The 90,073-nt window shown below is 34.9% G+C and carries 76 protein-coding genes, 8 tRNA genes, 1 other RNA gene and 2 pseudogenes; 27 read left to right on the top strand and 60 right to left on the bottom strand.

Annotation, left to right across the window (positions count from 1 at the left end; genetic code table 11):
* The 15 genes from BBH99_RS16140 to rpsU all read right to left on the bottom strand — a co-directional run.
* Positions 1-2,479, bottom strand: a 2,479-nt coding sequence (locus tag BBH99_RS16140) for an efflux RND transporter permease subunit (RefSeq protein ID WP_066697971.1), incomplete at its 3' end; no start/stop codon positions are given.
* Between the two features lie 62 nt (positions 2,480-2,541).
* A complete protein-coding gene (locus BBH99_RS16135) occupies positions 2,542-3,627 on the bottom strand; it encodes an efflux RND transporter periplasmic adaptor subunit (RefSeq protein WP_066697968.1) in 1,086 nt (361 codons plus the stop codon).
* Between the two features lie 3 nt (positions 3,628-3,630).
* Positions 3,631-4,872, bottom strand: coding sequence for a TolC family protein (locus tag BBH99_RS16130; RefSeq protein WP_083188855.1), 1,242 nt, complete (start codon positions 4,870-4,872; stop codon positions 3,631-3,633).
* Positions 4,873-5,095: 223 nt separating this feature from the next.
* Complete coding sequence (locus BBH99_RS16125; RefSeq protein WP_066697966.1) at positions 5,096-6,460, bottom strand: sensor histidine kinase; 1,365 nt, start codon at positions 6,458-6,460, stop codon at positions 5,096-5,098.
* A complete protein-coding gene (locus BBH99_RS16120) occupies positions 6,461-7,141 on the bottom strand; it encodes a response regulator transcription factor (RefSeq protein ID WP_066697964.1) in 681 nt (226 codons plus the stop codon). It abuts the gene before it with no gap.
* A gap of 383 nt (positions 7,142-7,524) precedes the next feature.
* Positions 7,525-7,596: transfer RNA gene (locus BBH99_RS16115), tRNA-Thr, on the bottom strand.
* Positions 7,597-7,637: 41 nt separating this feature from the next.
* Positions 7,638-7,710, bottom strand: a tRNA-Gly gene (locus tag BBH99_RS16110).
* An 88-nt stretch (positions 7,711-7,798) separates the two neighbouring features.
* Positions 7,799-7,879: transfer RNA gene (locus tag BBH99_RS16105), tRNA-Tyr, on the bottom strand.
* A 20-nt stretch (positions 7,880-7,899) separates the two neighbouring features.
* Positions 7,900-7,973: transfer RNA gene (locus BBH99_RS16100), tRNA-Thr, on the bottom strand.
* Between the two features lie 88 nt (positions 7,974-8,061).
* Positions 8,062-8,134 (bottom strand) — tRNA-Gly (locus BBH99_RS16095).
* A gap of 88 nt (positions 8,135-8,222) precedes the next feature.
* Positions 8,223-8,303: transfer RNA gene (locus tag BBH99_RS16090), tRNA-Tyr, on the bottom strand.
* A 19-nt stretch (positions 8,304-8,322) separates the two neighbouring features.
* Positions 8,323-8,396 (bottom strand) — tRNA-Thr (locus BBH99_RS16085).
* Between the two features lie 109 nt (positions 8,397-8,505).
* On the bottom strand, positions 8,506-8,796 hold the full coding sequence (locus tag BBH99_RS16080; protein WP_066697961.1) for an HPF/RaiA family ribosome-associated protein: 291 nt from the start codon (positions 8,794-8,796) through the stop codon (positions 8,506-8,508).
* Positions 8,793-9,680: a tyrosine-type recombinase/integrase gene (locus BBH99_RS16075; RefSeq protein ID WP_066697960.1), complete on the bottom strand. Its 888-nt coding sequence runs from the start codon at positions 9,678-9,680 to the stop codon at positions 8,793-8,795. The genes BBH99_RS16080 and BBH99_RS16075 overlap by 4 nt, the downstream gene beginning before the upstream one ends.
* Positions 9,681-9,759: 79 nt before the next feature.
* The gene (rpsU, locus tag BBH99_RS16070; RefSeq protein ID WP_034687383.1) at positions 9,760-9,957 is read right to left on the bottom strand and encodes a 30S ribosomal protein S21; all 198 of its coding nucleotides are present in this window, start codon (positions 9,955-9,957) and stop codon (positions 9,760-9,762) included.
* Between the two features lie 269 nt (positions 9,958-10,226).
* On the opposite strand from rpsU, the gene ssrA reads away from it, so the two are divergent.
* Positions 10,227-10,630: a transfer-messenger RNA gene (ssrA, locus tag BBH99_RS16065) on the top strand.
* A gap of 179 nt (positions 10,631-10,809) precedes the next feature.
* Here ssrA and BBH99_RS16060 read toward each other — a convergent pair.
* Positions 10,810-11,406: an antirestriction protein ArdA gene (locus tag BBH99_RS16060; RefSeq protein ID WP_228390826.1), complete on the bottom strand. Its 597-nt coding sequence runs from the start codon at positions 11,404-11,406 to the stop codon at positions 10,810-10,812.
* 464 nt (positions 11,407-11,870) lie between these two features.
* On the opposite strand from BBH99_RS16060, the gene BBH99_RS16055 reads away from it, so the two are divergent.
* The 3 genes from BBH99_RS16055 to BBH99_RS16045 all read left to right on the top strand — a co-directional run bounded on the left by BBH99_RS16055 (position 11,871) and on the right by BBH99_RS16045 (position 15,241).
* Positions 11,871-14,129 carry an nSTAND3 domain-containing NTPase gene (locus BBH99_RS16055; protein WP_066697957.1) on the top strand — a complete coding sequence of 753 codons (2,259 nt, stop codon included), beginning with the start codon at positions 11,871-11,873 and terminating at the stop codon, positions 14,127-14,129.
* A 361-nt stretch (positions 14,130-14,490) separates the two neighbouring features.
* Positions 14,491-14,859 (top strand): hypothetical protein, encoded by a 369-nt coding sequence (locus BBH99_RS16050; RefSeq protein WP_123873200.1) that lies wholly within the window; start codon positions 14,491-14,493, stop codon positions 14,857-14,859.
* Between the two features lie 4 nt (positions 14,860-14,863).
* On the top strand, positions 14,864-15,241 hold the full coding sequence (locus BBH99_RS16045; RefSeq protein WP_066697952.1) for a hypothetical protein: 378 nt from the start codon (positions 14,864-14,866) through the stop codon (positions 15,239-15,241).
* 25 nt (positions 15,242-15,266) lie between these two features.
* Here BBH99_RS16045 and BBH99_RS16040 read toward each other — a convergent pair whose 3' ends face one another.
* Both BBH99_RS16040 and BBH99_RS16035 read right to left on the bottom strand, forming a co-directional pair.
* Entirely contained in the window at positions 15,267-15,926 is a 660-nt protein-coding gene (locus BBH99_RS16040; protein WP_066697950.1) for a DUF2290 domain-containing protein, read from the bottom strand.
* Positions 15,919-18,045, bottom strand: coding sequence for a DEAD/DEAH box helicase (locus tag BBH99_RS16035; protein ID WP_066697947.1), 2,127 nt, complete (start codon positions 18,043-18,045; stop codon positions 15,919-15,921). Before BBH99_RS16035 ends, BBH99_RS16040 begins: the two co-directional genes overlap by 8 nt.
* A 192-nt stretch (positions 18,046-18,237) precedes the next feature.
* Between BBH99_RS16035 and BBH99_RS16030 the strand changes: the two genes are divergently transcribed.
* Positions 18,238-19,173, top strand: a complete 936-nt coding sequence (locus BBH99_RS16030; RefSeq protein WP_066697944.1) for a HamA C-terminal domain-containing protein — start codon at positions 18,238-18,240, stop codon at positions 19,171-19,173.
* On the top strand, positions 19,170-21,347 hold the full coding sequence (locus tag BBH99_RS16025) for a DEAD/DEAH box helicase (RefSeq protein ID WP_066697941.1): 2,178 nt from the start codon (positions 19,170-19,172) through the stop codon (positions 21,345-21,347). Before BBH99_RS16030 ends, BBH99_RS16025 begins: the two co-directional genes overlap by 4 nt.
* 100 nt (positions 21,348-21,447) lie before the next feature.
* Here the strand turns inward: BBH99_RS16025 and BBH99_RS16020 are convergent, their stop codons facing one another.
* The 3 genes and pseudogenes from BBH99_RS16020 to BBH99_RS22815 form a co-directional block, all read right to left on the bottom strand.
* Positions 21,448-22,356, bottom strand: a complete 909-nt coding sequence (locus BBH99_RS16020) for a hypothetical protein (RefSeq protein ID WP_066697938.1) — start codon at positions 22,354-22,356, stop codon at positions 21,448-21,450.
* A 184-nt stretch (positions 22,357-22,540) separates the two neighbouring features.
* Positions 22,541-23,377, bottom strand: coding sequence for a ParB/RepB/Spo0J family partition protein (locus tag BBH99_RS16015; RefSeq protein ID WP_066697936.1), 837 nt, complete (start codon positions 23,375-23,377; stop codon positions 22,541-22,543).
* A 252-nt stretch (positions 23,378-23,629) separates the two neighbouring features.
* A pseudogene (locus BBH99_RS22815) lies at positions 23,630-23,768 on the bottom strand (type B chloramphenicol O-acetyltransferase); the annotation flags it as partial.
* A 391-nt stretch (positions 23,769-24,159) separates the two neighbouring features.
* On the opposite strand from BBH99_RS22815, the gene BBH99_RS16010 reads away from it, so the two are divergent.
* From BBH99_RS16010 to pyk, 5 genes are read left to right on the top strand one after another with little or no spacing between them, the layout of a single operon-like run.
* On the top strand, positions 24,160-24,399 hold the full coding sequence (locus BBH99_RS16010) for an acyl carrier protein (protein ID WP_002976354.1): 240 nt from the start codon (positions 24,160-24,162) through the stop codon (positions 24,397-24,399).
* A gap of 35 nt (positions 24,400-24,434) precedes the next feature.
* Positions 24,435-25,679: a beta-ketoacyl-ACP synthase II gene (fabF, locus tag BBH99_RS16005; RefSeq protein WP_066697933.1), complete on the top strand. Its 1,245-nt coding sequence runs from the start codon at positions 24,435-24,437 to the stop codon at positions 25,677-25,679.
* Between the two features lie 9 nt (positions 25,680-25,688).
* Positions 25,689-26,453 carry a ribonuclease III gene (rnc, locus tag BBH99_RS16000; protein WP_066697929.1) on the top strand — a complete coding sequence of 255 codons (765 nt, stop codon included), beginning with the start codon at positions 25,689-25,691 and terminating at the stop codon, positions 26,451-26,453.
* Entirely contained in the window at positions 26,431-26,904 is a 474-nt protein-coding gene (locus BBH99_RS15995; protein ID WP_066697926.1) for an IPExxxVDY family protein, read from the top strand. The genes rnc and BBH99_RS15995 overlap by 23 nt, the downstream gene beginning before the upstream one ends.
* The gene (gene pyk, locus BBH99_RS15990) at positions 26,897-28,342 is read left to right on the top strand and encodes a pyruvate kinase (protein ID WP_066697923.1); all 1,446 of its coding nucleotides are present in this window, start codon (positions 26,897-26,899) and stop codon (positions 28,340-28,342) included. The genes BBH99_RS15995 and pyk overlap by 8 nt, the downstream gene beginning before the upstream one ends.
* A 186-nt stretch (positions 28,343-28,528) precedes the next feature.
* Here the strand turns inward: pyk and BBH99_RS15985 are convergent, their stop codons facing one another.
* The 5 genes from BBH99_RS15985 to hutI form a co-directional block, all read right to left on the bottom strand.
* Positions 28,529-29,821, bottom strand: a complete 1,293-nt coding sequence (locus BBH99_RS15985; protein ID WP_066697920.1) for an aldehyde dehydrogenase family protein — start codon at positions 29,819-29,821, stop codon at positions 28,529-28,531.
* A 137-nt stretch (positions 29,822-29,958) separates the two neighbouring features.
* The gene (gene hutG, locus BBH99_RS15980) at positions 29,959-30,882 is read right to left on the bottom strand and encodes a formimidoylglutamase (protein WP_066697918.1); all 924 of its coding nucleotides are present in this window, start codon (positions 30,880-30,882) and stop codon (positions 29,959-29,961) included.
* A 519-nt stretch (positions 30,883-31,401) separates the two neighbouring features.
* Positions 31,402-33,414, bottom strand: coding sequence for a BCCT family transporter (locus tag BBH99_RS15975; RefSeq protein ID WP_066697916.1), 2,013 nt, complete (start codon positions 33,412-33,414; stop codon positions 31,402-31,404).
* Between the two features lie 471 nt (positions 33,415-33,885).
* Positions 33,886-34,962 carry a DUF695 domain-containing protein gene (locus BBH99_RS15970; RefSeq protein WP_066697914.1) on the bottom strand — a complete coding sequence of 359 codons (1,077 nt, stop codon included), beginning with the start codon at positions 34,960-34,962 and terminating at the stop codon, positions 33,886-33,888.
* An 18-nt stretch (positions 34,963-34,980) separates the two neighbouring features.
* Positions 34,981-36,207 carry an imidazolonepropionase gene (gene hutI / locus BBH99_RS15965; RefSeq protein ID WP_066697911.1) on the bottom strand — a complete coding sequence of 409 codons (1,227 nt, stop codon included), beginning with the start codon at positions 36,205-36,207 and terminating at the stop codon, positions 34,981-34,983.
* Between the two features lie 251 nt (positions 36,208-36,458).
* Here hutI and ruvB point away from each other — a divergent pair, with 251 nt between their 5' ends.
* From ruvB to coaE, 4 genes are all read left to right on the top strand, one after another.
* Positions 36,459-37,481 carry a Holliday junction branch migration DNA helicase RuvB gene (ruvB, locus tag BBH99_RS15960; RefSeq protein ID WP_066697908.1) on the top strand — a complete coding sequence of 341 codons (1,023 nt, stop codon included), beginning with the start codon at positions 36,459-36,461 and terminating at the stop codon, positions 37,479-37,481.
* A gap of 62 nt (positions 37,482-37,543) precedes the next feature.
* Positions 37,544-38,155: an FMN-binding negative transcriptional regulator gene (locus BBH99_RS15955; protein ID WP_066697906.1), complete on the top strand. Its 612-nt coding sequence runs from the start codon at positions 37,544-37,546 to the stop codon at positions 38,153-38,155.
* 12 nt (positions 38,156-38,167) lie between these two features.
* Positions 38,168-39,034: an MBL fold metallo-hydrolase gene (locus tag BBH99_RS15950; protein ID WP_066697905.1), complete on the top strand. Its 867-nt coding sequence runs from the start codon at positions 38,168-38,170 to the stop codon at positions 39,032-39,034.
* Between the two features lie 9 nt (positions 39,035-39,043).
* The gene (gene coaE, locus BBH99_RS15945) at positions 39,044-39,670 is read left to right on the top strand and encodes a dephospho-CoA kinase (protein ID WP_066697904.1); all 627 of its coding nucleotides are present in this window, start codon (positions 39,044-39,046) and stop codon (positions 39,668-39,670) included.
* Positions 39,671-39,740: 70 nt separating this feature from the next.
* Here the strand turns inward: coaE and BBH99_RS15940 are convergent, their stop codons facing one another.
* From BBH99_RS15940 to lpxB, 14 genes are all read right to left on the bottom strand, one after another.
* The gene (locus tag BBH99_RS15940; protein WP_066697903.1) at positions 39,741-40,076 is read right to left on the bottom strand and encodes a T9SS type A sorting domain-containing protein; all 336 of its coding nucleotides are present in this window, start codon (positions 40,074-40,076) and stop codon (positions 39,741-39,743) included.
* A 215-nt stretch (positions 40,077-40,291) separates the two neighbouring features.
* Positions 40,292-41,002 carry a reprolysin-like metallopeptidase gene (locus tag BBH99_RS15935; RefSeq protein ID WP_066697901.1) on the bottom strand — a complete coding sequence of 237 codons (711 nt, stop codon included), beginning with the start codon at positions 41,000-41,002 and terminating at the stop codon, positions 40,292-40,294.
* Positions 40,980-41,186, bottom strand: coding sequence for a hypothetical protein (locus BBH99_RS15930; RefSeq protein ID WP_066697890.1), 207 nt, complete (start codon positions 41,184-41,186; stop codon positions 40,980-40,982). The genes BBH99_RS15935 and BBH99_RS15930 overlap by 23 nt, the downstream gene beginning before the upstream one ends.
* A gap of 249 nt (positions 41,187-41,435) precedes the next feature.
* Positions 41,436-46,577, bottom strand: a complete 5,142-nt coding sequence (locus BBH99_RS15925) for a fibronectin type III domain-containing protein (protein ID WP_083188854.1) — start codon at positions 46,575-46,577, stop codon at positions 41,436-41,438.
* Between the two features lie 647 nt (positions 46,578-47,224).
* Positions 47,225-47,890: a DUF6048 family protein gene (locus BBH99_RS15920; RefSeq protein ID WP_066697886.1), complete on the bottom strand. Its 666-nt coding sequence runs from the start codon at positions 47,888-47,890 to the stop codon at positions 47,225-47,227.
* Positions 47,856-48,308 carry a DUF6452 family protein gene (locus BBH99_RS15915; RefSeq protein ID WP_228390825.1) on the bottom strand — a complete coding sequence of 151 codons (453 nt, stop codon included), beginning with the start codon at positions 48,306-48,308 and terminating at the stop codon, positions 47,856-47,858. Before BBH99_RS15915 ends, BBH99_RS15920 begins: the two co-directional genes overlap by 35 nt.
* A gap of 53 nt (positions 48,309-48,361) precedes the next feature.
* On the bottom strand, positions 48,362-49,774 hold the full coding sequence (gene rlmD / locus BBH99_RS15910; protein WP_066697882.1) for a 23S rRNA (uracil(1939)-C(5))-methyltransferase RlmD: 1,413 nt from the start codon (positions 49,772-49,774) through the stop codon (positions 48,362-48,364).
* A gap of 108 nt (positions 49,775-49,882) precedes the next feature.
* Positions 49,883-51,412, bottom strand: coding sequence for a TlpA family protein disulfide reductase (locus BBH99_RS15905; RefSeq protein ID WP_066697880.1), 1,530 nt, complete (start codon positions 51,410-51,412; stop codon positions 49,883-49,885).
* Positions 51,413-51,722: 310 nt separating this feature from the next.
* Positions 51,723-52,490, bottom strand: a complete 768-nt coding sequence (locus BBH99_RS15900; RefSeq protein WP_066697878.1) for a succinate dehydrogenase/fumarate reductase iron-sulfur subunit — start codon at positions 52,488-52,490, stop codon at positions 51,723-51,725.
* Between the two features lie 24 nt (positions 52,491-52,514).
* Entirely contained in the window at positions 52,515-54,527 is a 2,013-nt protein-coding gene (locus tag BBH99_RS15895) for a fumarate reductase/succinate dehydrogenase flavoprotein subunit (RefSeq protein ID WP_066697876.1), read from the bottom strand.
* Between the two features lie 15 nt (positions 54,528-54,542).
* Positions 54,543-55,205, bottom strand: coding sequence for a succinate dehydrogenase cytochrome b subunit (locus tag BBH99_RS15890; protein WP_066697874.1), 663 nt, complete (start codon positions 55,203-55,205; stop codon positions 54,543-54,545).
* 146 nt (positions 55,206-55,351) lie between these two features.
* Positions 55,352-57,106 (bottom strand): ComEC/Rec2 family competence protein, encoded by a 1,755-nt coding sequence (locus tag BBH99_RS15885; RefSeq protein ID WP_228390824.1) that lies wholly within the window; start codon positions 57,104-57,106, stop codon positions 55,352-55,354.
* A gap of 165 nt (positions 57,107-57,271) precedes the next feature.
* Positions 57,272-58,363 (bottom strand): glycoside hydrolase family 99 protein, encoded by a 1,092-nt coding sequence (locus BBH99_RS15880; RefSeq protein ID WP_066697872.1) that lies wholly within the window; start codon positions 58,361-58,363, stop codon positions 57,272-57,274.
* A 33-nt stretch (positions 58,364-58,396) separates the two neighbouring features.
* A complete protein-coding gene (gene lpxB / locus BBH99_RS15875) occupies positions 58,397-59,500 on the bottom strand; it encodes a lipid-A-disaccharide synthase (protein ID WP_066697871.1) in 1,104 nt (367 codons plus the stop codon).
* Between the two features lie 146 nt (positions 59,501-59,646).
* Here lpxB and BBH99_RS15870 point away from each other — a divergent pair, with 146 nt between their 5' ends.
* The 3 genes from BBH99_RS15870 (at position 59,647) to BBH99_RS15860 (ending at position 62,151) form a co-directional block, all read left to right on the top strand.
* Positions 59,647-60,156 carry a DUF2480 family protein gene (locus tag BBH99_RS15870; protein ID WP_066697870.1) on the top strand — a complete coding sequence of 170 codons (510 nt, stop codon included), beginning with the start codon at positions 59,647-59,649 and terminating at the stop codon, positions 60,154-60,156.
* Between the two features lie 2 nt (positions 60,157-60,158).
* Complete coding sequence (locus BBH99_RS15865; RefSeq protein ID WP_066697869.1) at positions 60,159-61,415, top strand: protein O-mannosyl-transferase family; 1,257 nt, start codon at positions 60,159-60,161, stop codon at positions 61,413-61,415.
* Positions 61,416-61,497: 82 nt separating this feature from the next.
* Positions 61,498-62,151 (top strand): DUF937 domain-containing protein, encoded by a 654-nt coding sequence (locus tag BBH99_RS15860; protein ID WP_066697867.1) that lies wholly within the window; start codon positions 61,498-61,500, stop codon positions 62,149-62,151.
* A 60-nt stretch (positions 62,152-62,211) separates the two neighbouring features.
* On the opposite strand, the gene BBH99_RS15855 is transcribed toward BBH99_RS15860, so the two are convergent.
* Together BBH99_RS15855 and BBH99_RS15850 are read right to left on the bottom strand one after the other, a co-directional pair.
* Positions 62,212-62,331 carry a 30S ribosomal protein THX gene (locus BBH99_RS15855; protein WP_066697865.1) on the bottom strand — a complete coding sequence of 40 codons (120 nt, stop codon included), beginning with the start codon at positions 62,329-62,331 and terminating at the stop codon, positions 62,212-62,214.
* Between the two features lie 144 nt (positions 62,332-62,475).
* The gene (locus tag BBH99_RS15850; RefSeq protein WP_066697863.1) at positions 62,476-63,870 is read right to left on the bottom strand and encodes an MATE family efflux transporter; all 1,395 of its coding nucleotides are present in this window, start codon (positions 63,868-63,870) and stop codon (positions 62,476-62,478) included.
* Positions 63,871-64,054: 184 nt separating this feature from the next.
* On the opposite strand from BBH99_RS15850, the gene aspS reads away from it, so the two are divergent.
* The 3 genes and pseudogenes from aspS to BBH99_RS23100 form a co-directional block, all read left to right on the top strand.
* A complete protein-coding gene (gene aspS, locus BBH99_RS15845) occupies positions 64,055-65,809 on the top strand; it encodes an aspartate--tRNA ligase (RefSeq protein WP_066697862.1) in 1,755 nt (584 codons plus the stop codon).
* Between the two features lie 35 nt (positions 65,810-65,844).
* Positions 65,845-66,381 carry a hypothetical protein gene (locus BBH99_RS15840; RefSeq protein ID WP_066697855.1) on the top strand — a complete coding sequence of 179 codons (537 nt, stop codon included), beginning with the start codon at positions 65,845-65,847 and terminating at the stop codon, positions 66,379-66,381.
* A gap of 36 nt (positions 66,382-66,417) precedes the next feature.
* Positions 66,418-66,597 (top strand): annotated as a pseudogene (locus BBH99_RS23100) (hypothetical protein); the annotation flags it as partial.
* A gap of 36 nt (positions 66,598-66,633) precedes the next feature.
* On the opposite strand, the gene BBH99_RS15835 reads toward BBH99_RS23100, so the two are convergent.
* Positions 66,634-67,902, bottom strand: coding sequence for an adenylosuccinate synthase (locus BBH99_RS15835; RefSeq protein WP_066697854.1), 1,269 nt, complete (start codon positions 67,900-67,902; stop codon positions 66,634-66,636).
* A gap of 316 nt (positions 67,903-68,218) precedes the next feature.
* Complete coding sequence (locus BBH99_RS15830; protein WP_066697852.1) at positions 68,219-68,791, bottom strand: Crp/Fnr family transcriptional regulator; 573 nt, start codon at positions 68,789-68,791, stop codon at positions 68,219-68,221.
* 143 nt (positions 68,792-68,934) lie between these two features.
* Between BBH99_RS15830 and ku the strand changes: the two genes are divergently transcribed.
* The 3 genes from ku to ligD all read left to right on the top strand — a co-directional run bounded on the left by ku (position 68,935) and on the right by ligD (position 72,280).
* Positions 68,935-69,720 carry a non-homologous end joining protein Ku gene (gene ku, locus BBH99_RS15825; RefSeq protein ID WP_066697850.1) on the top strand — a complete coding sequence of 262 codons (786 nt, stop codon included), beginning with the start codon at positions 68,935-68,937 and terminating at the stop codon, positions 69,718-69,720.
* Positions 69,720-70,325: a DNA polymerase ligase N-terminal domain-containing protein gene (locus BBH99_RS15820; RefSeq protein ID WP_066697849.1), complete on the top strand. Its 606-nt coding sequence runs from the start codon at positions 69,720-69,722 to the stop codon at positions 70,323-70,325. The genes ku and BBH99_RS15820 overlap by 1 nt, the downstream gene beginning before the upstream one ends.
* A gap of 71 nt (positions 70,326-70,396) precedes the next feature.
* A complete protein-coding gene (ligD, locus tag BBH99_RS15815) occupies positions 70,397-72,280 on the top strand; it encodes a DNA ligase D (protein ID WP_066697847.1) in 1,884 nt (627 codons plus the stop codon).
* Between the two features lie 62 nt (positions 72,281-72,342).
* On the opposite strand, the gene BBH99_RS15810 is transcribed toward ligD, so the two are convergent.
* The 5 genes from BBH99_RS15810 to BBH99_RS15790 form a co-directional block, all read right to left on the bottom strand.
* Positions 72,343-73,188, bottom strand: a complete 846-nt coding sequence (locus BBH99_RS15810) for a mechanosensitive ion channel family protein (protein WP_066697845.1) — start codon at positions 73,186-73,188, stop codon at positions 72,343-72,345.
* A 313-nt stretch (positions 73,189-73,501) separates the two neighbouring features.
* Complete coding sequence (locus BBH99_RS15805; protein WP_066697843.1) at positions 73,502-74,236, bottom strand: SDR family NAD(P)-dependent oxidoreductase; 735 nt, start codon at positions 74,234-74,236, stop codon at positions 73,502-73,504.
* A 289-nt stretch (positions 74,237-74,525) separates the two neighbouring features.
* Positions 74,526-74,879, bottom strand: coding sequence for a preprotein translocase subunit YajC (yajC, locus tag BBH99_RS15800; RefSeq protein ID WP_066697841.1), 354 nt, complete (start codon positions 74,877-74,879; stop codon positions 74,526-74,528).
* Positions 74,880-74,889: 10 nt separating this feature from the next.
* A complete protein-coding gene (locus tag BBH99_RS15795) occupies positions 74,890-75,399 on the bottom strand; it encodes a DUF1573 domain-containing protein (RefSeq protein WP_066697838.1) in 510 nt (169 codons plus the stop codon).
* Between the two features lies 1 nt (position 75,400).
* Positions 75,401-76,306 (bottom strand): transcription antitermination protein NusB, encoded by a 906-nt coding sequence (locus BBH99_RS15790; protein WP_066697834.1) that lies wholly within the window; start codon positions 76,304-76,306, stop codon positions 75,401-75,403.
* A gap of 91 nt (positions 76,307-76,397) precedes the next feature.
* Here BBH99_RS15790 and BBH99_RS15785 point away from each other — a divergent pair, with 91 nt between their 5' ends.
* Positions 76,398-78,059 carry an ABC transporter ATP-binding protein gene (locus BBH99_RS15785; protein WP_066697831.1) on the top strand — a complete coding sequence of 554 codons (1,662 nt, stop codon included), beginning with the start codon at positions 76,398-76,400 and terminating at the stop codon, positions 78,057-78,059.
* 99 nt (positions 78,060-78,158) lie between these two features.
* Positions 78,159-78,494 (top strand): DUF3276 family protein, encoded by a 336-nt coding sequence (locus BBH99_RS15780; protein WP_002976288.1) that lies wholly within the window; start codon positions 78,159-78,161, stop codon positions 78,492-78,494.
* Between the two features lie 553 nt (positions 78,495-79,047).
* On the opposite strand, the gene BBH99_RS15775 is transcribed toward BBH99_RS15780, so the two are convergent.
* From BBH99_RS15775 to BBH99_RS15725, 11 genes are all read right to left on the bottom strand, one after another.
* Positions 79,048-79,123: transfer RNA gene (locus BBH99_RS15775), tRNA-His, on the bottom strand.
* Positions 79,124-79,158: 35 nt separating this feature from the next.
* Complete coding sequence (bshB1, locus tag BBH99_RS15770) at positions 79,159-79,878, bottom strand: bacillithiol biosynthesis deacetylase BshB1 (RefSeq protein ID WP_066697827.1); 720 nt, start codon at positions 79,876-79,878, stop codon at positions 79,159-79,161.
* Between the two features lie 82 nt (positions 79,879-79,960).
* On the bottom strand, positions 79,961-81,613 hold the full coding sequence (locus BBH99_RS15765) for a tetratricopeptide repeat protein (protein ID WP_066697825.1): 1,653 nt from the start codon (positions 81,611-81,613) through the stop codon (positions 79,961-79,963).
* An 87-nt stretch (positions 81,614-81,700) separates the two neighbouring features.
* The gene (locus BBH99_RS15760) at positions 81,701-82,573 is read right to left on the bottom strand and encodes a PstS family phosphate ABC transporter substrate-binding protein (RefSeq protein WP_066697823.1); all 873 of its coding nucleotides are present in this window, start codon (positions 82,571-82,573) and stop codon (positions 81,701-81,703) included.
* Positions 82,563-82,760, bottom strand: coding sequence for a DUF308 domain-containing protein (locus tag BBH99_RS15755; RefSeq protein WP_185111097.1), 198 nt, complete (start codon positions 82,758-82,760; stop codon positions 82,563-82,565). The genes BBH99_RS15760 and BBH99_RS15755 overlap by 11 nt, the downstream gene beginning before the upstream one ends.
* A 78-nt stretch (positions 82,761-82,838) precedes the next feature.
* Positions 82,839-83,681: an energy transducer TonB gene (locus BBH99_RS15750; protein WP_066697819.1), complete on the bottom strand. Its 843-nt coding sequence runs from the start codon at positions 83,679-83,681 to the stop codon at positions 82,839-82,841.
* Positions 83,682-83,709: 28 nt separating this feature from the next.
* Positions 83,710-84,276 carry an ExbD/TolR family protein gene (locus BBH99_RS15745; RefSeq protein WP_066697817.1) on the bottom strand — a complete coding sequence of 189 codons (567 nt, stop codon included), beginning with the start codon at positions 84,274-84,276 and terminating at the stop codon, positions 83,710-83,712.
* An 11-nt stretch (positions 84,277-84,287) separates the two neighbouring features.
* On the bottom strand, positions 84,288-84,896 hold the full coding sequence (locus tag BBH99_RS15740; protein WP_047098809.1) for an ExbD/TolR family protein: 609 nt from the start codon (positions 84,894-84,896) through the stop codon (positions 84,288-84,290).
* Between the two features lie 61 nt (positions 84,897-84,957).
* Positions 84,958-85,821, bottom strand: coding sequence for a MotA/TolQ/ExbB proton channel family protein (locus BBH99_RS15735; RefSeq protein WP_066697815.1), 864 nt, complete (start codon positions 85,819-85,821; stop codon positions 84,958-84,960).
* A gap of 240 nt (positions 85,822-86,061) precedes the next feature.
* Positions 86,062-88,875: a leucine--tRNA ligase gene (gene leuS, locus BBH99_RS15730; RefSeq protein WP_066697813.1), complete on the bottom strand. Its 2,814-nt coding sequence runs from the start codon at positions 88,873-88,875 to the stop codon at positions 86,062-86,064.
* 177 nt (positions 88,876-89,052) lie between these two features.
* A complete protein-coding gene (locus tag BBH99_RS15725) occupies positions 89,053-89,532 on the bottom strand; it encodes a lipocalin-like domain-containing protein (protein WP_066697804.1) in 480 nt (159 codons plus the stop codon).
* Between the two features lie 198 nt (positions 89,533-89,730).
* Between BBH99_RS15725 and BBH99_RS15720 the strand changes: the two genes are divergently transcribed.
* The coding region (locus BBH99_RS15720) for an acyltransferase family protein (RefSeq protein WP_165601955.1) at positions 89,731-90,073 on the top strand (343 nt) is incomplete at its 3' end.

Here is a 90,073-nt window from a genome sequence, read left to right as displayed (position 1 = left end):
CACGAATGGAGAATTTTACTCCAATATATCTTTTAATATTATCTCTGTAAATAAAGGCAGCGCCATTATCTTTAACAATGGTACTGATCTCTTTTAAAGGAATTTTTGCACCATCCTGGGTAGGAACCATCAATGCAGCAATATCATTTTCATTTGTTCTGTATTCCTGAGAATAACGAAGACGAATCGGGAATTTTCTTTCTCCATCAAACATTTCTGAAGCGGTTTTACCTCCAAAAGCCATTTCCAGTACGGCTTGTGCATCTGCCGGCATCACTCCGTAAGCCGCCATTTTATCTCTGTCTAAGACCACACTTACTTCCGGCTGGCCGATATTTTTAATGATTCCCGGATCTTTTACCCCTTCAACATCTTTAATTTTTAATAAAACCTCATGCGCTAGTTTGTCTAAAGTTTCTAAGTTATCCCCGTAAATCTTGATTCCGTTTTCTGCTTTAAAACCAGCTACAGCTTCTGCTACATTATCTGATATGGGCTGGGAATAGTTGAAAGTAATTCCCTGATAACTTCTCAGCTTTTTATCTATTTCATTAATCAGTTCATCATAAGTGATCTTCCGTTTCCATTCTTCTCTGGGTTTAAGGTTTACAGCGAACTGCACAAATCCGAATCCGTTGGGATCTGTTCCATCATTACTTCTTCCTGTCTGAGCCAGCACATCTGTTACTTCGGAGAAACTCATAATATCTTTTTTCAGAAGATCCGCAGTTTTCAGGGATTCTTTTAATGATGAGCTCATTGGCATTTCTGCTGTAATCCAAAGGGAACCTTCATTAAGCTGTGGTAAGAATTCCGTTCCAAGGAATTTTCCGGAAAATAGTGTCAATGCAAGGAATGAGATGGCTACAATCATGCTCATCTTTTTATGTTTAAAAGTTACATTGAAACCTTTTAGCACAATTCTGTCCCAGAAATTAACAAAAGGGTTGTTTTTCTCTCTTACGTTTTTATTTAAAAGGATATGAGAAAGTACGGGAACCAGTGTTAATGTAAATATCAAAGCACCCATCAGGGCAAATCCTAAAGTAAAAGCTAATGGGGAAAACATTTTTCCTTCCACTTTCTGGAATGAGAAGATCGGGATCAGAGAGGTAATGATAATCAGTTTGGAAAAGAAAATGGCTTTTCCTAAACCGGTTCCTGTTTGTTTGATCCAACCTCCTTTTGCCAGTTTATTGAATTTTTCCATCCCATATTTATGAGCCTTGTGGTCTAGCATTACAAAGAGTCCTTCTACCATGACGACGGCTCCATCAATGATGATTCCAAAGTCTACGGCTCCCAGGGAAAGTAGATTAGCACTCATTCCTGCCAGTTTTAAACATAAAAAGGCAAATAATAAGGATAAAGGAATAATGATAGAAACGATTAATGTAGTTCTCCAATCCGCCATAAAAATCAGAACGATCACAGTTACCAGCACAATACCCTCAATCAGGTTATGCATTACCGTGTGAGTAGTGAAATCCATCAGGTTATCTCTGTCGTAGAAGGTCACCATTTTCACATCTTTCGGAAGAATTTTTTCATTCAGTTCTTTAATTTTAGCTTTTACCCCTACCAAGACTTCTCTTGGATTCTCTCCTTTTCTCATCACCACAATCCCTTCCACAGTATCATCATGATGGTTCAGTGCAGCCTGTCCTACTCTGGGCATAGAACTTTCGTGAACTTCTGCTACATTTTTTACCAAAACGGGATTTCCGCTATCATTCTGAATGGTAATATTTCCGATATCTGTAATAGATTTCACCAAACCAATTCCTCTTACCACATAAGCCTGCCCGTTCTTTTCAATAACATCTCCACCAACATTCAGGTTACTCTTGGTTACGGCATCATACACCTGAAGTGGTGTCAGATTATATTTATCCAGTGCTCTTGGATCAATACTTAATTCAAATACTTTGTCCTGACCACCAAAAACGTTGATATCTGCTACTCCGGGAACGCCTCTTAGAGCACGGTCTATTACCCAATTTTGGAGAGTCAGTAGTTTACGGGAATCTTTTGTTTTGCTTTCCAGCGTGTATCTGAAAATTTCTCCGGTTGGCCCGTAGGGTGGCTGTACTTCAGGGTCTACCTCGTCAGGAAGGCTAATGGTTCTTAATTGGTTATTGACCTGATTTCTGGCAAAAGTATCATCCACCCCATCATCAAACAGAATTTTAACAATGGAAAGCCCAAACATAGTGGTACTTCTCACACTGGTTTTCTTCTGAACCGGGCTCATCGCCAATTCTATGGGGGTAGTTACAAAACGTTCTACTTCTTCTGCACTACGCCCATTCCATTGGGTAATGATTACAATCTGGGTATTGGTAACGTCCGGAAAAGCTTCAATGGGCATATTTTTGAAACTTATGAATCCGGCAACCGCTAAAATAGCCCCCCAGATAAAGGTAAATGCTTTATTTTTTAACGAAAAAGCGATTATATTTTTTATAAATTTATTCATGATAGATAGATTGAAGACCTAAAAAAGCCGTTGAAAGAATTTATTTTAAATCACTACCATTTTCAGCTGTTCAGAGAACGATATATCAAAAGCTGATTGTTGGTAATTACTTCTTCACCTTCTTTAAGGCCATCTGCTATGTAAGTAACATCTCCCACTTGCTTCTGTACTTTAACTTCTCTTACTTTCACATCTGTTCTGGATTTAAAAACTACCACAAAACTTTTGTTATCATCAAAAATTACCGCTTTAGAAGGAACTGTTAACATTGTATTACTTTCCAGGCTTGAAACTTTTATCGTTGCTTTACTGTCCGGAATCAATAATCCATTAGCATTGTCCAGAACAACTCTTGCCTGCATGGCATTGGTTTGCGGATCAATGATTTTAAATATTTTATCAATTTTCCCATCAAAAACCTTGTCCGGATAAGAAAGTGTAGATACCTGAGCTTTCATTCCAAGACTGATCTTGTCTATATCCGATTCGTTGACATTCATAATTGCCCATACATTAGTAGTATTAGCAACATCAAAGATATTATCGCTTCGGTCGCTTCTCAGCTGCATGTCTTTATTGATACTTTTCTGAACAATATAGCCGTTAATAGGTGCTACTACACTGTATATATTTCCTGATTTCACATTATAAACAGTGCTTACAGCTGTGGCTCTCTGTAACTGGTCTTCGGCTTTCTGCAGCTGGCTTTTTGCTTCCAGTACATCTCTTTCCGTATTCAGTTTTCCTTCATAAAGTTCTTTGGCAACCCTAAGATTATTTTTTGCGACTACAAGGTCTGTTTTGGCATCACTCACATCTTTTTGAATTTCAGCAAGCTCTGTACTCCTTATTGTAGCTAATACCTGCCCTTTTCTCACATAATCTCCAAGTTCAACATTTACACTCATAACGTTTCCCCCTACCAATGGATAAACGTCTATATAGCTGTTCTTATCTGCAGAGATCTTTCCATAAAAGCTATATTCATCCTCTATATTCTTTTTTTCCACCTTTGCCAGCGAAATAGAGCTCATCATGGTATTACTAAGTTCAAACCCTTTTTGAGCCGGGTTTTCTTTTTCTTCCTCCTTTTTTGAACAGGCCATCAATGATAAGATCATCAATACCGGGATAATATAAGTTTTCATTGTTTAATAGAAGATTTTCGTTTGTACTAATTGGTTAAGTTGTTCTGCTGCCTGCATGATCTCATTCTTCATATCATAAATTTGAAGCGCCGTTTCCCGGTAGCTATCCATGAAATCTGTAAATTCAATAAGGTTGATATTTCCTTTTCTAAAATTGGTCATCATTCCATTATAAACCAGGTCCATATTCTGAAGATCTGTTGTTTTAATATCTGCAAGCTGATCATATTGTGCTTTCCAGGTTTTATAAGCTGCCTGTACCTTTGTTTCAAGAGTCAGTTTCTGAAATTCTGCATTTTTCTGGTTCTGCTGAATGGCATAATTAGCTTTTTCAACATTTCCCTGGTTCGCTTTCCATAATGGTAAAGGAATTCCTAAAGTAAGATTAGCTTCATTATTAAAAGTTCCTCCTGCCTGATCCCATGCTGCTCCAATATTAATATCCGGCACATTCAATGATTTCTGCCATTGGGCATAAAGCTTACTGTTATCAATTAATTTTAGGTTATAGCGATAATCTGCATTATTCTCAAGAGCCTTACTTTTAAGCTCTTCTTCGTCTCCAAAAGGCTGGGTGGCCAAAGCCTCTTTAGCTTCAGACTCAGACATCAACGGTTCTATATCTTCTGAAATTCCGGTAAGAACTTTTAAATTCTGTTCAAAATCAAGAATATTTTTATTGATCTCAAGTTTATCATGATTTAATTGAATAACCAGGCTTTGTAATCTCACCGCATCTTTAAGGGAAACATTTCCTTTGGCTGACTGTACACGGTAGGCACTTAACAGGTCATTCATATATACCAATTGCTTATCTGTATTTTCAAGCTTTAATTTTTCGTAGTAAAGATTAAAATAGGCAGTACGAAGCTGGGCTCTCAGATCCACCAGAAGTTGGGAAAACTGAAGCTGGGCCAATTCTTTGTTAGACTTTGCAAAAGCGATTTCATTTTTCTTTTTGCCTCCCATATAAATCAATTGAGTAATACCTGCTCCTTTTGAATGGCCTACATCAAAAAACTTTTTATCCTGAGGGTTGTAAGCATTGAATTGCCCGCTTAGTTGAGGCAATTCCCAGATTTTTGCCTGCAGAATATCAGCATCAGCCATATTGATGTTATATTGTTCGGCGAGCAGCTGGAGATTGTTCTTCTGGAAGGCTTCTTCACAATCCAAAAGAGACATTTTCTGTTGTGCTGCCATGAATGAGGAAATGGCAAGACACAGCACTGCAATTCTGTTCATTATTTTCTTTTTAAATTACAAAATTGCTCGGATGTGATTAAAAGAAACTTAAATGAGGCTTAAAAAAATATTAAAATCGCCTTAAACAGGCTATTTCAAATAGGATCAGAGAGATTTGAGAATTAAAATTTTTCTCCAGTTATTGAATTTTTGCAGAGAATTTAATCCTGGGTTTAACAAAAAATAGCAACCCCTTTTGGGGGTAATAAATAGTTATGAAAATCTATTTTTTAAAAATTACTGTGAATGTGTTCATGTACTCGCCAGGAGAAGTATACATAATTTGAGCATCATGGTATTCCAGGATTCTTTTAACAATTCTTAGCCCTAAGCCGGAACCGGAAATATTCTGAGCATTATTCCCTCTCGTAAATGCTTCAAATAACTTAGCCTGTTCTTCCTCAGAAATGGTAGTACCATGTGAAACCACATCAACACTAAGATGAGCATTGGTCTCGGTGATCAAAACCTTTACTTCTGTATTATCAGAATATACCGCCGCATTTTTGAATAAATTAATAAAGACGATCACCAATAATGACTGGATACCACTAATGGTAAGAAAAGCATTTTCAGAAGTTTCCTCAGTAATTAAAAAATCCAGTTTTAGTTCCGGATAGCTTTTTTCTACTCTTTCAAAAGCTTCAAAGATCACTTCGTCTATTCTGACATCCTCATAAATGCTTTGAATATTTTCTTTATCAAATTTTGTAAGTAGAAGTAGTGAATTTGTTAGATCTGACAACTGGTATACATCCCGCTGAATTTGTTGCAATGAAGAGAGTGTCTTTGGAGAATGTTCTTCAAACTTAATCAGGTTTTCCAATTGAAATGCCATTCTTGTGATAGGAGTTCTGATTTCATGCGAAGCACTTGCTGTAAAATCTTTTTGAGACTGAAATACATCATTAAGACGGACAATCATCGTATTGAAAGATTTTGCGAGAACGTTTACTTCATCATTAGACTCCTGTACAGGAATCTGAGTGGTCAGTTTATGGGCCGTTACTTCTGAGATCTCTTTATTCAGGTCTTCCAAAGGACGAAGAAATTTTTCTACAAAATAATAACTAAAAAAACCTATAAGAAGAGTACTCATCGCATAAGCAGCAATCAAAAGATATTTCAGGAAACCTAACTTTGATTTTCCATTGGTATCAAAAGCACTGGTGAGAATATAATAATTCTCTCCATTAATATTTCTCAGCGCCGCATAGATCTCAGGGACTGTTTTTTCAGTATAAATAATCTTTTTTTTATCCAGTTCCTTAAGCATTGCACTATCCCAGGTGACATTACGGTCTTTAATAGTACTGTAGATTAATTCTTTCTGCTCATTGAAAATCAAAATCTTCTCATTCAAAAGAATATTATCTGAATTTTCATTGAAAAAAATAGGTGCTTCTTCTTCAAAATTTTTCGACTTAGAAATAAAATGAGTGGTAAATTCAAGTCTTTGCCTGAATCTTTCCTTAAATTCATCCCTTCTAAAATCATTGAAAGATAAATAAATTACTGCCATCACCATTCCAAAAAGCAATGAAAAGGCGATACTGATTGTTAAAGCTATCTTTCTTTTTAAAGACATTTATAATGGACTTAAGTAATATCCGAACCCTGAACGAGTATGGATAAGTTTTATTTTGAAATCTTTATCGATCTTTTTTCTTAAAAAATTGATGTAAACTTCCACCGTATTGGTATTCGTATTAAAATTATGTTCCCATACATGTTCAGTGATCTGTTGTTTGGAAACAGTTCTCCCCTGCGCTTCTGCCAGGTAAACCAATAACTGAAATTCTTTTAAGGTAAGGGTAATTTCATTTCCGCCACGGTATACTTTCTGCTCCGTTTTGTTAATGATAAGGTCGTCTACCCTGATAATATCCTGGTCTGAAGTATCTGAAGGCATTTTTCTCCTCAACAGGGAATTGATCCTTAAAAGAAGTTCTTCAAATTGAAAAGGTTTTACCAGATAATCGTCAGCCAACCGGGTAAAGGCATCTTTTTTATCTGAGATATCTCCATAAGCAGAAATGATAATGATAGGAGTACTTTTATCAAAAGAGCGAATCGTTTGGCAAACATCCAGTCCATTTATTTTGGGTACATTAATGTCCAGCAGATAAAGGTCGTAGGAATTATTTTTAATCTGGCGAAGAAAAGTTTCCCCATCATAGATTTTATCACAGGTGAAATTATTGGATTCTAAAAACCGGCAAAGCTCTGCAGAAAGAATGAGATCGTCTTCTAATAAAAGAATATTCATCAAAAATTATTTTACACGAATTTAGCGAAAATTTTTATGATGATTACAGGCCAGTGATAAAAGTTAAAAAGAGTAGATACTATTTGATTGTCCAATATGAAAACTTAGGATATGATTTTATTTTCTGATGACAATACGAGATAATTATTTTTTTAAACGATCGTATAACTATTTTCAGCCTTCAGATGCAATATTACCAATTCAAATATTTATCATTGAATAAAATCAGATCATTTTCAAAAATTAGGGAACAACGATTGTTAAAATTATATATTGAAATCAATACAACTTTACACAAAGAAAAACGAGGAATATAATTTAAATAGTGGCTGGTGGAAATTTTAGGGCAAAAAAAATTCCCGAAGAAATTCGGGAGATTCGAGAGCCAACTACGGGACTTGAACCCGTGACCTCTTCCTTACCAAGGAAGCACTCTACCGCTGAGCTAAGTCGGCATTAATTAAAAAAATCACACTGAATAGCGTGATTTTTATTGAGCGGAAGACGGGGGTCGAACCCGCGACATTCAGCTTGGAAGGCTGACGCTCTACCAACTGAGCTACTTCCGCAATTTTGTTTCCAAAATTATTGGTAAACGCTTTGCAAAACTAAGAATTAATTTTTAATTCTGCAAATTTTTATTTCTAATATAAAATGTGGGGAGAGCAGGATTCGAACCTACGAAGCCGAAGCAACTGAGTTACAGTCAGTCCCATTTAGCCACTCTGGAATCTCCCCAGATATTTTATATTAAATTGAGCCTCCAGAGGGATTCGAACCCACGACCCCGAGATTACAAATCACGTGCTCTGGCCAACTGAGCTATGGAGGCATTTAATAAATGGACTGAAAGCGATTGAGAAACTCTACTCTACACATTTCAGAGTTAAAAAAAACAACTTTTATATTGATTTTTATTGAGCGGAAGACGGGGGTCGAACCCGCGACATTCAGCTTGGAAGGCTGACGCTCTACCAACTGAGCTACTTCCGCGATTTTGTTTACAAAACCATTGGTAAACGCTGTGCAAAACTAAGAATTAATTTTTAATCCTGCAAACTTTTTTTTTAAAAAATATAAGTGGGGAGAGCAGGATTCGAACCTACGAAGCCGAAGCAACTGAGTTACAGTCAGTCCCATTTAGCCACTCTGGAATCTCCCCAAAAGTTTATATTTTTATGAGCCTCCAGAGGGATTCGAACCCACGACCCCGAGATTACAAATCACGTGCTCTGGCCAACTGAGCTATGGAGGCAAATATAAAAAAGAATTCAAAAGATCGCTGTTCCTTTTTTGCGAGTGCAAATATAGAACGGATTTTTTGAATTCTCAAATTTTTTATGAACTTTTTTTAACTTTTTTTTCTAAGCCATTTCTTTTTTCTTGATTAATAGCTTTTTAGCAGTATCAACGCAAAGGTCCAGACTTTCCTCAAAACTTGTACTTGTCTTTTTTACTACAATATCATCTCCCGGAACCGCTAAAATAATCTCAGCTGTTTTATTCGCTTTATCTGCATTATTTTCTACTTTAAGAAATACTTTACACTCTTGGATTTTATCATAGAATGTATCTAGCTTGCTTACTTTTTTGTCGATGTGTGATTCTAGTGGTTCGTGTGGAGTTAAACCAATTGATTGTACTGTGATCTTCATAATTCTTCTTTTTTTGACGCTCGAGGGTGAGCTTGATTAAACACTTTTTTCAATTGTTCAATATTAGCATTCGTATAGACTTGAGTACTGGCAAGACTGGAATGCCCTAATATTTTTTTTACTTTGGAGATCTCCGCCCCATTATCCAAAACGTGAGTAGCAAAGCTATGGCGAAGGATATGAGGACTTCTTTTTTCTTTTGTTGTTATAAGACTAAGGTACTTATTAACTACCACATAAACAAATTTTTCGTTGAGTTTTTTCCCTTTCTTATTGACAAAAAAATATGATTTATATTCTGCCTGTGGATTTCTTATTTCCAGATAACTTTTAAGAAGTTCAGACAGGTCTTCGGAAATGGGAACTACCCTTTCTTTATTCCCCTTTCCTATTATTTTCAATTCATTTCCTACTATATCAACATTCTCAAATATCAGGCCACAAAGCTCAGCTTTTCTCATACCCGTCTGATAAAGTACTTCCATGATACATTTTTCTAATATATCATGCTCCTGTTCAAAGATCCGGTCATTAAGATCTACCATTTCCTCTTCAGACATGGGAATTTGCTTTTCTGCGTAAAATTTCAGGGAAGAGATTCCCTCGGTAGGAGAAACCTTAATTTCGCCTATTTTTAAGAGGAAGAGATAAAAACTTCTGAGTGATGAGAGTTTTCTATTGATACTTCTTTTAGAGATATTATTTTCGCTTAAATCAACAATAAAGTTTCTAATGATCTTTTTATCAGCTTTAGAGATATCTTCTGAAGATTCTGTTCGGAGATAGAAATGGGAAAAGTCTTCAAGATCTTTTTTGTAGCTTGTAATGGTATGAGGAGAATATCTTTTTTCAAATTGTAAGTATTCTAAAAACTTTTCCAGCATCATGGGGTATAAAAATAAAAATTCACTTCTCAAATATAAGAATTTAAGAAGTGAATTAATATATGGTTAAGAAAAAATCTTAAGCCTGCTCTTCCTTGCTAAGTGCTCTTTGTTTGTAAGCCGCTTTTAGTCTAGCTTGTCTCAAAGTTACAGAAGGCTTAATAAACTGTTGTCTAGCTCTTAATTGACGAACTGTACCAGTTTTATCAAATTTTCTTTTGTATTTTTTTAACGCTCTATCGATGGATTCTCCATCTTTTACTGGAATTATTAACATATTTTACATCTCATTTTGGATTGCAAAACTAAGTATTTTTTCTCAGAACACAAAATATATTACCACAAAGAATTTCAGACATTCTTCAAAACAGCATAAAAACCTAGCATTGAAGGACATTGACACAGCATAATAATTTTATCCACAATGAATAAATAATATGATTCATGACTCCCCTCTTGCTCATTTCCATTCAATTTTCTCATTAAAATAGCTGATCATAACGAAATATGAACAAAAAGCTTTATCTTTGCAGTCACTTTATTCATGGGGTTGACTGGTTTCGACAGCAAGACCAATGGGTAAGTAAGCATGCAGAGAACCGTAGCGCGATCTCTATAATCCCTTGCTACAGAATTTTAACTGGCAACGAAGAGTTCGCTCTTGCAGCTTAATAATCGAAGTATAGTAGATTCAAGCGTTTTCCCGAAGATTTTAGTAAGGAAGCAAGATATTCCACAAATGCTCTGTTCTGCGGCGTTTGATCCTGGGATATAGGAATGCGGAAATAAGGTTGTAGAAGCTTCGGCTACAACACGAAAAATTTAGAAGATAAGCCGGAAGTTGGGTGTCTGCTCTCTGCTTCCCGTCGAAAATTAATAGTAGAATAAGCATGTAGAAAGCTTATGTATTGCTTGTTTGGACGAGGGTTCGAATCCCTCCAACTCCACTTTTTAAACTAAAGAGAATTTGTAAATTATTGAACTTTAAATAATTACATTTTCTCTTTTTTGTTTTTGTACCCAAAGTTGTACCCGAGTTTTTAAAATGTACTTTTTTAAATCTGTTTGAATTTAATAAAACCTATTTGAATTTTAAAGCATACAAAGGGTTTATAATATTACAAATATACTATGATTTAAAATAATGTCCGTTACTCTCAAAATAATCAAACATTATGCTCCGTGCAGTTGCGCTCCAATCAATCACAACCCAATTAGGAATATTAAAGGTATCATCTTCATATAAGTATTGTACAAAATCTTCATCACTCGAATATTCGCCGTAATAAAAATTGTTTATATACTCATAAATGCTCTGAAAATCCATTTTACCTAAACAATCCAAACACGCTTCGTAAACCTCTACATCATGCCCTGAATCATTAATTTGTTCCAGCACATCGTATATATCTTTTGATATATGGCACTCGCTTAACAATCCCAGTTTTTCAAATAGTTCGCAGTTTTCGTAATCCTGAAACATAAATTCAGGGTCGGATTCATCAGAATGAACTTCATACATTGCAGTGAGCAATTTGTCATAATCTGAATAGTCCGAAAGATTTAACCATTTACCATAAAGGCTTCCGTTGTTATACTTGGCATACGTGCCACAATAGATACTAGCAGTATCAAAACAATTCATTAACTTTGTCATGTCGATAAGTTTTAAGTCAGATTTAAAATTTATTGATTCGCCTAGCAGTACGCCAATACCGCTAGGCATTTTTATTTATTATATTAAACCTTGTACACATAGAAACAAGGTTTTCTTTTTAGAAACCAGTGTATAAAAGCAGTATAAATATACGACAAAACACTGATAAACACAAGTATTACAAGCATTTAAAACCAAAAAAATCAACATAGATTAAACCTTTTGCGAGAAAAAACAATCGAAAAAAACAAAGATATCGTGCAGGGGGTATAACAAAAAAAGCACTTGATGGGGGTATTGAATCAGTATAGTAGATACACTTTCGATACATATTTAAAAGTTTTATTCTGACTTATTCTACAAAATTTACAGGTATTGGGGTAAATGGGGGTATATATATTTATCTAAACTCATATGTAGTTTATTTTTAATTTCAAAAACACAATATTATCGAAATCAAATATTTAGCACTCAACACAGATTGTTAATAATTATAAAGTTTGTATATTGCTTGAAACTAAAACTTTGAATTAATGTCAAATTATGATTTAAATATCTTTTCCCCTAGTGAATTTGAAGAATTTTGCAGAGATATTCTTCAGGCTAAATTAAATATATTTGTAGAATCATTTAAAACAGGGAAAGATGGAGGTATAGATCTTAGATATTCAACACCTCAAAAGAAAAATATTATTATCCAAGCGAAAAGATATAAGGATTTCACCTCTTTAATTAATAATTTAAAAAAAGAAATTGCTAAAGTTAAAAGCTTAGATCCAGAAAGTTACATAATTACAACCAGTATTGGTTTGACTCCACAAAATAAAGATATAATAAAAAAACTTTTTGAACCATATATTAAATCAACCGAAGATATTTATGGAAGGGATGATTTATTAAATATCCTTGATCAAAATAAAAAAATAGAAGAAAAATATTACAAGCTTTGGATCACAAGTACCCCAATATTACAAAAAGTTCTTCATAGTAAGATTTATAATCAGTCTCAATTTGAGATAGAAGAAATTAATGAACAAGCTAAATTATTTGTCCAAAATGATAGTTTTCCTAAAGCACTGAAAATTTTAGATGAACACAGATATATTATAATCTCGGGAATTCCAGGAATCGGAAAGACTACCTTAGCAAGAATTTTAGTGCAATATCTACTTTCTAGCGGTTATGAAGAATTCGTTTATTTAAGTGACAAAATTGATGATGGCTATACTTATTTTCACGAAGGTAGAAAACAGGTATTTTTATTTGATGATTTTTTGGGGAGAAATTTTTTTGATGCTAAATCTCTTCAAAAAAATGATGATAAGATTGTAAAATTTATAAAAAAAATTCAAAGTTCACCAGATAAAGTTTTAATATTGGCGACCAGAGAATATATTTTCAATCAAGCAAAAGAAATATACGAAGCTTTTAAAATTAACAATATAGATGTTGCTAAATGTTTAATTGATTTATCAGTTTATACAAAAGTGATTAAAGCCAAAATATTATATAATCACTTATTTAATGGAGAGATACCTGATGAATTTCTAGATAATTTAATTAAGGATGAAAATTATAAAAGCTTAATAACACATCCGAATTATAATCCAAGGATAATTGAAACTTTTATTAAGCAAAAAATATGGACTAATTGCTCACCGAACGATTTTTTTAATACTATTAAGAATTTTTTTGATAATCCTGAATTTGTTTGGCTAAGCAGTTTTCAAACTTCTTTAAATAAATTTTCACAATATACACTTTTAGTTTTAGCTACTCTTGGAACTCCAGTATTGTTAGTAGATCTAGAAATTGCTGTAAAGAATTTTTTTGTAGAAAATGCAATACTAGGTATAAATTACGATCCAATAACCTTTGAACAATCTATAAGAGAATTAGAAAATACTTTTATTAAAACAAATTTTGATAAAAAAGGTAATATTGTAATTGAATATCAAAATCCTTCTATATATGATTTTTTAGTAAATTATATCAATAAGAAAAATACCATAATTAGCAATTTAATTTCTTCATTTGTATTTATTGAGCAATTTCAAACAATATTTTCAGGAAATGAATTGATAGGTAAAATCACATTAAATATTGATCAAATTAAAGCTGTAGGAGATAAGATAATTGAGTTAGAGAAAGATCTAAAAACTTGTAAAATTTATAAGTCAAGTAATCACAATGGTGATTTTGAATATGTAAAAAATAGAGAGTATTTATATTCTTTCCTAAATTATTTAAATAATAACTATGCTCAAGTTTCTGCAAAAGTAAAAGAATTTATTTACAGAAATTTCTCTGTAAAATTTGATTATTCTACTAGTGATTCAGAATATCTTCAGCTTCTAAATAATTTAGATTTAACAAAATTTGAGTTTGATGAAGAAGAAATAATTGATTCTTTTTTTTGTTATACTCAAACCATGGATGAACTTAATGAATTCGAAGCATTTAGGTTGATATTTCCTGAGACATATCAAAATTGGATAACTTCTGAGCATTTTTCTGAAATAGCATATCCTATAATAGATAAAGAGCTAGAAGATATTTCAGGAGACGATATATTTTATTATCATCCCTTATTGGAATCAATAGCTGCGAAATATCCCTTAGATTTAAGAGAAGAATTAGAGTGGATAGAAAAGAAAACGATAGATTATGATAAGTTGGTTGATCATCAAATAGAAATGGCAAATGATAGAGAATTTGATGACTATGATAATAGTGATAAAATTTCTGAAGACACTATAATAATGGAGATATTTAATAGTTTAAAGGAATAATAAATCTTCAAAATAACTGAACATAAAATTCATATATTTGTGACTGAATTTTATCGAAAAAAATAAAGCGTTAGCTATTTATTCTTGTTACTGAAAACTGGTAATTTAAAGATACACGAGATAAGTAGACCTAATGCCCATGCTATGGCGTGGGCTTGGTTTATTTGTGTATCAGGTATACCAGTACCTCAGTAACATTAAGCTCAAGTCCCACGCTTTCTGTTTAATTAACTTTCACTTTAGGGACTGAGTGATATATAACAACACTCAACTATGAAAAAGATTCATCTATTTTCATTTACAGCATTATTACTTCTCATCTTATCGTGTGAAAATCCAAAACCTAAATTTAAAACTGGAGATGACCCCACACATCGATTCTTTAATGACCCAAATTAAAGCTAATCAAAAAGTACAGTTTGACGAAATTGACCGCAAATTAGAAGAACATTCCAAACCTAAAATGCAATATCTATTTGTAAAATTATCTGTCATGGAAAACAGGATAAGTCAAATGCAGGAATCTAATATCATTTCCCCAATCCAAGAACTTGATCGTATTGATGACGAAATTAAGGCCAGACTTGAAGATCAAGTAATTAGTGAATATCTTAATTCACCAAGTGCAAAAGTTTATCAGGGCAAAATATTACAAAAAGAAACATTTGTTTTTAGTAGCTATACTGAAGCAAGTGAAAAAAGAAAAAGTTTTTTAATCTCTAAAAATTAGAATAATGAAAATTAAAATAATTGCAGGATTTATATTATTTTTTTCTACACAAACCGTTTCTGCACAGATCAAAACCTTTACTTACAATATGGTTCAAATCGTAGAAAATAATAACTTAACTGAACTTTTACCTCAAAAGACTAAGATTACACTTGATAATACTAAGAAAACTGTTAGCATTAATGATTCTGAACTTCTGAAGTCATACGTTTTTAAAATAGACCCCAAAAGCCATTGCGACCAATTTGGAAAATTGGAAGAAACAATAAGCTGTTTTTTAAGAAGCAAAGAAGGAAAACTCTATCTTTTCACTTATAACAAAAACAGATTAGAAATTATAAATATTGCAGGAAATGGAACAAGGTACTCTAATATAAAATGATATAAGTCTCTAGTTTAGCCTTTTATTATATTTGTTTTAAATTCATATGCAGAATATTTTCCTCGTTTTTCGTAATACACCTTTCAAAATGATTTATGTAAACTTCTCCATATTTCTCTAGAAATTTTGAATAAAGGCTATTATAAAAATTTCGTACTATAAAAGACACAAAGCACCAAGGAGTTAAAGGTTGACTTAAAGGAATTCTGCAATTTTTATGTTGTCCCAAGGTTAAATGGCTAAAAGGATGAGATACATCTTGAAACTTTTCTACATCCGATTCGTAATCAAATCTTATAGGCACAGGTAATATATTTTTCATTAACATATCTGAATAAAGAGAATCATCTTCATACAGCTCAGAATATTCATCATATGCAAGCAAATATGGAGATGGAAAATAACATAGCCTGTGCTTTATCAAATCGTTATTAACATTGAAAGAATACATAAGTTGAATTATAGCACCATCTAAAAGTTTACAATTAAAATTTTTTTGTTCGATCATAACATTATAAATTTCCTTATAATCAATGTTTTTAAGAGCTATACTATGATCGAAGTTTCCTGATATATACAAATAATTATCTACTTCTGAAGGGAAGTGCTGTTCAGAACTTAAACCCAATTCTATTAAAATAGATGTAAGCTTACTTATCTCAATAAAAAACTGCTGTTTACTCATTTAAAAGCCTTTTTAGTTCATCTAATAAGTTAGCATCTAAATCTTGCAAATAAATTTTACCACTTTTTAAACTTTCAGCAAGTTCACTTAGGCTTTTTTCTTTTGCTTGGATCAACTTTCTTTCGTCAAGCGTCATATCACGATTAACAATATTCATATTTTCTCTTTCTTCTGCTGTAGGATAGTCGAATTTTAATTTAAAACCTAGATCTTTAACCTCATTAAATTCTTCTACCAGCTTATTCATTTCACTACCATAACCACAAACCCTAAGCCATGCTTTACTTCTTGTCATAGCGGTAAATAAAATATTCCTTTTCTTTGCTAATTCGTAACCACTATAACAATCTTGTGCATTAATAACATAAACCATTGCTGCCTCATTACCCTTTGCTCTATATATTCCAGTAAAAGTGATTGTATCTTCTTCATAAAAAATATCAGGAGAACTTGAAACCCCTGCCAAACTTGAGTTTATGCCTTCGCTAAATAATTTTGATCTAAATTCTCCTACCACATTTTTTGTAGTTAGAGGATCAGGGTTAATAACTATAATATCATCTAAACGCAACTCCTCTTCTTTAATATTTTTAATAATTTCAGAAACAACATAATTAACTTGTTCATCATTATTTTTAAATTCTTCAAATATTATTAGATCATCTTCATCACTATGTTTAGAAAGAAAATCAGGACTGCTTTCATCATTTCTTATCAAAGTAACTTCATTACCATCAGCTAAGACCCCTTCATCAACTTTATAACCTACATCTTCCCATAGCTTTGAATTTTCAAACATCTGAACTAAGCCATCTTTTCTGTAAATACCAAATCCTAACGCATGCGCACTTGTTAAAATTTCACGAGAATTACGATAACATTTATACAAAATAATATCTTGCAATGGCTTTCCTGGTTCATTAACTAATCTAACAATAGGATTTCCTGCAGTATCATAGCCAAAAATCTCCTCTGGAGCTGGCATACTTTTTTTATTTAGAGATTGTAACTCATCATAGGCATAAACTAATCTTTTTGGAGCTTTCAAAATATTGTAACAGATAACTAAAAAATCCTTGGAGAAATCCTGTGCTTCATCCACTACTATCAGATCGTATTTTTGTTTAAAAACGCTTATATCAGCTATAGCTGTTTTACACACAAAATCAAATTCACGACCATAAATGGAAGTTTTCGCTTTTGCATCGTTAAAATCTAAATAATTAATACCATGTTCTTTACATACATTATAATAAATACCTTCTTCACGAGAATTTCCCCAAGCGTGAATTATATCAATTTTTGTCCAATCAGGTTCAGAGCTACTATGTTCAATAACGAACATATTTATAAGTTTGCGAAATTGCTCTTTTAATGATCTTGTATTAAAAGTTACTGCTATTTTCCAGTTAGGATTTTTAACATGCAAATAAGCAACTTTTAAAGCTAGAATAATAGTCTTACCTGATCCTGCTAAACCTCTAATTCTTTGTACACCTTCAACCGTTTCTATTACAGCTCGGCTTTGCTGTCTGTCAAGATTCGCTATTGAATCCTCTAATTTTTTTAATTTACCACCTCTAGAATCTTCATATATTACATATTCTCTGGATTTACCATTCCTAATAGATGTAATTGATTGAACAGCAGACAAAAGGGGAGTAAAAAAAATTTCGTCCCAAGTTAGTTCAGTTATATAATTTTTAAAGTTTTCTAAATCTTTAAAAAGATGATAATCTTCATCAACAATGTCTGCTGAAGCTCTAGGTGCATATGTAACAGTATTAATATTAAAACCTAACTTTCTTCTATGAGTCAGATTACTATCTAGAAACAATTTAGCATTTAATTTGTCATAATTCTCATCCTGAATATCTCTGAACAATTCATTAACATCTTCATTATCCCCCTCTAATAAATTAATTGTTATTAATCCATGATGTTTTAATACCATTAAACAATCTATTTGGTAACTTCCCCTATTGGTTCCGATAATTGGATAGCCTATATACAATACTCCATCAAAATCATTTTTATACTGTTCAAAAAAGTTTGCTAATTGGCTAGCTGCAACAGGCTTCGAAGTTAAATCTCCTCTAACAATAGTTAAGCTACTCATAATAAATGTCTATTTAATTTATTCAAATTTAACTTAAAAAAATATTACTATGCAATTTTGCCAACACAATAGGTTTTCTTATTATCTCAAATAAGAATTAAATTATAAAATTACATACCAAATAAGGTTTTATGGTTTTCCGTAAAATATTGATTAAAAAAGTTTTGTATATTTAAAAAAACTTAATAGCCAGTGACTCCATTTAATTCACAAAAAATAATTACGCAAAAAATTAATGAAGCTGAGCTTAGTACATTTTTTGTCGGATTTGATATTAATGATACAGGTGAGATCCAATATAGGATTAAACCATTAATTGAAAAATTAACGCATGTGATCCACGAATTTGCTTTTGGATTTCATGAGGGCGAAAACACTGATAATACTGAAATTTTATCTAAATTAATTGAAGCAGCCCAATCAATTTATAAGATTGATGCATTTCAAAAAGTGAAAGATCTCTATCAAGATGGAGAAGGTCTCGCTGACGATGTTGAGGACAAATATCTAAGACGAGGTGAATTTGGCGAATTGATTCTTCATTTATTACTCAGAGATTTCCATAATACTATTCCATTATTATCAAAAGTCTATTTCAAAGATTCATTTGGTCACGCAGTACATGGATTTGATGCGGTTCATATTGAACCAAACACAAAAACGCTTTGGTTAGGAGAGTCAAAACTTTATAAAGATGGTAAAGCTGGTATTAGGGCTTTAATTGCTGATATAGAAGAACACTTTAAAAGTGATTATTTAAATTCTGAATTTTTGATTATATCAAAAAAATTGAAGCATTTTGATAACATTCCCGAAAAAGACTACTGGATTGATTTAATGAATAAGTCAACAAAACTAGTTGACCAATTGACATCGATTAATATCCCATTACTTTGTACTTATACTTGTGATTTATTTACATTACATTCTGATGAAGCCAGTGACTCTTTTGTTGAAGATTATATTAAAGAAATGAGAGAACTCAAAAAATATTTCGATGAGAATAACAATCATCCACTAAAAACAAAACTTAACATCATTCTTGTTCTATTTCCAGTTCAAAATAAGGTAGAGCTTGTTAAGGGATTACATAAAAAACTTTCATTAATGCAACAATTAGGAGAATGATAGAAGATTTACTAACTGATATAGCATCTAAAGAGCTATTCAATTTTGAAGAAACTTTTTTGATATACAAACGTTGTTCTGAATTAATAATTGAAGAAAAAGAAAACGCTCAAAAATTATTAACCAATATTCTTGAATCCAAAGAAAAATTCGACTCAAGTTTGAATCAAATACTAGCTGATTTACTTGAAGCTGCTGGATTCTATCCTTACATAAAAAAGGAGAACTTTAAATTGAATTCTACCGATGCTCTCATTAGAGAAATATATCATTATTCAGATAATTTAAACAAATTTCTGCATGAAGATCAGAAACATTTACTATCGTTATTAAATACAGATAAAAATGTAATTGTTAGTGCACCAACAAGTTTTGGAAAGAGCTTATTAATTGAAGAATTTGTAGCATCTAACAAATTTAAAAATATAATAATAATTCAACCTACTTTGGCTCTACTTGACGAAACTAGAAGAAAGTTAAAAAAATACGATCAATATAAATTAATTGTAAGAACATCCCAAGAGTCATCTGTAGAAAAAGGTAATATCTATCTTTTTACTGCCGAAAGGGTAAATGAATACAAAGAGTTCCAACATGTAGATCTAATAGTAGTTGATGAATTTTATAAGTTGAGTTCAAAGAGAGACGACGAAAGAGCTGATTCATTGAATAATGCTCTTCATTATATTTTGAAAACATACAATAGTAAATTTTATCTACTTGGGCCGAATATAGATCGAATATCTGAAGGATTTGAAGAGAAATTTAATGCTATATTTTATAAAACAAAATCTTCGTTGGTTGATGTAAAAAGTGTCGATATTTATGCCGAACATAAAGAAAAGTTTGACATGCCTAGGAAATACAAAGAGTATAAAGAACAAGTATTATTTGATTTATTGTTGGAAAACCAACACCAGCAGTCAATCATTTATTGTTCATCACCAGCAAGAGTAAGATATCTTTCAAAAAAATTTCACACTTATCTGATTTCTAAAAACATTCAAAAAGAAAATGAAGATTTAGATATTATTGAATGGATTAAAGAAAATATATCTCCCGAGTGGAGTTTGATTGATTTATTAAAATACAGGATTGGAATCCATGATGGTGCATTGCAAAAGCACATAACAACAACAATTATCGACTATTTTAATACTGGCTTATTAAACTATCTGTTTTGTACAACAACAATTATTGAAGGAGTAAATACGAGTGCTAAAAATATAGTATTTTTTGATAGTACTAAGGGAACCAATACAAGAATTGATTACTTTGATTATTCCAATATTAAAGGTCGCGCAGGCCGTTTAATGATACATTATACAGGAACCGTGTATAATTTCAATCCAGTCCCTCCCAATGAACAGATCACCATTGATATTCCTTTTTATGAGCAAAATCCTATTTCAGACGAAATATTAATCAATTTGGATGATGAAGAAGTTATAGACAAATCATCTGATCAATATAAAGCAATTAGACAAATCCCTGAAAATGAAAGAAACATAATCAGGGATAATGGTGTTCAAGTTTTTGGACAAAAGAATATCATTAACCAATTAAGATATGACGTAAGAACTAAATATCATTTAATAGCTTGGAATAGATATCCAACTAAAGAACAATTAACCTACGTTCTAACATTAGCCTGGGAGAATTTATTAAAGCCTACTGAAACTGTAAAACCAATGACTTTGAAAGCACTTGTGGCTGTAACTCAAATCTACGGTTTTAATCAGAGTATTTGGAATTTAGTGGAGAGTACTTTTGATTATTTAAAGACATTGCCAAAATTTAAGGACCTTTCTGACTCTGAAATAAGAGATGAAGCCATTAGACAAAGTTTTCAAACATTAAAACACTGGTTTGAATATAAAGTTCCCAAATGGTTGGCCGTAATTGATTCTTTACAAAAATTCGTCTGTTTAGAAAGAGGTCTTCGTCCAGGCAATTACAATTACTTTGCAAGTTTAATAGAAAATGATTTTCTAAGAGAGAATTTAACTATTTTATATGAATTCGGCATGCCAAGCTCAGCAATTCGAAAACTCGAAAAATTAATTTCAGCAGATATTTCTCAGGATGATGTGATTAAAATAATCAAAGACAAGAAACTTTTTAATAATGCTGTGTTTATTGCCTATGAACGAAATAAGCTTAGTGAAATATAATTACTTTAAAATAAATAGACTGATAACCTATGTAAATACAAATTACTCTTAATATATATTCCGATTTTGTCCATTCTGTATCACTTTCAAAAACGCAAAACTATACCTCCGAACCACCCTTAATTAAAGTCCAAAACTTACTCACAAGCAAATCCTGTAATTCCTGCTTTATAGTATCTAATTGGTATTTTTCAAGTAGATTAATATACTTTGCTCTTAGATCATAGTAGTAGCTACGAGATTTACTGTTTTTTATTTCCCGCCAAAAATGAGGACTTTTGCCTAGTTCAAAAAACTTTTTTTCTTCCCCGCGGATTTCCTGTGTTGTGAAACTGTCGATAATATTTATTTCATCAAAACGTTCCAGAAGAAATTTAAACAGTAATTCCAGTCGACTTTTCTCATAAATATCCTGAATTGTATAGATTCCAAATCTTTTTTTCAATAACTTACTGTCGGTTATCTTAATTTCCACCCTCAATAAGTGATAATCCAATTTGTACTGTAACCCTTTATCGTACATTTTTACATAGTATTCATTGCGGTTATACTGTTTGTATGACCCTTTGTTTTTAAAGGTATCGTGTTGGTTAAATTCGTCAAAATTGAACATCAAAAAGTTATTTTCAAGCATTTGCTTAGGACTTAGAGAGGTTCGGATGTTCAAGCCAAATTCAAGATTAGTTACTTTGTAATCCAAAATATCTTCGTTCAGATCTTTCTGAAGCTGTTGTAAAGCGGTTAAAATATCGCCGTAAGAAAAATCGGTGTAGTTGCCAGTACCCAAATCGTTTTTTAGGTTAAAATAGGTATGTATGGAGTTTTTGACAAATGCTGATTTTTCCGTAATTCGAACTTCAATATTTTCAAAACGTCTATAACATGGGTATTTCGGATCTTTATTAAAATAATCATACGAGCATTTTGTTTCACAATCAAGAAAATCGTATTTAATTCTATTTTCCAAAGGTTCTTTTGTATTTGTGTATACTTTTATAAAGTCAATCATATTTTGGTATTTTAATTAAGGCACGGTAAGGACTATCACAACTGTTTTACTGTGCCTTTGAGTTATTGTTATAAAAAGATTTTTAGTTGATTTTTGCGTAATTGCGTGTGCGTACGCAGGGTTGTAGCGTGCAGTAGTAAAAAGATTCAGCCTTTCTAAAGCCTTGTATCTTTGTGTACAAGGTTTAATCTTCGAATATAAATACAGCATATTTAACATTAGGCTGTTGAGAAGCAAAATCTTTAACTTTACCCTCGTCTTTTGTCATGATCAGGCATTCAAATTCATTGGTATTTAAAAGATTTTTAGCTTCATTATAATCCCGCACAAACTTCAACACGGGTGTTTCAGATTGTAGCGTTTCTGTCTGTAGCGTGGCTATTTCTTGATCTAAATTAATTTGTACATCCTTTGTTTTTTTCTGAACTAAATTATACGCAGAGGTAATACTCAATTCCTCTAGCAACATTCTTTTGATAATATCCTCCAAACCACTATTAAGAACCTTTTTATATCTTGAAACAGTTGTTCTACCAACATTGGCAATTTTTGCTATTTCTAAAAGTGTATCTACTGGTTTTTCTATGTTATTGCCCTTACCTGCATCAATAAGATTAACTTTTGCAATTTGTTGTATTGTTTCCTCATGCAAAAATGCAAGCTGTAGCTTTTGTATTTGTGTAAGATTCCTTCTTTGACATTGGTTTTTTATCATCCAAAACTGAACATCAGAAAGAGTTTGGAAATTTTCTTTGATTTCTTTCGCAGGAACATTCGGTATTTCTAATTCAATACATGTTTGCAATCTTACATGCCCATCAATAACCAATTTTATATTATTAACCGTAGTAAATAAAACTGGATCGTGGATTCCGTTTTTTGCGATATCACTTTTTAATAGACTATATCCCTCTGGATCTGAAATTGTTAAATAATTTTGTAGTTCTAAAATTGTTGTTAAACCTGCATAAGTATTGTTAACATTATAATTTTGACCGAATAATTGAATTGTATTTGACATGACGTTGATATTTTAAATTTGACACAAGAGATACCCACACAATACTCTAAGTGTGCTTTGATTAAATATTAAAAGCGTGGTAAATAGTTAAGAAATGATTTGGGGTTGTCTAGAATTTCCCCATAAAGTTGTTTTAAGATGCTTGTTTCAGTTTTGAAAATACTTCATCTTTTGAGTAATACACTCTTTTGCCGATTTTGGTATTTTTTAATGTACCGTCATTATTCCAATGAAACAAGGTTGTAAAACTTGATAACGAGTACAATCGTCAAAAGAATGCCCGTGGTAGTATCCGGAGTAATAAGAATATTTCCCGGCAATAATATTAGGATTTCTGAATATGGTCTTTTATGATTTGGCCTTTAAAAGGACTTTCAAAGAAATTTTTCATTTTTTAGCTTTTAAATATAAGAAACGAGTAAAGAGAACAGCTATAAGCCATTCTTTTAAGAAAGATGATTTATTAATTCAAAAAAGCTAACGTATTAATTTCATAACAAACAAAATATAGATAAAAATGACAGTCCTTTCATTCTTTTTGGCTCTTAAAAAGACAAAACTCAGTCTTTTTCAAACATTTTGTACATAAAATAAATCAATACATCAGAAAATAAAAATTAAACCACTCTAATACAATCAAATATAAATAGCTGAAAACTAAAAGACTAAACTTATAAGATCTAAAATGAGAGTACTCTATCCACAAAAAAGACTAAAAAAATGTTTTATCGTCAAGAATTTTATATATTTGCACCATCTAACAATTAAAAAAATAATTTACTATGTCAGACATTGCATCAAGAGTAAAAGCTATCATCGCTGATAAGCTTGACGTTGAAGAAACAGAAGTAACTCCTGAAGCTAGCTTCACTAACGATTTAGGAGCAGATTCACTAGATACAGTTGAATTAATCATGGAATTTGAAAAAGAATTTAACATTCAAATCCCTGATGATCAAGCTGAAAAAATTACTACTGTAGGACACGCTATCGCTTACATCGAAGAAGTAGTAAATAAATAATATTCTTCAACAAAAAAAGAAATTAAACAAAGTTTATGGAATTAAAAAGAGTAGTTGTAACAGGTTTTGGAGCAATAACACCAATCGGAAATAATGCAAAAGAATACTGGGAAAATCTTGTAAAAGGTGAGAGCGGAGCCGCTCCGATTACTCTTTTTGATGCCACAAACTTTAAAACCAAGTTCGCATGTGAAGTGAAAAACTTCGATCCACTACAGCATTTCGATAAGAAAGAGGCTAAAAAAATGGATCGAAACACTCAACTAGGACTTGTTGCAGCTAGAGAAGCAGTAGAACATTCTGGTATTATTGAAGGTAATGTAGATAAAAACAGAGTTGGTGTAATTTGGGGCTCCGGAATCGGAGGTCTGGAAACATTTGAAACGGAAGTTTTAGGATGGGCTAATACGGAAATTCCAAGATTTAACCCGTTCTTTATTCCTAAAATGATTGCAGATATGACTCCTGGTCAGATCTCAATTGAATATGGTTTCCACGGACCCAACTATACAACAGTATCTGCATGTGCTTCTTCAGCTAATGCTATAATTGATTCCAAGATGCTTATCCAATTAGGAAAAGCGGACGTTATTGTATGTGGAGGCTCAGAAGCAGCCGTTACAGCAAGTGGTGTCGGTGGATTTAATGCAATGATGGCACTTTCTACAAGAAATGATGATCCAAAAACAGCTTCAAGACCTTTTGATAAAGACAGAGATGGATTTGTACTGGGTGAAGGAGCAGGATGTATTGTTCTTGAAGAATATGAGCACGCTGTAAAACGTGGTGCTACAATTTATGCAGAATTATTAGGAGGTGGTATGAGTGCAGATGCATATCATATGACTGCTCCGCATCCTGAAGGCCTTGGCGCTTATCTGGTAATGAAAAACTGTTTGGAAGATGCAGGTTTAACTGCTGATGAAGTAGATCATATCAATATGCATGGTACCTCTACTCCATTAGGAGATATCGCAGAATCCAATGCAATTTCTAAATTACTGGGCGAGCATGCTTATGACATTCAGATCAATTCTACAAAATCAATGACAGGCCACCTTTTAGGAGCAGCCGGTGTTATTGAAGCTATTGCTGCATTAGGAACAATTATTCATGGTGTTGTTCCTCCAACCATTAACCATTTTACTGATGATGAAAAGATAGACAGCAGACTAAACTTTACGTTTAATACAGCTGTGAAGAAAGATGTGAAAGTAGCCATGAGCAATACTTTTGGATTTGGCGGGCATAACGCTTGCGTTCTATTTAAGAAAATCTAAATTCAATGAATGGAGTTACAGAAATACTTTTCTAAATTCCTTCTCAAAAAAAGAAAAAGACAATTAACGGAAAGAGATTATTTCCTCAGTACCGAACTTAGAAAAGTTCTGGGTACAGAGGTACAGAATATTGCTCTTTACCGCGAAGCTTTTTCTTTAAAAAACTCTTCTAAAAATCAAGACAGTAATTACGAAAGGCTTGAATTTTTGGGAGATTCTGTTTTGGGTACAATTATTTCTTGTCATTTGTTCCAAACCTATCCTCAGGCTAATGAAGGATATTTGACACAAATGAAATCCAAGATTGTTAATAGGAAAAATCTTAATAAATTAGGCGAAGACCTTAAGCTTACGGATCTTCTGCAAAAGCAGAATAATTCTTCGGCTCTGGGTGAGAATATCTCCGGTAATTTGTTTGAGGCCCTTATCGGTGCCGTTTATCTGGACTTTCATTATGAAACTTGTAGAAAGATCATTCTGGAAAAACTTCTGACGCCTTCCGAGATTAACAAACTTGAGAACAAAATTGTCAGCTACAAAGGTCTCCTGCTCGAATGGAGCCAGAAGAAGAAGGTAAATATAAAGTACGAAACCTGCGAGGAAATACAGGCCAACAAGGCAGTCATGTTCCGTTGTCATGTATGGCTGGGAGATGAAAAAATTGCTAATGCTACAGAAACCTCCAAGAAAAAAGCTGAAGAAAAAGCAGCACAGAGGGCTTTTTATATTTTAAATAAAAAAGAAAATATACTTGGAAATTCAAAAACTTTATGATCTGGATGATATAGAATTTGAAGATATTGCCATAGGATTGGTAAGATTAGCAAAAGATATACCCGCTCACGAGTTTTTCTATAAAATCAATCAACTTAACAATCTCAGTTTTTCAAGAAAAAAAGACCTGGTCTTTCATGGGGATTATTATGATTATTTTTTTCCAAGATTTGAGGCCTATCACAAGTTTTCCAAGACCTGTTTCACCTTTATTTCCAATAAATCTTCCGAAAGTAAACAAAAAAAAGTTCAAACCGAGCTCTTTACAGAAGAAGAAAACATTAAATTTTTATTAAATAATCAGGTAGATGTAGAATATATTCTGCATAGTTCGGAACAGTTTCCTGATTTTTCCGTAATTTTGCTCCCTGAAAATCTTGTTTTTCCAATTCAAGATTATACACTGAGTTCTGAAGAGGAACTTTATCAAATTATCCAGTATTATGAATAAGTATTTAAAGAAGACAAAAATTATTGCAACACTAGGGCCTGCTTCATCATCGAAGGAGGTAATGTTAGATCTGATGAAGGCGGGTGTTGATATTTTCAGAATAAATTTTTCCCATGCAGATTACGACTTAGTTCGAAAGAATATTGAAATAATTAGAGAACTAAACAGCGAGTACGGTTATTCAGTGGGTATTTTAGGAGACCTTCAGGGTCCTAAACTAAGAGTAGGTGTCGTAAAAGAAGGATCTTACCTGAATCCAGGAGACATTCTTACCTTCACGAATGAAAAGATGGAGGGAGATTCTACCAAGGTTTACATGACTTACCAACAGTTTCCACAAGACGTAAAAGTAGGTGAAAGAATCCTTATTGACGATGGTAAGCTTGTATTAGAGGTTACTGAGACTAATGAAGTGGACACTGTAAAGGCTAAAACCATTCAAGGGGGACCTCTAAGTTCAAAGAAAGGAGTTAACCTTCCTAATACTCAGGTATCTCTTCCTGCATTAACAGAGAAGGATATTCAGGATGCTAATTTCATGCTTGATATGGAGGTAGACTGGATTGCACTTTCTTTCGTACGTCATGCACAGGATATTATTGACCTGAAAGAATTAATTGCAAAACATCCAAATGGTAAATTCAAAACTCCGATTATTGCGAAGATTGAAAAACCAGAAGGAGTTAAAAATATTGAAGAAATCTTATTGGAATGTGACGGACTAATGGTTGCCCGTGGTGATCTAGGTGTTGAAGTTCCAATGGAAGAAGTTCCTGCGATCCAGAAAAACCTGGTAGAGAAAGCAAGATTCTACTCTAAACCAGTAATCATTGCTACTCAGATGATGGAAACAATGATCAACAGCTTAACGCCAACCAGAGCGGAAGTAAATGACGTTGCGAACTCTGTATTGGATGGTGCTGACGCGGTAATGCTTTCAGGAGAAACTTCTGTAGGTAGATACCCGGTACAGGTAGTAGAAAATATGGCTAAAATTGTGAAAAACATTGAAACCACTCATTTCTACCAGCACAAGAACGAACCTATTGAAAAGGACTATAACTGTATCGATGAGAGATTCATTACAAACAGGGTATGTCTTGCAGCGGTAAGAATTGCAAAAACTACTAATGTTTCTGCTATTGTTACGTTGACACATTCAGGATATACAGCTTTCCAGCTTGCAGCACACAGACCAAATTCTCACATCATTGTATACAGTGGTAACAGAAGAGTAATTACAATGCTGAACCTTCTTTGGGGTGTTCACGCTTATTATTACGATATGAAGAAGTCTACTGATGAAACGATTATCCAGGTAAATATGTTAACACATAACTACGGGTATATCGAAACAGGCGATTTCGTAATCAATATCAACGCAACACCATCATACGAAGGTGGTAAGACTAATACGTTGAGATTAACCACAGTATAAGCAATAAGCAAAATTACTTTTTGTCAAAGCATAAAAAACTCCCGGAAATCAATTTCCGGGAGTTTTTATTTATTATAATGCATAAAGAGTTAACTCGATATATCTAATAAAGGCAGTATGCTATTCTTAATGAAACTTAGTGAAGTGAAGAATCTCAGAGGTTCCTCAGAATAACATTGAGAGAATTTAATTCCCTATAATGGTTTTTGCGGTTACAAACTCTTTTAAAGCATGTAAAGACAGCTCTGTTCCATATCCTGAAGCCTTAGAACCACCAAATGGAAAACGCGGATCAGAACTTGTCATTCTGTTGATATTAACCGTTCCTGATTCAAGGTTTTCAATAAAGAATAACTGACGGTCTTTATCTTGAGTCCAGACTGAGTTTGAAAGTCCGAAAGGGATATCATTAGCAATTTGTAATGCTTCTTCTGCAGTTTTAGCAACCATCACCATTCCAAGAGGACCAAAAAGCTCCTCTTTTAAAATTGGATTACCTTTCTGAACCCTGATTAAACCAGGTTTAAACTCATTGTCTGAAACCCTTTCCAAAGGAAGAATGATTTCCGCTCCATTTTCCAACGCTCTGTTGAACTGAGCTTCCAATTCATCAGCCAGATCTGGTCTTGCCATTCCTGCTAACTTTGTTTCTTTATTGAAAGGGTCTCCGATTTCGTATTTTTTATATTCTTCGATGAAGATGGGTAAAAACTGTTCCTCGATTTTTTCGTCAATAATAAATCTTTTCGCTGCTGTACAGGTTTGTCCACAGTTTTGAAGTCTTGATTTTGCTCCGGCTTTTGCTGCTTCTTCAAGGTCTCCATCTTCAAAAATGATAAATGCATCACTACCTCCAAGCTCAAGCAAAGATTTTTTGATATTCAATCCAGCGATAGAAGCCACTTCTCCTCCTGCTTTTCCACTTCCTGTAAGGCTTACTCCTTTTACAGCATCATGCTCAAGAATTTCTTTTACAGCTTTGTGGCCTACTTCAAGATTCTGGAACACTCCTTCCGGGAAGCCTGCTTCCAAAAGAACTTCTTCAATAGCATTTCCACTTCCGAAACAAATTGAGGCATGTTTTAAAACCACCGTATTACCTGCCAATATTGCAGGAACTGCAAACCTCAACACTTGCCAGAAAGGGAAATTCCAGGGCATTACTCCTAAGATTACTCCTTTTGGAGCGTAATGAACTTCAGAATAAGTAAATTCGGATTGTATTTTTTCAGGCTTTAAGATATTTTCAGCATCAGCATAATAATTCATCATTAAAGCACATTTCTCCACCTCAGCAATAGATTCCGAAATGGGCTTATTCATTTCAGTAGTAATGATCCTTCCAAATTTCTCTGAATTATTCTTTAATATTTCTGCGGCTTTTGCGATTAACTTCTGCTTTTCTTCAAACGGCACTTTTCGCCACACTGAAAACACTTCGTCTGCTTTAATAAGCTTGTTTTCAATTAATTGTTCCATAATATAATTTCTGTTTTAAATTCAGCTAATGAATTTATGAGCGCTTTTATTTTAAAAGCACGATAAGGTCAGCAAATTCTATTCCTTAAGGGTCAATAAAAGAATGATTTTCTCTATCGGAAGAATATAGCTTTATCTTAAATCATTAGCCATTCATTCACCAGACAAGCTGCCAGTCTTGCCGTTCTGTCCTGAATATCGAACGACGGGTTAACTTCTGCTACGTCCAGTGCAACCAGTTTTTTGTTTTTTAAGATATGCCTGTAAAAATGCATAAAGGTTGCATCTGCAAAGATACCATTATATGCTGAAGCTGAAACCCCCGGAGCGATAGATGCGTTAAAAACATCCATACAAATAGTGAGATAGGCAAAATCTACATTCTCCAGCAGGTCATCAATACGCTGATAGACAGATGGAAGATTTTCAAAGAACAATTCATCAGAAAGGATATATTTCATTCCATATTGATGGGCGGTATCAAAAAGTTTTAAGGTATTGGAATTTCTCTGAATCCCGATGTGCAGTGAATTGATAGGCCCTTCCTGAGCAATTTGCCAGAACCCTGTTCCTGAGCTTGGCCCTATTCCTTTTTCCGGCTGTCTGTTATCAAAGTGGGCATCTATATTGATAATTCCTATTTTTTGTTCCGGAAAGGCTGTTTTAATGCCTAAATAATGAGCATAGGTCACTTCATGCCCTCCTCCCAAAACAAGAGATTTTCCGCCCTTTAAAAGAACTTTTGAAACATTCTTCGCCAGGTTATTCTGAGTATTCTCCAGATTACCATCCTCACAGGTGACGTTTCCAAAATCCAGCATAGAGAAATCAGGAAGAATCACAGGAAAATTAGACATATTCTTCCGTATCACATCGGGAGCATCCTTAGCGCCCTGACGGCCTTTATTCCTTCTGACTCCTTCGTCCACGGCAAAGCCATGCAAAACGAAATCATTCGGTAAAATATTGTCGTAATTCTGTTCTTCTTGTACTCTCTGAAATAGCCTGTGGAAAAGAAGCTCTTCCCCATCTAATCTACCCTGCCAAATATTTTGAAACATAATCCTTTAAAATTCAATTTTAGTCACATCATTCTATCCAGTAAAGCTAATTAATATTGTTTAGATAAAAAAACTCCTTTTATACATTCTACAAAGAATTTAGGATCAGTTACAAAACATGGGAGCTATATAAAAAAACAGCCCATCTGAAGAGAAAAATAATCTTATAATTTACTCTTTTTAAATTACATTTTCATTTTTTTTAACGCAAAGATTTATTATAAAATGCTTATATCTTAAGGAAGCTAATAATCTCGACTTCGTTGCTGATGAAGCTTTATGGTAATACAAACGCTTCGTAAGAATCAATTTCATTGATTCACTTCTTTGCTCCCTAAAAATACCACAGTATAAAAATAGAACTTCGCGTTTATAAAAAACACTTATTTTTTACTACGAATTCACTAATTTATTTTGATATAATATTTAGTAGATATTCTTTTTGTGACGAAAGGAATAATAATTCGATGGCTAACTATCCGCTTTACGTTTTGAACTGTTCCAGATAATAGTCCTTTTTTAGGCTTTATTTTCATTCGCATTGCTGCTGATAAACATTTCATTTTGTTCTTCAGAAATAATTTCCAAAAAGCGTTCGTAATGTTTCAGAACGTCGGAGATTAACTCATTTTTGGTAAAATACTGCACATCATATCCTTCTCTTCCATCCCCGAAATAGGATCTTGGATAATGGATTTTATTATCATTCAGATCCGGAAGGTTTTCTTCATTGATGATATATTCAGAAACTGTTTTTATTTTATTCTCCACACCATATACAAAGTTATTAACAACTCCCTGATGAATTTCTATTTCTATTCTGACAGAATTTTCATGATGATTGATTTTGGCTTCAATTCCGTTAGCTGCAAATTCCTGCTGGAGATCCGTAAAGGCTTCTTTTGCCTTCACCTTGATAAAACGGTCTACAGAGGCATTATCTTTAAAAGAAACGATATTTTTTAAGCGTTCTTTCCAGAATTCACCCGACCACGGCACTGTAGATTCTGAAAAGCTCCTCTCATAATATTTCTGATCAATGGATAATCCTTTCATCAAACTTACAATAAACAGGATCACTACGATAGAAAACGGCAACGCTGTAATTAGAGTCATACTTTGAAGCGCCTTCAAACCACCTACGTTTAACAATAGAAGAGAAAGGACAGCAAGTAAAACACCCCAGAAAACAATTTGCCATTTGGGAGATTTGCTCGCATTTTTAGTAGCAATGCTGTTCATCACAAAAATCCCTGAATCTGCTGAAGTCACAAAAAATATCAGGATAATCAAAATAACAAAGAATCCAGTAAATTCGGATAAAGGCAGATAATCCAGGAAACGGAACATTAAAGCATCCGGATCTGATGCAAACTGACTTAACTGCCCGTTGGCAATATTTAAATCAAACCAGATCGCACTGTTTCCAAATACGGACATCCAGATAAAGTTGAACAGTGTTGGAAGTATTAAAACCGCTAAGATAAATTCTTTAATAGTTCTTCCTTTTGATATTCTTGCAATAAACAATCCTACATAAGGAGACCATGAGATCCACCATGCCCAATATAAAATCGTCCAGTCATAAAACCATGGTAAAGCATTTTTCTCATAGACATGGGTATTGAAAGTAAGGTTAAAAAAATTGTTGATATAATTTCCCAGTCCTTCTGTAAAACTTCCAATCAAATAAACTGTTGGTCCCAATATCAAAACAAAAAGTAAAAGACCAATTACACTGATGACATTGATATTACTTAAAATTTTCACTCCTTTCCCCACTCCGGAAATGGCAGATATAACAGAAAGAGCAACCAAAGTAACTACAATGATGATCTGATAGGTAAAGCTATTTTCGGGCGTAATATGGAGAATATTCAGTCCGGAACTAATCTGTACCACTCCAAAACCTAAAGTTGTTGTGATCCCAAAGAACGTACAGCAAAGTGCAAAAACATCGATGGCATTTCCCCATCTCCCATTGATTTTATTCTTTAACAATGGATAAAAGCAGCTTCTTAAAGAAAGTGGCAGCCTGTAACGGTAGGCAAAATAAGACAAAGACAGCCCCACTACTCCATAAATAGCCCACGCGTGAATTCCCCAATGGAAAAAGGTATAGAGCTGCGCCTGCTTTGCCCGACTTACATAATGATTATCTGCAAAAACTTCTGAGGAATAATGCTGCATAGGTTCTGCTACGCTGAAATAAATCAATCCAATCCCCATTCCTGCCGCAAAGAGCATAGAAATCCAGGAGAAAAAAGAATATTCAGGTTTACTGTCATTAGCACCCAGCTTTATATTGGCATATTTACTGAACAGCAGATATACCAGGAAAATAACAAACAGCGTTACAGACCATACATATACCCAATTTAAATTGATAAATATGAATTGTTTAATCTCATTCAGGATATTTTCAGTCGGTTTGGGATACACTGCTGAGAGAAAACAGGTACCTATAATAAATATCAAACTCGGAATAGTGACCCCTTTGTTAAAAGTAGATCTAACATTTTGAAAATTCATCTTTTATATTTTCGTTTATAGTATTGACAAGTCTTCCTGGTACGGGATATAGCTGTAAAAAAGTACTGAGAAAAAAGAAAATATCCAGGTTTTCCGGATTCTCCGGTGCACTTAAGAACTATAGAAAAATGCGTTATTGATCTAAAAATCAACGCTAATTGAAGCGCAAGATAAGAAAACTTATAGAGAATATGAAAAATATGAAGGACTTTATGATTTTGACTTCCTCCAATTCAAGTTTATTATTGGAAATGTTTTTACTTTAAAAAATGGTAAATTTTCCCGCAGATTTCGCTGATTACACAGATGATTGAAAACATTATGATTTTTTTAAAACGCAAAGTTTCTAGCTTTTATATCTATGATTTTAGGAGCAAAGATGGAATCAATTTCATTGATTCTTTCTAAGCGGATGGATATTCATTCATAAAAAATGTGGATAACTTTATTCTTATCCACATTTTCTATTTTTTAAACAGCATTGTTGTAATACTTAAAATACTGCCAGTATTTATCTTTAAAGATTCTGAATGAGGTGTTGTATTCAGGATGATTATCTTTTATGGTTTTAAAAACTTTAGAGATCTCTCTGAAGTCTTTCCCTGCAAAATAGCTTTCTTTGATGTTATCTGCTGTTTCACGGCCTATATACAGATATCCTTTCTCTTTCAGATCTTCAATAGCTCTATCTTCAATCTCACCTAGTTTTTCAAAGTCTTCTTTTTCAGGAAGACCATCATTGTTCTCTCCGTTATAATGAAATTTCAGCACTGAGATCCATGGATAGGAAGCTTTTGCATCATAATTCAGTAGAGGAAGATTCATACAGGCGATAAGAGGCTTTTCATTGTTCAAAGAAGCTCTGAGAATTGAAAACTGTTCTTCCATATCAGCTCTCTTTACACTTTTATACTTTTCTGTAAATTCTCTTTCCCTCCACAAAAGGAAATCTTTCAGCTTTTCAATAGGAACAAGCTCTTTTTGAGCCTGATCTCTTCCCACTACAGTAAAAGTATCAATCTGCGTGGCGAAATTCAATTCTCCTAAAAAACTATCTAAGAAAATACAGATTCCTGTAGTGACAGCATCTTTATTTTCAACATTACCATCGTACACAAAAACCAGGTCAATCTCATCAGGATATTCTTCCTGTTCATTGGAATAGAAAAAAATATTCTCTTTTGTAAATTGGTATTCGCCCATTGTAACATTTACTTTTTCTATATCCTGAGCTGGTTTTAAAGAAGTAAATTTCCAATGATCCAATTGAGGAGCTGCCGCAATAAGTTCTTCAATAAAAACAATATTACTAATTTCTCCGTCTGCTGTAAGAATTAATTCTGCGATGGAATCATCACTCATTCCGGTCAGAAAATAATAACCTTTATTGATTTGGTTAAGCCTTGGACCAATCTCATCAAAAAAGTCTTTTTCGATAGCATCCTGGTCACCTTGTTCAACAATTTTATAGAAATCTTGTTCCTTTGTTAAAAACCAATTCCAAAAACCTCTATAATCAAGCTTTTCTTCCAATTGCTTTCCTTCCATTTTGATAAGCTTTATGTTTTAATCAACCTGTTTTCCATCAATATAAACGTGTTCAGCCTTCAGGCTTCCCTGATTATATAAAACATTCTGGAAATTATTGGTTTTAAAAGTCACAAAATCGGCTTTCTTTCCTGCTTCAAGCTTTCCTCTGTCTTCTAAGTTAAGTGCATAGGCTGCACGATAAGTCATTCCAGCTAATACCTCAGCGGTTGTTAACTTTTGGAATGTAGCTAAAATCGAAGCCTGAGTAATTAAATTCCCCATAGGTGCTGATCCCGGATTCCAGTCACTTGCGATGGCTACAATAGCGCCTGCATCCAATAATTTTCTTGCAGGTGTAAATTTTTCACCCAATCCTAAACTTGCTCCCGGAAGCGCTGTTGCTACAGTATTGGATTGTGCAAGGAAGTCTATATCTTCATCAATGGTTGCCTCCAAATGGTCTGCTGATTTAGCTCCCACTTCTACTGCAATTCTTGAGCTTCCAGGTGTAAACTGGTCTGCATGAACGGTTATTTCAAAACCTAAATCTTTAGTTTTAAGCAAAAACTCTTTACTTTCTTCAGGCTGGAAGGCTGATTTCTCAATAAAAATATCTACACGCTTTGCCAGGTTCTCTTCTTTTACTTTCGGAAGAATTTCAGTAAGAATATAATTCAGGTATTCCGGATTACTGCCTTCAAAATCTCTTGGCTTTAAGTGAGCGGAAAGACAGGTAGGAACTAAAGTTGCCTTTGTGGATTCCTGAGCTTTTTTGATAATACGAAGCATTTTCAGTTCGTTTTCCACATCTAATCCATAGCCGCTTTTTACTTCAATGGTTGTAATTCCAAGTTTTACAAGGAAATTGATTCTTTCCAACAATGTTTTCAATAATTCTTCTTCTGAAGCATTTCTTGTGTGCTGTACTGAACTCCAGATTCCACCACCACTTTCAGCAATTTCCAGATATGTCTTTCCTGCATTACGCATAGCGAAATCGTTAGCACGGTTTCCCCCAAAGCAAATATGGGTATGTGAATCTACAAAAGCAGGAAGAACTACCTGTTCTCCTTCAATGGTTTCTATTTCTATTGTTGGGTTTTCATTTTTTAAAGTTTCAAAATCACCAGTTCTCTGAATGGTATTATTTTCAATTAGTATTCCTCCATCAACAATAATTTCTAACTGCTCATCAGTAAGTTTTCCTCTTAACGGAAGATTGGCAAGTGTTACAACCTGCTTAAATGGGCCTATTAATTTCATTTATTTAGGTTAAAGGTTAGAAAGTGAATGATTTCTGTCTGCGATTCCAATCAAGTAAAGGATATGCTCAAAATCAAATCATTCAAATTTTAATTTTCCTCTCAAAAATACTTAAAATATCTCAATTTTGTTCTTAATCTCAGTCTAAACCTCAGCTTTCAAAGTAATCTCTGTTTCAAATCCACCTTTTCTCAATCTTCATTTCAATCTTAGTCTAAATTTGCTATCTTTGAGGTAAATGAAATGAATTAATGCCAGATTTTTTACATCCAGATAAGGAAAACTACTCCCGGGAGGAGTTGATGCAGGAAGAACAAATTCGTCCCCAAAGCTTTAAAGATTTTGCGGGACAGAGAAAGACGCTGGAAAATCTTGAGGTTTTTGTGACAGCCGCCAAAAGACGTGGTGGTGCCCTTGATCATGTCCTTTTGCATGGTCCTCCAGGTTTAGGGAAAACAACTTTAGCCAATATTATTGCCAATGAACTTGGAGTAAACTGTAAGATTACTTCCGGTCCTGTATTGGATAAACCGGGAAGTTTAGCTGGTTTATTAACCAATCTGGAAGAAAATGACGTACTTTTCATTGATGAAATTCACCGTTTGTCTCCTGTTGTGGAAGAATACCTGTATTCAGCAATGGAAGATTATAAGATTGATATCATGCTGGAAACAGGACCTAACGCAAGAAGTGTACAAATTGGGCTGAATCCTTTTACGTTAGTGGGCGCAACTACCAGAAGCGGTATGCTTACCAAACCGATGCTTGCCAGATTCGGAATTCAAAGCAGACTGGAGTACTACTCTATTGAACTTTTATCAACCATTATTCAAAGAAGCGCCAGAGTTTTAGGAGTAGTGATTTATGAAGATGCTGCGATTGAAATTGCCAGGAGAAGCCGTGGAACTCCAAGAATTGCAAATGCATTACTGAGAAGGGTACGTGATTTTGCTGAGATTAAAGGAAATGGAGAAATTGAGATCAAGATTACCAAATATGCCTTGGATTCTCTTAATGTAGATGAGTTTGGATTGGATGAAATGGATAATAAGATCATGCGCGTCATGATTGAAAATTTTAAGGGAAAACCCGTAGGAATTTCTGCTTTGGCTACATCTATAGGAGAAAATCCGGAGACTCTGGAAGAGGTTTATGAACCGTTTTTGATTCAGGAAGGGTTTATTATCAGAACTCCGAGAGGTAGAGAGGTTACTGATAAAGCTTATCAGCATTTAAATATTTCAAGGCCAAGAAATCCAGGAGAACTTTTTTAGTGAAGGTTCAATATTTTGGTTAAATGCTTTGAGTTTAATATTATAAAGAGAGTTGCTAATTTATGTTTGTTCCTAAATTGTACAGAAGTGAAGATCTGGAAGTGATGAGAGAGATTATCAAAGAAAATTCCTTTGCATTACTCATTTCTTCTGTTGATAAAATCCGTGCCACACATTCCATGATGATGCTGAATGAAAGTGATCCGGAAAATCCTTATATTGAAACTCATATTTCCAGAGCTAATCCACAGGCCAAAATCCTGAAAAATGGTGATGAAGTGTTATGTGACTTTTTGGGAGCTCATACTTATATTTCCAGCAGCTGGTATGACCACATCAATGTTTCTACCTGGAACTATGAAGCGGTACAGATCTATGGAAAAGTAGAGCTGATGAATCAGGATGAGCTGTATACTCATCTGGAGAAATTAACCTCAAAATATGAAAATTTTCAGCAATGTCCCATGATGGTAAAAGATATGGGAAGAGAGTTTGTGGAAAAGGAAATGAAAGGTGCTTTTGGGATCAAAGTGATTCCAACGGAAATATTTATCAAGCAAAAACTGTCTCAGAACAGAAAGGAGAATGATTTTAACAATATCATTTCTCATCTGGAGCAATCAGATGCACAAGCTCAGAAAATTGCTGAGAAAATGAAATTAATAAAGAAATAAATCAAAATATATATGAAGTTATATCCAATACAATGTGGAAAATTTAAACTGGACGGCGGTGCTATGTTTGGTGTCGTCCCAAAGAGTTTGTGGGAAAAAACCAATCCGGCAGACGAAAAAAACTTAATTGAACTGGGAACCCGTTCCCTGCTTATAGAGGATGGAAAAAAACTTATCCTTGTAGACTGCGGTCTGGGCAACAAACAGGATGATAAATTCTTCGGGCATTATTCGCTTTGGGGAGATGATACTTTAGATAAAAATTTAAAAAAATATGGTTTTGTGAAGGAAGATATCACCGATGTGTTCCTTACTCACCTTCACTTTGACCACTGTGGTGGCGCTATAGAATGGAATGATGACAGAACAGGATACAGACCTGCTTTTAAGAATGCTCAATTCTGGACAAATGAAAACCACTGGCAATGGGCAACAGAACCCAACGCAAGAGAAAAAGCAAGCTTCCTGAAGGAAAACATTATGCCTATGCAGGAAAGTGGGCAGCTCAACTTTTTGCCGCTTCCAACTACAGGAAATTATGGTTTTGCTCCGGATCTGAAAATGGATGTCATCTTTGTAGACGGACATACGGAAAAACAGATGCTTCCGGTGATTCAGTATCAGGAAAAGACGGTTGTCTTTGCAGCAGACCTTATCCCTACTGCTGGCCACATCAATCAGGTATATGTGATGGGATATGATACAAGACCACTTTTAACACTGGAAGAAAAGGGAAAATTCCTTAAACAGTGTGTGGATAATGAGTACTTATTATTCTTTGAACATGATGCTCACAATGAGCTCGCTAGCCTTAAAATGACTGAAAAAGGAGTAAGACTTGACGAAACGTTCAGTTTTAATGATGTTTTTGGGTATTAATATTTAATTATGGAGGAATTACATTCAGAGGGCCAACAGGCCGAGCCACCCGCACCCAAGATTATTGGGCTAACCGGGGGAATTGGTTCAGGAAAAACTACAGTTGCTAAATTTATTGAAGAATTCGGTTTTCCGGTTTATTATTCTGATGACCGGGCGAAGGATATTGTTAATGACAATGAAGAGTTGAAAATTAAGATCAAAGAACTTCTGGGTGAAGAGTCTTATGATGCAAATGGCCTATACGACAGAAAGTTTGTAGCAGCTAAGGTTTTCAACAATAATGATCTTCTTCTTCAGTTAAATGAGATCATTCATCCTGCCGTACGTATTGATTTTGAGCAATGGGTAAAGCAACAAACCAAATATCTTGTTTTTAAAGAAACTGCATTATTATTTGAATTAAGACTTAACAGACAATGCTATAAGTCTCTCTTGGTAACTGCAGAGGATAATATCCGGATCAAAAGGGTAATGGACAGGGATAATAAAACCTACCGTGAGGTAGAAGCTGTTATGGAAAAACAAATGCCTGAAAAGGATAAAATAAAAATGGCAGACTGTATCATTTATAATAATACAAATCTGGAAGAGCTAAAGGAACAGACTGAAAAGGTGATCTTTGCTATTGAATAAAAAATCATTAGAAATTCAGCTGACTTAAATACAAAAAAGCCCTCAGAAATGAGGGCTTTTTCAATATATATCATTCCTTAATAAGCTTCTTTTGAGCCGTGTTTCCATTATCATCAATATCTATTATATAAACACCATTGACAAGCCTGCTTACATTAAGCTGATTATTCAATATTATACCTTCTACAGCAATCTGTCCGGCTGTATCATAAATCTTATATTTTGCTCTCTTGCTGATATTTTTCACATATAACACTGAGTTTACCGGATTAGGATAGATGAGAACATCTGTCTGATTCAGAGGGTTAGGACTATATTTTCTTGATATCCTTACAGAATAATCTTCTCCTTCCCCATTATTAAATTTCAGACAATTTACGGGAATACCACCCCAAGTTCCAGGCAACTACTGCGGAATTGGTCGTAATATTACCAACTGTAACACTTGGTGGGCTAGGATCACATCTTGTAATAAATGTCCACACAGGAGTAAATATTCCCGGTGTTTTTCCTCAATTTGCGGCAACCTGTACTTCGTAGGTGGTAGAAGGCTGCAGATTATTCAATGTATACGGAATACTGGTAACATAAACATCAGTCGATGCAGGATTTCCCTGTACTCTATATTGTAGAAGGCATTAAGGATCTAAACGATACTCCAGAAATTGTATTTCCTAAATTGATATTATCAATAGAAGGCCCACCGCTAATCATGGCATCTGCCTGTTCCCAGGTATATGTCATTGGATCGTTTTCCGCATCTGTAGCAGAAGCCGTTAAAACAAAGGCTGTCCCCTTTGGAATAGTATAAGTTGGAAGAGCTCCAATTACCGGAGGAGTATTGGTGACCGTTGTTTCAATATCACACGTTCTAGCCACTAAAACAGTCTGAACCTGATTAATACTATTTCTTAGAAAATAGGCATCACTATTGGGCTGTATATCAAATGTACCTCCAGGAGAAGGGGTAATACCAGCTCCTGCAGCATTTCCGTTGGCTACACCGGCATATCCCATAATGGTAGTTCCCGATCCTGGTTCAAATTGTACATTAGGTGTTTGATATTGATACATGAAAGTATGATTTCCTCTTAATGGGTGTCCCATTTCATGAGCAACAAAATCGATATCAAATGTATCTCCCTGCGATATTCTATTGGAGGGAGATGTATATCCTGAACCTTTCCCATTTCCTGTTGATGGATTTGAGGACTCCGGATCTAAACAAATACAGCCAATACAGCCAGCCATTCCTCCTCCTCCTGAATCTCCAAATAAATGCCCTATATCATAATTAGCATTTCCTACATTAGCTGTAAGTGTTTGTTGCAATTCTGTGCCCTGTTTCCTGAGCTCTCTCTAGTTGAAACCTTAACAGTGAAATGTCCAAAGAATAAAAGCTTTTGGCTTGTGATCTTTCCCGAATTGTTTTCCCTTTGAATGTTACGGAAGTCCATTGGGCATGAAACATTACCAATAAGCCAAGGAAAAAGAAAGAAGTAAAAATTTTCTTCATAATATTTTTCAAAACTTTGTATAATCTCACAAACCCACTCACTTTATTAACAATAAACAACACACTAGTACCTATTAGATATCAAATCACTAATAAAACATCATACTAATTGAAAAAATTAAACAATTAACGCTTATTTTAATTAAAATTTCAACATTTGTTGATTTATTCTGCTAACACTTAACAAAATTTGAACAAAAAAATAAGCCTTCATTTCTGAAGGCTTATTCTATTTAAAATTTAGATTATTTATTCTTTGATAAATTTCTTTTGAGCAGTATTACCATTGTCGTCAATATCTATTACATAAACTCCATTAATCAGTTTGGTTACATTAATTTCGTTATTTAATAAAATACCTTCTACTATGATTTGCCCTGCAGCATTGTAAATTTTATATTTAGCTTTTTTGCTGATATTTTTCACATACAATACTGAGCTTACTGGGTTAGGATAGATCAGGATATCTGTCTGGTTAATTGGATTAGGAACTCCCGGTTTAGAAATTCTTACCGTATAGTCCTCAACTTCTCCATTCTTAACATTAACACAGTTCACAGGAACACCATCTCTTTCCATGGCCACTCTCATTACAACATATTTGTAATCTGTTGTACTTACAAAAGCATCTGCCGGCACATTAAATTTGCCTGATACCGGAGTTGTAGTATTTGGAGCTGAAGTAAATATTTTCTCATAAATATCAAACTCCCCGTTTCTATCGAAATCGATCCAAACTGCAATTCCTTCGTTATAAGTTTTTCCTAACCATTTCTTCTCGATGATAATCTCGTTATCTGTAGATCCCTGGATTAGCTCTATAAATGTTTTAGGAACTCCTGTATAATCGGTATAACTTGATCCTTTTGACTCATTTTCCATTTTTGGTTTTCCATTAGGAATAACCGAAACTTTAGAAATATACTCACTCGCTGAATTTTCTGATTTCATCTTACAGTAAATTACTGTAGGTGTTGTAAAGTAGTAAGGCGGAGTAAAGTTTCCTGGTTTTCCGCTACAGATATTGACTACCTGCATTTCATACTTCGTCATTTCTACAAGTCCATTCAGGATAATAGTATTAACCGCTATAGGAACTTCAGTCCAGCTTGGAATACCTACTTTTCTGTATCTAAGAAGATATGTTGCACCTGGATATGGATCCCATGTAACCTCTGCAGATGTAGGCAATAACTGAGTAATTGTTAATCCCGGAGGGGCAATTTCACATATTCTTACCGTTGTAAATACTTTAGAATTTGAATAATTATTCCAAGTTGTTTCTCCAGCACATTGATTAGCAATCTGAACCTCATAAGTTACAAATGAATCCAAATTATTCAATGTATATGTATTAGGAGTAGTAAGAGGAATCTCCGGTTCCCAAGTTGTGGCACCAACTTTTCTCCATCTCATTTTATAAGTTGCACTATTTACTACCGGGTTCCAAGTAATCAATGCACTTGTAGCAGTAATATTACTTATTGTAATTGTTGGAGGCGTAGGATCACATCTCGTTGTAAATGTTTTAATTGCTGTAGCCGTACCTGTTGTACCTCCACAAACCGCAGCTACCTCAACTTCATAAGTTGTTGCCGGGCTTAATCCTGTAAGAGTAAGCGGAACGTTTCCTAATACTGCAGAAGCATATATTTGCGTCCATGTACTAGTACCTGCTACTCTGTAACGTACAAGATAGGTTACTGTATTAGCGCCACCAGTCAAATTAACAACAGCTGTTGTATGTGTTATTGTATTAAAGGTAGGTGCATTTGGAGCTACATTACTACATGGTCTGATTCTTACAGCGTAATCTTCAACTTCTCCATCAATAGCATTGGCACATGCCGTAGGAATAGTTGTACCTGATGAACGTTTCAATACAACTCTCATTGTAGTTGTATATGGTCCTACATAAGCTGTACTAGGAACACTAAACAGAGCAGTAACCGGTGTAGTAGTACTGGCTGCAGAACCAAGAATTCTTTCAGTAGCATCAAACTGTCCGTTTCTGTCAAAGTCAATCCAAACTGCTACAGCATCATTACCTGTTGATCCGGTCCATCCTTTTGCAACAACAATTTTATTGTCACTAGATCCTGCATCTAAAGTAATAAGGGTAGCTGGTGTTGTATAGCTAGTATAAGAGTTCTGAACAGTAGTGTTGCTCATAGGCGGCACTCCTGCGTTAGAAGAAATAACCGTAACATTTGAAATGTGGTCATTATCTCCACTACCTGTTACAGGGCAATACTGTAATGGTAATGTTGTAAACAGCACTGAAGTTGACCAAGCTCCGAAAGTAGTAGTACATTTCGTTGATACCTGTACTTCATATTTTGTTTGCTCTTTTAAAGGAGACGTAGCAGGAACAGTATAAACGTTCCCTGGTGCAGGTATAGTATTAATTGTTGTCCAAGTAGCAGTCCCAACTTCTCTATATCTCAACTGATAGGTAGCACCAGTAGCCGCCAACCATGAGAATGTTGCACTTATATCGGTAATGTTTGAAACAGTAATGTTTGTTGGAGGATTCGTTGTACATGCTGGCTGATCAATTAATCTTACTGCATAATCTTCTACTTCTCCTTCATTATATGTTCCAAATGATGAACATGGAGAAGAAACAGTACCATCCATCATTACTACACGCATACGGGTAAGAAGAGTACCATCATAAGTAGCAATATCAGGAGGGAGTGCTATTGTAAATCCGGCTGCTGCAGTTCCTACAGGGTTTGTAGTACTGCTGGTAGCATTAACTACTCTTTCACTTGCCTCAAAAATACCATTTCTATTCAGGTCAATCCATACTCCTACTCCATAGCTGGATGAACTTCCAGGCCAGAACTTAGTAATACTGATTTTATTACCTGTTGTACCTCTAACCAATGTAACTAATCTTGTAGGATCGGCAGAGTAATCTTTATATCCATCATACCCTGAATTGCTTACCATTAACGGGCCATTTGTAGGCGTAACAACTACTTTACCAATATACCCACTTGGAGTACCTGCAGGAGGTACATTAGCACAATAAGTAAGAGGTAATGTCGTGAACTGAGTACTAGGAGAAAATGCTCCCTGAGTTCCACTACAAATTGTTGCAATCTGAACATCATACTGAGTTGCATCCGTTAAATTATACAATGGCCAGCTGCTTGTTAATGGAGTTGTAATATCAATTACTTTCCATGGTCCTCCCGAAGATGGTCTATATTGTAATTTATAAGTTGCTCCTATTGCAGGTGTCCAAGAAACAATAGCCGTACTCGCTGTAATACTGTTTACTTTAATATTAGTAGGAGGTGCTGTTGTACAAGCTACCAATTCTATAGCTTTAAGAATAATCTGAGGAATGTTTGCCTGTCTTGTACCTGATGGTGGAGAAGCAGGATCAGGATTAGTACCATCACTTCTATACTGTAATCCTCTTTCAGGAGTTCCTCCGGCAAAAGCTTTCCAAGTAGCATATGGAGTTGATGAATAGCCTGGTACATTTTCATCTACACCAACCACAATATTACTTGTTCCATCCCAAAGTAAAGGACTTGTCAATGGTATAGTAACCCAAGTTCCAGCTGTCATTGTTGGTAAAGTCCCTGACCAAACCTGTTTCAATGAAGAGAATGGTACCCAGTTTGAAGTGGATGTAAAATTATTCTGTGTTGTATTCCCCATGTAAACCACCCATTCATTGTATTTAGTCTGATCAGGAGCAGGTTTTTCTACATAGAATTGAAGTTCAGTAATAAATTTAGCTGTCCCTACAGCTGCTGATACTTCCGAAGCTTTATAAATTTGCTGAGAATAATTGTATCCCCAGTTTGAATTTACAGGCATTTCGGTACTTGTACTAGTTCCAAATCCTATTTGTCCTAGTTGAAATTGAGGTCCTTCAACCCATGCACTTTTATCTGTAGGGGTACAAATTGCTCTTACCCACCAGTAATAGGTAGTTCCTGGTACTAATGGGGATAAATTACCCGTTGTTCCTGACACAACAAATCCTGTGGTAGTAGCTGTTGGTGGAGTACTGGAAGTGCTGAAATAAATTTCATATCCACCTGCTGGTGCAGAAGGTGACGGTTGCCAGCTAACACTAGCACTGTTAGATGTCATTGCTCCTACTGTTAATGAGCCTCCACCTGACGGAACCGGCACACATGTAGGTGGTGTTACGAATGATTTTGGATAAATATTCCATGTACTTTGATCTGTAGCACTACATCTCGCTCTTACCCATACATAGTAAGTGGTATCTGGAAGTAAAGGGCTTATTGTTGTTGATGTTCCAGATGGCACATTTTTCATTGGTAATGTAGTTCCATTTGGAGCCGCCCCTGTTGTATTATAATAGATATCATATCCTTCTGCTGGCGTATAACCAAATGAAGTCCAGTTAATCACTGCAGTTGTAGGTGTGATTGTTCCCGTTGTAATTGTTCCGGAAGTAGGCATCGCCGGACATGTTGCTGGCGTAGCAAAGGCTAATGATGTAGACCATGTACTTTGCTCAGTTGCACTACATCTGGCTCTTACCCAAACATAATATGTTGTTGATGGGGTTAAAGGGCCAATATTAGCTGTAGGAGCTCCTGGCGGAACTGTTAAATTAGGTACAGATCCTGCTACTGGCGGGACATTCGTTGTGTTATAAAATATATCATAACCTTGTGCAGGAGCCGGTACATACGCAGTCCAGTTAATTTGGGCATCTGTTGCATTAACGGTTCCTGTACTTAAAGTTCCTCCAGGAGGCATAGGCAGACATGCCGGAGGTGTACCAAAAGTCATCTGGATATTAGGTCTGTTAGCCGTAACTGTTCCTGTTTGGGTGGTAGGAGGCGTACTATCCTTCTCAATATACATATGTCCGGATGGAACATTAGAATAAGTAAGTTTCGCTCCTGTAGCAAATGATCCGGAACCACCATAATTAGTCTCAACAAGAACCATTAGGTTATCTATTCCATTATAAGTATAAGGCAACTGTAAAGGAATAGTATACCATCCTGGTGGAATAAGTCCTACTGATCCACTATATAATAAAGTAGCTCCAGTAGTTAGAGTATTCCAGCTTTGTGCTGTAAGGGTTGTTGTAGTTCCTACTGGTTTTATATAAATTTTCACCGGCATACCAATATTTGAAGTTCCGGTAGAATTCCATCCAAGGGACAAAATACTTCCAGCGGTTCCAATTTCAGCGGCCGTGTAAATAGACGCAGATCGCTCAAACCCCCAGCTAGCCCCTAAAGGATACTTCTGGGTTGACGTTCCGGTACCAATTGTAATGGTTTGTGCCTGTATGGACAATCCTATGACCATACAGAGCAATGCAATGAGCACCTTAAAAGGCCGGCTCATTTTACAGAGTAAAAGTCCACTCATATTTTTTAAAATTTAATAATGATAACGATAATTAAGAATTATAGTATTTCCAATTTCATGAGGCCAGTTCATAATTCTGAAACCTCACACTTTACAGAAGATCTGTAGTAAAAAAAATAATTTTATTCCATAAGCTAATATTTTAATATTTACACAAATCTAATCATTTTTTCATTATAATATATTCATTAAAATGTTTTTTTTGAAAATACAAAACAATATTACTCTATATGATTGAAAATAAAAAACCAAACAAAATAATATAAATCCACCACATTTTAGCTATATTATTAATTTTTAATGAATATTTCATTTCATGAAATATTATTATATTTTACAACAATACTCTCTTTTACTTTTAACGTTTAGGAAGCATTTATATTATTATTATCAATATCATTTTTTTTATGATGTAATCTAGGACATCATCTATAATAAATATTTTTCACGATGAATCCTTATAATATTTACGATTGTATTTTAGAATTTAAGGTCCGTTCTGAAACCACTTTCTCTTTATATTTCTCGTGAATAACCCCTTATAAATGCTATTATTTCTTTAATGATGAACCTATAAAACAAATAAGCCTTGGGAAGTTTCCCAAGGCTTATTGATATGATAAAACGAATTTTTTAATAAATACCTGCTAAAATTTATAAGCAATATTCCATGCAAATCCCATATTGAATTTTGAAGAGCTTTTTCCGAATCCAGGAATTATCATTGGAGAAATATCATCCTGTTTGGAAGTATATGCTAAATAACGAGGCTGTAAATTTACATCTATATAGAAATTTGAATCGAATAACTGTACTCTTCCTCCCAAAGTACCCTCCAGCCAGAAAGAAGACTGTGATGAGGCAGGAAAAGCTACTGAAGAATTGCTTCCTCCATATCCCCTGACAGGGATGGCCATATATTCCTGGTTATAAAATGATCCGGCTATTTTTCCACCTGCATAAAATCCATTGAATTCATTTTCTCTGTCCTTAGCCAACATATAAAATGCACCAAGTTTAATAAACGGTCCATTTGCTTTAGCATCATAACCGTTTTTCTGATATATATTTTTTTCAAAACCGGCTTCAGCAATGGCATGAACATTTTCATTAATTTTTGAGGAAACAAATCCCTGATATAGCTTTCTGTCTGAAAAAAATCCAACTCCGGCATTCAAAGCATCAAACCCCACCATAAAATTCGGTTGATATTTCCAATGTGTCTTTTTTTCTTCTTCTTTTTTTCCCTCCTGAGCTCCAATCAGCACTCCAAAGAGGCTACAAAACAAGGTAAAGATTAGTCTTGTCTTCATTCAATATTTGATTTTGTCCGTTTTCCACGCTTTTAACGGGATCAGCAGTTATTAATTCTGAGCTTACATTCTCATATGTTTTTTTAGCACCACATCCGGGAGATACATAGGTTGCCTTGGTAGTATATTTAACTCTTACTTTTGATTCCTTGCTTTTAGTAGAGGTTTTAAAATAAATTTCTGTATAAGGCGAGTCATCTACTCTTAAAGGAATAAGTCTTGAGTCTATATTTTTCTGCCATCCCAAATCTACTTTTCCAGAACCATAATCTACAGCTACAGATAATGAATCAAGCGCTCTTTCTTTACCGGATTCTGCTGATTTGAAGGCAACTTTCATTCTTGGAGTTCCTTCTCCGCTTTCACAGATATCATCATCACTTCCGCAGGAATAGAACATTCCCACCAAGCAGAGCATTATGAGAAATTTAAAATACTTCATAATAAGATTTAAACTCAAATTTAATTAAATTATTTTTTAATCAGTAAAGCAATATTTTCAACGTGATGAGTTTGTGGGAACATATCTACCGGTAATATTTTCTCTACAGTATACTGCTCTTTCATCAACGCAAGATCTCTGGCCTGTGTTGCTGAGTTACAGCTTACATACACTACTTTTTCCGGAGCTAATTTCAATATCTGCTCAACAACTTTCTGATGCATCCCATCTCTTGGCGGATCGGTAATCAGTACGTCTGCTTTTGGATGGTTTTCCATAAATTCATCATTAAAGACATTCTTCATATCTCCACAATAGAAAGTTGTATTGGTAAGACCATTAAGTTCAGCATGTTCAATTGCTGCATCAATAGCTTCCTGAACAGACTCTATTCCAATTACCTGTTTTGCATTTCTTGCCACATATTGAGCAATTGTTCCTGTTCCGGTATATAAGTCATACACTACTTCATCCCCTTTCAGGTCTGCAAATTCCAGTGTTTTTCTATATAATTCCAAAGCTTGTTTGTAGTTGGTCTGGAAGAATGATTTAGGCCCGATTTTAAACTTCAGCCCGTCCATTTCCTCCATTAAATACCCTTCACCAAAATACACATTGATATCCAGATCATAGATAGAATCATTGGCTTTCGGATTAATAGCATACACCAATGTTTTAATTTGTGGAAACTTTTCTAATATGAACGCAAAAAGCTTCTCTCTATTTTCTTTTTCTTCTCTGAACAGCTGGAATAATACCATCCATTCTCCTTTAGAGTTTTGTCTCATCATTAAGGTTCTCAGAAAACCTTCATGATTTTTAACATCAAAGAAATCCAAACCGTTTTCAACAGCATATTCTTTCACTGCCAGTCTGATCGCGTTTGAAGGGTCTTCTTGCAGGAAACATTCTTTAAGGTCTAAGATCTTACTCCACATTCCCGGAATATGGAATCCTAGCGCGTCTTTACTTCCGAAGTTCTCTTCAGAACTGATCTCATATTGAGTAAGCCATCTTGCATTGGAGAAAGAAAACTCCATTTTATTTCTATAAAAATACTGTGCTTCCGAACCCAGGATAGGCATAGTTTCAAAATCTTCAATACCTCCAATTCTTTTGATATTGTTATACACTTCTTCCTGTTTGAAATCAAGCTGCTTTTCATAGCTCATATTTTGCCATTTACATCCACCACAAGTTCCAAAGTGAACACATCTTGGCTCCGTTCTGAAGGGAGACTTTTCCAAAACGTCTACTGCCTCGCCCTCATAATATTTGGATTTGGCTTTTTTCACTCTTACATTCACAATATCTCCAGGAATCGCCCCCGAAACCAATACTGTTTTACCATCTTCTGTTTTCCCAATTGCCACTCCTTTTGCTCCGGCAGTTAACAACTTTATATTTTCAAGAACTAAATTTTTCTTATTCTTTCTGCTCATTCTAAAATTTTCTATTTTCCTAATCGAAACTTTTAAAGTTTCACCTTGCAAAAATACAATAAAAAAAACCTTATCCGAAGATAAGGTTCTGATCTATATTAAACTTTATTATTTTGTAGGTGCTGGCTGAGGATTTGCCGGCTGAGGTGCAGTAGGATCAATCTGCAATTGTGGCTGCATCTGTGCATTCGGATCTACTTTTGGAGCTGAAAGTCCTGTAAGTTTATCCAAAATGGTTACCAATTCCTGCTCACCAAGGTTTACAAATGATCTGCTGGCAATTTTACCATCTTTGTCAATGATTACAAAGCAAGGTAATTTAAATCCGTATACACCATATTTTTTAGCAATATCAGATTCCATTCCTTTTTCTCCATATACATTTACTCCCTGAACACCTTTTAATAATGAATTGCTTGTTTTGATAAACTGATCTTTTGTATCATCTACGTTTACAAAAACAAAGTTCATTTTAGATTTGTAGAAGTTAACAACTTCTTTTAAAACCGGTACAGTAGCTTCGCCGATATAAGGATTCCATGAAGCGTAGAAAAATAACATATAAGGTTTTCCTTTGTTTTCAGAAAGCTTGTATGCTTTTCCATCCTGCTTCACTAAAGCAGCTTCAGGAGCTACTTCTCCTATTTTAAGACCTGTAATTGCCATCTGCATTTTTAACAGGTCACTTTTAATGGTAGCATCTTTAATATCAGTATCAATCAATTTTTTGATCTTGTCAATATTAGCTGTTGGAGAAGTTGGGTGAATATCCGCCTGAGCCATAACAAATGCCAAAAGATAGTCTTTTGCAGTTTGTGAGATATCTTTTTTAGTGCTTAAATATTTAGCAAACATTTCTGAAGTGGTAATTCCAGTTTTATTTTTACTGTTCGCTTCTGCATATTTCTGGAAATCAGGAGTCATTTTTACAAGAAGATACTGTCTGTAAAGCGGAATGGTTTTTACCATTGCCTCTTTATCGTTATCCAGTTTAGCTTCATAATCTTTTAAAGCCTTGGAAGCTTTATAAGAAGGGTTTCCTGCCATTGCACCGTGAGACATTTCATAATTGGCAAGAAGGTTAAGGATAGTTACCTTAACATCGTTTTTCTTCCATTCTAAAAGTGCTTTGCTAGGATTGTTTTTAGCAGCAAGATCATCAACATTCTTATTAATGTCTGCTTCTACTTTCTGCATTCCTTTAACAAATGCAGCTTCATCTCCTGCCATTAGCTGTCTTAGGTCTATTTTATTACCATATTCTCCTAAAAACTTTTGGGTTGCAGCAAGGAAATCGTTATTCTTTTTAGCATCTCCTGTAATTACATATTCATTCGGGAATGTCATTGCATTTCCAGAGATATTTACTTTTTGTCCTCCTTCAAGGTAGATCAGGTTTTGCTTGTTAGCATAATTTATAACATACATTCCGTCTTTAGGAGCTTCAAAGCTTCCTGAAAAGTTACCATCTTTATCAAGACCGATGTTAATTAAAGGTAATGTTCCAACTCCGGAAGCTTCTACAAATTCGATTCTTTCTAATGGTGAGCTACCTGTAATTTTTCCTTTTACTTCTACTTTTTTTGAACAAGACATCACGAAAATCGCGATGATAAACAATAAAAGATATTTTTTCATTTCAATTTTTAATATTACACAAAAATACGCTTTTTAGGGCATGTTAATTCACACGGATAATTTTTTTTAAAAATTTTATTACCATCAATAAAAGAGGATATTTCAATTGCTTTCTTTATCCATTTTTTAATGGTAAAAAACAGAAGAATGCTATAGGTTTATATCATACAACTGCTCTCCAAATATATACTTATTCATCAAAGTAAACCTACAGTCTACCGATAAGTTAACAAACTTTAACAGCTAAAAGGTTTGTATAAAAAAAATCGCCCCCGGAACGAGAGCGATTTTTAAGTATTTTGAATCAATTCTATCCTTGATCTACAAGAGCAGACATATATTCTCTGTTCATTCTTGCGATATTCTCAAGAGAAATACCTTTAGGGCACTCAACTTCACAAGCACCGGTGTTTGAACAGTTTCCGAATCCTTCTTCGTCCATAGCCTTCACCATGTTCAGAACTCTTCTCTTCGCTTCTACTCTACCTTGAGGAAGTAATGCATACTGAGAAACTTTTGCTCCCACGAACAGCATTGCAGATCCGTTTTTACATGTAGCTACACAAGCTCCACATCCGATACAAGCAGCAGCATCCATCGCTCTGTCTGCATCCTCTTTAGGAACAGGAATTGCGTTAGCATCCAATGTATTACCGGAAGTGTTTACAGAAATGAAACCACCTGCTGCCATTACTCTGTCGAATGCGCTTCTGTCTACCATTAAGTCTTTGATAACAGGGAAAGCGGCACTTCTCCAAGGTTCAATAACGATCGTTTCTCCATCTTTGAACATTCTCATGTGAAGCTGACAAGTAGTAATACCCGTATCAGGACCATGAGCTCTACCATTGATGTAAAGAGAACACATTCCGCAGATCCCTTCACGACAGTCGTGATCGAAAGCGATAGGTTCTTTACCTTCGTTAATTAAATTTTCGTTCAGGATATCCAGCATCTCCAAAAATGAAGAATCTGTAGATACATCTGATATTTTGTAGGTCTCAAACTGACCTTTAGATTTATTATTTTTTTGTCTCCAAATTTTCAGCGTAAGATGTAAGCCTTTTTTTGCACTCATAATGTTATATTTATAGGTTGGAGATTATTTGTAACTTCTAGTTTTAACCTCGATGTTCTCGTAAATCAGTTCTTCTTTATGTAACACTTCCGCGTTGATATCTGGTCCCTGATATTCCCAAGCTCCAACGTATTTGAAGTTTACGTCGTCTCTTTCCGCTTCCCCATCCGGAGTTGCGTGATCCCAACGGAAGTGACCACCACAAGACTCTTCTCTGTTTAGCGCATCGATAGCCATTAATTGTCCTAGTTCAAGGAAGTCTGCTACTCTGAATGCTTTTTCAAGCTCAGTGTTCATTCCTTCTCCTTCACCAGGAACTTTTACGTTCTTCCAGAAGTCGTTTCTTACTTCTTCAATTTCTTTGATTGCTTCTTTCAATCCTTCAGGAGTTCTTCCCATTCCTACTTTATTCCACATAATGTGTCCTAATTTCTTGTGGAAGTAGTCTACTGAGTGAGTTCCTTTATTATTGATAAAGAAATCAACTTTATCTTTAATTCCTTTTTCAGCTTCGTCAAACGCTCCTGAATTGGTAGGAATTGCTCCTGTTCTGATGTCTGCAGAAAGATAATCTGCAATCGTGTAAGGAAGTACGAAGTATCCGTCCGCAAGACCTTGCATCAACGCAGATGCTCCAAGTCTGTTTGCTCCGTGATCTGAGAAGTTAGCTTCTCCAATTACGAAACATCCCGGGATTGTAGACTGAAGATTATAATCAACCCATACACCACCCATTGTATAGTGAACTGCAGGATAAATCTTCATTGGAGTTTTGTAAGGATCATCAGCTGTAATTTTTTCGTACATTACGAATAAGTTACCATATTTTTCCTCAACCCATTTTTTACCAAGATCATAAATCTGTTGATCTGTAGGATTGTGGATATGCTTTTCAATAGCAGCTTCTTTACCTTTTTTCATGATCTCTGTAGAGAAATCAAGGTATACTCCTTCCTTAGTATCGTTATTTTCGATTCCGAATCCTGCATCACATCTTTCTTTAGCGGCTCTTGAAGCAACGTCTCTTGGTACAAGGTTACCGAATGCAGGGTATCTTCTTTCTAAATAATAATCTCTATCTTCTTCTTTAATGTTTTCAGGTCTTAATTTACCTTCTCTGATGGCTACTGAATCTTCAATCTTTTTAGGAACCCAGATTCTTCCGGAGTTTCTTAATGATTCAGACATCAAAGTTAATTTAGACTGCTGAGTTCCGTGAACCGGAATACAAGTTGGGTGAATCTGTACATAACAAGGATTTGCAAAGTAAGCCCCTTTTTTGTGGATTTTCCAAGCTGCAGAAACGTTTGATCCCATCGCATTCGTAGAAAGGAAATATACGTTTCCGTATCCTCCTGATGCAATTACCACTGCGTGTGCAGAATGTCTTTCGATTTCACCTGTTACAAGGTTTCTTGCGATAATTCCTCTTGCTTTTCCGTCAACAATTACAAGATCCATCATTTCATGACGGTTGTACATTTTGATTCTACCTTTACCAATCTGACGGCTCATTGCAGAATATGCACCTAATAATAACTGTTGCCCTGTTTGTCCTTTTGCATAGAAGGTTCTTTTTACCTGAACCCCACCAAATGAACGGTTATCTAGCTGACCTCCGTATTCTCTTCCGAAAGGAACACCTTGTGCTACACACTGGTCAATAATATTAGCAGAAACTTCAGCTAATCTGTAAACGTTAGCCTCTCTTGCTCTGTAGTCACCACCTTTGATGGTATCGTAGAACAATCTGTAAGTAGAGTCACCATCACCCTGGTAATTCTTAGCTGCGTTAATTCCTCCCTGAGCTGCAATAGAGTGCGCTCTTCTTGGAGAATCCTGGTAGCAGAATGCTTTTACGTTGTATCCTTGCTCAGCTAGAGTAGCTGCAGCAGAACCTCCTGCCAAACCTGTACCTACAACAATAATATCAATCTTATCTCTGTTGTTTGGTGCAACAAGGTTCATATGATCTTTATGATTTTTCCACTTGTCTTTAAGAGGACCCGCTGGAATTCTTGAATCTAATTTACTCATACTAGTATATTGATATTATTGAGTTATAAAATGAAAAACTGCCACGATGATAAATCCTGCTGGAATAAGGATAGAATACCAAGTTCCGAAAGCCTTAATCACTGGCGTATATTTTGGATGTCTTGCTCCGATAGACTGGAATGAAGACTGAAATCCGTGAGCTAAGTGTAAGCCCAATAGTACAAAAGAAATCACATATAAAGCGACTCTCCAAAGGTCAGCAAACTTCTCATGAAGCTCTGGCCAGAAACGTTCTGAATCAGGAGCTATTCCCTCTAAATACTTATAGTTCATTTCATGTAACCAGAAATCATATAAGTGAAGCGCCAAGAAAGCCAACACAACTGCCCCAGAAATAATCATATTTCTGGACATCCATGTAGAATTTACAGCAGCATTGTTAGATGCATACTTTACTGGACGCGCTTTATTATTCTTGATCTCCAATACAAATCCCATTATAAAATGGAAAATTACTGCAAAACCAAGAATAGGCTGCATTAAGAACTGCACAAAAGGATTATAGCCCATAAACTCAGATGCTGTATTGAAAGCATCTCTGTTTAGAACTGATAACAAATTGGTTGTCAAATGCAGTATAAGAAAAATCAGCAAAAACATAGCTGATAATGCCATAGCGTATTTTCTACCTATCGTAGAACTCGTTAAACCTGCCATATAAGTTTAAATTTGAATTTCCCACAAAATTAAGAAATGTTAACAATATCGAAAAGTGAGAAATCTCACAATTAGACAGTTTGTAATCTTTCTAAATAAGAGCTTAATATGTTATAAATAAAGGAAAATGGAAAAATCAAAAATCCCTATTTCATCTCATAAATCTGATCTTCAAAAACTATTTTTTTAGTTGAAAAAGGAATCTGTTTTATTTCAAAATGATCTATTCTTCTGGAAGAACAATAAGGTTCGATAATAAATTGTAAAACCTTCTCACGTACTACGCTATCCGGAATCCAAAAACAGACTTTATTTCCCTTTTTTATTGAAAGTATTTTACTTTTACTCAAAGAGTGAACAAGCACCTCTTCTTTTTGATTTACAATAATATTACACCCAATTCTTACTATTAAAAAAGCCAAAACAGCAATTGTGAAATTCATTGAATTTTTAAAGTTTATTTTTAAAATCAATGCTCTCAACATATATATTGCTATTGATACAGATAAAACTTCAATCAGATTCATAGGAATACTTTCAATAAATACCACATCCGCTCCTGCAAACCAATGAATAACCTTAAGAAGCAATTGTGTAACAATATCATACACCTTATCAACAAAGCTTAAATCAAAGCCAAAGGTAATAAGAAGTACCATCAGAAATGAAAAAACAATAATCACCTCAGAAAACGGAACAATGATGAAATTGGCCACAATTGAAACCCATGAAAACTGGTGAAAGTAATACAGAACCAGCGGAAGTGTTGCCAACTGTGCAGACAAAGATATTGTAATGGTACTAAAGATTAATTTTTTAAAATAATTATCAGCTCTTGGAAAGTATTTCAAAAGTGGCTGATTTAACCAAAAGATTCCTAAAACCGCCAGAAAGCTAAGCTGAAATCCCACATCAAAAAGCTGCTGGGTATCGATAATCAGAATAATAAATGCTGACAGCGCCAGTGAGTGCAGTAAATCCGGCTTTCTTTGTAATAGAATAAATATAAAGTACACACTCAACATGATGCATGACCTCAGCACCGAATTTCCAAAACCAATGAATAAAGCAAACAGCCAAATAAAAACCAAACTTAAAATAACAGCATATTTTCTGAACTGTAAAGGAATACTGTGAATCATTAAAAAATAAAAAAGCCCAAAAATAATCACGATATGAGTACCGGAAATCGCTAATAAGTGAACCAACCCGGATCTGTTGAAATCTTTTACGGTAACCGCATCCATCTCTGTGCGGTCTGCCAGGATAATTCCTTTCAAAAATTCTTTTGTACTTACATTCATTTCCGTTTTGTCTATTTTCTTAAGAACATTGAGCCTGTATTGCCTGATCTGCTCTGTAAAACCCAGATCATTTCTTTCTGCAGAGGAAATTTTTTCCGAAATATAAGTTTGATAATAGATACCTCTTCGTTTCAGGTATTGTGCATAATTGAACTGAAAATCATATTGAGGCTGTCTGGGCTGAGTGATATAGGCTTTAGTTTTATAATAGTGCTTAAAATCTAAGTCTTCAGCATTTTTCGGAATATAAAAAACAGAATTGAAATGGTTTTTATCAAGCTGCCCTATTCCTTCATATTTTTTATATTTTTCTGTTGAATTTAATTTCTGGGAAATCTTAAAAATAATCGTTTCATTCTTATTCACAGGTATTATCATCTTTTGAGGCAAAGAATTATAAAAATGAAGAATTATTCCTATTCCAAAGAACAGTAAGCCAAGCAAAATCATCTTGATTTTATGGAGAAAATAAGTAGTAAGGAAAAGAGAAACTAAAATTGCTATAATTAATACGGCACAGCTAATAACCCATTCTTTTCCCAATAAAAACTGGTCCTGAAAAAAAATTCCAAGGATAAAACATATTACTAATATCAACAGAGGTTCTTTATTCAATTCCAATTAATTATATTACCAATGTAAGAAATTGAATACTTAATTTGTTATCACTGCAATTACTAAATAAAACACCCTGCTATCTTTAAAAAGATTAACAGGGCGCTTATTTTTTTGCTATGAAATTAAGTTTTTACGAAAAAGGGTTTATTTTCTCTTCAAGAATTTATCTGTTAAACGTTTTGTTTCTTTGATATACATCCATGGATCTTTCCCATAGTCTTCGTAGATAAAATCACCTACTTTTTTAGGAATTGCAGGCTCTATCTGAGTTCCTTCATGCCATTCATTAAATGATGTAATTCCAATAAATTCAGGATTGACTTTAGTGGCTGCATCAAACATTCTTTCATAATATTTACCATTTTCCCTGTTTTTGAAATTAGCTTCATTCCAAGGTCTGATTCTGGTATCAGAATAGCCAGGCCCCACACATGGGATAAAAATAAGATGGTGATCTTTTGCATACCGGGCCATATATTTCCAATGGGAAGTTGTACTTCCAAAAACAAACCCTTCACTGGCAAAGTAAGTGTAAAAGCCATCAAATCCAGCAGTATTGAAAAACACAGAATCCTTTTCTTCAACCCATAAACCAATGTACAAGGCATCTAATTCTGTATTACGCACTGTCTTTTCACCGTTTTCGGAAAGTAGCTTTGACCACTCTTCCGGAGCTATTTTATAACTATCATAGACGTAAAACAAAGGTTTTTTGTCCTTTTTGTAAAAAGCAGGATGTTGAGCATATGTTTTAACAAGGTACGAAAGCTGATCTCTGAGTTCTGTAACGGATTTGTAAAACGGTTCTATATGAAAAGCGACTTTCAGGTTGAAGCGGTCTGCAATATCAAGATACTTTATTAAACTTTTATCAGTAAATGAATCTTTCCCCAACCAGCTTACAACCACAACACCAACGCCTGAATCTTTGATCATCTTCATATGTTTCTCTATGATCGTTTTATCATTGGAGCTGTAATTTCCCAGTTCCGGATAAAAATTGGCTCCAATATCATCACCGCCTTTGTAATGTCCTAGATTATTCCATTTAGGATTACTCCAATGCGGGATAATTTCATGATTCCAATGCTGAAGGCTACCGTCAGTTTTTTGGTTACCGTACCAGCCATAATAGAATATCTGAATTTTATCTCTCGATGGTACTTCTTTTTGGGCAAAACTTATTGAAAAAATTGTACAGGCAATTAATAATAAAAGATTCTTTATATGTTTCATGGTAATAGAGAAGTTATATTTCCGGGCTTTAACTTAGACTTTTAAGATCACCTCAGCGGCATGATCACTGGCCCCTTTACCCCCAAGCTTTTCTCTCAAAAGAATGTAGTCATCCAGGACCTGATCTCTTTTTTCTCCTTCTAAAATTTTATTAAGCTCATCAACCAGATTCCTAGTATTCAGATCGTTCTGGATAAGCTCTCTCACGACTTCCCTATCCATAATGAGATTCACCAAAGAGATGTAATTGATATTTTTCACCAGTCTTTTCGCTATCGCATAAGAAACGGCGCTTCCACGGTAACAAACCACTTCAGGAATATTCAGCAGAGCGGTTTCTAAGGTAGCGGTTCCGGAAGTTACCAGAGCTGCTTTGGAACATCTCAGCAGATCATACGTTTTGTTTGAAACAAAATGTACATTATCATCCACATATTTTTGATAAAATTCCTTAGGAAGACTTGGTGCTCCGGCAATCACAAACTGATAATTTTTAAAGTATGGCCTTACGGAAAGCATAATCTCCAGCATCTTCTCCACTTCTTGTTTTCTTGAGCCTGGTAAAAGCGCAATGATTTCTTTTTCATTCAGTCCATTTTCTTTTTTAAATTCATCAATACTGATTTCTTTTAAATCTGAAATTGCATCCAGCAAAGGATGGCCAACAAAATGTGAATGAACACCATGTTTTCTGTAAAAATCTTCCTCGAACGGAAGGATGACCATCATTTCATCTACATATTTTTTGATAATCTCTACCCTGCCTTCTTTCCAGGCCCAAAGCTGTGGTGAAATATAATAGATAACCTTAATGCCCAATTCTTTGGCAAATCTGGCAATTCTTAAATTAAAGCCAGGGTAATCCACCAAAATTAAAACATCAGGTCTGTTATTCTGAATATCTTCTTTACAGAATTTAATATTATTTAAAATTGTTCTCAGATTCATGACTACTTCAAGGAATCCCATGAATGCAAGATCACGGTAATGTTTTACCAATGTCCCACCCTGGGCTTTCATCAGGTCACCGCCCCAAAATCTGAATTCTGCATTAGGATCCTTTTGTTTAAGAGCTTTCATCAAATTGCTTCCATGAAGATCACCGGAAGCTTCTCCTGCAATAATATAATATTTCATTTCTTCCGAAATCTTTATTTGTTTAAAAACTGTAAGAAATAGCCTGTCCTTTTTGGATCATGGGCTATCTCTATAGTAAGGATAGAGAACAAATTAAAATGTATATTGATCTTAATTCGTAAATTTGTTCAAAGATAATGATAAAAATGTCAGAAGAATTTGAAATCCGAAATAAAGTTGCTGAAAGCGGCCTTGTTAATTTTGACCTCACCACTTTACTTCCAAAGGGAGAGAGAAAAGGTATAGACCTTAAGGATTTTCTTTTTCAGGAAATGATTCTGAAGGAAAAAGATTTCCGTGAAAAAGTGGAGGCCATTGATGTTGAACAATATAGAGATTCTTATATCTATATATACAATTCTGTGGATACGATTATTCCGCTTTGGGCTTATTTTGTATTAACAGCCAAACTTACTGATGTAGCCAAAAAGATTGTGTTTGGGAATCGTGAGGATCTGGAGGTTATTCTGATGCATAACGCTATCCAGACGTATGATTTTGGAGATATGAGGGGGAAAAGAGTTCTGGTAAAAGGATGTTCAGATAAGGAAATGCCTGAAAATGCTTATATAGAGCTGGTAGAACAGTTAAAACCTATTGTAAAGTCTCTGATGTTTGGAGAAGCATGCTCTAATGTTCCTATTGTAAAGAACTAGGAATGAAGAAGTATCTATCCGCAATAATGCTCTTCTTTATTTTTTCAGCTATTTATTATTTAGGGAGTTTTACAAAAATACCTTTTGCGGATTGTATAGGTTTTGTTCTATCTATAGAAAAAGGTGAGTATGAAACGGTAGCTACACCACTCTCTCACTTTTTGTATATCAATACAGGAATTTTCATTAAAGACCTGACTGGTCTTCATGCCATTGAGGCTAGCCGATTCCTTGTAGTGGCTTCCGGTGCTGCAACAGTTGCCCTTATATATTTAATTGTAAATGCCATCACGAAAACACAGTGGACGGCTATTACTACGGCATTCGTATTTGGCTTTAGCTTCTCTTTCTGGAGGAACGCGGAAATTGTAGAAGTATATACCTATAACTGTTTATGGATAAGCCTTTTTTTCTTTTCAATAGTAAATACATTTATTGAAAAGAAAAATTTTTATATTATACTCAGTAGTTTATTTTTAGGAATTGCTCTATGGGTACATATTGAGAATATTCTGTTAATTCCGGCGCTTTTTCTTTTCCTGTTTTATTTCAGAATGGAAAAACAATATGTTTACCCTTCGTTTATTCTTTTTATATTACTTTTTTCATCTCTACCTATCCTTAATATGTCTCAGGGATTACCATTCAATGCCTTCTATTCCTCTGGTCAGAGCTGGGTTAAAGATTCATTAAAACAACCTCCGCTGCAACTGATAAAAGATTTTTTCCAATCATTCATATACCTCATCTACAACTTTAATATTTTTATATTCTTCGGAATAGCAGGAATAAGTTTGTTGTATAAGACCAACCGAAAGATGTTTACTGTTTTTTTTATAGCAGCATTAATGGTTTATGGGTTTTCCACATTCTACCTTGTTCCTGATAATTATGTATTTTTCCTTCCTTTTAACATCATTTTTGCACTCTCAATCGGATATGGGCTTTCTTCTGTAAAATATGCTTCATTTAAAAAATTTTCATGGGTTTGCCTGCTTATTCCTTTAGGCTACATTTTTGCGTATCATACTGTTTTACTCACAGAAAAAGGTAAAGAAGCAGATAATTTTAAAAAATATAAGGGTGGAATGAACTACTATCTACTTCCATGGATGAATGATAATGTGGGAATTCTGGAATTTACTGTTGATCATAAAATTGCCCCTGAACCGATTGATTGGATGACGGAAAGTGCTAAAGAGTACATCCAGATATTAAAAAGTAAAGGATACACGGATGATGAAATCAGAAAACTTTAACAATAATTATGAATAAGAACTATTTTGTGGGGCATATTTTTTGATAACTTTGAGCCAATTAATACTTTAATAAACACAAAAAATGAGCTTAATAGATCTCCTTACAGGAAACACAAGCAACCAGGTTGCTGAACAGGCTGAAAATAAATTCGGAATCAATAGAAACCAGGTGATTGCTTTATTGGCAGTAGCTACTCCTCTTATCATTTCTTATCTTAGAAATAAATCTCAGGATGCAAAAGAAGCTGAAGCACTTAACAATGCTTTAGACAAGGATCACAATGGAAGTATCTTAAACGATCCTTCACAAATTGAAGCCAGACAGGCTGAAGGTGGTTCTATTCTTGACCATATTTTTGGCGGACAAAAGAGTACCGTAGAAAACCAATTATCTCAAAATACAGGAATTTCAATTGATAAAATAGGACCAATTCTTGCCATGTTAGCACCAGTTGTTATGGGATACATTGGCCAGCAAAAACAGCAAAGTAATGTTGGAGCGGGAGGTCTGGGAGACCTTTTAGGAGGAATCTTAGGAAATGCTTCCAATCAGGCACAATCCCAACAATCCAGTCCGTTAAATGACATTCTTGGAAGTGTTCTGGGTGGCGGACAGGCTCAGTCATCAGGAAATCCTTTGAACGATATCCTAGGAAGTGTACTTGGCGGCGGCGGAAACCAACAGCAACAAGGAGGCGGTTTAGGAAGTATCCTGGGAAATATTTTCGGAAAATAATTAATTTAATTTGTCATAGTAAAAGACCGGAGAAAATTTCTCCGGTCTTTTTTATTGTTCTTACTTTTTAGATTTTTCTGCGGCTGCTACAAAAGATTTTGACGCCTTTCTGGGCCTTCTTTTTCCGTAACTTCCGGAATTGATCTTACCTCTTCTTGATTTTTTGTCTCCTTTTCCCATAGTAATAAATATTTGTTGTCATTACGAATTTAAGAAATACATCACTAAAATACAAACACTTAACCTAATTAAAGTTTTATAAAAAGCAAGAAGATAGAGTCTGCAAAAGGTTTATTGACCTAATTAAATCACTGTTTCCTTTTCTTATACCTTAACTGTTTTCCATTTTCCTTTTCTAAACAGAATAAAAGCAACAATGGTTATTAAAGTTTCTGCTGCAGGAATTGAAATAAATACTCCTTTCGGTCCTAATTCCATATGTTTGGAAAGAATATAGGCTAAAGGAATCTGGAATAACCAGAACCCAAAAAGATTAATCCAGGTTGGCGTCCACGTATCACCAGCTCCATTGAATGCATTAATCATTACCATTCCTATACCATAGAAAACAAAGCCAATACTCATAATGTGAAGTGCGTTTTTAGCAAAATCCTTGATCTCTGCTTCCTGAGTAAAGAAACTCACTAAGAAATTACCGAAAAGGACAAAGATCAAACTTACAATCACCATAAAAATCACATTGTATTTTACTGTTTTCATTACAGACTGTTCAGCTCTCAACATTTCATGAGCTCCCATATTCTGTCCCACCAAAGTGGATGCTGCATTGCTAAGCCCCCAAGCCGGAAGCATAAAAAACATCATTAATCTTAAAGCGGTCTGATACCCGGCTGATGCATTCTCACCACCCGTAGTCGCCACCAGCTCCGCAAGGAAGATCCAGCTGCATGAAGCAATCACAAACTGGAAAATTCCGGGAGTGGCTATTTTGATAATAGATTTAATTAATTCAGAATCGGGCTTAAAATAAGATAATTTAATTCTGATCTGTGTATCTGCCACTAAAAGATGATACAACTGGTAAATTACCCCGATGCTTCTTCCAATAGTAGTTGCCAAAGCCGCTCCTGTAAGCCCCATTGCAGGAACAGGCCCTAGGCCTTTAATCAGCAGAGGACAGAGAATAATATTTGCAATATTTGCAATCCATAAGCTCTTCATAGCAATCATAGCATTTCCAGCTCCTCTAAAGATTCCATTAATAAGGAATAGAAGCATAATTACCGTGCTGCTTCCCATCATAATTCTTGTAAAGTTTTTCCCATAAGCAGCAGCTTCCGGTCTTGATCCCATCAGAATCAGAATTTCTTCGGCATACACAACTCCTAAAACACTTAAAATAAGTGTTATTCCAAATGAAACCAATAAGACCTGTGCTGCACTTCGGGAAGCCTGTTCCGGATTTTTTTCACCTATTCTTCTCGCTACCATCGCTGTTGCTGCCATACTCATCCCAATGGCAATAGAATACATTACGGAAAGTACAGACTCTGTAAGCCCAACAGTCTGAATAGCGAAACCGCTCTCCTTCAGATGCCCTACAAAATACAGGTCAACCAGTGCAAATACTGATTCCATAGCCATTTCCAGCATCATAGGGATTGCAAGAAGTAAAACTGCACTTCTAATGTTTACCTTCGTAAAATCAGTTTCTTCTCCACTGAAAGCTTTTTTTAAAAAGTCAATATATTTAGTCATTGTTATGGTTATAATTTATATATCCTCAAAAGTACAAATCTGGTTTGTAGTAAGTCTTAGCAATTGACAATAAAATTAATCAGAAGTTTTTTTATTTATAAAACCTGCAAAAATCTTATCTTTGCCAACGAAAAAATCAAGGTTCAGGACTGAGCCTTAAACATTGAACTTTAAACAAATAATTATGTTTCGATCACACACCAATGGAGAGCTATCTCTGAAAAATCTGAATGAAGAAGTTACACTATCTGGATGGGTACAGACTATCCGTGATAAAGGATTTATGATTTGGGTAGATCTTCGAGATCGTTACGGAATTACCCAGCTGGTTTTTGATCAGGAACGTTCTTCTGCCCAGCTGATGGAAGAAGCTAAAAAATTAGGCCGTGAATTTGTTATCCAGGCTACCGGAAAAGTTATTGAAAGAGTAAGTAAGAATCCTAATATCCCTACAGGAGAAATTGAAATTTTAGTTGAAAAGCTAACAATCCTGAACGATTCTCAACTTCCTCCTTTCACAATTGAAGATGAAACCGACGGTGGAGAGGAATTAAGAATGAAATACCGTTATCTGGATATCAGAAGAAATCCGGTAAAAGATAAATTGATCTTCCGTCATAAAATGGCTCAGAAAGTAAGAAATTATTTATCTGATGAAGGTTTCATTGAAGTGGAAACTCCTGTTTTGATTAAATCTACTCCCGAGGGAGCCAGAGACTTTGTTGTTCCAAGCAGAATGAACCCTGGACAATTTTATGCATTGCCACAGTCTCCACAGACTTTCAAACAGCTTTTGATGGTAGGTGGAATGGATAAATATTTCCAGATTGTAAAATGTTTCCGTGATGAGGATTTAAGAGCCGACAGACAGCCCGAATTTACACAAATCGATTGTGAAATGGCGTTTGTAGAGCAGGAAGACGTAATGAACGTTTTTGAAGGAATGACTAAAACTCTTTTAAAAGATATTACAGGTCAGGAATTCGGAGATTTCCCAAGAATGACTTTTGCTGATGCAATGAGAAAGTACGGAAATGACAAACCGGACATCCGTTTCGGAATGGAATTCGTAGAACTTAACGAGCTTGTAAAAGGAAAAGACTTTAAAATATTTGATGAAGCAGAACTTGTTGTCGGAATCAATGTAGAAGGATGTGCAGACTATACAAGAAAGCAGATTGATGAGCTTGTGGATTGGGTAAAACGTCCACAGATCGGAGCTTCAGGAATGGTTTGGGTTAAATTCCAGAATGATGGAGTGAAAACCTCATCTGTAAACAAATTCTATAACGAAGAAGATTTAGCGAAGATCATTGAAAAATTCGGAGCTAAAGAAGGAGACTTAATGTTGATTCTTTCCGGAAATGAAAATAAAGTAAGAGCTCAGCTTTCTGCCTTGAGAATGGAGCTTGGTAACCGTTTAGGATTAAGAAAAGGAAATGTATTTGCACCGCTTTGGGTTGTTGACTTCCCTCTATTGGAATGGGATGAAGATACTGAAAGATACCACGCCATGCACCACCCTTTCACCTCTCCAAAACCTGAAGATATTCATTTACTGGAAACTGATCCGGGTAAAGCAAGAGCTAACGCTTACGACATGGTACTTAACGGAAATGAAATTGGAGGAGGATCTATCAGAATTTTTGACAAGGACCTTCAATCTAAAATGTTTGACCTGTTAGGATTCTCAAAAGAAGAAGCAGAAGCTCAGTTCGGATTCTTAATGAACGCATTTAAGTACGGAGCACCGCCACATGGTGGTTTAGCATTCGGATTTGACCGTTTGGTAGCAATCCTGGATGGAAACGAAGTCATCAGAGATTATATTGCATTCCCTAAGAATAATTCCGGACGTGATGTCATGATTGATGCACCTGCATCCATTGCTGATGCACAGCTCGATGAACTAGAATTAAAATTAGATTTAAAAGCATAAATTTAAGCGGGGTATTTGCCCCGCTTTTTTATACTATGGAAATTTTTATTCAGATACTTACTTTAATTAAGTATGTATCATTTTTGGGAATTGCAATATTTATAATACTGATTCTATTAAAAAAAATAATATATCATCCTCCCAACACACTAGATCAAGCTAAAGAAAAATCTTCAAAATACCAGTCTATATTAGGTTTATCCATTTCATTAAGCATTGCTTGTATTGTAGGCAGCAAAAAACTTATAAAACATGATTTCCAAAAAATGCTGAAAGAAAATAAGATTCTCTTAGTAGAAGTCAACGGATTTCCCTTCGCTCAGGAAGATGCCGCTGACCTTTTTACAAAATTTGAAGAAGATCCCGGACGTTTTTATTGTGAATCTTATTTAGGGTATATTACTTTTGAAAATAATGAGTCTATTCCTATCGAAGTTATTCAACATTGTTATGAGGAAAACAAATATATTATTGTCTCCAGGCAGTATTCAACTGATGTTACCATTGGAATCATAACGACTTCAAAATTCAATCATATAAAAAATAATAATTCTTCCACAGACCAACAATAGTCCTTGGAAAATTTGGTAGCGATCCTGAATGAATGAAATGAAGTAATCAGAGATTATATTACCTTCCCTAAGAACAATTCCGGGCGTGATGTCATGATTGATGCACAGCAATCCATTGTTTATGCACAGCTCGATGAGTTAGATATTAAAATTAGATTTAAAAGCATAAATTTAAAGTGGGGTATTTGCCCTGCTTTTTATTATGAAACAAAATAAAAGCGGGAAATGATCCCGCTTCTTCTTTATAAAGTCTTATTTAATTTTTAAAATCTGCTCTCTTCCCGGACCGGTAGATAGATATCCTACAGGAATATCCAATTCTGTTTCCAAAAAAACAATAAAATCATTTAGCTCTTTTGGAAGTGCAGAAGACTCTTTAATCACTGAAAAATCAGCGTCCCAGCCATCCAGCCATTTGAATATGGGTTTTGCATTTTCAGGAAGTGTTCCAGCATTGGTTTCAATAGTTCCGTCTTTCAGTTCATAATGAGTACATACTGCTACAGATTTTAATCCGCTCAGCACATCAGCTTTAGTTAAAACCAGCTGAGTAACTCCATTAATCATTACTGCATATCGTAAAGCCGGAAGATCCAGCCAGCCTGTTCTTCTTGGACGTCCTGTATTGGAACCAAACTCATTTCCTTTCGTTCTAATCTCTTCTCCCATTTCATCCAGGAGCTCAGTAGGAAATATTCCGTTTCCTACTCTTGTACAATACGCTTTGGCAATTCCATAGATCTCACCAATCTTTTTAGGAGAAATCCCTAATCCGCTGCAGGCTCCTGAAGCTGTAGTTGATGAAGACGTCACATAAGGATAAGTGCCGTGATCAATATCCAGTAATGCAGCCTGAGACCCCTCGGCCAATATGGTTTTTCCTTCAGATAACGATTTGTTCAGAAATAATTCAGTTTCGGTACAATTGAATTGTTTTAAAAATTCCACTGCATCAAAGAACTCTTCACGAATTGACTCTAAAGAGGGTAATTCCATGCCTCCCTCAGACAAAAACTGATAATCCCTTTCCAGAATACGTTCTACCCTCTCTTGGAAATCCGGCGAATACATATCCCCAATTCTTACATTTTGTCTTAAAATTTTATTTGAATATGCCTGAGCAATACCGTTCTTCGTTGTTCCTATGGTTGTGTAAGCAGGATTTTCTTCCATGAAAACATCCATAAGCTTATAAGTAGGCAATACAAAATGAGCCTTTTTAGAAATAATCAGATTCTTCTCTGGCTGAAGTGTTTCGTCGAACTTTTTTAAATTCAGAATTTCGTTTTTAAAGCTTACCGGATCCAGAACAGTTCCAGTCCCGATAACATTTTGTACCCCTTGCATAAAAATTCCTGAGGGAATCATTTTAAGGGTAATTCTTTTTCTGTTTCTTTCAATGCTATGTCCTGCATTCGAGCCGCCATTGAAACGGGCTGCAATATCATAATTTTCACTGATAAGATCTATAAACTTTCCTTTTCCTTCATCTCCCCACTGAAGTCCTAATACAATATCCATATCATTATTTTTATGATGCAAAACTATGGCAGCTTGAAAAGGAGACCATTGCCATTTGACAAAAAACGTATTTATGTGAATGTACAAGAGTTTTATTACAAGTATAAAACAGAAATTGGTTTCAAGTCTATTTTTAATCTAAATCGTGTTGATTAAGTTTTGGCTAAAGCCAATGGAAGGTTTTTAAAATGATAGGACGCGCTAAAGCCCATCCCTATTGAATATTTACAATTCATATGAATCATTTATTTTACAGAAAAATAATAAGATCTATAATTTTTTGATTAATAAGCTTTCTTCAACTTTAACAACTGCATTACTCATTAATATTCCTCCTGATCCTGCTCAACGATGAGGGTGTTACTCCAAGATAAGAGGCCAACATAGACTGTGGAACCCTATTGGCAAGCCCTGGATAATGGTTAAGAAAGTGAATATATCTTGATTTTGCATCCTGATTAAGCATGATACTCGCCACTTTAAGTTTATTTTCAGCAACAAATCCGTGAATTCGGGCAAATAAAACAGGCCATATCGCAATTTTTTCCTCCAATACTTTAAAATGATTGAGGTCTATAACAAGTAAAACAGCATCTGTAATTGCTTCTATATATTCATGGGCAGGAAGTTGATCGGTAAACCCTTGAAAATCTCCAATGAAGCGGCCTTCATAAATAAAATAACGGGTAAAATCATCACCATCTTTATTATAATACAAAGATCTGAACACTCCTTTCTTCACAAAAGCGATCTTTTGGCTTACTTTTCCTGCCTCTACGAAAATTTCCCCCTTCTTCACTGAAATTTCCTGGATTCCCTCTGTAATCAGAAGCTCATCCTGTGCATTTAGCAATCCAAATTTTTTGATGTAATTAAAAAGCTCTTCCATGTTATTTTATCCACAGATTGCGGAAATATAAAGATATAAAAGTAGAATATAAAAACAATTGTCATTTGACAAAAAGCGTCAAACACATACCACACGGTTCTCCATCGGCATGTTAATTGCTTGATTTTTAAAAACGTAAGACAATGAAAGCAATTTGGAATGGCGCCATTGGCTTCGGTTTAGTAAATATCCCTGTTAAAATTTACTCAGCAACGGAGACCAGCAAACTGGACCTTGATATGCTCGATAAATCCGATTTTTCCAACATTCGGTTTAAGAGAGTTAATGAAAATACAGGAAAAGAAGTAAAGTGGGAAAACATTGTTAAAGGCTATCTTATGGATGATAAATATATCGTCCTTGATGAAGAAGATTATGAAGCAGCAAGCCCGGAAAAGACAAAAATACTTTCCATTGATCAGTTTGTAAAGGAAGAAGAAGTAGACAGTGTTTATTTTGAAACCCCTTACTATCTTGAACCGCAAAAAAATGGTGAAAATGCCTATAGGCTTCTATTAAAAGCTCTTGAAAAAACAGGAATGGTAGGCATCGGTACATTTGTGCTTCGTGAAAGTGAGGCTATTGGGATGATACGGCCCTACAATAACGATATATTGATTTTAAACCGTCTTAGGTTTGATCAGGAAATAAGAGATTATTCGGATTTAAAAATCCCTGCTCATAAGGCTCCAAAACCTGCTGAGCTGAAAATGGCTGTAAATCTTATTGAACAGCTTTCCCAGGAGTTTGATCCCGCTATGTATAAAGATACCTATTCTGATGACCTGCTGAAAATTATCAAGCAGAAAGCAAAAGGTAAGAATATTAAAACCAGAAAAGCACCGGCTGCTAAAGAAGGTAAAGTAATTGATCTTATGGCTCAGTTAAAAGCCAGCCTGAATAATTCCAAATCCAAATCTGCATCGTAATGGCTCTTAAAGATTATCAACAGAAACGTAAGTTCAACGAAACAAGTGAACCCAAAGGAAAAGCAAAAAGGAGTAAAAATAAACTGGTTTTTGTTGTCCAAAGACATGCGGCAACGCGTCTTCACTATGATTTCCGATTAGAAATGGAAGGCGTACTAAAAAGCTGGGCTGTTCCGAAAGGCCCTTCATTGGACCCTCAGGACAAACGCCTGGCTATGATGGTAGAAGATCATCCTTACGATTATAAAGATTTTGAAGGGAATATTCCTGAAGGTAATTACGGAGCGGGGCAAGTAGAAGTGTGGGATAGCGGAACTTATGAACCTCTGGAAGAAAATAACAAAATTTCTGATGAACAGGAATTGTTGAAAGAACTTCATGCCGGTTCCATAAAATTTATCTTACACGGTAAAAAACTGAAAGGTGAATTTGCACTGGTGAAAATGAAAAATTCGGAAGACAATGCATGGCTGCTCATTAAACATAAAGATGAATTTGCCGAAAGCCCTTATAATGCGGAAGAAAATACATCCTCCAAATCTTTGGTTACAAAATTTCTGGAGGAAAAAAAAAGCCTAAAAACAAACAGAAAAAAGAAGTCATAACTTCAGAAAAAAGATTCAGGAGCTTTAATGCTTTAACGAATGAGAAAAAACTTAAATCTTTCATTAAGCCTATGCTGGCCAAACCTTTTGATAAAGCATTTGATGATAAAGACTGGCTTTTTGAAATAAAATGGGACGGTTACAGAGCTATTGCCGATCTCAGCCATGATGAACCTCTCTTCTATTCCAGAAACGGAATTTCATTTTTATCAAAATTCGATGCAGTAGCTCAGGATTTTGTTCGGCAAAAATATCAAATGATCCTTGATGGAGAAATCGTAGCATATGACGATCAGGGGAAACCTAGTTTTCAGCTTTTACAACAAATTGGAGATAATCCCAATCTCGCTTTAGTCTATCAGGTTTTTGACCTTCTTTGGCTCAATGGTCATTCTACAGAAGAACTTCCGCTTGTTCAACGGAAAGAGCTTTTAAAAGAAGCGTTAATTGAAACAGATACAATTAAATATTGCGATCACATCCCTGAAAAAGGCATTGCTTTTTTTGACCAAATGAAAAAGATGAAACTGGAAGGAATGATTGCAAAAAGAGCAGATAGTCAATATGTAGAAAATTACCGAACCACGGACTGGCTTAAGATTAAATTTTCCAATACGGAAGAAGCTATTATTTGTGGATTTACAGAACCCAGAGGTTCACGGGAAAGTTTCGGAGCTTTGATTCTGGGGAAATATGTGAATAATGAATTGATATATTGTGGCCATACCGGAACAGGTTTCAATAATAATTTACTGAAAGAGCTTTATCAAAAGCTTAGGAAGTTGATGGTAAAATCTTCCCCATTTGAAACCATTCCAAAAACCAATATGCCCGTAACCTGGGTAAAGCCGGAATTGGTTTGCGAAATCAAATACTCAGAAATTACCAAAGACGGTATTTTCCGCCATCCTGTTTTTGTTGGCATTCGTGAAGATAAAGAACCCGAAGAAGTAAAGGACGCAACAGATCTGACTATTCAACCTAAAAAATCCAAAACAATGAACGCTAAAGCACCTTCTAAAAAAGAAAATTCGGAAAAAGAACAGGAAATCACGCTCAACAGGCATGTTGTGAAACTGACCAATCAGGATAAAGTCTATTTTCCAAAAGATGGAATTACTAAAGGGGATGTAATAGATTATTATCAGTCGGTAGCAGAATATATCCTGCCATACCTTAAAAACCGTCCTTTATCTCTGAACCGTTTTCCAAATGGTATTGAAAAGCAGGGATTTTATCAGAAAGATGCCGGAGATCATATTCCTGACTGGATAAAAACGACACAGGTTTACTCTGAATCTAATGATAAATATATTGATTATATCTACTGTAATGACAAGGCAACTTTAGCTTACCTGAACAATCTCGGATGTATTGACCTTAATCCCTGGAACAGCTCTCTTCCTGATCTTGAGCATCCCGATTATCTTGTTTTGGACCTTGATCCTTCAAAGAAAAATACTTTTGATGAGGTTATTGAAACGGCCCTTCAGGTTAATGAAGTTTTAAAAGCTATCAAAATTAAAGGATATTGCAAAACTTCCGGAAGTACAGGGATTCATATTTACATTCCGATGGGTGGCAAATATGATTTTGACCAGGTGAAAGACTTCGCCCATATTCTGATGAAACAGGTTCATGAAAAACTTCCTGAAATTACAACATTGGAAAGAAGCCTTCAAAAAAGAGATTCCAGTAAAATATACCTTGATTATCTGCAGAACAGAACCGGACAGACACTGGCAAGTGCCTACAGCCTCCGTCCAAAACCAGGAGCCTCCGTTTCTATGCCTTTGGATTGGGATGAATTAAAACCGGGACTTTTACCTACAGATTACAATATTGAAAATGCCCTTGAAAGAATTAAAGAAAAAGGAGATCTGTTTAAACCTGTTTTGGGTAAAGGAATTGATATGATGAAGGCACTGGAATTATTGCAAAACATGGATAAATAAAAAACTCCTGCGTCAATTCTAATGCAGGAGTTTCTATGATAATTTTAAATTGTGGCCAATAATTATTTATTGTAAACATGAATATCTCTCTGCGGAAAAGGGATTCCTATTCCGGCCTGGTCTAAGGCTTCTTTACAATCAATGATAAGCTCTTCATTTAATTTCCAGAAGTTTTCTGTAGTAGCACTCACTCTCACTGACAGATTAATTGCACTGTCACCAAGCGCTGTTACCATTACCTGAGGTGCCGGCTCAGCAAGAGCATACTGATTCTTTTGAATCACTCTCATCAGAACTTCTTTCGTCTGTTTAAGATCAGCATCATAAGCAATTCCTATATCCAAAGAGGTTCTTCTTGTCCCTAACTGGGTAAAATTGGTGATGCTGTTATTGGAAACCACTCCATTAGGAATAATGATTAATTGATTTTGTGGAGTAATCAGCTTTGTATGAAAAATATCAATAGCCTGTACCGTCCCGGAAACCCCGGAATTAGTGGAAATAAAATCTCCTATTTTAAAAGGTTTTAATAACAGAATAAGGATTCCCCCAGCAAAGTTTGTCAAAGATCCCTGCAAAGCCAGGCCTACGGCTAAGCCTGCCGCACCAATCATCGCTACAAAGGCTGAAGTCTGTACTCCTAATTGGGTAACCACTACAATGAAGAGAAGAATATTAAGTCCCCAATTGATAATATTAAGAAGGAAGTGCTGTAAAGATGCTTCCATATTACGTTTTTTGAAACCTTTCTCAACAAGTTTCTTAATCATCCTTATCATCCATGATCCGATCAGATAAATCAGTAATGCAGAAACCACTGCTGTAAAGATTCTCGGTGCCCATGAAATGGCAGAAGATATTAAGGTATCCCAATGCTTTTGAATGTTGTTCAATTGTAACTCGTCCATTTTATACTACTTATTTTTATATATCATAACAGATATTTATCCCTATTTACACAAGACTTTAAAAATGAATTTTGAATAATTCTTTACAATACAATGTAACCTTAACTCTTGGGAAGTTAAAATCAATGATGATATACATTACAGTAGATTGGCAGCTGAACAGATAGTTCCAGCTTACTCAATGATCATTTTTAGAATCCGAATCTTGCGAGGAAGAATAATTCGGGGCTATCATTACAAAAAAAATACCGAAGTCTCTTTTCAGAGAAAAATATTTTCTAAAAATAAATACCGAACAGTAAAAATTAAAGAATTATGGCAATTTTGCGGCCAGGCTTTCTGGTAAAAGTCTTAAGATATGATAAATAATTTTCCATTTAAAATTAGGAACAATGGTAAAGGAGTTTCCGGCATTTACAATAAATTTCGCTACATACTCCGGCTCCATGATTAAAGATTCATTCAATTTCAGGCCATCATTAATCTTAGTTCTAATATACCCAATAACTAAGGCATTAACTGTTATTTTTCTGGAGGCAAGCTCCTGTCTTAACCCTGCCAGATACTGAGTGAAAGCAGCCTTAGTACTTCCGTATACAAAATTGCTTTTCCTTCCTCTTACTCCGGATAATGAAGAAAGCCCTATGATTCTTTCCAGATTTCTATTACTTTCATCCATCGCGATGATGCTCAGAATAGAAACTCCACCCATATAATTAACCTCCATCATTTGTTTAGCCCCTTTAAAATCTCTCAAGGCTTTTTGATTATCTACCAAAAAGCCCGCTGAATACACCGCAATATGAGGTTTTACAGCAAGACCGTTATAAAATTGTTGATGAGAATCAAAATCTGCAGCATCAAAATACAACACCGTCACTTTATTCTGATCCAGATTATTGGATGCTATAAAGTCCTCCAATGATTTTGTATTTCTGGAAGCCGCCATTACAGAAAATCCTTTTTCAAGATATTGGATAATGCATTGTTTGGCTACATCTGAATTGGCTCCTAAAATGAGAACAGTTTTGCTTGTGTTTTGATTCATACGACAAAGATAATTTTTTATTGAATATCAATTTTACTGATGCTTTCACAAATGAGCATAAAGGTTTTGGTTATAAATCAAATTTTGAGAAATGAAGAGGTGGTTTATGAGATTCTTGACTTCGTTCAGAAATCGAAGAGTCGACGTAGTCAATGACAACATCTGCATTAAAAAGTAATAGTCTTCCGCCAATACCCAGTCACAAATTAATATATTTATCTAGTATGTAAAAAATGCCGCGGGTGAACTTCGTTCACCCGCCGCAGCAATATTTTCAGACTGAATAAAATTATTTCTTTTCTTCAGTTTCTGTTTCTTTTTTGTCAGCAGTTTTTGCTTTATCTCCGAAACGGCTTTCTGTCATTTCTCTGGAAACTGCTGCTTTTTCAAACTTTAGTTTTCCGGATAATGTTTCAATGACAAAACCGTCATCCTGAACCTGAGCAATTCTTCCGTGAAGACCAGAAGTAAGGACTACTCTGGTTCCTACTTTAAGGTTTTCCTGAAAGTTTTTTTCCTGTTTTTGCTTTTTCATCTGAGGTCTGATCATCAGGAAATAAAACCCTACAAACATCACACCCATCATGATCAGCATCATAGATGAAGAACCCTGTGGCTGTGCCTGTAAAAATAATGTCAACATATTTTTTTAATTATGGTTGAATGTCCGCAGTGAACGTTAATTTGATTGGAGACTTCTCTACGTTTGCAAAAACATCTGCATACTTCTGAACGTTTCCATCAAAGTTTGAAGAGTCAAAATGCAATGTAATTTTTCCTTTTTTACCTGGCATAATAGGCTCTTTTGTAAAGTCAGGGGCAGTACATCCACATCCTGGCTTCACTTCAGAAATAACCAACGGATTTTTTCCTGTATTGGTAATTTCGTATACGTGCTCTACTTTATCTCCTTTTTTAATTTTTCCGAAATCAAAGTTGCTTTCAGATAAAGCGATAGAAGTAGATGGCTCATTAGAAACCGGTGCAGCAGGAGCTTCTCCTGTTACAGATGCTGCGGCAGAATCAGTTGTTGCAGAAGTTCCGGCAGCAGTAGAATCAGCAGTTACAGCTTCAGCGCTTTGAGTTTCTTTGTTTTCTTTTTTACACGAAACTAATCCAAAGCCTATAATTGACAAGGCGATAATTGATAACGTCTTTTTCATTTTATATTCTATTTTGATCTTTACAATATTTATCTAAAATACCATTAATGAAGATATTCGAACGATCTGTAGCAAACACTTTTGCAATCTCGATATATTCATTAATAATGACTCTTGAAGGCGTGAAGGCGAAGTTGTCTAGCTCTGCAATGGCCGTTGACAGGATTACTTTGTCCATCAGGGAAATTCTTTCAAGATCCCAGTTTTCCAATCTTTCTTCCAGCTTTTTCTCGTTGTTTTCCCAGTTGTTAAGGGTATCTTTCAATAATTTAGCGGCGAAAGTTTTATCATCCTCATCTTTAATCATTTTGATTAAAGTTCTGCTTTCTTCATCTTCTCTCAGGAATCCGATTGTTTTTTGTACCATGGAATTGGCAATATGGATGTCATCATACCATGAAAGTTCCTTATCTCCAAGATAGTCGTGGAAATCATCATTTTCAGCAATATATCTTAAAAACAATTTCCCGATAAACTTCTGATCATCCTCAAAAGAATATCCTTCTTCTTTCATGAAATCCTGATAACGTTTTCCAGCAGTAATTCTTTGGAAAGTCTTTACCAATAAATCATCATGCATATCCCACTTCAGCTGCTTGTGCTGGCCTGTGAAGAATAATCTTTCCGGATTTTCCTCCAGCTTAAGCAATACCTGGTTGTTGATGAATTTTTGGTTAGGATTAATATCAGCATCGGTTTTAAGATATTTATTCTTACCGATTTCAATTTGATGCTCAGCCAATTCTTTCAGACCTACTAAAAAGTTAAGCTGATAGATATAGAGATAATAGATTTTCTCTATTCCAGCGAACATGTTTTTCTCTAAAACATCAAATTTTACAGGATTCTGATAGTATGAATACACTGCCTGTACTACTTTTTCACGGATTTGTCGTCTTCCTAACATTCAAAGAGCTTTTTAATGAGTGCAAAGATACAAAATTTAAAATTGATGAGATTCGTAGTCTGATGACATTTTTGTAATTTTGTAAAACTATATGAAAGCGCTAAAAACCTTAAACCCCTATTTTTGGAAACACAAAATACTTTTGTTTTGGGGGGTATTATTCATCATTGCCAGTAATTTTTTTAATATATATAAAGTTCAGTTTGTTGGAAAATCTGTAGATGAACTTACGAAAAGCGGAAACCTCGGATTCAATCAACAGGTACTGATTTATGTAGGAATTATTGTAGGCTGTTCTCTTTTAACCGGATTCTTTACTTTTATGATGCGCCAAACCATTATTGTTGCATCCAGAAGAATTGAATATGAACTGAAAAATAAAATTTACAGACATTACCAGGATTTATCTTTAACAGATTATAAACAAACTACTATTGGTGACTTAATGAACAGATTAAGTGAAGATGTCGTAGCTGTAAGAATGTACCTGGGACCAGGCGTCATGTATGTGGCCAACCTTATTGTTCTGGTTCTGATTACGGCCATTTATATGGTAAAAACGGATGCTTCCATGACCTTATGGACTCTGCTCCCGCTTCCTATTTTATCTTTTGCTATTTATAAGGTAAGCTCCATTATCAATAAGAAATCGAAAATCATGCAGAAAAGCCAGTCTGCGATTTCAACTTTTGTACAGGACAGCTTCTCGGGAATCCGTGTGGTAAAATTCTTCGCAAGGGAAAAATATATTGAAAAAAACTACGGAGCTAAAGTAACCGATTATCAGAATAAAGCATTGGATCTTGCCAAAACAGAAGCTTATTTCTTTACCATTATCCTGTTCGTAATTGGGCTGTTGAATGTTGCTATTATCTGGATTGGAGGAACAAAATATATTGCAGGAGAGTTAAGTATTGGTAAAATTGCTGATTTCTTCATGTATATTAATACCTTAATTTTCCCATTCTCTATGGTAGGCTGGGTAACTTCTGTAAATCAGAGAGCTGAAGCATCTATGCAAAGGATCAATGAATTTATGGATAAAAAATCAGAGATCATCAATACCAATTTTGAAACCTATCCTATTAAAGGAGATATAGAATTCAGGAACGTATCTTATGTTTATCCGAATACAGGCATTAAAGCACTGGAGAATTTAAGTTTTAAGATCAAAGCAGGAGAATCTCTTGCTATCATGGGAAAAACAGGAAGTGGAAAGTCTACGATTGCTTTACTTTTATGCAGATTGATTGACCCTACTGAAGGAGAAATTCTGATTGATGGAAAAAACTTGAAAGAGCATAATCTGGAGAACTACAGAAACTTTATCGGATACATTCCTCAGGAGAGCTATTTATTCTCAGATTCCATTGAAAATAATATTGGATTTGCCATAGATCATCCATCGCAAGAAAAAGTAATTGAGTATGCCCGGATTGCAGATGTTCACAAAAATATCGTGGAGTTTAAAGAGCAATATAAAACACTGGTAGGTGAACGCGGGGTGATGCTTTCGGGAGGTCAGAAGCAAAGAATTTGCATTGCCAGAGCACTGATTAAGGACCCAAATATCATCATTTTTGACGATTCTCTGTCTGCTTTAGATACCGAAACAGAGCAGAATATTCTCGAAAATATTGATCGAAAAATCAGTAATGCGACATCCATAATTATCACACACAGAGAGTCTAGCGCTCAAAAAGCAGACCAGATTATCAACCTTACCGAAATTACCAATTCTGTAACCGCATAGCTGTTTCATTCCTAATTGTTAAATAAATCATAAAAAAAATTTTGTGATTAAAAGAATTCTTTTATATTTGTTCTTAACAAGATTAAAAAATATCTAACAATGAGTGAATACAAGGAACGCCATGAAAATGAGATTTTCACGAAGGTGTTAAAAGCAGGGAGAAGAACTTATTTCTTTGATGTGCGCGAGACGAAAGCGGGAGATTATTATCTTACAATTACTGAGAGTAAGAAGAATTTCGGAGAGAATGGGGAAGCTACATTCGAGAAGCATAAAATTTATCTTTACAAGGAGGATTTTAAGAGTTTTCAGGAGATGTTTAATGAGTCCACAGATTTCATCATTAACGAAAAGGGTGAGGATGTAATTTCAGAAAAACATGACAAAGACTTCAAAAGCAGATCTTACACAATAGATTCTGACGACGAAGTTTAAAAAAAGAATATCTAAAAACACAAGCATCTGAAAAGGATGCTTTTTTTATGCCCTGAAACTGGCTATCGCTCTTTCTAATCAGACAAATAACCATATAATTTTTCAGCAACAAGATCGCTCTCCTTTGCTAATGAAAATAAAATATGAAAATAAATATAAGTTTATCCTAAGAAAATACAAAGTATAATTCAAAACAAGCAAATAATAAAATACTTATCTTAAGAATACTACTTACTATTTTTTACACCCTCACATTTTACACTCGTTCCTTTATTTTTTCCATAGCATTACTCATTTTGATTAGAATAATAGGACCAGATCTCTTGATTTAATCCTTAATGAAAGAGAGACCAATACTATTGCTTACACTCATGAAATTAGCCTAATAGAAATGTTACCTCACAACAGATGACACCATTTTTAGCTGTCAGCATAAGAAGTATGAGATAATAGTGGAAAAAAGCTTCTGGAAAAAAATAAAAAAAGGATATTATTTCACTTTTGAAAATGATATAAAATAAAAAAGTACACTTTCAAAAAGTGTACTTTCTTTGGGTGAATGATGGGTCTCGAACCCACGACCTTCGGAACCACAATCCGACGCTCTAACCAACTGAGCTACAATCACCGTTTTCTGAGTGCAAATATAGGACAATTTTCTCAACTACCAAACAATTCCATCAAAATTTTTCAAAGAAATTAATCTTTCTGACGTAAAGCCCTCAGCGTAAGCAACTCCCGATAATCGTCCCAAATCCTGTGCGCGGTAAGTTAAGCTCTCATAAAAGTCTTTTGTGGTAATTGGAGTCTCAGGTTCCGTAGAAGTCGGATCATAAAACTGAGTTTTATAAGCCATACATGATGCAATCTTCTTATCCAGGAATTCTGAAATGTCAATCACAAACTCAGGTTTGATATCTTTCCATTGAATATAATGAAAAACATGCTTGGGTCTCCATACTTCCTGGGCCTCCCCATCCATTACAGTCTCAATTTTTCTCAGTCCGGACAAAAAGCACGCATCCGATACTAATTTTGCTCCTTTTGCATGATCTGGATGTCTATCATCAATTGCATTGGCTAAGACGATTTCTGGCCTGTATTTGCGAATCATTTTCACGATCCTCATTTGGTATTCCTCGGAATTTACCAAAAAGCCATCTTTCATTCCCAGATTCTCTCTTGCGGAGAGTCCAAGAATTTTTGCAGCATCTGCTGCTTCTGCTTTTCTTGTTTCGTCAGTACCTCTTGTCCCCAGTTCTCCCCTGGTAAGATCTACTACAACACATTTTTTTCCTTCAGCAACCAATTTGGCAATCGTTCCGCCACATCCCAGTTCTACATCGTCAGGATGGGCACCAAAAGCAAGTATATCTGTTTTCATAGTATCAAAGATAAGCTTTAAAACAAAAACTTCCCAAACATTACGAATGGGAAGTTTTAATATCTATAATTTAAATTTTAAATTACTTGTTGATCTCTGCATTTAATTTTACAGCATCCTGGTATGTAGGATCTAACTGTAAAGATTTAGCAACATATTCTTTTGCTTTTGCAACATCAGAGTCTTTGCTCATATAAGCTACTGCAAAGTAAGCATAAGCTAAAGTCTGTTTGTTAGCTTCCTGGTCAGCCGGCTTTACAGTACTGATGAACTTTTCATAAGCAATCTTCGCAGCTTCGTTATTTCCTGCCTGTTGGTAAGAATACCCCTGGCTATAATAAGCAGGTGCCCAATCAGGAAGAAGCGCAGACATTTTCTGCCATGTAAGGATTGCTCCGTTCCAGTTTTTAGCATCCTGGTAAGCTGTTGCTAATTTGAATAAAGCATCAGAATCCTGACTGTTAGCAGCAACTTGTTTCTTTAATGCTTCGATAGTAGGGTTAGTAGGCCCTTTATCCGCTTCAGCCTGAGAAGCACCACCACCTCCAGCGATGTTTGCCAACTCTAAATCCCACTTCATTGTTTCATCTTTAGCAGCTTTAGCAATAGCGATTTTTTGCTGAGATTCTGTTGTTAGAGCAGATTTTTTAGCAGCATCTTTTTCGTCTTTTGCCAATCCTGCAGCGATAAGTCCTTGTAAACCTTGGTCAGCAGGTAATACTCTTGATTTATCAGCCTGAGCAACGAAAGTTTCCATATTCTGTTTTGCTTCAGCATAGTTTCTGTCCGCATATGCCTGATAAGCTCTTAATTTGAACTTAATAGGGTCGTCAATCTTATCAAAAATTTTATCCAATACAGTTTTAGAGTTCGCATAATCTTCGTTAGTGAAGTATAATTTTGCAATTTCTAATTGAGTATATGGATCTTCATCAGCATATTTTGTATAGTTGATAAGGTCTTGTGTAGCCTTAGCATTTTGCTGATATCTGATATCATATCCAGCCATTGCTTTATATGCAGGTGCATAAGTAGGGTCTACTGCAATTGCTTTATCAATATTTTGTTTTGCCTGTTGCCATTGTTGAGCTGCCATCCATAAAGTTGCCATTCTTGTGTAAACGGAAGCTTTATTTTTTGCTAGTGGCAATGCTTTATCATAGGCAGACATTGCTTCACCTGGTGCTCTCTTCAATCTGTAAGCATCTCCTAATGTATAATAATAATGTGCAGGCACTCCTTTTTTCTCCGCTTTTTCAATTGCTTTTGTCAAGAATTGAATCGCAAGATCAGGAGAACTGTTCTTTTCAAATAAAGTTAAAGCTTCTGCTGCTCTGAATAGTACTTCAGCATCTTTTTCTTTAGAATCAGTTACGATCTTCTGAATTTCAGCAACAGCACTTTTATCGCCTTTTCCAAGTTTTACTGTAGCTAAACCAATTTTGTTAACAAAGCTTTTAGCGTCTGCTGCTAATCCTTTATTAAAGTTTTCAGTAGCCTTTGCATAATCTGGTTCTCCTTGCTTCAAGAAAGTATTTCCTAAATAGAAGTAGTTTTCAGCTGTAGGCTCTTTAGCGATCATATCAGTGAAGTTTGTTTTTGCCTGAGCAAATTTATCACTGTCTATACTGTTAATACCATCCTGCAATGTCTGTGCAGTGGCAAAACCGGTAAAAAATACCACGGCTGCTCCAAAAGCAATCTTCTTTACATTCATATTCATTATATCTTTCATTTTATATTTCTAATAATTGAGTTATATTCTACACAATTTTCAGACCAAAATATTTTATTTAAGGGTAAATTGTGAATTTAATAATTTTTAACGCATCTGTACCTCCCTTTTGTACAGGTTATAGGGCTGTAATCCTTCTTTTTGAACAATTTTCTGTCCTAAGTGAGTACATGAAAATCTTATAAATCCGTTAGCAATATTGAAATTACCTTCATTTTCAAGGAAATAAAGCACTCTTGTAAACGGATATTCCATTGTGCGAAGTCCTTCAAAATCGGCGTTATATGATTTTCCTTTATCAATTACCGGAAGAACTTTAACCATTTCTCTTAGTTTCTCAGAAGCTTTATCATAAGGACGGCTAAAAGTATTAAGCCCAATAACGCCTATTTTATTAGGGTATTTTCCTAATTCTTCTATAATCTTCTGATTTCCGGGAATAATGGAATATTTAAGATCTTTAGGTTGTTTTTTTAATTTCTCAGCTACAAAGTTCAGATTACTGGAGTTTGTTCCGTCGAAAATAAATTCTTTATTATCTGAAAGAAGTCCGCTATTGATCTCATCCATTGAAATGCTTTCCTTTGGAGAGTCTTTTGGAACTACAAAAACTACGGCGTCTGCTGCGAATTTAGCAGGAAGAAACTTCAGGTCTGTTCTTTCTTCGTATGTTTTTATTTCTTCAGGATTAAGGTTTCTAGACATCACAATTACTTTGGCATTTCCATGCAACAGATCCAGAAAGCCTAAATCTTCTTTTTTAGTCTCTACTTTGATACGCGTTTCAGGATAATTGATCATATAGCCATCGGCTAATGCCTCTGTAACGCTTTGAAAAGATTCATCTGTAAAAATCGTAAGATCACCTTTATTATAGGAAGGAGATTTCTCCTCTTTTTTGCAGCTTGTCATTATCATGCTTATTACAAAGACAAGTGCAATTTTAAAACTATTCTTCATCTCTCGATTGTTTGATTTTAGAAACGGCTCTATAGATTCTGAATATACCATAGATAATCAACACTGCTCCTAAGGCATACGCAATAGCAGGTTCCAAAATAGTAAAGAAGAATTTATAGATAATGACTACAATTCCTAAAACGATATAAAACAATCCCGTAACCAGGGATAACCAATTGAACATCATGTAACAAAAATACCAAAAAAAATAAAAAGAGAAGCATATGCCTCTCTTTTTATTTATATTCTGAATAAATAAGTCTAATTATTCAAAGTTCATAGTAAATGGTACGCTATAGTAAGATCTAACGCTTTCTCCGTTTCTCTTAGCAGGAGTCCACTTTTTAAGTTTCTTAACTACACGAATTGCTTCATTATTGAAGTCATTATTTGGAGATTTCTCTTCAATAGTAACTCCGGAAACAGTTCCGTCTTTTTCTACAACGAACTTAAGCTTAGCTTTAAGGGTACCTTCACCTCCTTCCATTAATGAAGTATCGAAGTTTTCTCCTAAGAATTTTCTTAATGCACCCATACCTCCAGGATATTCTGCAGACTGGTCTACATCTTTATAGATTTCGTTAGGGTTATTCGCTTTCACTTCTACAGTTGCAGTTTTTGTACCTGTAGATGGTGGTGGTGGCGGTGGTGTATAAGCCGGAGCTTTAACTCCTTCCTGATTATTCAAACCAGTTGTAGTTTCCAACTGCTTAGAAATTGGTGGTGGTGGAGTTTCAATCTTCGGAGCTTTTACAGGCTCAGGAACAACGTTCTGAATTACCTCAATTTTCTCCTCTTCTTTTGGTGGTGGAGGTGGTGGAGGTGGTTCTTCTTCTTTAGGCTGCTCAATAATCGGATCTTCTTCGATAATATCTACTAGATCTGCCTTTACTTCTTGCTTAGGCGGAGCTGTAAGATTCTTAATCGTAAGATAGATGAACGGAGACAAAGCTGCCAAAAGGAATAAAGCTGTTCCGATAATAAATGACTTTGTTAAAAGTCTCGGATACTGATGTCTAAGATCATAGGCACCATATTCCTTGTTTCTATTTTCAAATACGATTTCGTCTAGGGTAAGATTCTGACCGTATACATTTTCATCTGCCATAGATTAGATATACAATTTTATGGTTAAATTACTTTGTAGCGGCTGGTGCAGCAGCACCTCCTACTTTCTTATCATAAACAGCTTTCTCCCAAGGCTTCACATCGGTAACACCGTATTGCTCACTCTTAGTAATTGCCATTTCGTCAAGAATATCAACAAAGTTCTTATATACAGCATCGTCAGTTGGCTTAATGATCACGGTAAATTTCGCCTGATCTGCAGCTCTAGATTTTGCCTGCTGAATTACTTTTCTAATTCCTTCTCTATCAAGAGTAGTTTCCATAAGAGTCTGGTCATTCAAAGATGTAGCATCCTGCTGGTGCCAGAACACTCTATTGTCTTTTCCTAATAGGATAGAAATTGAGTTAGAAAGTTTAATTTCGGTTGGAGGAGGTTTCGGCTGATCCTTTTTCGGTTTAGCCGGAAGACCTAAGTCCATAACATTCGGTTTACTGAATGTAGTTGTGAACATAAAGAAGGTAATCAATAGAAAACCCAAGTCCACCATCGGAGTCATGTCGACTCTGGTACTTTGCTTCTTGGAACGGACCTTGCCGCCCTTGCCGCCTTTCTCTTGTACTTGTACTTCTGCCATTTCTATCGATATTATTCGTTAGGTTTACCTTCTTGTGATGTAATCAACCAAAATTTAAGAAAATCAATATCTCTTAAACCCTCAAACAGGCCTTTAACTTTAGGGTACTGAGTTGTAACGTCACCTTTAATCGCTAACTTGTAGTCAGGGTTAACGCTCAAACTTTCTTTTACCCAGTCAATTAATTGCTTATTTGTACTGTCCATAGGAATACCTGTAGGACTCTTATAATTTTTCTGCTCATCTGCAGGCATATCCAAATACCCTTTAAGTTGGTTCATTGGAACTCCGATTGCCTGAACTTTCTGGAAAGCAGCTTTTTGGTTATTGTCAAAAGTAATTCCATACTTTTGTCCCATTTTATCCAAAAGAGCAACTCTTTCTGATGCGTTTTCTACTGGCTGGAAATAGAATTTTCCGTCCGGAGTAGCGTTGATAGTCATTAAACTAGCATCAGGAAGCAATTTTTCCGAAATTGAAGATGGCGGTTTGATCTGCTCCACGTCAGGTTTTTTAAACTGAGTGGTCAAGATAAAGAACGTAAGAAGTAGGAACGCAACGTCACACATTGCGGTCATGTCCGTCACTACTCCATGTCTTTTAGGTTTGACTCTCGCCATTATTATAAAATATTTTTAATTAAACTTCTTTTAATTGCTAATGCAAATTTCTTGCTAATTCTTAGTTGAATTCAGCGAAAGACTGCTGGATGCTCATAGAGATCTCATCGATCTTATAAGTTAATCCGTCAATTTTAGATGTAAAGAAGTTATAAAGGATAATAGCGATTGCTGAAGTACCAATACCTAATGCAGTGTTGATCAATGCTTCAGAGATACCAGTAGATAGAGCAGCAGCATCTGGAGTACCTCCTCCTGAACCTAATGCGAAGAATGCCTTGATCATCCCGATTACCGTTCCTAGTAGTGCTACTAACGTTGCAACTGTACCTAAAGTAGAAAGGATCATCATGTTTTTCTCAAGCATTGGCATCTCAAGAGTTGTAGCTTCTTCGATAGCTTTGTTAAGTGCTACCATTTTCTGCTCTTTATTTAATGTGTTGTCGTGAGCTAGAGCTTTATAAGTAGTAAGACCTTCTTTTACTACGTTTCCTACAGAACCTTGTTGTCTGTCGCACTCTTCAATAGCTTCGTCGATTTTGTTTTGGTTTAGTAAGCTTCTTACTTGTACTACGAAGTTGTCTAAGTTTCCTTTTCCAGCAGCTTTACCAAGAACGAAATATCTTTCGAAAGAGAAAACGATTACTGTGATCATGAAAGTAATCAAGATTGGTACAATAACCCCTCCTTTGTAGATAATACCTAAAAACGACTCTGGGTGAATGTCTTTTCCTTCAACACTTGAAAAAGCAACAGATCCACTTCCCAGTTTGTCTGCGTCTTTAAAGTTTCCTGGGCTACCAAGAACGAATAAATAAATACATACTCCTATAGCAAATAGAATAGGAATAATAACAGCTGGATTTAAACCTCCTGCCTTTCTAGCAACTACTTGCTCATCATTTTTTGAAACATTCATTTCCATATTTAACTAAATTATATTGTTTTAAAATTTTACAGGGTGTAAATTAAAGGCAAAATTAATTAAAATGCAAGAGTCTTAATTAAACATTTTGCTTTTTTTTGATAAAGAAAATTTAATACGATTTCGATATAACAATTATTCTTAAATATTTTATTTATTTTTTCCAAATTTAACATTTGAGTTAAAAAATCAAAAAAATAAAACACCCATTTTTTTTAATTTCCCAATGTTAATTTTTTTTTAAATTACGATATTCACAATACGGTGAGGGACTACAATGATTTTTTTAGGGGTTTTACCCTCCAAAATCTGTTGCATTTTCTCATTTGAAATCACCAAATCTTCTACCTCCTTAGCAGATAATTGAGCTGAAAGAGAAATTTTGAACTTCATTTTACCATTTACGCTTACCGGATATTCAATTTCATCCTCAATCAGATAATCTTCGTTTAATGCCGGAAACTTCTCGAATTCGATAGATTCGTTATGTCCTAATAAACTCCACAGTTCTTCACAGATGTGCGGTGCATATGGAGAGATGATAACGGCTAGCGGTTCTAAAATATTGCGCTTGTTACATTTTAATTTCTGAAGTTCGTTTACAGCGATCATGAATGATGATACTGAAGTATTGAAAGAGAAGTTTTCAATATCGTAAACTACTTTCTTTATTAAGGTATGTAAAACTTTATATTCTGCTTTTGTAGGTTCTTCATCAGAAACTTCAAATACATCTCCATTGAAATAAAGGTTCCAGAATTTTTTAAGGAAACCATACACTCCGCTTAGTCCTTGTGTATTCCAAGGCTTGGATTGCTCTAATGGACCTAGGAACATTTCATATAGTCTTAATCCGTCTGCTCCGTATTCTTCACAGATATCATCAGGATTTACTACATTATATTTAGACTTGGACATTTTTTCTACTTCACGGTCTGTGATGTATTTTCCATCTTCCAAAATAAATTCTGCATTAGCGTAGTCTGGTCTCCAGGCTTTGAATGCTTCAGTATCCAATTCATCAGATGTTCCTTTTAATAAGGATACATCAACGTGGATCTGCTGAGTTTGATATTCGCTCGCTAAATTTTTAGATACATATTTATTAGTACCATCAATTCTATATACGAAAGCACTCATTCCAAGGATCATTCCCTGGTTGATTAATTTCTGGAAAGGTTCATCATGACTGATATATCCTCTGTCTTTTAAGAACATATTCCAGAAACGTGAATATAATAAGTGACCGGTTGCATGCTCGCTACCTCCTATATATAAATCTACCTGTCCCCAATAATCTGAAAGATTCTTTGCACAGAACTCTCCATCATTTTGTGGGTCCATATATCTAAGGAAATACCATGAGCTTCCAGCCCAACCAGGCATTGTAGATAATTCTAACGGGAATACTGTTTGGTCATCAATTAAATCTGTAGCTACAACTTTCTGGTTTACCTCATCCCATGCAAATGTTTTAGCATTTCCTAATGGTGGATCTCCATCTTCAGTTGGTAAATATTTTTCAACTTCAGGAAGTTCTAATGGTAAAGCAGAAACAGGCAATGTGTATGGCATTCCTTCCTTATAATATATAGGAACAGGCTCTCCCCAATAACGCTGTCTTGAGAAAATGGCATCACGCTGTCTGTAGTTCGTCGTTCCATGACCGATACCTTTCATTTCAATTTCTGAAATGATCTTGGATTTCGCATCATTATAATTTAATCCATTTAAGAAATCTGAGTTTACGCAAACAGAATCTTTAGAATCAAAAGAGTTTTCCTGAACGTCTTCTTCCGTTTCTACAACTTTTTTAATTTCTAAATTAAATTTCTTTGCAAATCTATGGTCACGCTCATCATGTGCAGGGACGGCCATTACAGCTCCTGTACCATATCCCATCAATACATAATCTGAAATATAGATTGGCATTTTCTCTCCGCTGAACGGATTAATTGCATAACTTCCTGTGAAAGCTCCGCTCACGTTTTTCACGTCAGACATTCTGTCTCTTTCGGTCTTTTTGGAAGTTTCTTCTATATAAGTATCTACTTCTGCTTTCTGAGCAGCTGTAGTAATTGTATCTACTAAAGGATTCTCCGGTGCCAATACCATAAAGGTTGCGCCAAAGATGGTATCAGGTCTTGTAGTGAAAACTTCAACCACTTCGTCATGTCCTTCTACCTGAAACTGAACCTGTGCTCCCTGAGATTTTCCAATCCAGTATTCCTGAGAATCTTTCAATGGCTGCGGCCAGTCTAGTTTAGAAAGACCTTGCAATAATCTTTCAGAGTAAGCTGAAATTCTCATGCTCCACTGCATCATTTTCTTTTGAAATACAGGGAATCCTCCTCTTTCAGATTTCCCGTCTTTCACCTCATCATTGGCTAAAACTGTTCCAAGTGCAGGACACCAGTTTACAGTAGTTTCTGCTCTGTACGCAAGACGATAGTTTAATAAGATATCTTCTTTATCAAGATCTGATGCATTAGCCCATTCTTCTGCAGTAAAATTCAATTCATCATTTTGATTGGCATTTAATCCTTCCGTTCCTTTTTCTTCAAAATGTTTGATTAAGGTATCAATAGATTCTGCCTTGTCTGTATTTTTATTATACCAAGAGTGATACAGCTCGATAAAGATCCACTGCGTCCATTTATAATAAGAGGCATCAGAAGTTCTTACTTCTCTGCTCCAATCGAAAGAGAATCCAATTTTTCTTAACTGTTCTTCGTATCTGTTGATGTTTTGTTCTGTAGTGATTGCAGGATGCTGCCCTGTCTGGATTGCATACTGCTCAGCAGGAAGGCCAAAGCTGTCATAACCTACCGGGTGGAGAACGTTAAACCCTTGATGTCTTTTATATCTTGCATAGATATCTGACGCAATATATCCAAGTGGATGCCCTACGTGAAGTCCCGCTCCGGATGGATACGGAAACATATCGAGTACATAAAATTTAGGTTTATCGGTATTGTTGGAGGTTTTATAGGTTTGATTGTCCTCCCAGTATTTCTGCCACTTTTTTTCTATCTGCTGATGATCGTAAAACACTTTATATATATGTTATATGTTAGACTTTAGTATTGAATTGTTTTTCTTTTAAACAAGATTCACAAAAATAATGATTTTAAAGGAAATAGAAATTTAATTTATAATGAATTGCAAATCCCTATTAAACAGAAGGTCTCATCCGAAGATGAGACCTTTATTATATCTTGAAGTACACTATTAATGTTGAGGGTTTACCCTTTTAAATGTAATAGTTCTTGTTTTATATATCGAAGGATCTTCGGTTTCTACTCTTATTGATAAATTGAGCGTAGTGGCATCCAGCGTAACAACTTTTGTATTCTCTGGCGCTACCACTCCCTGATATTTTATTTGAAGAGCTTTGCTGCTCTTATCATATGAGTAAGTGAAATTTTTATCTGGCAAAATATTACAGTCTGTTCCTGTAACAGGATCTTCCACATCTATTCTTTTCCCGGTTGTTTCAGTACTAAACCACCATCTGGATAGTTTCTGACACTCTGTATAAGTAATCACATCTGAAGTGGGCTGCTCTCCTACCTCAACAGTAGTAACCACCTCTTTTTGCGGTTGCCAGAATCCAATAATCGGTTCATCAATAACAATATCGTTGCTATTGTTACATCCGGTGGTTACCAATAATGATAAACCAAAAAATAGTAGTGCTAATTTCTTCATAGATCAATTTTTTCAAACGCTAAAATTATAATTTTTTTGATTTATATTACTATTTTTTGTGAAAAATTATTTTATCGGCTTTTATTTATACATATTTTAAAACAGTAAGAGGCCATATTGCCTTTATTTAACAAATATTGAACATGCTAAGCCCCCTCTGTTTTATTAAAAAAGTTATTTTTGTAGGAAAGAAAAAAAATGCAAGATATAACGAAAAACAATTTTGACTTCATCCGTGTTCTCCTCGCTTTTATTGTCTTTGTGGGACATTTGGGCGCTTTAAGTGCTTCTGAAAAGCTTTCTTTTTTAACGCATAGCCCTGTTGAAGTTGCTGTTTTCTCGTTTTTTATTGTGAGTGGTTTCTTAATTGCAAGAAGCTATGAAAGGTCTTCCAGTCTGAAAAGCTATTCAAAGAAAAGGTTTAACAGGATCGTGCCTGCTTATTTACTGGTTGTATTTCTCTGTACTACGCTCCTGTGCCTGGTGAGTACATTATCTTTTTCAGACTATTTCGGGAATGTTCAGGTGTATAAATATTTTT

This window comes from Chryseobacterium contaminans (assembly GCF_001684955.1).
In the GTDB taxonomy this organism is placed as follows: domain Bacteria; phylum Bacteroidota; class Bacteroidia; order Flavobacteriales; family Weeksellaceae; genus Chryseobacterium; species Chryseobacterium contaminans.
This window is presented reverse-complemented; position numbering and strand designations above follow the sequence as displayed.

Bases quoted from the DNA above. Each gene is read 5' to 3' on its own strand.
- BBH99_RS16135 (WP_066697968.1), bottom strand. From the start codon at position 3,627: ATGAAAACTTATATTATCCCGGTATTGATGATCTTATCATTGATGGCC.
- BBH99_RS16130 (WP_083188855.1), bottom strand. From the start codon at position 4,872: ATGAACAGAATTGCAGTGCTGTGTCTTGCCATTTCCTCATTCATGGCA.
- BBH99_RS16125 (WP_066697966.1), bottom strand. From the start codon at position 6,460: ATGTCTTTAAAAAGAAAGATAGCTTTAACAATCAGTATCGCCTTTTCA.
- BBH99_RS16120 (WP_066697964.1), bottom strand. From the start codon at position 7,141: ATGAATATTCTTTTATTAGAAGACGATCTCATTCTTTCTGCAGAGCTT.
- BBH99_RS16080 (WP_066697961.1), bottom strand. From the start codon at position 8,796: ATGAAGATCACAGTACAATCAATTGGTTTAACTCCACACGAACCACTA.
- BBH99_RS16075 (WP_066697960.1), bottom strand. From the start codon at position 9,680: ATGCTGGAAAAGTTTTTAGAATACTTACAATTTGAAAAAAGATATTCT.
- rpsU (WP_034687383.1), bottom strand. From the start codon at position 9,957: ATGTTAATAATTCCAGTAAAAGATGGAGAATCCATCGATAGAGCGTTA.
- BBH99_RS16060 (WP_228390826.1), bottom strand. From the start codon at position 11,406: ATGCCTAGCGGTATTGGCGTACTGCTAGGCGAATCAATAAATTTTAAA.
- BBH99_RS16055 (WP_066697957.1), top strand. From the start codon at position 11,871: ATGTCAAATTATGATTTAAATATCTTTTCCCCTAGTGAATTTGAAGAA.
- BBH99_RS16050 (WP_123873200.1), top strand. From the start codon at position 14,491: ATGACCCCACACATCGATTCTTTAATGACCCAAATTAAAGCTAATCAA.
- BBH99_RS16045 (WP_066697952.1), top strand. From the start codon at position 14,864: ATGAAAATTAAAATAATTGCAGGATTTATATTATTTTTTTCTACACAA.
- BBH99_RS16040 (WP_066697950.1), bottom strand. From the start codon at position 15,926: ATGAGTAAACAGCAGTTTTTTATTGAGATAAGTAAGCTTACATCTATT.
- BBH99_RS16035 (WP_066697947.1), bottom strand. From the start codon at position 18,045: ATGAGTAGCTTAACTATTGTTAGAGGAGATTTAACTTCGAAGCCTGTT.
- BBH99_RS16025 (WP_066697941.1), top strand. From the start codon at position 19,170: ATGATAGAAGATTTACTAACTGATATAGCATCTAAAGAGCTATTCAAT.
- BBH99_RS16020 (WP_066697938.1), bottom strand. From the start codon at position 22,356: ATGATTGACTTTATAAAAGTATACACAAATACAAAAGAACCTTTGGAA.
- BBH99_RS16015 (WP_066697936.1), bottom strand. From the start codon at position 23,377: ATGTCAAATACAATTCAATTATTCGGTCAAAATTATAATGTTAACAAT.
- BBH99_RS16010 (WP_002976354.1), top strand. From the start codon at position 24,160: ATGTCAGACATTGCATCAAGAGTAAAAGCTATCATCGCTGATAAGCTT.
- fabF (WP_066697933.1), top strand. From the start codon at position 24,435: ATGGAATTAAAAAGAGTAGTTGTAACAGGTTTTGGAGCAATAACACCA.
- rnc (WP_066697929.1), top strand. From the start codon at position 25,689: ATGGAGTTACAGAAATACTTTTCTAAATTCCTTCTCAAAAAAAGAAAA.
- pyk (WP_066697923.1), top strand. From the start codon at position 26,897: ATGAATAAGTATTTAAAGAAGACAAAAATTATTGCAACACTAGGGCCT.
- BBH99_RS15985 (WP_066697920.1), bottom strand. From the start codon at position 29,821: ATGGAACAATTAATTGAAAACAAGCTTATTAAAGCAGACGAAGTGTTT.
- hutG (WP_066697918.1), bottom strand. From the start codon at position 30,882: ATGTTTCAAAATATTTGGCAGGGTAGATTAGATGGGGAAGAGCTTCTT.
- BBH99_RS15975 (WP_066697916.1), bottom strand. From the start codon at position 33,414: ATGAATTTTCAAAATGTTAGATCTACTTTTAACAAAGGGGTCACTATT.
- BBH99_RS15970 (WP_066697914.1), bottom strand. From the start codon at position 34,962: ATGGAAGGAAAGCAATTGGAAGAAAAGCTTGATTATAGAGGTTTTTGG.
- hutI (WP_066697911.1), bottom strand. From the start codon at position 36,207: ATGAAATTAATAGGCCCATTTAAGCAGGTTGTAACACTTGCCAATCTT.
- ruvB (WP_066697908.1), top strand. From the start codon at position 36,459: ATGCCAGATTTTTTACATCCAGATAAGGAAAACTACTCCCGGGAGGAG.
- BBH99_RS15955 (WP_066697906.1), top strand. From the start codon at position 37,544: ATGTTTGTTCCTAAATTGTACAGAAGTGAAGATCTGGAAGTGATGAGA.
- BBH99_RS15950 (WP_066697905.1), top strand. From the start codon at position 38,168: ATGAAGTTATATCCAATACAATGTGGAAAATTTAAACTGGACGGCGGT.
- coaE (WP_066697904.1), top strand. From the start codon at position 39,044: ATGGAGGAATTACATTCAGAGGGCCAACAGGCCGAGCCACCCGCACCC.
- BBH99_RS15930 (WP_066697890.1), bottom strand. From the start codon at position 41,186: ATGAAGAAAATTTTTACTTCTTTCTTTTTCCTTGGCTTATTGGTAATG.
- BBH99_RS15925 (WP_083188854.1), bottom strand. From the start codon at position 46,577: ATGAGTGGACTTTTACTCTGTAAAATGAGCCGGCCTTTTAAGGTGCTC.
- BBH99_RS15920 (WP_066697886.1), bottom strand. From the start codon at position 47,890: ATGAAGACAAGACTAATCTTTACCTTGTTTTGTAGCCTCTTTGGAGTG.
- BBH99_RS15915 (WP_228390825.1), bottom strand. From the start codon at position 48,308: ATGCTCTGCTTGGTGGGAATGTTCTATTCCTGCGGAAGTGATGATGAT.
- rlmD (WP_066697882.1), bottom strand. From the start codon at position 49,774: ATGAGCAGAAAGAATAAGAAAAATTTAGTTCTTGAAAATATAAAGTTG.
- BBH99_RS15905 (WP_066697880.1), bottom strand. From the start codon at position 51,412: ATGAAAAAATATCTTTTATTGTTTATCATCGCGATTTTCGTGATGTCT.
- BBH99_RS15900 (WP_066697878.1), bottom strand. From the start codon at position 52,490: ATGAGTGCAAAAAAAGGCTTACATCTTACGCTGAAAATTTGGAGACAA.
- BBH99_RS15895 (WP_066697876.1), bottom strand. From the start codon at position 54,527: ATGAGTAAATTAGATTCAAGAATTCCAGCGGGTCCTCTTAAAGACAAG.
- BBH99_RS15890 (WP_066697874.1), bottom strand. From the start codon at position 55,205: ATGGCAGGTTTAACGAGTTCTACGATAGGTAGAAAATACGCTATGGCA.
- BBH99_RS15880 (WP_066697872.1), bottom strand. From the start codon at position 58,363: ATGAAACATATAAAGAATCTTTTATTATTAATTGCCTGTACAATTTTT.
- lpxB (WP_066697871.1), bottom strand. From the start codon at position 59,500: ATGAAATATTATATTATTGCAGGAGAAGCTTCCGGTGATCTTCATGGA.
- BBH99_RS15870 (WP_066697870.1), top strand. From the start codon at position 59,647: ATGTCAGAAGAATTTGAAATCCGAAATAAAGTTGCTGAAAGCGGCCTT.
- BBH99_RS15865 (WP_066697869.1), top strand. From the start codon at position 60,159: ATGAAGAAGTATCTATCCGCAATAATGCTCTTCTTTATTTTTTCAGCT.
- BBH99_RS15860 (WP_066697867.1), top strand. From the start codon at position 61,498: ATGAGCTTAATAGATCTCCTTACAGGAAACACAAGCAACCAGGTTGCT.
- BBH99_RS15855 (WP_066697865.1), bottom strand. From the start codon at position 62,331: ATGGGAAAAGGAGACAAAAAATCAAGAAGAGGTAAGATCAATTCCGGA.
- BBH99_RS15850 (WP_066697863.1), bottom strand. From the start codon at position 63,870: ATGACTAAATATATTGACTTTTTAAAAAAAGCTTTCAGTGGAGAAGAA.
- aspS (WP_066697862.1), top strand. From the start codon at position 64,055: ATGTTTCGATCACACACCAATGGAGAGCTATCTCTGAAAAATCTGAAT.
- BBH99_RS15840 (WP_066697855.1), top strand. From the start codon at position 65,845: ATGGAAATTTTTATTCAGATACTTACTTTAATTAAGTATGTATCATTT.
- BBH99_RS15835 (WP_066697854.1), bottom strand. From the start codon at position 67,902: ATGGATATTGTATTAGGACTTCAGTGGGGAGATGAAGGAAAAGGAAAG.
- BBH99_RS15830 (WP_066697852.1), bottom strand. From the start codon at position 68,791: ATGGAAGAGCTTTTTAATTACATCAAAAAATTTGGATTGCTAAATGCA.
- ku (WP_066697850.1), top strand. From the start codon at position 68,935: ATGAAAGCAATTTGGAATGGCGCCATTGGCTTCGGTTTAGTAAATATC.
- BBH99_RS15820 (WP_066697849.1), top strand. From the start codon at position 69,720: ATGGCTCTTAAAGATTATCAACAGAAACGTAAGTTCAACGAAACAAGT.
- ligD (WP_066697847.1), top strand. From the start codon at position 70,397: ATGCTGGCCAAACCTTTTGATAAAGCATTTGATGATAAAGACTGGCTT.
- BBH99_RS15810 (WP_066697845.1), bottom strand. From the start codon at position 73,188: ATGGACGAGTTACAATTGAACAACATTCAAAAGCATTGGGATACCTTA.
- BBH99_RS15805 (WP_066697843.1), bottom strand. From the start codon at position 74,236: ATGAATCAAAACACAAGCAAAACTGTTCTCATTTTAGGAGCCAATTCA.
- yajC (WP_066697841.1), bottom strand. From the start codon at position 74,879: ATGTTGACATTATTTTTACAGGCACAGCCACAGGGTTCTTCATCTATG.
- BBH99_RS15795 (WP_066697838.1), bottom strand. From the start codon at position 75,399: ATGAAAAAGACGTTATCAATTATCGCCTTGTCAATTATAGGCTTTGGA.
- BBH99_RS15790 (WP_066697834.1), bottom strand. From the start codon at position 76,306: ATGTTAGGAAGACGACAAATCCGTGAAAAAGTAGTACAGGCAGTGTAT.
- BBH99_RS15785 (WP_066697831.1), top strand. From the start codon at position 76,398: ATGAAAGCGCTAAAAACCTTAAACCCCTATTTTTGGAAACACAAAATA.
- BBH99_RS15780 (WP_002976288.1), top strand. From the start codon at position 78,159: ATGAGTGAATACAAGGAACGCCATGAAAATGAGATTTTCACGAAGGTG.
- bshB1 (WP_066697827.1), bottom strand. From the start codon at position 79,878: ATGAAAACAGATATACTTGCTTTTGGTGCCCATCCTGACGATGTAGAA.
- BBH99_RS15765 (WP_066697825.1), bottom strand. From the start codon at position 81,613: ATGAAAGATATAATGAATATGAATGTAAAGAAGATTGCTTTTGGAGCA.
- BBH99_RS15760 (WP_066697823.1), bottom strand. From the start codon at position 82,573: ATGAAGAATAGTTTTAAAATTGCACTTGTCTTTGTAATAAGCATGATA.
- BBH99_RS15755 (WP_185111097.1), bottom strand. From the start codon at position 82,760: ATGATGTTCAATTGGTTATCCCTGGTTACGGGATTGTTTTATATCGTT.
- BBH99_RS15750 (WP_066697819.1), bottom strand. From the start codon at position 83,681: ATGGCAGATGAAAATGTATACGGTCAGAATCTTACCCTAGACGAAATC.
- BBH99_RS15745 (WP_066697817.1), bottom strand. From the start codon at position 84,276: ATGGCAGAAGTACAAGTACAAGAGAAAGGCGGCAAGGGCGGCAAGGTC.
- BBH99_RS15740 (WP_047098809.1), bottom strand. From the start codon at position 84,896: ATGGCGAGAGTCAAACCTAAAAGACATGGAGTAGTGACGGACATGACC.
- BBH99_RS15735 (WP_066697815.1), bottom strand. From the start codon at position 85,821: ATGGAAATGAATGTTTCAAAAAATGATGAGCAAGTAGTTGCTAGAAAG.
- BBH99_RS15725 (WP_066697804.1), bottom strand. From the start codon at position 89,532: ATGAAGAAATTAGCACTACTATTTTTTGGTTTATCATTATTGGTAACC.